This is a genomic window from Paenibacillus sediminis (assembly GCF_017873765.1).
Lineage (GTDB): Bacteria > Bacillota > Bacilli > Paenibacillales > Paenibacillaceae > Paenibacillus_AG > Paenibacillus_AG sediminis.
On sequence record NZ_JAGGKP010000005.1, the window covers coordinates 1 to 115,343 of the forward strand.

Consider the following 115,343-nt stretch of genomic DNA (forward strand, 5'->3'; position numbering starts at 1 on the left):
CAGTCTCCACCATTTATGCCGGTGTAGCTCAATTGGTAGAGCAACTGACTTGTAATCAGTAGGTTGGGGGTTCAAGTCCTCTCGCCGGCACCATCCATGCGGAACCGTGGTGTAGAGGCCTAACATGCCTGCCTGTCACGCAGGAGATCGCGGGTTCGAATCCCGTCGGTTCCGCCATTTACATTACATATGCTTCAGGTATAGAAAATCCGAAAGAAATCAATAATATGCCGGTGTAGCTCAATTGGTAGAGCAACTGACTTGTAATCAGTAGGTTGGGGGTTCAAGTCCTCTCGCCGGCACCACTATGGCGGTCGTGGCGAAGGGGTTAACGCACCGGATTGTGGCTCCGGCATTCGTGGGTTCAAGTCCCATCGATCGCCCCATAATATAAATCACGTTGGGGATTAGCCAAGCGGTAAGGCAACGGACTTTGACTCCGTCATCATAGGTTCGAATCCTGTATCCCCAGCCATTGTAAGAGCCATTAGCTCAGTTGGTAGAGCACCTGACTTTTAATCAGGGTGTCGAAGGTTCGAGTCCTTCATGGCTCACCATTTTCAAATTTAAATATCGTGCGCGTGTGGCGGAATTGGCAGACGCACTAGACTTAGGATCTAGCGTCTTTGACGTGGGGGTTCAAGTCCCTCCACGCGCACCATATTCGCGGACGTGGCTCAGCGGTAGAGCATCGCCTTGCCAAGGCGAGGGTCGCGGGTTCGATTCCCGTCGTCCGCTCCATTATTTTCTCGGGACGTAGCTCAGCTTGGTAGAGCACCTGGTTTGGGACCAGGGGGTCGCATGTTCAAATCGTGTCGTCCCGACCATTATATAATGCGGGTGTAGTTCAATGGTAGAACTCCAGCCTTCCAAGCTGGTAGCGTGGGTTCGATTCCCATCACCCGCTTAAATGTTAAGAGTTGCGAATTTCGCAGCTCTTTTGTTTTATAATCATTAGTGGATCACAAAGGAGCAAGGGCGTCAGCGACGACTTGTTCTTTTTGTTTTACAGCGCAACATTCTTAAAATCGTTTACGTATCTATTTATGCAGTTGTTCAGCTGAATACGCTTTATAGACGACATCAAGAGGAGACAGAAGAAAACAAATGAAGCGACTTTTTATGATTTTTATGCTTGTTATAGGGTTATCTACTAACCCTTTAACCAGTTTTGCGGAAGATTCAAGCAGCAGTTCGATATTTAGCGGTGCTATCATTTTATCGGTTGGCAGTCCTAATGCAATCTATGACAATACGGATCAGATCATTGACGAAGATAACTTTAATGTTGTGCCTTTTGTGAAAAACGGGCGTACTCTCGTGCCGCTTCGGTTCGTCAGCGAATCATTGGAGGCTAATGTCGTATGGAATGGGAAGACTTCAACTGCTACAATCACAAGTACAGGCAAAGTAATCAATATCACACCAGGACGCAGTGTACTTCTTATTAATAATAAAAATTATCCGCTGGATGCGGCTGCTGAGTATAAAGAAGGCCGAATTTTCGTACCGCTGCGCGCCATCAGTGAAGCGTTTGGCAAAGAAGTATTTTTTGATCGCGGCATCATCGTCATAAGTAATACTAGTTATGATCAGGATATCATCAATTATTTACGGTTCGTCTTAGCGCCTTTTAAGAAAGATCCTTATACGGGAAAGACGTTAAATACAGAACAGATTGCAAATTTGGAACAAAGCGTTGTTTTACTTGAGTCTTTTGATCGTGAAGGAAAATCTATTGGTTTTGGAACGGCATTTGCCGTTGGTTACGGTTTGTTTTTGACCAACTATCATGTGATATCGGAAGCGAGTCAATATTTAATTGAAACTGTGCAGGACCGATTTTATGATGTAGATGGTATTGTTGCCGTCAATAAGGCAGACGATCTGGCCTTAGTCAAAACAAAAATACGTACAAACATTCCGCCGCTTCGAATAGGCTCAACCTGGAATTTGGCGAAAGGCCAGTCCATTGTTACAATCGGCAATCCTGAAGGGTTTCAAAACACGATGTCAACAGGAATCATCAGTGGACTTAGAACGATTGATAATGAACGTTATATTCAAATTACTGCCCCAATTACGAATGGAAGCTCAGGCGGGCCATTGTTTAATATAAAAGGCGAAGTTATCGGAATTAACACGATGGGCGAAGATAAGGGCAACTTAAATTTTGCAGTGCCAATCGATTATGCTAGTGCATGGATTGCTAAATATAAGGCGATGAACTTCTCGAGTATTAAAGTGCTGAATCAAGATTTATTTAGAGAAAATAAAACAGTCGATGAAGCGCCGGCGACCCAAGACGGGACGACCGTACAATCGCCATCACAGTCAGAACAATCGCAGGCTCAATCACCAACACAGCTGTAATAATCTTGTATGTAGAGATCATAAATCAAAAACCCGTCAATTTAACGGATAGCGTTAATTGACGGGTTTTCATATTATTTCATCTTCAGTCGCATGATTTCATTACAGCAGTTTCTGAAGATCCACTTCAGGTACGAGTCCTTCTTTGGCTGCGCGGCTGAGCAGGGCAGTTACGGCCGCATAGCCGTCATCACCCAGATTGGCGGTGAACTCGTTCACGTACAGTTTGATGTGCGCCTCTGCGACTTGCGGATTCATCTCTTGTGCGTGCTGCATCACATAGTCACGTGATACTTCAGGGTGCGCCCATGCGTATTTAACAGAAGCACGTATCCATTTAGCGATCGCATCCAAATCCAGCGTTCGGCGGGCAATGATGGCCCCGAGCGGAATCGGAAGACCGGTGTCAGCTTCCCACCAGTTTCCTAAGTCAGTGAGCATCGTCAGTCCGTATGAAGGGAAAGTAAATCGTGCTTCGTGAATGACCAGCCCGGCATCGATTTCACCGTCGCGAACCGCTGGCATGATTTTATCAAAAGGCATGACTACAATTTCGCCTACGCCGCCCGGCACGTTCTGGGCTGCCCACAGCCGGAACAATAGGTAAGCCGTTGACCTTTCGCTTGGCACTGCGACTCGCCGTCCGGATAAAGATGCGGCATCAACAGCGTCGCTGGCCGTCAGTACCAGCGGTCCGCAGCCTCTTCCTAGCGCTCCTCCGCAAGGGATCAGTGCATAATCGGACAATACCCAAGGCAGCGCCGCGTATGAAATTTTGAGTACATCAGGACCTTTCCCGCTGGCCGCTAGATTGTTAGTAATATCTATATCCGCATAAGTAACGTCAAGCTCGGGTGCACCGGGAATTAGCCCGTGCGCCCAGGCGTGAAATACAAAAGTGTCATTTGGACAAGGAGAAAAAGCAATTTTCATTTGAATACCTCCGGTAATATTGAACTTGTTGCTTCTAGCGCTTGCAGCGCTTCTTGAATTCGCCAAGCGGATCGATCGCGAGGCCCTACAGCATTTGAAATAGATCGAATTTCGAGGACAGGAATTCCGTGTTCATTGGCCGCAAAAGCTACCCCGTACCCCTCCATAGCTTCAGCCGCAGCTCCTGGGACTCGTGCGGCGAGTTCAGCGGCAGTTGCAGCCGTGCCGGTCGTCGTTGATACAGTAAGCACCTTACCTGTATTTACTGGAAGCCCAGCTGAGCGAAGAGCCTGTGTTAATCTGGCTGCCAGGTTATCGTCGACCGAAATACGGGAAGAACCGAAACCAAGCTCGTCCACACTGATGAAGCCTTCAGCCGTCTCGGAACCAAGGTCAGCGGCGACAATTTCGCTGGATACCACGATCGAACCGACTTCAGCTTTGCCAGTAAAACCGCCGGCGATCCCCGCGCTTAGTACGATGTCATATTTGCCTGCGGCAAGTGCGGTCATTGTTCTGGCGGCAGCTGATGCGGGACCGACGCCTGCGAGCTGAACATCGAATCTGTCATTCCCGTTTAACCCGCGAATTACCGCATCCCTTTCGGCTGAAACGGCAGTCATGATAAGCACGCGTGAGCTGGATTCCTTCCTTCCTGCGTGTAAATCAACATTCATTCTATAATCAATCTCCTTCATTGTTCTTCGTAAAGATTCCTTATAGCATTTTCGTTTATAGATATGTAATTTGAAAGCGTAAGTAACATGAACTAACCCGTTCTATTATAGCACAGGTGAATATGACAGTGCTTTTTTCTTACTCCCCAAGGTATATTAAGAGCCCGTCCAATCATATGATATTGTACACTTTGCATACGATTATTAGGGGAAGTGTCCAAAGGAGGGGAGCCAAGGAATGAAGCAAAAGGAATGTATTGCGATGCTGCTAGCCGGAGGCGAGGGGAGACGGCTTGGCATGTTAACTCGCAAAATAGCCAAGCCTGCCGTATATTTCGGAGGCAAATACCGGATTATCGATTTTACCTTGAGCAACTGCACCAATTCAGGCATTGATACTGTCGGTGTGCTGACCCAGTACCATCCGCAAGTGTTGAATCGTTATATCGGAATCGGAAAGCCATGGGATTTGGACCGCAAGGAAGGCGGAATTTCGATTCTTCCTCCCTTTATTAAGCAAAGGGGCGGCGATTGGTACAGAGGGACGGCCGATGCAATCTATCAAAACATGGACTTTATTGAAGAATATAATCCGGAATACATTCTCGTCATATCCGGTGACCACATTTACAAAATGGATTATGAGCTTATGCTGCGTTTTCATAAGGACAAGAAAGCAGACGCGTCTATCGCCGTGATCGGTGTGAAATGGGAAGAAACAAGCCGCTTTGGTATTATGAGCGTCGATGAACATAACCGAATTACCGAGTTTGTTGAAAAGCCGAAGCGTGCCACGAGCAATTTAGCCTCGATGGGTGTGTATATCTATACATGGAAAACGCTCAAAAAATATTTGAACATGGATGCGGAAAATGTGAAATCAAGCCACGACTTTGGTAAAGATATCATTCCTGCTATGCTGGATGACGGAATTCGCCTTTATGCCTATCCATTCGAAGGATATTGGAAAGATGTAGGTACAATTGAAAGCCTGTGGGAAGCCAATATGGATTTGCTCGATGATGAAAATAAGCTCAAGCTGAGCGACCGAAAATGGCGCATCTATTCACTCAATTCAAATCAGCCTGCCCAGTATGTCGCTCCATCAGCGAACATTACCAATTCCATAGTGAATGAGGGGTGTATCGTCTTCGGAGATGTCGACCACTCGGTGTTGTTCTATGGGGTTCAGGTCGGAAGCGGCAGCGTCATTAAAGATTCGGTCATTATGCCGAATACGAAAATTGGGAACAATGTGACCATTTATAAGGCGATCGTTGGGGAAGGGTCTGTAATTGGCGACGGGAGTGTTGTCGGTTCATCAGAAAGCGGGGAGATTACACTCATTGGAAGCTATGAATCAATCACTTTCGGAATTCCTGCCAGATAAGGTCATTTAAGAGGAGAGAAAGCCGCTATGAAAAATGTGATGGGAATTATTAATACGGTGAACGAACCGGATCATTTGGAAGAACTGACGTACCATCGGTGCATTGCATCCGTTCCATTTGGAGGCAGATATCGGCTTATTGATTTTATATTGTCCAGCATGGTCAATTCGGGAATTACGAACGTGGCTGTATTTGCTCACACGAAATATCGTTCGTTGATGGACCATTTGGGTTCAGGGAAGGAATGGGACCTGGATCGCAAACGGTCAGGGTTGTTTATTTTGCCGCCGGTAAATGAAGGTCTGGAGCCAGTAAAGGGAGATTTACACGCATTATACGGACACCGAGACTATTTATATCGAAGCAGTGAGGAATTTGTTCTTCTAACCCGCAGCCATATGGTATGCAACATCGATTTTCGGGATTTGCGCAATTACCATGAGATGACCGGGGCCGATATTTCTGTGCTCTATAAAGAAACGGACGATCCGGACTCCATCTCAAGTCGAATTGTGACCAATACGAAAGGCAGAGTGACGTCAATTCGCGAACAAAGCGGGCTCTTGCAGGGGAATAAAGTATCGATGGAAATCTTCTTCATGAAAAAAAGTCTGCTGCTCGACTTGATCGAAACAGCGCTGGCTGAAGGTCATGATCATTTTGTGAGAGATGCGATATTAAAAAACATCGATCATTTAAATATACATGGATACCGTTATCAAGGCTACTTAGGCGTCGTTAATACGCTGCAAAGCTATTACAAGCATAGTATGAATTTGCTGAATCCAAACGTATGGAAAGAGCTGTTTTTCCAGCCCGGTCTCATTTACACCAAAATCAAAGATGAGCCGCCAACACGTTATAAATCCGAATCGAGAACGAGCAATTCCTTAGTCGCAAACGGCTGCATTATTGAAGGTACGGTGGAAAATTCAATTCTATTCAGAGGAGTTAGAGTACATCCAGGCGCAGTCGTCAAAAACAGCATCATTTTGCAAAATGGCATGATTCGAGAAAATGTGAACCTCGAGCATGCCATATTAGATAAAGATGTTGTCATTAACGCAGGTCGAACTCTGATGGGGCATGAGCTGGCGCCCTTTATCGCCGTGAAGAAGAAAGTAATATAGTGGAGGACGGCATCGATGTTTAGACCGTGGGCTTTATCAGGACCGAGTATTCAAGTTGATCCGTTGTTTTCTCATTATTTAAATCGCTCCGCAGTAAGCATTGCTGAAGAAATTGAAAGGGCTGGATACCGCACCGTGCACTATTTCGTCGTAAATGAAAGCAAGGTGAACGGTGAATTGGTGGAAGCTTTTCATAAACGGGGTATCGCGGTGTGGGCGCTCGTTATTGGCAACGGGACGTTCACTACTGCACATTTGCCTAAAGAATGGCCGCAGTGGCGTATGGGGCTCGTGCGAGAACTTCATGACGGCTTCGAGCGGCTTTCTCTCTTTTCACAGCCATATTTGAACTGGAAGAAGCGGGCAGTGGCCGAACTGGTCTCGAGTTACCCATTTGATGGTATCGAAATTGCCGAGCCGTATTTTCCAGAATGGGATGGGATAAGAAGAGGGGTATATGGGGATGTTGGGCTGCTGGCCCAGCAGGCGTTCCGGGAGCAGTATGGCTTAGAAATGCCCGATTTTGTGAATAAAAGTGCTGCTAATTACTACCTTAACAATCCGAAAGTTTATGAGAAATGGATTTCATTTCGTGTAGACGCTGTGAATAGATGTATTGACGAGATCATGAACGGAGTTGGTGGATGCCGGGAGGTTCGTCCTGACATTTATGTTGCGACTTGGTCTTTAGCGATTAATGGAGGACATGATGCCGAAGCGAAGCTGAGAGAGTGGCAAGGACTGGATGCGCCGGCGATGATCGCACGGGTAAGACCGAATATTCATTTTCTGCAAACGCACTGGCCTGATTGGATGCAGAAGAATCTATCGCCGGATTATATAAAAGGCTATGAAAGGTTCGCATCTCCTATTCGTAGGGCGTATCCTAAACTCCCGCTGGGGGTGCAAACAGATATCGGCTCACTGCCAAGCATGGTTAGAGATCGGCGCTGGCTGGATCAGTTTCAAATGAGTGCGTTTGAGCTAAACTATGATGCTTGGACGGCTTATGAGTATCATTTGGGTGGTAATTAAAGTAGACCATCCAGAACCATGATTATCAGAATTTGATATTCAAAAAATCCATGAGTCTCTGACAAGTATAAACATTACTGATCCTAAACTTAGAGCTGAACATATTGAAAAGGCCAAAAGATAACCAATTGATTAATGAAAAGGCACTCCTTATGGAGTGCCTTTTGTATAATTTCAGCTTAAATATTTTTCGCCAAAATTTCAATGATTTCATCTGGCGTCTGTGCATCCGTTAATTGCTGACGGAAATCTTCGTGTATCAGTTTGCGGGAGAGGGCCACCAATATTTGCAGATGCTCGTTGCCGACATTAGCTTCGGGAACGGCGATCATGAACGCCATCGTTGCCGGACTTCCGTCAAGTGAATCCCAATCAATGGACTTATTGAACCTAGCGAACGCAAGGGACGCTTTGCTTACACCAGCTGATTTACCGTGAGGAATAGCGACACCGAAGCCAATGCCTGTTGAGCTTTGCTGCTCACGTCTCAGCACGGCTTCTATATATGCGTCCAGATGAGTGATGGAACCGGATCGCTCCAAACTTGCTGCCATTTGGCGGATCGCATCTTCTCTTGTATCCACATCAAGCGGAAGCATAATTGTCCCATGATTCAGAAGCTCATGAATGTTCATTCGCAGTCATCTCCAATAGGTTAGGTAAGTACGAAATTATGATTGCTGTAAAAATGGATTACTTTGTTCGTTTGAGTAAATTCACAAGCAAGGCGGTAACTACAGTACCAATGACGATTGCCAGCATATACATCAAGACGTTGCTGACTGCATTTGGAATGAGCAGTACGAACAGTCCACCGTGCGGTGCGCGAAGCATAACATCAAACAGCATCGTGAGCCCGCCAGCTACAGCAGATCCGATCATGAAGGACGGGATCATGCGCAGCGGATCGGAAGCTCCAAATGGAATGGCGCCTTCGGTAATGAAGGAAAGACCGAGAATGGAAGCGACTTTACCCGCTTGACGCTCTTCGTCCGTAAATTTCTTCGGCGCGATCATTGTTGCCAGCCATACGCCAAGCGGAGGGGTCATTCCTGCGGCCATTACCGCTGCGATCGGGCCGTATACGCCGCTACCTAATAGACCGACGGCAAAGGTATAAGCTGTTTTGTTGAACGGTCCGCCCATATCGAGTGCCATCATCGCTCCGAGCACAGCACCGAGAACAATCTTGTTAGCGGAGCCCATCGACCCGAGCCAAGTCGTAAGTCCGTCCATCAGCGCTTTTATCGGTTCACCAATAACGTATATCATAAGCAGTCCAATGATTAATACAGAAAGAAGCGGAACAATTAATATCGGTTTTAATCCTTCAAAGTTTTTTGGCAGTTTAATATTTTGAATTAGCCATTTGGCTGCATAACCTGCGATAAATCCAGCTAATATACCACCGATAAAACCGGCACCCATTGAGGTAGATAACACGCCTCCGACTAAACCTGGCGCAAGGCCTGGTTTGCCCGCAATGGAGAAAGCGATGTACCCAGACAGAACTGTGACCATAAGACCCATCGCTGAGCCGCCGATTTTGCCGAGCTGTGCACCGAATGTTCCTTCTTCATGCGTAATGCCGAAGATGAAGGAAATGGCGATAATGAGACCGCCCGCCACAACGAGCGGTAACATATGAGATACGCCATTCATCAAATGTCTGTATACTACGTTCTGCTTTTTAGCACTGGATTGATTGGTTTCATTGGCTTGAACTTTCTGAGAAAATTCGGTTGAAGCTTCTTTCGCGAGCGCACGGTCGATGAGTTCGCTTGGAATTTTTATTCCTTGAGCAACGGGCACTTTAATGACAGGTTTTCCGGCAAATCGACCTTCGTCGACATCGGTATCTGCAGCGATAATAATAGCATGCGCTTCAGCAATTTCTTGCGGTGTAATCTCATTCTCAACGCCTACAGCGCCGCGTGTTTCGATTTTGATCGGTATGTTTTTATCTTTAGCTGCTTTCTGCAAAGACTCTGCTGCCATGTATGTATGAGCAATTCCTGTTGGACAAGCAGTTACGGCTAATAACTTTTTCATGGATTATTCCACCCTTAATTGTTATTTTTGCTCTACCGTTTCAATCTTTACGTTCTGAAGGTTTGCAATTACTTTTGGTAGCCGGCATACCTCAGTTCCTGGTTCAGCAGCTGTAAGCGTACCTGCAGCCGTTGCCCAGCGTGCGGTATCATGCAGTGAACGGCCGTGGACTAGGCAGGAGGCGATAGCCGCTACCATAGAATCGCCGGCACCGACTGTACTTTTTGGAACAATAGGGAACGGACGGGCTCTAATTATTTCTTTGTCGCTGATAAAAATGGATCCATCTCCGCCCATTGAGACGATGACCCATTTTACACCCTGATCTAGCAGCTTCTGAGCGGCGTGTATAATGTCCGTGTCTGTCTCCAATTTCATATTAAACAGCTGCTCCAGCTCATAAATGTTAGGCTTAATTGCAAATGGGACCGCTTTCAAGCCTGAGAGAAGAGCTTCGCCATCCGCATCGAGAATGGTTTTGACGTTTTTGGACTTTGCTTTGTGGATTAGATCGCGATAAATATCCGGAGAAGCGCCTAATGGAAGACTCCCCCCAACTACAAGCACTGAAGCTTCATCTAACAATGTGTCCATTTGATTAAGAAACTGGACCACATCATTATCGGCAATCTCAAAACCGCGTTCATTCACCTCGGTTGTCATTCGATTGTGATTATCGACGATTTTCAGATTTATTCGCGTTTCACCTTCAACTGGAATAAAGGAGTGATTGATCATGAGTTCATCTAAATGGTTTAAAAGTTGCTTGCCTTGGTATCCGCCATTAAAGCCGGTTGCTATTACATTTTCGCCGAATCTTCTCAGCACTTTAGCAACATTGATGCCTTTGCCTCCTGGATCGATGCGGATCTCTTGAACACGGTTTAAACCGCCGACTTGAAGTGTTTCCAAAGTTATCGTTTTATCGAGCGCTGGATTCAGCGTCACTGTGATGACTGATTCGTTCAAGTGATATACGCCTCCAAACTATGCAATGGTAACACTTACACCTTGCTTGCGAAGTTGATCAATGAAATGGTCATTAGCGCCTGCATCGATAATCAGATGATCGATTTCGGATAAATCGGCGACTTTGGCGTACCCCACTTTACCGATTTTGCTATGATCAGCGAGCAGGATTACTTCTTTGGCAATTTGAAACATTTTCCGCTTCGTTGCTGCTTCGATGATATTAGGTGTCGTAATTCCTTCTTCCAGATCCAAACCGTTGGTAGCTACAAAAGCCTTATCCACACGAACCATCTCAAGCGCTGTTTCTGCCATTGGTCCGACAAAAGCGAGCGTTTCATACCTTAGCAGTCCGCCAACCATCGATAGTTCTAAACCGCGGTAGTCTTTCAATTCGTTCAGTACGATCATCGAGTTCGTAATAACTCGCACGTTCGATAATGAGCGCATCTCTCTAGCTAAATGGAGGGTAGTTGTTCCGGCATCGAGCAGGACAGTATCTCCTTCGGAAATCATTTCACACGCTTTGCGAGCGATTTCCATTTTCTCCTCGCGAAATTGGTCTTCCTTTTCGATGACGGATGGTTCAAAGTTGACATTTTGGAGAGAAACGGCCCCGCCATGCGTTCGTTTAAGCAGGTTAGATTCCTCAAGTTCCTTCAAATCTCGGCGGACCGTAGATTCAGACACTTGAAACACTTCGCCGAGCTCTTGAACGGAGGCACGCTGATGCTCGTTGACGTACAACATTATTTGTCGTTTTCTTTCTTCCTCAAAGAGCAATGGTTACATTCACCACCTTGATTGAAAATGAGCAATGTAATGATCAAATAGAAGTATTTTATGAGCATTTATGAACGATTTTGCTTGTTTTTGATTATAACAGCGTTTACATTGTCTGTAAATGGGTGTTTTGTGAAGTTTTGTGCTTGTTATTAAATGGGAAAAGACTCCTAGAGATTTTTGTCTGATAGGAGTAGAATGAAGGGGATGGTTAAGCAAAAAGTGATCGGACTAAATAAAATTTAAAACTGAATAGTACCGTACCCGGTCAGTACGTACGTGAAAAGGTGTGATGTGAATGGACTTCCCGTGGAAAAGAAACTTGATCGTACTGTGGATAGGGGTGTTCTTTTGCAGTACGGCGTATTCTATCTCGATTCCATTTCTTCCGATTTTTCTGAACACGGAGCTCGGTGTTGAGAACAATTTGGAAGCTTGGTCGGGAATCGCTTTCGGAATTACGTTTTTGGCGAGTGCGTTAATTTCGCCGTTTTGGGGGTCGCTCGCGGATAAATATGGGCGTAAACCGATGCTTATCCGTTCAGGCTACAGCTTAGCAGCACTCTATTTAATAAACTATTTTGTTCATGATCCATACTTCTTTCTAGTGGTTCGTCTGTTCCAAGGTCTGCTTGCAGGTTTTGTACCTGCGTCAATCGCACTTGTGGGGACGAACACTCCTGAAGAGAAGACAGGTTATGCACTAGGAATTATGTCGACTGCTGGAGCTACAGGCGGCATTATCGGTCCGCTCATCGGCGGGGTCGTAAGTCACTATTATGGGAATCGATTCGCCTTTCTCTTTTCCTGCGGAGTCGTTCTTGTGGCGGCATTGATTGCTACTTTTTTCGTAAAAGAGAAAAATTTCAATCGTGCTGCCGTTCGTTCGCATGTCATTGATGATATTAAGCTTGCTTCTAAAAATAGAACATTCATGACGCTGCTCGGTTTGATGGGGATCACGACATTTTCCGTGATGATTATAGAACCTTTGCTCACGGTATATGTGATGGATATGGGCGTTTCTAAGCGCAGCGCGTCACTTAGCTCGGGCATAATTTTCTCTGCTGTCGGAATCGCGACTGTGCTTATGGCGCCGAGATGGGGAAAGATTGGCACAAAGAAAGGGTACCATAAAATGCTGTTCATCGGTCTGCTCGGGGGAGGGATCGGGAACATATTGCAATTTTTCGTACACAATTATATTGGTTTTGGGATATTACGCTTCGGATACGGACTGTTCTTCGCAGCTGTGTATCCGTCGATCAATGCGATGATTGTGAGAGTGACAGACGCAAGTTTCCGCGGACGCGCATTCAGTCTGAATCAGTCTTCTGCACAGCTTGCGACTATGGCAGGTCCGATCATTGGGGGAATTCTTGGGGGGATCATTCCAATCCGCTGGGTGTTCGTCATTAATGGACTTATGCTGGTGATATCGGCTCTGCTTGTGAAGACCAGCGGGCTGAGCTCCGTCAAGGTTAATCGTGAGGACAAGGCCGCTGTGCATAGTTAAGTTTGATGAAGCAAAAAAGGAGGCGCCCAATTTTATTTGGACGCCTCTCTCTATTTAAAGATTCTAACTACCAAAGCAGCAAGCCTGCCGCTAATGCAGCTCCTCCAATGACCATCCCAAATATCTCTGCGGTAGCAATCGACTTGCGCACAAGTTGTACCATACTGATGTTGAACAGACTGTGTACAGGAATGAACACGAGAACGAGCCAAGGATTTGATGCGATACAGAGGGTCGCACCAATATGAAAGGCACTTGCTGAGATACGTTCAATGATACCCCACATGGGGTTAGAGCTACCTGTTCCTTGAGCTTGCAAAATCGCTTTTGCCTGCTCTGCTTTCTCATCCCTACGATTCGCTAGAGATGCAATTGCGATCACTTGAGTGATGACATATACAACCTCAATAGCGGCCCAGCCTTGCCCCAGCGATAACGCTGAAGTTTCCGTTAATGTAATGAAAAATGTTAAAGCGAGCAGTCTCACGGTCTCCTCTAGTGGCCCAGACGCTGAAATCATGATGATTTTGCCAGCCTTAGGCCATTTCAAGGAAATAACAGACAGCGGACCTCTTAAGAACAGCGCAGCGACCCATCCAGCTGCACCGATCCCAAATGCTTTCCATTCGAGCGGATGGCCGCTAACGTGGAACAGAGCCCAAAATGCAATCACGACAAGGACATAGAGTGGTACAGCAAATAAAGATTTTTTGGCCAACCGCCGAAATTGGTCAGCATCGACATGGCGAGTTGGATTAGAATGCTCAAGATTCATCGGATTTTTCTCCTCCTATAATAGGTTCAGGAATGACAATGGTAGAAAATGTTCGCTTTCGCCGATTAGATGCTGGCCCATTAGCAGCTCTTTTCTGAAGAGCAGTTCTAATTTCTAGCAAAGTCTCCTTAAATTCTTCATCACTAAGATAGAGCTCGACTTGCCTGAAAGATACGCCATCCTTGAATAGATCAAACTGAGGCTGTTCAAGATAACGGGAATATTCTGCTGATAACAACGACAAAAATTGAAGGAACAGTCCCATATGTTCTTCGGAGCTCATTTGCCGGAGCTCTTCCTCGGAGATGCTAGCCCCAGATTGATCCATCGTGTAGACTTTCTCGGTTGCGCCTCTTTGTTTCACCGTATGATCTACAACGATAACCCCAGCTTTCTCCAAAATGTTCAAATGTCGATACATAGTAGCTTGCGGAATATCGGGGAGTAATTCACTTAGCTGCTGGCGGCTTAATTTACGTCCGGTGACGAGCGACTGGATTATTCGCATACGGATCGGATGGAGGATTAGATCAGCAGTTTTTGAATCGGACATCGATTTGTAACACCTCTTTGTTATCATTATCAATAATGATAATATTTCATTTTCCATGAAAAGTAAATAGTGTTTAGAAAAAAGTATCACTGTTTCGGGCGAAAAGTACATTAGCAATCTGAAGAGTTTACTTGAAACGGGTGTATGTTGGGTAAATAGAAAGCCGCCAAATAGGCGGCTTTTATTATCTGCATGTAGATTTCTTTACTCCACACCCGTCGCAATTGGATTATCCTTATAACTAATCCAGTCGCTCCAGCTTCCTGCATATAACTTGACTTTATCATAACCAGCTTCCTGTAGTGCGATCACATTAGGGCATGCTGTGACGCCTGATCCACAATAGACGATCACTTGTTGATCGGCAGGAATATCCTCAAACTGCTTTTTGATTAGTTCAGATGATTTCCAGTGAAGCTTGTCATCTAATAGATTTCTCCAAAATTTATTAACGGCCCCGGGAATATGTCCGGCTGCTTTATCCATTGTTTCTTCTATACCAGCAAAGCGTCTCGGATCTCTGGAATCTATGAGAAGTGCACTATTCTCTTTAATAGCTTTTCTAACATCGTCAACATGTGCCAGCATGTCTGGCTGCAAGTTTGGAACGAACGTCTTAGGAATGGTTATTGGCTGTTCCTGACTAACAGGATAGCGGCCATCCTTCCATGCCGTGAAGCCTTCATCCATCACGAATACGTTTGTATGACCCATGTAGCGCAGAAGCCACCATAGTCGTGAAGCCATCGCGCCTCCTTGATCATCGTAGGCAACAACACGGGTCGTGAGATCAATGCCCAATTGTCCTAGGCGCTTCGCGAGACGGGTTACGTCAGGCAAAGGGTGACGCCCTCCATGCTCGGTAACTGGATCAGAAAGGTCTTGCTCTAAATCTAAATAGACAGCTCCCGGAATATGCGCCTCCTCGAACGCGCTTCGCCCCGCACCCTTATGACCTAATTCAAAGCGGCAATCTACGATGACCTGATCCGGTTCGTACAACCGTGCTAACAGCCAATTTTTAGAGACGATATATTGCATTTCTGAACACCTCCTATCATGGATATGCGTAATCTGCCTAACTTAATCATTGTACATGCTATTTGAGTTCTTGAAAATAATACAGAACGAGCACGACACGTTTGGGAGGTTAAGAAATGACAGATTTAAAGGAGGTTTATTCGACATTATTTATCAAATTCGTTAAAACGCCATACTGCATTGAGTCTAATTTTGGTTGGAAAATATACTATTTTCACAATTAATTTATTATTTTTTACTAATTTTCTTGTTTTCAGAAAGGAAGATTAAGGAAATTGTCGAATCATAGTAGTACTAATTCTCATCAAAAATAGAGTGCACCTGGAGGGTTATATGGAATTTGTACCGAAATATACGGCATTGTTTTCGATTCTTTCTTTTCTTTTTTTTATGTTCAATCCTTCGGAAGCGCATGGCGAAACGAAAATCAATTCCGTTTCAATTACGCAATGGCAGATCAAATGGGAGGACAACAATGATAAAGTGCTTCCTTCCTCTGAACGATGGATCAATAGCAATATAGATTCATCTGCTCCTGAAAAGCCGAAGGATACTGAAAGCCTTTGGGTTAAGGTTGTATTACCGTCTATGCACTGGAATCGCACAGCTGTATATTTTGAGAAAGTATATGCCCAGCATCTTACGATTTATATGGGGAATAAAAAGCTGTACGATTCGGAGCGAGGATACGGCAATGACATTCACCGAGTGCTTATCCCCCTTGATTCAAGGGATACGCACAAGGAATTATATTTGAAAATTCAGACCACAAGTGATCGAATTGGCCTGCAAAGTGTCATAAGAATGGGAGATTACAATGAGCTGCTGCCGATGTTTGTTAGCCGAGATTTAGGTGACATTATATTAGGAAGCGGATTTCTATTTATCGCGTTAATTATGTTCGTATGTTCCATATTTTTAAAGAAAACACAAATGGCGGGATGGAATGCTTTAAATGTGATCATTTTATCACTGGGACTTATTATTATTACTTATTCACCTTTTGTCTCCACGTTCTATGGAGAATATGGGAACGTATTAATCAGTCTGTTTGACTTATCTTTATTTATATTGCTGCCAGCACTGACCATTTTTTTCGAAAAGATTTTCGGAGAAGGACCGTATTCTATCATTTCCAAGAGCCGTAAGTTATTAGTTGGGTTTTCGATTATGTGTACGTTATTTTTGATCGTAAATCATCTGACAGACCTTCAATATTCGAATGCTTATTATTTTGTGTCCGTTACTCTGCTTGGGATCGTCTTCATCCTTCAGTTATTTGTAATCGTTGGTTTATCTGTCATGTATGCTATCCAAGGGAATAAGGATGCACTTATTTTATCAATAGGATTTGCTGTGTTCGGGCTAATCGTCATTATCGAAATGATATGGTTCTATATTCGAGCAGGGCACTACGATTTTTTCTTATTTAAATGGGGGATCGTCTGCTTTATTGTTACTCCCATTATTATACTGGGCAGGAATTTTGCTAGAGATCATGATAGAGTCGTGAAATATACACGAGAGCTAGAGCTGTATAACAATGAGATACAACGTTCAGAGAAGATGGAGATGATCAGCGGGCTGGCTGCTTCAGTTGCGCATGAGGTTCGTAATCCGCTTCAAGTTACACGCGGCTTTCTGCAGCTACTGTCGAACAGGACGGATGATAAAGAGCGAGATTATTTGCTGCTTGCTGTAGCTGAATTAGACAGAGCCTCTCACATTATTACGGACTTTCTGACTTTCGCAAAACCGCAGCTTGAGGATATTAAAGTGCTTCACTTGTCCGAGGAAATTAAACATATTGTAGGTGTTCTGAAACCTCTTGCCAATTTGCAAGGGGGAGAGATTATCGTTGATATTCCGAACAATCTGTACATACTTGGTAATTCCTCGAAATTTAAACAAGCCCTTATTAATATGATCAAAAATAGCATCGAAGCTTTGGATGGTCCCGGTCAGGTTCATGTATGGGCTTATATGTCAGTTGACAGGGTGTTTATACATATTAAAGATAATGGGGAAGGAATGGAGCCTGAAGTGCTGTCACGATTGGGACAACCTTATTTTTCAAACAAAACGAAGGGCACGGGACTTGGACTCATGGTTACTTTTCGAATTATTGAGGTGATGGAAGGGAATATCAAGTTTAAGAGTAAGAAGGGAGAAGGAACAGAGGCGATCATTAGCTTTCCCTTAGTTTACGGAAATAAAAATTGATGTGGAAGGTGCGAAATCAGCACCTTCTCACCCCAATCCATTAAAGTTTACCAATAAGAAAGAAGGGTAACGTCAGATTTTTTGATGACTTCAGTAGGTGCCTGCGGGATGATGAGATACAATTGATTGTTTTTCTCTTCGACCGTTTTTATGTCTAATTGATCAGGCAGTGTAACGTTGAAAGCCTCTTGAATAGCTGCTTTCGGATTCGAGAGAAGCTCTTGTTTAAAAGATGGATCCTCCCATGCTTTTTCAATAATTTGCTTCCTAAGAATGGCTTCTGCTGACATTGAAATCACCCTTTCTTATATGGATAAAAATACCAAACAAATTGTAGCATGTATTTAATTTAAAATCTACTAAATTTTGTTGGATTTCGACAAATAATAGTGTAATCCACCTTCTAATAATTGAGTCCTCTCCTCATCAATACGCTCTGCCTCTTGTTGCAATTGCTGGCATAAAAGCTGATGAAAGGCCTCCAAATAAGGGATGTTTACTTGCATTTTCTCTATGTATTTATGGTTGCCTGCAGCCATTTCGGCATAAGGGTTCATTATTCCTTTGAGGTAAAGCGCTTGATTAACGACTTCCTCTGTAATCTGCCCGGGAGCGATCTGATAGGTTGAAGAGATTAACGAGATTAAGCAGTTATAGCTTCCTTGCAGTAAGTCCTCGGACCAATCGACGAAATCATCCATCATTTGTAACGTTAGCAGTACCCGGTCTACCATACTCGAGACAACGGATATGAGCTCAGCTTGTCCATTAAGCAATAATGCAGCTGTACTGGCTAATTTCAAGGGTCCTGCTTTCTTTGCGATCATAGCGGCATGATGATAGAAGTAGTCAGCGTCATTTTCGTGAACAACCGTCAAAGTCCATTCCGTTATATACGTTCTAAAATAAGACCATAACGGTGAATCCGAAGGGAAGTGCTCTCTATACATTTCGAGGAATTCCACATAAAATAAATTGGCTAATGCGAGCTGTTCTTTCCATTCTTCAGGAGCAGTATCCATCAGATCATCCTGTACGAAGAAATAGAGCATGACGAACACATTCGCTAAAGAGAGTTTACGGCACAACTCGGGGGAAGTATGAGTGAGATCTTTCACCCAGAAAGGCAGCAAGTAACAGATGTAATTCTTCGCACTATCTTTCCGAAAAGGATGAAACCCCTGTAAATATTGCAGACCGCGTTCATGAAGTGGAGCGGGAAATCGCGAGATGACTGCTTCACATTCTTCAAAAACAACGGACAGTTCGGATTCGAACTCTTTGAACCAATTCATACATTCACCTGCCTGTCGATTGATCTTTAACAAATTCCATCGCGAACATGGGGACTTCAAGTGTACTCTTCGGGTCGTGCAGCCATAATAACAATTCATTGTTAAGCTCTGGCAAAGCGGCTTTGTCCATGACAAGCTCTGATACTAAGGTCATGTAGTGAAACAGCATTTGTTTCACTTCAGGTTGATTTGCGCTTACACGATAACTTTTGGTATTAGTATGATGAAATCCGCAGTGAGTAAACTCCAGATGAAGTGCTTCCTTTATTGGCAACAGCCTATGCTGCTCTATGTTCTGCCGAGACTTGTTGTAAAGCGCAGTAAACAGAGGAAGGTTCTCTTCGTATTTCATAAGCTCATCGTCCACTTCAATGATAACGACTTGGGTCCCATCTTGGGTATGGTCGTAGAGCCACTTTATGAGATGAGATCGATCTGCAATATGCTCAATAACCAGCCGTGCAATAATGAAATCGTAACGCTCCTGATCTGGCAGCTGCTCGTAGCTGTATGGGTAGAGGGTCATACGTTCATTTTGCCTAATGACTGCTCTTTGAAATATTGGTTCATTGATTTCGATTCCTGTGAATTTATGAAATGGAAAGTGTTGCTGCAGTTTAGCTAAATAGGATGCATTCCCACAGCCAATATCAAGCACATTGCTGGCTTTGTCATGGAGTGAACTATAGAGCAGCTTTTTTTCGATTTCGAAAAAAAGTTCTGTTGTAACGATCAACATTTCATCAAAAACATCCGTTTTTGTTCTCATGACCGTCCCCTTTAATGGATTAATAGGAAATTATTGCACTTTATACTAGAAGTCTACAATATTCGCAGTAAAAATCAAGACAATATATGGCATCATGATGTTAGCCCGTACCTGTTTCTAATAATCCGCATAGTATGTGTATAGCTTTATAGGAAAGGAGGAACTAAGAATGGGTGGAGTTGTAGGCGGTGCTGGATACGGTCATCATGGATTTGGTGGATTAGGAACTTCAACTGGTACTATTTTAGTTCTCTTTATTCTTTTAGTCATTATTACCCGTACTTTCTTTGGCTTTGGAGGCTACGGAGCGGGAGTATATTAACTAGAAAATGAAGGAGCCAGGGAATTTCCCTGGCTTTCTTTATTTTTTATAATGCCGAATGACTTAGCTTAAATGCATGATTGTACAGATTCTCATAATACCCATGAAGGGATAATAACTGATGATGGGTACCTTGCTCGACAATTTGCCCATCCTTCATCACGATAATACGGTCTGCGTGCATAACGGTAGAGAGGCGGTGAGCAATGACGATTGTTGTTCGACCTGCAGCTACGGAATTGAGCGCATGCTGTACGAGCTGCTCAGTATGCGAATCGAGGTTCGCTGTAGCTTCATCAAGAATAAGTATTTTTGGCTGGAAAACAACAATTCTGGCAAAGGAGATAAGCTGACGCTCACCCGCAGATAAGCCGCTTCCACGCTCAGTCAGCAGTGTGTCGTATTGGTCCCTAAGCCGCATAATCATGGAATGAGCACCTACAAATTGGCATGCTTCTATAACTTGCTCACGGGTAATATCTTCGCGGAATAGCCGAACATTATCGATAATGGAACCCGAGAACATGTACGGATCTTGTTGAACGAGTCCGATAATTCGGTGAAGTGAATTTTGCGGTATATGCCGTATATCTACACCATCAATAAGAATGCGCCCGCTTCGCACATCGTAGAAACGATTCAGGAGCGATATCATTGTGCTTTTGCCTGCACCTGTCGTACCTACAACACCGACCATTTCCCCTGGCTCGATATGAAGATTAAGACGTGGAATAATGATTTCGTTGTCCTGGTACCCAAACGATACATCATAGAAATCGATCTGACCGCGCACCTGTTCTGTAGTTAACAGGATTGCTTGATCTGGAGCAGCGTCTGCTACATTTGATTTATTGCTCATAATTTTCCAGATGCGTTCCATGGATACAGTTGTCGATTGAAATGTATTCCACTGCATCGTAATTTGGTTGATTGGCTGGAAAAATTGACGGATATAACTAATGAATGCATACAAAACACCAACTTCGACTTGTCTGTTTAGGACGGCTAAGCCGCCAAGCCATACCATGAGAACGAGAGCTAAATTTCCAAGCACATCAAACGTTCGGTTAAAAAGAACATGTGCGCGAATCTCACGTTTGTTGGCTTGCCAGTAGCTTTCATTGTGCTCAGTAAACCGTCCGTATTGCTCCTTCTCCTGACGGAATGCTTGAATAAGCCCCATGCCGGATACATTCTCAGCAATAAATCCAATGAGCCGGGATAAACGGCTTCTAGCCAGCTGATAATTTCTTCGTAAATATTTGCGAAATATAGCGGCGATGAATATAATGATCGGAACTACGGACAGGGAGAACCAAGCAAGTGTAACATCCAGTTTGAACATGAAAAAAATAATGAGCAACAGAGTCATACCGTCACGAATAATGCTCATTAACACTTGAGTGAAAAATTGACTGATCGTCTCTGTGTCACTGGATACATTGGTGACGAGACTGCCGCTATGATGGCGGTCAAAGAACGGCATTGACATTCGTGTGATATGACTGAATAAGTCTTTGCGAATGCGTGCAATGATGTTCTGTCCGGCAAATTGAAGAAGATTGTTTTGTACATAAGTGAACAGAAAACTGACTAATGATAATAGCGTATAGATAACAGCAATGATGACCAGAAAGCGAATATCTGTGTTCTGTACGGCAAGATGATCGTCAATGGTGATCTTCACAAGATACGGCTGCAGCAAATCGGCAGAGATCGCCAGTATCGTACATAATGCAATAGCGGCAAACGTTTTGCGATGGGGTTTGGCATACTGCAAAGTCGCTTTGAATGCAGCGAATCGGTTAAGCTCCTGTTCTTCTTCCGGCTTCTTGGGACGAACGTCTGATGAAAGCTGACTAGACATGCTGTAACCCCTCCTCCTGAATCTGATGCAGAGATGCATAGATGCCGCCTGCTGCGAGCAGTTGTTCATGAGTTCCGCGCTGCACGATTTGTCCTTGATCGAGCACGATGATCTCATCTGCATGTCTGACTGCACTAATCCGATGAGAAATAATGATCGTCGTTTTACCTTTTCGTTCCTGACGTAAACGAGTGATGATATTCGTTTCAGTTACGGCATCAACTGCGCTCATACTGTCATCCAATATAAGCAGAGACGCCTTCTTCATAAGTCCGCGAGCCAAGCTGGTCCGTTGCCGTTGTCCTCCGGACAATGTAAGCCCACGTTCTCCTAATTTGGTCTCAAATTGATTCGGGAAAGACGCAATACTGTCGTAAATCATCGCTTGCCTTGCAGCGGCTTCGACTTCGCTCATCGGAGCTTCTCTGTTGCTGAACGCAATATTATCGCGAATCGTTGTGCTGAATAAGAACCCGCCCTGCGGGACGTAAGCGATGGATTGCCGCAGACTGTCTAATGAAATATTTAAAATATCTGTTCCGTTGATCCGAATTGAGCCAGAAGCTGGATTATATACACGCAGAAGAAGTTTAACCAATGTTGTTTTGCCGCTGCCTGTTTTACCGACAATGCCTATCGTTCTACCTGCCTGAATGTGCAAATGAATGTCACGAAGAACATTGTTGTCCGTATTTGGGTATGCAAAATTCAAATGTTCAATACGAATTTCCTTAATATGATTCAAAGGAAGCGCATCATCACTGTCTCCTACATCTGGAACTTCAGCAAGCAACCGGTTTACTCGTTCTAGGGAAGCTCGGGATCGCTGCATCATATTAATTACGTTACCGATCTGCTGAAGTGGTCCCATAATAATGCGTAAGTATAAAGTTAATGCGACGAAATTTCCTAAGGTAATCCGGTGAGTTAACGTCATATATCCTCCTACAAGCAAGGAGATAACCAAAGATATGGAGCCAAGGAACGGAAGAAGAGCTTGGAACAAACTCGACATGCGTACTAATTTTAATTGTGAGTCGCGAATGTCATCTACGGTCTGACCGAACCGAGTTTGTGCAATATTTTCCATGGCAAATGTCTTGGTTACTCGAATACCGCCAAGCTGTTCCTCTGCCGATTCTGTCATCGTGGCAAGCGCCTCTTGTACTTTCATCGAACGTTTCTTAATTTGAGGTCCGAAGTAGACAACAAGAAATGGAATAATGACAAGCGGACATACAGAGATGACCAGCAAAGAAATGGGGATACCGCTAATCAGCATCATGACGATACAGGATATTAGTAAAAATACGGCGTTCGTTGTCTGGTTTACACCATTTGATATGGATTCGCGAACCGATGTTACATCATTCATAACGTAGCTTAACAGCTTTCCAGTTCCTTGCTTGGAATAATAGCTCTCGCTCAGCGTTGTGAATTTGTAGAAAATTTGTTGCCTTGTTGTATATTCGAACTTCCTGCCGAGTCTCATTACGGTATATTGACCGATACCAAACAGGGCTGCATAGGAAATGGTAATGAATAATAGTAGCAGGCTGTAGTGTAAAATGGAGCTATGAGTAATGGTGCCTTGCTGGAGTTCATCCATAAACTGTCCGAGTACTCTTGGCAGTGCCGATTGGTCAACGTTAGAAGTGATGATGAGTGCAATGGCTAACACATAGTAAGGTATATGAGCTCTAACGTAATCTTTTAACAATTGATAATCATTCAAACTTTCATCTCCCTTGAATGTATACAAGCCTTCCATATTTTATTCATTTTATTATAGCCCACTTAATATGGTACATTATTAAAGGAATAAGCTCCATAGCTATTGTACGAACGGAGGAATCAAGAATGGAAGAAGATTATAAAGTTAAGCTGAAAGAGCAAAAAGTATTATTTAATCAGCTTGGTATTAAGCTGGATGCTTTGACGATTCATGAGAAGGATTTTTCCGTGAAAATGCGCGGCTACGATAAAGAAGAGGTCGATCGTTTTTTAGATGAAATTATTGAGGACTATGAGCATTTCTATACGGTTATAACCGATCTGCTCAATTCCTATAAAGATTTACAGCGTCGCAATTCATGGGCTGAGGAAAGAAATGCTAAGCTAGAGAGAGATGCAGCAATGATCGAGAAAGCCAAATTGAATGCTGATCAAATGGTTGATCGCAGAGTTGTTGAAGAAGCGGTGAAGCAAGTTGAACGAAGCCTGGATCAATTGAAAATACGTATTGCAGCAGGACCAGATTATTATTAATCAATCTTTTGGATAAAGGTGTGCCTTGTAAGCCAAATCTATGATTTGGAATGACAACGAGGTACACCTTTTTTGTATAGTATATGGATACGATGTAAATATTAATTTAGAGTTGTAATCAAAGTATACGTGTGTTATTATTAAATCAGGATTTAGAATAAGTCTAAATTTAAATATAAAAATGGAGGGATTTCAGATGAATCAAACATTAGAAAAAATGATGAACCAACATATAGCTAACTGGACAGTACTCGATATGAAGCTTCACAACTATCACTGGTTTGTAAAAGGAGCCGATTTCTTTACTTTGCACAGCAAGTTCGAAGAGTTGTATAGCGAAGCTTCTGAAATTATTGACGAAGTAGCTGAACGACTGCTTGCTATTGGCGGCAAACCGATCGCTACATTGAAAGAAGTCATGCAGTATACCACTTTGCAGGAAGCAGAGGGTCAAGCAACAGCCGAACAAATGGTTGGAGCGATTGTGAAAGACTTTGATCAATTGAAAGGCGAAATTAAAGAGGCAATTAAAGTGTCTGATGACGATAACGATGTGGTTACAAGTGATATGTTTACAGAAATTTTAGGTAAACTCGACAAACATACATGGATGCTAAATGCTCTGCTTGGTAAATGAGAGCAGAGGGAAGGGAACTCGCCCTCTAATTATAAAACAGCCAGTGCGTAAAATAGCACTTGGCTGTTTTATGGTTGTCATTTCCATTTGCGAATGATTCTAGAACTTACGATCATCTACACTGTTAAGCCAGTTTTCAATCACTTCAATAACGCTTGACACGCATCCGTCTTGGAACGGAGAGATTAGCCCTGCTTGTTCTACCAGTTCAGTAAACGACATGCTTCCGCCCAAACGGCACAGCTTGAGATAATCGCTCCATGCGTCTTCACGGTTTTCATTCATCCGTTTCCAGAACTGGAACGCACAAATTTGCGCTAATGTATAGTCGATATAATAGAAGGGCGAGTTGTAAATATGTCCTTGTTTCTGCCAAAATCCGCCGCGTTCCAGATAACTGTTACCGTCATGGTCTCTATGAGGCAAATATTTAAGCTCGAGATCACGCCAAGCTTGCTTACGCTCTGCAGGAGTCATCTCTGGGTTGGCATAAATGATATGTTGGAATTCGTCTACTGCAACCCCGTAAGGGAGGAAGAGTAAACTGGAGGACAGATGATCAAATTTATACTTGTCAGTATCTTCAAGGAAAAATTTATCCATCCAAGGCCAAGTGAAGAACTCCATGCTCATGGAATGAATTTCAGCGGCTTCGAAAGTAGGCCACCAGTATTCCGGAACTTCGAAGTGACGGCTTTCATACACTTGGAAGGCATGCCCTGCTTCATGGGTAAGTACATCGATATCACCTGACGTCCCGTTGAAATTGGAGAAAATAAACGGAGCCCGATAATCGCTGATGAAGGTACAGTACCCGCCGCTTTGTTTCCCTTTTTTGCTCACCAAATCCATGAGGCCATTGTCAATCATGAACCGGAAAAAAGCGCTCATCTCTGGAGAAAGCTCATCGTACATCTCAGTGCCCCTTTGGACGATCCAGTCGGGATCTCCTTTAGGTGTAGGGTTGCCTGATTGAAAGGTGAAGCTTTCATCATAAAAAGTCAGCCTGTCAACTCCGATGCGCTCACGTTGGCGCTCTTTCAGCTTCGAGGCGATCGGCACAATTTGTTCCAGCACTTGCTGGCGGAAGTTCGCAACCATTTCAGCGTTATAATCGGTACGGTTCATTCGGGCATAGCCAAGCTCAGTATAATCGGCATAGCCGAGCTTATGAGCTATTTGTGTACGAATTTTGACTAAATCGTCATAAATACGGTCGAGGGTTTCCTCGTTGTCAGCCATGAATTGATATTTCGCCTCGGCAGCACGCTTTCTCATTTCACGGTCAGTGGATTGTTCAAATGGGATAAGCTGGGCAAGTGTGCGCTCCTCGCCTTCGAACTGGATTTTTGCGGATGCGATGAGTGCAGCGTATTCGGTTCTAAGCTTGTTTTCTTTCTGCAAATCTTCGATAATTTCAGGGCTGAACGTTTTGAGGGAAAATTCTGCGAGCCGGAACAGCTGCCCCCCCCACTTTTGTTCTAATTCCGTACGGAATTTAGATTCGGTTAAGGCTCTATAGAAGTCAGTCACATATTCTTGAAGTACGGGTTCCAGTTCGTCGATGTAGTCTTGTTCTGCTTTGTAAAATTCGTCATTGGTGTCAATAGAATGGCGTATCGTCACAAGCTGAAACTGTGTGTCTATTTCGCTGCGCAGCCTGTTGATCGCGGCCATCGCCTCATTCTGATCTTCGAAGGTAGAAGCGGAGCGGAAAGACTCGATCAGCTCCTTGATTTTAGGAATAACGACTTCTTTCTCTGGCCTCTCGTAACGGAATTCACTGAATTTCATCGTGTTAACCACCTTTCAGTTCGCTTTAATAAAACAATTATCCGCTTATCATGCGCCGTTAGGCAATATAATCTTTTGCCCCGGATAAATTAAATTTGGATTTTTCAAGTGATTCAAGTCGCGAAGCATTTGCCACGTCGTTCCGTACTTTCTAGCAATAGACCATAGTGAATCGCCAGTTTTAACTACGTATACTTGTGCTTCTAAAGCGGGCTTAGCAGGTGTGGTACTATTCTTTGATGGTTCTGGTTTCGTTTGCGGTTGAGGTAGAGGAGTGGATTCAGGCAGATTATTTTGTACAGGAGCTACAGGAGCTTTACCTTCGCTAATGCGGCCTTCAGTGGCGATATTTACTTTTCCTAATTTCTTCATGTAAGCAATAACGGCTTCATCCATCGAACCGAATAGACCAGCTTGAGTATATTTCGTAAACATCGTATATTCATCACCGCCAGCAGCGATAAAATCATTGGTTGCAAGCAAATAGGTCGCTTTAACGTCGAGTACTTTACCGCCTACGAGTACGGAATGAACACGGCTGCCTTTTGGTTTGGATGCGTCAATCTTGTAGGTCATACCGGATACGTGTGCGAATCCGCCCTTTGGATTCGGATAATCAGAAGCCCCGTTCTCCAGGGCTGCCAATAAATCTGCACCGGATACTTTGAGCGTAACAATTTGATTGCCGAATGGAAGAACTGTAATGATGTCCCCTTTTGTGACTGTGCCTGTATCAATCGAAGCGCGGATTCCTCCGCCGTTCGTGAGGGCTACGTCTGCTCCCGATATGTCACGGAGTGCATCCGTAATCAGATTACCGAGATTCGTTTCACCAGCACGCACTAATTCACGCGTTCCTTCCAGCTTCACTGCGGTTTCACCTACGACTTCACTTAGAAGCGGCTCTTGACTCTTTGAGATCGAATCTACAAGCTCAGCAATCTTCGCATCTGGTTTTATATTCGCTGCTTCTTTCTCATCGATCAGCGTAGCTTCTTTCTTCGTCATCTTTGCTTTATCGACCCATAGATCAATGACTCCAATATATTTCGTGTATTCACCAGCGCTTGCAATAAGCGTTCCATGGTCTGCTGACAATCCGTTTTGTAGCACCGTATGACTGTGTCCATCGACGATGATATCGATACCAGGAACATCTTTGGCTAATTTAAGACTGGTATCTTTACTCGAAGCGTCCATTCCTAGATGAGCAAGAGCGATGACGACATCGACTTGACCGCGCAGCTTGCTAACAATCGCCTTCGCCTCTTCCGATGGATCTGTAAACGTTAGATCTTCCACATTTTTAGGATTGGTCTTATAAGTGGTTTCTGGTGTAGTCAAACCCAAAATCCCAAATTTCACACCGCCTACTTCCTTAATGATATATGGTTCAAAAAGCGTGTTGCCGTCTTTTGTTCTCACATTGGCGCTGATCATCGGGAAACTCAACATTTTTGACAGCTCAACAAGCCGCTTGTAACCATAATTAAACTCATGATTACCAGGAGCGATCGCATCGTAACCCATTTCGTTCATCACTTTCACGACGCTTTCACCTTCGACAAGGGTTGCAAAGGTAGTGCCGTGAACGGCGTCACCTGCGTCAAGCAGCAGCGTATTCGCATTTTTACCGCGATAATCTTGAATGATTCCAGCGAGCTTGGCAAAGCCCATTTCAGGTGAAGCTTCTTTGGATCTGGCATGCATATCATTGGTATGTAAAATCGTGATGTGTGTTCCAGTTGGGGGAACAGCCGAGCTTTTCACTTCATTTGAAGCTGGTACTTCTTCAGCGAGAGCTGTCCCTAGTGAGCTGAATGTAAGGAAAATTAACAGTAATACAAATAAAAACCGAATCCTTGCAAACATTAAAAAAATCATCCTCCCCCCAAAATACTGAATTACTTCCTAATATTAACAAATAATTGTGAATTTGAATATCATTTTACATATTCGCAGTGTTAACATGGTTCAAATAGTTAGGGCAGCTCGACAATATGTTATATAAAATTACAAACTAAGATATATATTAATGAATGATATAGATCTCTCATTAGAGGAGCCTTTATGTTTAACGTAAAAATGTGTATAATCACTCCAATTACCTTGTTTAGGAGATGTGAAGTATGAAAATGTCAGAACCCAGAGAACGCAGACAATATAATGAGAAGACGAGAGAACGTTCCCCTCGAACGGCATATGAACGTGACTACTCGAGACTGATACACTCTCCTACATTCCGCCGTCTGCAAGGGAAGTCTCAGGTGTTCGGCGCAGGTACAGGTGATTATTATCGCACCCGATTGACCCATTCGCTTGAAGTGGCACAAATTGCAAGGCAGGCTGCGAAGAGCTTGATGAACAAATATAAAGAAGTAAATTTGGAGTACGCAGACAATCCAGGACTTGTCATCGACAATGAAGTGGTAGAATGCGCAGCAATTGCACATGACTTTGGGCATCCGCCTTTTGGTCATAAAGGAGAAGAGGTGCTCGCGAGCATCCTCGACAATTTTATTAAGCAAAAGGTCCGGGATGAAATTCAGGGGAAAATAGTGACTGATGAACAAAAGCAGCAATTGTGGGCTGAGAAGCGCGCGCTTTACGAACATTTCGAAGGCAATGCGCACAATTTCCGATTGATTATGTTTCTAGAGAAAAGAGAAAAGTACGACGGCCTCAACCTTTCGAATGCGGTACTGCTCGGTATTAACAAATATCCCTACTCGGGTCTCGATAACAAAAAGGGGATGTACCGACATGAGTGGGACTATATTCGGGAAGTTAGATCTGAGTGGGGCATTCCATACGGCAAAATGACACTAGAGGCGCAGCTAATGGATTTGTGCGATGATATTGCCTACTCCGCGCATGATCTTGAAGATGGCATCAAAGCGGGAAAAATTCAAGTTCACGAGCATTTTTTCAATGACCCCTCCCTTAAAAAATTAATTATTGAGAAGATTACAACGCTTGAGGATGTATTCTGGAAAGATCAAAGCCTACAAGCCATTGAGAAAAAAGTAGACGATGTGTTGTCGTTCTATTTAGATGTATGGAGAGAAAAGCTGATCATATGCGAGCACGATTTATCAAGCACACGCCGCGAAGTGAAGGCATACTGGGTCAATCGCTTTGTAACGAGTCTTGGCGTCATTGAGGACGGAGCTTGGAAGAAGGTTACCTTTGTAAAAGAAGGACAAGAAGATCAAAATATGCTGCGCACGGTCAGTGTGCTGAAAAGTTTTGCATGGGTAACGATGATTAAAGATTTACGTGTACAGCGTCTGCAGAAGAGAAGCGAGTGGATTATTCGTAGATTGTGGGATGCATTTCTGGATCAAAGTACTTCGACGGCGATTATTCCGAGTGATTGGCTGAATCGATTTGAGAAGGAACAGGCAAAGCCGAATCCCGTTTGGACCTGGGAGCGGATGATTATAGATTATATCGCGGGGATGACGGATTTTTTTGCCGAGAAAATATATAATGAATTGTATGGGCTGAAGATGGGATCTATTTACGATTTGGATTAAACAGCACAGAAGAGACCGGTAAAGCAATGGCTTTATCGGTCTTTTTATTTTTTGCTCATCATGATAGTTAAGTGTATACGATTCGGTTTGGCTCATAGCTATAAAATAGGTGAACGACTTTGATGCAGGCAGGTTGCGGGAGAAAGGAGCGTTGCTTATGAAATGGGATAATCAAAAGAGCCCTTTGCGATTTCGTGAGGACGGAACATTTACGATCGTTCAATTTACAGATGTCCACTGGCAAAAAGGAGATGAGCTTGATCAAAAGTCATTACTGCTTATGAGGAATATCATGCATGCGGAGAAGCCTGATCTCATTGTTTATACGGGTGACACGATTTACAGCATGGGCTGCGATGATCCTATTGCCGCTTTAAGGCAGGCGGTCAGCATTTCAGAGGAGCTTGGGATACCATGGGCTGTCGTGTTCGGCAACCATGATGCAGAGGCAGGAGTGACACGTGAGGAGTTAATGGCCATTTGCACGGGAAGTAAATTCGGACTTTCAGAGCCTGGGCCAAAGACCATTTCCGGCATCGGTAATCATGTAATAACTGTGATTGGCAACAAGGACAATGCTCCGGCTGCGCGACTTTATTTCCTCGACTCCGGTGATTATGCGCCTGAGTCTATTGGAGGCTATGGATGGATACAGCCTGATCAGATCGCGTGGTTCCGCAACGAATCGATGAGCTTTTCTCATAATAACGGTCGCCTTGTACCAGCTCTCGCATTCTTTCATATCCCTCTACAAGAGTATAAACAGCTATGGGAACAGGGGAGTACTCGCGGAACTAAAGAGGAGGAAGTATGCTGTGCACAGATCAATTCCGGCATGTACGCTGCTATGCTTGAATGCAGGGATGTGATCGCCGTGTTCGCAGGACACGATCACCTGAATGATTACGGCGGGGACTGGAATGGAATTAAACTATATTACGGTCGCGCTACAGGATATAATACCTATGGATTTGAGCATCGCGGCGCAAGAATAATCCGAATGAGAGAATGCTCCGAGGATGTTGAAACATGGATTCGAATCGATACTGGTGAATGTATCTATTACCCTTGGCGTACGCCATCGTCATCTTGATTAATTATGTCACTATGTTATCTTAAATGATGAATCAATTTTTGAACAATAATGAGAAGGTGTAGAACTTTTGACAAATATAAAATTAAGCGTGCTCGATCTTGTTCCTGTGCTGGAAGATACAGATGATGTCGGAGCACTACATCAAGCGGTGTTGCTTGCGCAAAGCGCTGAGAAATGGGGTTATAGGAGGTACTGGACATCAGAGCATCACGATATGGAGGCACTCGCTTCAGCAACTCCAGAGGTATTGCTCGCGCACATTGGTGCTCGCACGAGCACGATTCATCTAGGTTCCGGGGCTGTGCTGCTTCCGCACTACAGCCCTCTAAAGGTAGCTGAAGCATTTCATTTATTAGCAGCGTTATATCCTGGACGAGTTGATTTAGGTATCGGACGAGCTCCAGGTGGATCTGCCCATGCCTCGATGGCGTTAAGTGGTAACTATTTAGAACATGTTCGCAATTTGCCGAAGTCGATTCAAGCTCTGCGTGATTTATTAACTGGGAAATATCGCTATGAGGATGTTCCTGTTCAAGCAAGGCCGATTCCGCCCGAAGCGCCGAGTCTCTGGCTCTTGGGAACAAACGTGAAGAGTGCTGGATATGCGGCTGAGTATGGTACTGGCTATGTATTTGGCAAATTTATGAGTGAGCATGATGGAAAGTCGGTCTTGGCAGCTTACCGTGAACAATTTCAGCCAAGCCAGCTAATGAGCGAGCCAAAAGCCATTGTCGCGATAAGTATCATCTGTGCGGAAACGACAGAAGAAGCTAACCGGATTGCGGGCGGTGAAAAGGCTGATATTATTGGTGATCCATCGCTGGTTCAATTGGAACTTGAAAAATTAAGTCAAACCTATGAAACGGACGAGTTCATCGTAATCAATTCCAAGGGGAGCTACAAGGAGAGACTGAAGTCATATCAATTAATTGCAGAGGTCATGTCACTTCAATAAAGGTTATCAATGACGTGTTATTTAATCGCAGTATGGGGGAGACAATGAAATATATTTATACGTATGCTTGTCCTGAGGAAGAATTGGAACTGTGCAGAATGAGCTTGGCGGTTTTATTTGGATCGATTACAGAAGATTTCTACATTGAAAGCGAGCGGTTCATTGATCCGAGTCACAGTCCATTTATCCGAAGCCGAATTCAAGTTACGCATGAGGCAAATAGTTTAGAAGAGTTGTGTAATCGTGTGAAGGACATCATCTTAACGGATCGTACTTTCAAAATTGTATTTATGAAGACTGACGATACTTACAGTTATACTGAGCGGCGTGCTGTTGAGCGAGAGATTGGTCAGCACATTACAGGGGAGGCGCAAATGAAGGGGCCGGATATTACTTTTGGTCTTCTTTACTTGGGCGACAGATGGGTACTTGGAGAATGTCAGATGAGTGAAGCTGTATGGCTGCACCATATGAATAAACCTCAAAACTATTCCACAGCGCTTAGTACCCGCGTCGCAAGAGCGGTTGTTAATGTTGCGGTTCCTGATTCAGAAGGCAAAAAAGTAATTGATCCGTGCTGCGGCATAGGGACGGTATTAGTTGAAGCTCTGTCGATGGGTATTGATATTGTGGGCTTCGATGTTAATCCCTTAGCTGTGAAAGGGGCACGAGTGAATCTAGCTCATTTCGGTTACCCGAATGTCGTTAAAATTGCTGATATGACAACTTTAGAAGGAAACTACGACGCGGCAATTGTGGACATGCCGTACAATGTATGCTCGGTCATTTCACCTGATGAGCAATTGCGTATGCTCCAAAGTGCACGCAAATTAACGAAGCGTCTAGTCTTAGTGACCGTTGAAGATATTGATGATGCAGTTATTGAAGCGGGATTTAATATTAAAGATCGTTGCAATGTCCGTAAAGGGAATTTTAAACGTCAAGTGCTGCTGTGCGAGTAGATTGGCAGCAGAGAGACTCCTAATCATTAATGTTTAGGAGTCTTTTTTTATATTTCATAAGTGTAGAGCGTTACATATTTCCCGTTAATTTGTAATTCATTATTATAATATGTAAAATAATGTTAATCAATTATTGCCGACTGGAGAGTGTGGGCCATGAGTAAAGAAACATCAATGCGTTTATTTGTAGCTGTACCTATTCCATCTGCGATTAAGGAGCAATTGCAATCTTGGTGTGATAGACATAAAGCGAACCTTCATTTTCGAAGATGGGTACATATAGATGATTATCATATTACACTGCAGTTTTTAGGTGCGACCCTTCCAGAGCAGATGGACAAGCTAATCTCCGTATTACGAGAGGCTGGCATGCATCAGACTAAATTTTCTCTCACTGTGCACGGATTAGGAACCTTCGGCTCTCGTGATGCGCCGCGAGTGCTATGGGCAGGTTTGCAAGGGGACTTGCAAGCGCTGAATCGTTTACAACAGGCGATCGTAACAGCGACTTCACAAGTGGGGTTCGTACCGGAAGACCGCCCTTACCGGCCGCATATTACGCTTGCCAGCAAATATGACGCGAGTGCAGAGCAGAAATTTAACGCGGAATTGGCTCCTGTAGACACGATAGAAGCGGCTTTTTCTGTCGATCGTTTTGTATTGTATCGCTCCCATTTGAACGCTCAGCCGATGTACGAAGAACTTGAATCTTTTCAGTTAACCTGAACCGGATCTGAAGTACTTACGCGGAGTCGGATTTCATATAGTTATTAATGAAATTTAAGCATATTAACCATATTAGGGGGTGTATTTATGAAAATTACTTATTACGGGCATTCCACGATTCTAGTGGAAGGAGGCAATAAACGAGTTATTATTGATCCTTTCCTATCGGGGAATCCTCATGCAGTCATTAAATCGGGTGATGTGAAAGTCGATGCAATATTGTTAACGCATGGTCACAACGATCATTTTGGGGACAGTATTGAGATCGCTCGGAATAACAATTGTCCGATTATTGCAATCGTGGAATTAGCGGATTATTGGGAAAGTAAAGGCGTTAAGACAATTGGTATGAATATTGGCGGCAAGTACAAACTGGAAGGGGTTACGGTAAAATTTACACTTGCCTTTCATTCTTCATCGGTTGAGACGGAAAATGGTCCTATTTATGCAGGTGAACCTGCAGGGATATTGCTGACTATGGAGGGGAAAACATTCTATCATGCTGGGGACACGGGGCTGTTTGGCGACATGAGGCTGATCGGCGAGCTGAACCAGATCGATGCGGCTGCACTGCCAATCGGTGACTTTTTCACCATGGGACCTGAAGACGCGTTAATCGCAGCAGAGTGGATTCGGGCGAAACGGGTCATTCCTATTCATTATAATACGTTTCCTATTATAGAGCAGAATGGAACAGCTTTTTGTAATGCGCTTCAGGAGAAGGGTATACAAGGTATTGCACTGCAAATTGGAGAAAGCATTGAAATTTAATGATTAAAAAAGGTTCACATTTTATAAGTCACAAGTTTCACCTATGGGCATAAGCTGAGTAAATAAGCCTGTAGGGGGATGATTTGTGTCATGTATAAGCCGCCAATGTACTCGCCAGTATTGATAAACCGAAATATAAACGATAACGTAAAGCGATTCGGTTATACGCAAGAGCCTATATCCATTCCTGAACTGCAGAATGTGATTCAAGCGAAATATGGAGCCATTCGTTTCTATGGAAGATTAGAGCAGCTTGCGCCGGCAGATCATAAAACGTATATCGAAAATATCCGTGTAGATGAGCAGAAGGAACACCTTCCTAATTTTACAAAATTGTATTATTATTTGACGGGTTGCTATCCTGTATTTAATAGCGTCGAGCTGCCGCAAAATTATGTATCCGGCTTAAAAGCAGCCATCCAGCTTGAGCTGACATATGTAAAAATTTATAACCGGATTCAGCGATCTACCTATGATCCCGAAGTTCGCCGTATATTCTATGATGCTACGGTTGATGAAATGGTTCATGCGAGCTGGCTTACATTTCTATATAGTAACGTGCTGCTTGAAAAGGGTGCTATTTAAACGATGAATAGTGAATGATAAATCGCGGAGAGCGATATCCCCAGAAGGGGATTTTTTTTTGAAAAAGAGTATGTTGAAGTTTGAAAATTTTCATGATAAAGTAGTCATTGACCAACTGACCGAATTTGAATTTTGGTCATTAGCGAGCTGGGTACATCATAGTTATAGAAGAGAGGGATCGGAATGCCTGAGATAGATCGTCGAAAACAAGTGCTTGAAGCAGCGGCTAAATCGTTTGCCCTCTTTGGATACAAAGCGACGACGATGGACCAGGTGGCGAAGATTGCGAACGTTGGCAAAGGAACCATCTATACATTTTTCACAAATAAGGAAGAGCTGTTTGATGAAATTTTACATGAAGCGATTCTAGAAATGAAGAAGATCGCAGATCGAGATATACGGCATGAACAGCCTTTCTTCACCAATCTCTATCAAGTACTCGATTCACTGCTTGAATTTCGTGAACAGCACGAACTGTTCGTCAAGTTGTCTCAGGAGGTTCGTGAAGTGGGTACTAGACAGGCTCAAGATGGTCTATGCAAAATAGAAAAAGCCATTTTGGGTTATGTTGAACGGGAAATTCAACATGCGATTGAGCAGAAGGAAATAAAGCCTTGTGATACGAAAGTTGTATCGTTTATGATGCTAAAAATGTATATCGCTTTAACATCAGACTGGAACAGACAACACGAACCGCTCAGTAAGGAGCAAATTAAGGAGTATGTGCTTTTATTACTGACAACGGGTTTGCTGCCCAAGCCTGAATAAGAATAAATACGTCGAAAGACGTTTTTTTCAAGTCTTGACTGACCGTTTGAGGATTTTAGTCATAAAGTTTCAAAGACGGATGTTTTATATTAAAAATCATAGAAAGAGGAGAGAGGCTTACATGAGACCTATATCGGTTTTTCTTAAAGACATAGCGGCAGCTCTGAAAAATCGAAAGTCGCTTGTACAAATGACAGGTGTCCTATTTATACCTGTCTTGTACGCGGGGATTCTATTGACAGCATTTTGGGATCCATATGGTAAATTAAACGAGTTGCCTGTCGCAGTAGTGAATTTAGACAAGGGGGCTATCTATGAAGGTAAGTCACTAAAGGTTGGTTCTGATTTAATCAATGAGCTGAAGAAGAGCGATGATTTCAATTGGAAGTTTGTGTCCCAGAAGGAAGCGGAGCAAGGAATCGATAGCAATCGCTACTATATGATCATTACCATTCCAGAAGATTTCTCACAAAAAGCGACAACGCTGATGAACGATCATCCTGAGAAGGCGACGATTATTTTTGAACCGAACGAGGGAAGTAACTTTGTAGCATCTCAAATCGGGAGGAATGCGGTCAAAGAAATTAAAGCAAAAGTTTCCGCCAAAGTGACTGAAGCTTATACGGAAACGATGCTGGACCAAGTGGACAAACTTTCAAATGGTTTAGCTGACGCTGGAGATGGTGCGACCAAAATTGATGATGGTGCTGTTCAAGTCGATAAAGGTGTAGCTAAGTTAAAAGAAAATTTAGCAAAGCTCACGAATGGGACTGTTGCGCTGAAAGAAGGAGTTACCACTCTTAATACAGGTACAGTCGATGTGCACAATGGTGCAGTGAAGCTCGATCAAGGCGCAGCAAGCTTGTCGAGCGGCCTGCAGCAGCTTGTTGCAGTGAGTCAGAAGCTAGAAGACGGGGCTGCACAAGCAGCACAAGGTTCTTCTGAACTTGAAACGGGATTGAAATCATCGGCTGCTGGAGCGGATCAACTGACCAGCGGGTTAAAATCAGCCGAGCAAGGAAGCAGGCAGCTTGAAGCAGGTCTTAAGCAATCTGAACAAGCTAGCGCAAACCTAGCTCAAGGTGCAAAAAGTGTAGCAGATGGGCTTGCAGCGCTGGTGCAATCAAATCCGGATCTTGCGAAGAATGAGAGCGTACAAAAGCTTCTCGCAGCAAGTAAATCTGTAGCTGACGGAAGTAGGCAGCTTCACGAAGGGGAGCAGCAGCTCTCACAAGGCAGTACACAACTTCATGCAGCCCATGAACAGCTCGTTCAAGGCAGCGAACAATTGTCTGAAGGACAACAGAAGCTCCTTGCAGGTGCCTCGCAGCTGAATACAGGGCAAACTCAGCTGTCACAGGGCTTGCAACAATTTACAGGCAAGCTGTCAGAAGCGGCAACTGGAAGTAAGCAGTTAGCTTCTGGAGCAAGTCAGCTAGATGCAGGTACTGAGAAACTGCATGCCGGTGTTACTAAGCTAGTTAATGGCGCATCCACGATTGCAGACGGTTCTAAGCAACTAGATAACGGTGCTGGTCAATTAAAAGATGGAACATCCAAATTGACAGGCGGTTCTCACGAACTCGCAACGAAATTGAACGATGCTGCCGCTAAAGCTTCTATTAAATCGAATGACTCCATGATCGATATGTACGCTGAGCCTGTCCAAATAAATGAGAAGAAACATAATGAAGTACCGAACTATGGTACTGGCGTTACACCGTATTTCTTATCTCTCGGTCTTTTTGTGGGCGCTCTACTCGTTACTATTGTTGTACCTATGCGTGAAACTACCGTTCAAGGTGCAACAGCTTTTGGTCGGTTTATAAGCCGTACGCTGACTTTTGCAGGGATGAGCATTGTTCAATCATTGCTGGCCTGCACCATTATATTGTATATCCTTGGACTTCATGTGCAGAGTGTACCGCTATTTTATCTATTTACCTTTATTACGAGCTTAACGTTTATGATGTTAATTCAGGCCATTGTGACGTGGTTAGATCAGCCTGGACGTTTTATCGTTATTTTGATTCTTATCTTTCAATTGTCGACGAGTGCAGGTACATTCCCGCTTGAACTTATTCCAGACTGGATGAAAGCATTCCATCCGTGGCTCCCAATGGCTTATTCAGTGGCAGGTTATAGAGCGGTCATCTCCAGTGGAGATTGGAGCCTAATGTGGAGTGATGTTGCTACGCTTGCGATCTATGGTGTCCTAGGTATCATCTTCACATTGTTGTTCTTTATCCAGGATTCCCGCAAAGCGAAAAGCAGTCAAGACCAAACCGCAGTTGCCTGAATCAATTTTCAAAATTCTCACAATCTCCTTTGAGCGATCAAAGGAGATTTTTTGTATAAATTATCATAAGTAAATAGATAAAATCGTTGTTTATTTGTATAATTATGCACAATTGTTATGTCCATAACGAACATTAATGCGTTAAAGCTTCAATGCAAAATATTACTTATCATAGTCATAAAAAGTTTAAATTGCCTTCATGTTAGGTCGGTGTTAAAATGATTTAAATTAATCAAATGCGAAAAGTTTTATTCATGCAAGAAAATGCATCAACATTAATCATTCTTATAATTATAAATTGTTTTCAAAAGTTCCTTCTAGACGCAGTCTTCGATATAAGACGGTCGATCGGAGCTTTTCTTTTAACCGCTTTTGCTTTACTCTCCTCATTCGTTAATCCTTATTCATATTTTTATAATAGAAAGGTTGCGGTTCCATGAGACATACTGGCTTACCTCCAAAACAGGGACTCTATGATCCACAATTTGAAAAAGACGCGTGCGGGATGGGATTCGTTGCACACATTAAGGGTAAACCTTCCCATGAAATAGTGAGTAACGCACTTACCATGCTGGCGAATATGGAGCATCGCGGCGGGCAAGGAAGCGAACCCAATTCAGGTGACGGCGCAGGAATTATGATTCAAATTCCGCACCGTTTTTTTGCAGCAGAAGCAAATAAATTAGGATTTAATCTTCCTGATCCAGGTGGATACGGTGTAGGAATGATATTCCTATCTCATGATGTCAACGTTCGCGAACGCCATGAGCAAATGCTCAAAGATATCATTGAGGAAGAAGGACAACAATTCCTAGGTTTCCGTACCGTACCAACGTATGATGAAATGCTTGGAAAATCGGCAAAGGCTGCAAAACCTTACGTGCGTCAAGTGTTTATTGGACGGAGTTCAGAGCTTGCGGATCAAGATGATCTAGCATTTGAGCGGAAGCTTTATGTCATTCGCCGCCGTGCGGAACTTGCGATTCGTTACAGCGGTATCGAACATGGGGATTCGTTCTATATTGCCAGTCTTTCTTGCCGCAAAGTGGTTTATAAGGGGATGCTTACCACTTCACAAGTTGGGCAATTTTACTTGGACTTGCAAGACGAAACGTTAGAATCGGCGATTGCTCTGCTGCACTCTCGTTTCAGTACGAATACGTTCCCAAGCTGGGAGCGGGCGCATCCGTATCGTTTTATGATTCACAATGGGGAAATTAATACGCTTCGCGGGAATGTGAACTGGATGCATGCGCGTCAAGCTTTGTTCGCGTCTGAAGTATTCGGTGATGATCTGGAGAAAATTAAACCAATCATTAATCCGGACGGTTCAGATACAGGGATGTTTGATAATACGTTTGAATTTCTATATTTAAGCGGGCGTTCATTGCCGCATGTTGCTATGATGATGGTTCCAGAGCCTTGGAGCAATCATGAGAGCATGGATGAGACGAAAAAAGCATTTTACGAATATCACAGTACATTGATGGAACCTTGGGATGGACCAGCGGCAATGGCATTTACCGATGGTGTTCAAATTGGTGCTATTCTAGACCGGAATGGACTTCGTCCATCACGTTATTATGTAACAAAGGATGATATGATTGTGCTGTCTTCCGAAGCGGGTGTTCTCGATATTGCTCCGGAAAACATACTGTATAAAGATCGCCTTCGTCCAGGCCGTATGCTTCTAGTAGATACCGCTGAAGGACGTATCATTTCGGACGAAGAAGTGAAATCAAAGATTGCTTCTGAGCATCCTTACCGGGAATGGCTTGATGAGCATCTCGTTAATTTGGAAGATCTGCCTGAATCCCCGGAACTTCCAGAGCCTAAGCATGATAATGTGCAGCAGCTTCAGCAAGCGTTCGGATACACATATGAAGAATTACGCAAAGTTATTGAACCGATGGCATCGACCGGTGCTGAAGCAGTGGCTTCGATGGGGTACGATGCTCCGCTTGCCATTCTATCGGATCGTCCGCAGCGGCTGTTCAACTATTTCAAGCAAATGTTTGCCCAAGTTACAAATCCGCCAATTGATGCGATTCGTGAGGAGATTGTAACTGCGACTGGAACGACGATAGGACCTGAGCGGAACCTGCTTCAGCCTGAGCCTGAAAGCTGTCGTCAAGTTCGTCTAGATACACCAATACTGTCGAACGAACAATTTGCCAAACTTCGTCATATTCGCCGTCCAGGCTTCAAATCGATGACGATACCGATTTTCTTCCCGGCAGCGGAAGGGGCAGAAGGTCTGCGGAAAGCACTCCAAACGCTTTGTGATGCAGCCGATCGTGTCATTGAGAAAGGACATAACATTATCATTCTATCCGATCGCGGAGTTGATCAAGAGAATGCGGCTATTCCGTCGCTTCTAGCTGTATCTTGTTTGCATCATCATTTAATTCGCCGCGGCACACGTACGAAGGTGAGCATTTTGCTTGAGTCGGGTGAACCTCGTGACGTGCATCATTTTGCGCTTCTGCTCGGTTACGGCGTAAGTGCGGTCAATCCGTACCTTGCGTTTGAAACGCTTGATGATATGATTCAGCAAGGTATGCTGCGCGGTATTTCACATGAGAAAGCTGTGAAAAACTTCATTAAAGCAGCGACAAAAGGCGTTGTTAAGATTTTGTCCAAAATGGGCATTTCAACGATTCAATCGTACCGCGGCGCCCAAATTTTCGAGGCAGTCGGCTTGAGGGAACAATTTGTGGATCAATACTTCACATGGACACCTTCAAGAATCGGCGGAATTGGACTTGAAGAGGTTGCAGTTGAAACTCTGGCCCATCACAATCGCGCATTTACAGATAAAGACGGAAATGATAAAGTGCTTGATTCTGGCGGTGAGTATCAATGGCGTGCAGATGGAGAAGAGCATCTGTTCAATCCGCAAACGATTCATTTTCTGCAGCAAGCAGTAAGAACGAATGACTATAAGCTGTATAAAAAATATGCCAAACTGGTCCAAGGTGAGAATGAGCAGCATCTAACGCTGCGATCACTTCTTAAGCTCAAACCAGTCGGCGATCCAATACCTCTTGAAGAAGTAGAGTCTGTTGAATCAATTATGAAACGGTTCAAAACAGGTGCGATGTCTTTCGGTTCCATCAGTAAAGAAGCCCATGAAAGTCTCGCTATTGCGATGAACCGAATTGGCGGTAAGAGTAATACAGGAGAAGGCGGCGAAGATCCAGCGCGATACATTCCTGATCCAAATGGCGATTCGCGCCGGAGTGCGATTAAGCAAGTTGCATCTGGACGCTTTGGTGTTACGTCAAATTACTTAGTAAATGCTGATGAAATTCAAATTAAGATGGCGCAAGGTGCTAAACCGGGTGAAGGCGGACAGCTTCCTGGCCGTAAAGTTTATCCTTGGGTTGCGGAAGTTCGGGGATCAACTCCAGGCGTAGGTCTTATCTCACCGCCTCCACATCACGACATCTATTCTATTGAAGATTTGGCAGAGCTGATCTACGATCTGAAAAATGCAAATCCAAGAGCGCGCATTAACGTAAAACTAGTTTCGGAAGTTGGTGTAGGCACGATCGCAGCCGGCGTTGCTAAAGGCCGTGCAGATGTTATCCTAATCAGTGGCTATGACGGAGGAACGGGTGCTTCACCGCAAGCATCCATAAGACATGCAGGAATGCCTTGGGAAATTGGTCTCGCTGAAACACACCAGACGCTCATGATTAACAACTTGCGCGACCGAGTCGTACTTGAGACGGACGGTAAAATGCTGAATGGACGCGATCTCGCTGTTGCTGCTTTGCTAGGTGCTGAAGAGTACGGCTTCTCGACAGCTCCGCTCGTAGCATTAGGATGCATTATGATGCGCGTCTGTCAGATGGATACATGCCCAGTTGGGGTTGCTACACAAAATCCAGCGCTCCGCAAAAACTTCACTGGTGACCCAGCGCACGTCGTCAACTTTATGAGATTTGTTGCGCAAGATTTGCGAGAAATTATGGCGGAACTTGGCTTCCGCAGCGTTCAAGAAATGATCGGACGGACGGATTGTCTAGATACCGTTAAAGCGGATGAACATTGGAAGAAAAGAGGTATTGATCTATCCGTGCTGCTTCACGTACCGGAAATGCCAGAGGGCAGCAGCCGCTACAATACACAGCAGCAAAATCACGGCCTGGAAGAGACACTTGATATGACGCAGCTCTTAGACATAGCTGCTCCTGCAATTGAGCGCGGTGAACCTGTGAAAGCTACATTGCCAATTTGTAACGTGAACCGTGCCACAGGTACGATTGTCGGTAGTGAAGTCACACGTAAATATGGTGCTGCAGGGCTTCCTGAAGATACGATTCAATTCACATTCGTTGGATCAGCAGGGCAAAGCTTAGGTGCATTCATACCTAAAGGGATGACTTTAATCGTCGAAGGCGACTCCAATGACTATGTTGGCAAAGGATTATCGGGCGGTAAAATTATCGTTAAACCTTCTCCAAAAGCGACTTTCGTCCCAGAGGAAAACATTATTATCGGCAATACTGCCTTCTACGGCGCGACGAGTGGCGAAGCTTATATCCGCGGTATTGCAGGTGAACGGTTCGCGGTTCGTAACTCCGGAGTGAACGTTGTTGTTGAGGGTGTAGGAGATCACGGATGTGAATATATGACAGGCGGACGGGTCGTTGTTCTTGGAGATACAGGGCGTAACTTCGCTGCAGGGATGTCCGGCGGCATCGCCTATGTCTATGATCCAAAAGGCACGTTTGTAACCCGTTGCAACTTGGAGATGGTACTTCTGGAACGTGTTGAAGAGGCAGATGAAGCGGCAGAACTTCGCGGTATGATCGAACGTCACGTTCTATATACAGACAGCAGTGTCGGACAAAATATCTTAGATCATTGGGATGAGTTATTAAACAACTTTGTCCGTATCATTCCTAAAGATTATAAACGAATGCTGGAGCAGATTGACAAAGCCCAAAATACGGGTCTATCCGGCGAAGCTGCATTACTTGCAGCGTTTGAAGCGAACATGCGAGAGCTGGCTCGTACAGGGAACTAATACGATTCTTTGAATTTATAGTGATCAATGAGGGACTCAAGAAAATGCCTTTCGAGGGATTTTCTTGAGTCCCTTTCTTTTCGACAAAAATAGAACCTCTCTCGTTTAGGAGCGGGGTCATAAGACGACAACCTTTGGAGTTTTATTCGCTTATAATAGGAGTTGTTTCCTAGACAGGACAAAACTATTTTTAGGTATAAAAGAAAAAAGAAATAAGTGAGGTTGTCTGAATGAATCTGGAGCACGACAGTGGGGAAAAACAGAGCGATGAAAGTAAAATCAGTCCGCTAAAAGTCGAAATCGACATCCTTCGGATTCTGCAGCAAAGCGGGATTGAGTATAATAACTGGGTACAATACATATCTTCACAAGAATTTTCTTCATAAATAGCCATAGAAAAGCCTCATTTACGAGAAAACTTTCATGAATCTCGTGAATGAGGCTTTTCGCATTAAGATTTCATGGATCTCTCCATACGCACAAAAGCAATAAATCTTTTGGCTTCTTCTTCGGTCAATGCTCGTCCGTCTACAGTTAATTGAAAACGTTCAAGAATATCATCATCTGATAACTCTAATTGGTCGACAAATTGTCTTACATCTTCATCGAGAACATTTTCCTGTTTTGCCGTTCTGCCAATCAAGTAGTCGATGGAAACTTTGAATAGATCGGCTAGCTTATTTAGCACTTCGAAATCAGGTTTACGGCGATTTTTCTCATAATGAGAAAGAGCTGCGCGTGTAATGCCAATTAGGCTGGCAACTTCTTCTTGTGTCCATCCCCGCTGTTCCCGCAGTTCCGCAATGCGATTTCCATACTTCATGTGTGATCCTCCTATGATTGCCGTGGAAAGTCATCCTATTTGCAAATATTTGCATTAATAATCAAGAGAATACATAATATTAACTTGACACAATACGAATTGTATCGTATCTTGAGGTTATTGTGATACAAATTGTATCATAAATTATTGTTGTCTGAAAGTCTTATTTATATACTTACAAATTTCAATGTTAAAGGAACGAAGCTATGAATCCATATATCCATGGTTGGACATCGATTCAGCTTAAAGCGCATTTAACGGTTCATAAAGTTCGAAGTGAATATGTTGTTAGTGGTCATCGTCCAGTTCTTCTGCTAGGACTAAGTCCATCGACACTTCAGTTTGTTAGTGACCTAAATCTGCCTGTTACACCCGATGTGCTGTACTGCTTTGAAATAGAAGATCACAGAAATACGATTTGCATCACCGCAAGTGTAGAGTCTAAAGTGAGTTACGACAATGCGGTTTATTACCGGGCGGATATACATTATAGCGATAATCAACGAATGAAAGTAACTAGCTTTTTAAACAGCATGATAGTTAGACCGGACAATACACTTAAACAACTTCGTTACGATTCAGAGTATTTTCACTGGGCCTTAGATCACAATCTAATATCAAAGCTGATCGATATTAAAATTTAGGCATTTACTTACATATTACTATATTTCCTGTATATACGCATTAGTTCTTTTACCTCAAAAAAATCGTAGCGTAAGATAGGGGAGATTAGCTGGATGATCGACATTCACTCTCACATATTACCGGGAATTGATGATGGCGCTAAATCGTTAGAGGAAGCGCTTGAGATGGCGAAAACTGCGGTATTGCAAGGGATTCATACGGTTATAGCTACCCCTCATCATCTTAATGGCCTCTATGAGACACCTGCCAAATTAATTAAGCCAATAATAGATTCATTAAACGATCAACTATATATCCATAACATTTCACTTCGCATTGTAGAAGGGCAAGAAATCAGAGTACATGCTGCACTTGTAAGTGAATTGTACCAAGGAAATTTATGTACACTCGCGGGAAGCCGTTACATGCTGCTTGAGTTACCGAGCAGACTTGTCCCCAGATACTTAGACGATGTGCTTCACGAGTTAAACGTATGTGGAATTACGCCAATCATCGCGCATCCTGAACGAAACTACGAAATATTGTACTCACCTTCCATTTTGAATCATTTAATTGACCAAGGCGCCCTTTGTCAAGTGACAGCACATTCCATCATCGGACATTTCGGCAAAAGAGTGCAAAAACTTTGCATTCAACTTTGTAAAAATAAAATGGTCCACTTCGTCGCATCCGATGCCCATCATCCATTTCGCAGAGCTTTCGCGCTCGTAGAGGCTTATCGAATTATCGGGAGGCTGCTGGGCGATGAACTTGTTCATATTTTCAAGCGGAATGCACAATGTGTACTGAATAATGAACTCATTGTTTATGAAGAGCAGGTTGCTAAGAAACGCAGATCGGTATTTTGGTAGTGATTTAAGTGCTTAGTAATAACAAAATAACGATCAATACTGGGGGTTTACAAGTGGAACTAAAGGAATTTATCCGCGTCATCCGAGAAAAGTTGTGGTTCATTATTGGGTTGATCATTGTCGTATCGGCTTCAGTGGGAATTCAAAGTTACTATTTTACACAGCCAATGTATCAAGCCAGTGCCAAGTTAATTGTCAACCAGTCGGTCCAATTGGGTGGAGTGAACGTACTTGACTTCAGTTCATTGCAGACAGATATTACGGTAATTAACTCTTATATAGAGATTATTGAATCATCAGCGATTATGGATAAAGTGGCGGCGCAGTATACAGAGCTTGGAGTTTCATCGAAACAACTATCTAATATGATTACCGTTAATTCAGCAAATCGTTCCCAAGTCATGGAATTGGTTATCTACGATACCTCCTATAAGAGAGCAGCAGAAATTGTAAATGCTGTGGCGCATGTATTTAAAAATGAAATTCCCAGCATTATGAAGGTAGACAATGTTTCGATCCTGAGTGAAGCTAAGCCTGACGAAAGAGCACTGCCAATCAATTTGAATCCGGTTATTAAGATCATTATTGCAGGTATCGTATCCGCTATGATGGCGGTTGGTTTAGTTTTTTTGATGGATTATTTGGATGACACGATGAAATCGGAAGTTGAAGTGGAAAGAGAGATCGGATTACCTACATTAACGGTCATAGCTAAGATTAAAAATCATGATGTCCGCACACCAAAAACATCCGCGTCAGCTTTACAACAAGTCGGGGAGGGTAAATATGCCACGATCAACCAATAAAAATAATTTAGTTACTGTCATTAATCCAAAATCCCCGATTGCTGAAGCTTACCGAACGCTGCGTACGAATATTCAGTTCTCGTCGGTTGATAAACCAATGCAGGTTATTATGGCTACTTCCGCTCAAATGTCTGAGGGCAAGACGACAACGATTAGCAATTTGGCAGTGGCTTATGCTCAAGAAGGTAAAAAAGTGCTTCTCATTGATGGTGACCTTCGTAAGCCTTCTTTGCATCAAGTATTTGTTCAATCAAATCATACCGGACTTACAAATGTTTTAACGAATCAGTACAGTTTTGAGGATGTTATTAGAGAAACGGATGTGGAAAATTTATATATATTAACATCTGGTCCGATTCCACCTAATCCAGCTGAGATGATAGGCTCTCAGAAAATGCAAGGATTGTTGAAAGAACTCAAAGAACTTTACGATGTGATCTTGTTTGATACACCGCCTGTTTTATCAGTAACTGACAGCCTCATCATTGGTTCAATGTGTGATGGAGTTATTCTGGTTATACTTGCAGGCAAAGTGAAGAAGAGTGCGGTATTGAAGGCTAAATCTAAATTAGAACATGTGAAGGCTCATCTATTGGGGACTGTACTCAATAACCTCAATCGTAAGGATAGTCAGGATCACTTTTATTATTATGGAGGCAATCTTTAGGATGGTAATAGGAAAATAATATTTTGCGGAGGTCATTACGAATGAGCTTATCTACGCAAAGAGAAGAGGGAGACATACTGTTAGAATCAAATCCTTACTATTCTAGGTTGATTTCAAGCACGCAGGTACGAACTGCTCGGTCCAAAAAAAACTATTTGATTCTGAAAAGAATTGTTGATTTCACAGGTGCTCTGTTGGGGTTAATCCTATTATTTCCGCTCTTTATTCTGGTTGCACTTCTCATAAAAGTTGAAGATTTTAATGGACCTATCATTTTTCATCAAATTCGCATTGGTAAAAATGGTACCCCATTTAAAATGTATAAATTTCGATCCATGGTACATAACGCTGAGGAATTGCTTGAACAACTGCTTGATCAAAATGAAATTAGCGGTGCCATGTTCAAAATGAAAGTGGATCCTCGTGTTACAAGGGTTGGCAGAATCATTCGTAAAACCAGCATTGATGAGTTGCCGCAGTTATGGAATGTCTTAAAAGGAGAAATGAGTATAGTGGGGCCTAGACCGCCGCTTCCTAGGGAAGTCGAGCAGTATAGTACGTATCACAAACTGCGGTTATCGGTCAAACCGGGATGTACGGGACTGTGGCAAGTTAGCGGACGAAATCAGCTTAGCTTTGAAGATATGGTTGAGCTCGATTTGAAATACATAGATGGTCGGAATATAAAAATAGATATTCAAATCATGATGAAAACAGTCTCGGTCATGCTGGGAGCCAAAGATGCATACTAGGGATGAATGAAGGGGGTTCTATGGATACAACGATTACGTTTATTTCAGAACTGTATCAAGGTCAACTATCACCATTAAGAGATCAGGTTGAGTATGAGCATATACTCGGTGATATCAAGTGTTTTGGTGCAGAAGCTCAAATATACCATATGCTGCGAGAACAGGAGCTGATGAATGCTGTTCCAGATTTCTTTACCAAGGAATTAAAGCGCCGTGTAGATCCTGTATTGTTTCAAAATTTATTTATTAAATCAGAGCAAAAGAAAATATTAACGGCCTTTGAACAGCAAGGCATTCCGGTTATTCAGCTTAAGGGTGTATGGTTCACTGAAAGGTATTTCAAACATATTTCTGCCAGGGCAACGAGTGATATTGACTTGCTTGTTCACCCTGAGGATGTGCAGAAGTCTGAAGACATACTGAGCGAATTAGGATTTCACTTTGAAGAAGGTGACCCGGCGCATTTTCATATCTTGCTAGCTAAATCATATGATAATCCACTATATTCTCGATTAGAGACTGAAATTCACTGGAATATATCTAGACAAAATAATTCAAATACGGAAATTGATTACTTCTGGTCCGAGTCTAGCCTAATTAGCAATTATACGTATGTAAGAGAGTTATCTCTGCAGCAGACGTTCTACCATATTTGTCTCCATGGTATTAGTCATCATATGAGTTCGTTGAAATATATTTTAGATATTTTGCAATTGATTCACTATTACGGCGATGATATGGATTACGAAAGGCTGCTTCATCAGGCTAGTTCTGATCACAATTACTCTAAAGTTGTACTCGCACTTTCTCTAGTGTACAAATTGTTTCCTTATCTTCAAGAAAGGAAGCCGCTGTCAGTACACAAAAAATATCCGCTTTGGAGCATGGATTTGGCAAGACGTGTGATGCAGGAACAGAAGGACATCCGTTATTTTTTCTTTCGTGTTAGCTCCGCATTTGCAACATACGACACTTGGAAACACAAGCTATCCAGTCTGAGGTATATCTTATTTCCTCCTCAAGTGTACTTTAAACATGAGATAGGCGAGGAAAAATCGGTTATTAAAAGTTACTTTAAGCTCTATCTATCGGTCGTTCGAACTTGGTTGAATGCCAAATCAAAGACCTTATAGGCGAGGAGAATGACCCGAATGAAATATTGGAAACGTATAACCATTTTAACGTTAAGTGTAGTTATTATCGGTATTTGGGGATATGGTTTCTATTTGTATCAGTCGGTCAAATCAACAGCTAATCATATCTACGAGGCTCGAAAGCCCACTGAGATCGTCGTGAGCATTCAAGAACAGAAAGGTACCAAACTGAACCAACAAGGGATAAAGCAAGAGACAAAGAGGATCGATTTGAAGAAACGTGATCCATTTACTGTGTTATTAATGGGGGTAGATGAGCGCCAGGGGGATCGTGGTCGTTCAGATACTCTAATTGTGCTGGCTGTTAATCCTGAAAAAGGGTCAATCCTTATGTTTAACATCCCTCGTGACACGCGAACAGAAATCACAGGCCATGGAACCATAGATAAAATCAATCATGCCTATGCATTTGGAGGCGTTGAAATGGCTCTGGATACCGTAGAGCATTTTTTGAATTACCCAATCAATTACTATATTAAAGTCAACATGGAAGGCTTCGCGAACATGATTGATTTAATTGGCGGTGTCCAGGTGGATAATGCTTATACGTTTAAGTATGAAGGATACATTTTCAATAAAGGTGAACTTAAGCTTCATGGAAATGAGGCGTTAGCATATTCTCGCATGCGTTACGATGATCCTAGAGGCGACATAGGCAGAAACAGCAGGCAGCGAGAGATAATAAAGCAATTGTTAAACAATGCTCTGCAAATGAACAATATGACTCAAGTAGATGCTCTACTAAAACAAATACGGGCTAGTGTAAAGACAAATATATCATTTGATGATATGAAGACGTTTCTTATGGATTATCGTTCGGATCTGAAAAAATTGGATACGGCCGAAATTCAAGGGAATGGACGAACTATAGATGGAATTTGGTATTACATCGTAAAAGATGAAGAACGTGAGCGTATTCATGAATTATTAAACAATCAGCTGTGAATAAAATGATACAAAAATCGCGTTGACAATGATACAAATTGTATCGTAATATAAACCTATACCAAGCAATGGAGGTGATACAAATGGCTGATAACGGAACTCCAGAAGTAGTTGATCAAGGAACAGTAGAGTCAGGAACATGGCACGGCAGCGGCAGAAAATAATCGCCGGCGATGTCGTAGTGAAAGATGACTGGTTAGGTTAATGAATTGTTCCAAAAAGTGCTTCATAATACTTAGATGAAGAAGAGGTCGAGAACCATGTTCAGTTTGCTAACTCAAGTCGGTAGACAACGAATTTATTTTCAGGTAGACAGTGAGCGTCTACGGGACTTCATTTATAGACGGTACCGCGTTTTGCGGGAAGGTGCTTTGGAGACGGTCGAAGCGGATTTGCAGGTTAAAGTTTATGACCTATACGGCAAGGCCTATAATGATGATCAGTCTGTAGTCATTCAGGAAACTGATGATTCGATTACGTTTACTAGACGAGACTATATGCTGACTGCGTCTCTCGATTACAGCCAAGCAACGATTCACACACATGATGATTTTTCCTTAAGGCACGCACTCCTCAATTTATTTAGCTCATGGTTAATTTATCATCGGAAGGGTTTGCTGGTTCATTCATCTTGTATTGTTGAGCATGGGAAAGCTTGGATGTTCTCAGGTCAATCAGGTGCTGGTAAGTCGACTGTTGCGCAGTTATCCCTTCCGCGTCCAATTCTCTCAGACGAGGCAACCTTTGTATACATAGAGGACGATGGTCAGGTGGTCATTTATGATTCACCATTCCGCAGTGAATGGGAGAAACCATGCGAGCTAGTGAGTAGTCCTCTTGCAGGGATACATTTTCTTATTCAGTCACCTGATGTGTACCGCGTCCCTCTTAGTAAGGGGGACGCCTTCATCCAGCTTCTCGATAAAGTTTTCTTTTGGAAACCGAACCATTTTGAAACCGCTAAAATGATTTCTATCTGCAAACAAGTTATGCAGGCAGTCCCTGCGTACCATTTATATTTTCAGAAAAATGATACTTTTTGGGAGAGAATTTCATGAGTGAGATGTTAACCGGAAGTTTAATCAGAAAAGAAAACGTAGAAGTGGCGCAATTTGATGGCGAGTGGATTTTGCTCGAATTAGACAAAAATACGTTCACCAAAGTAAATGAAGTTGGTGGATATGTATGGTCTATTATTCCAGATTGTCCAACTGCTGCGCATATAGTAGATCGGGTGCATGCTGAATATGGTGCGGATCGGGCAGTCGTAGAACGTAATGTTGCAACATTCATCAATAAATTGGTGGAAATTGGATTGATCTCTTTTGAATATAGTGGTTGAAATTGACGAAGCCTGTATACCTCTATTAAAGGACTGTGATCAACGGACATGAGTATATTTTCACCTTATTTTAAGCGAAGAAAAGATCAAGAGATATCATTTGTCACGATAGAACACAGTCATACGCCTTGGCTTCGTCTTAGAGCGGATGTAAATGCTCAACTTCAATTTCAAGATTATGAAGTTCTCCTATACGAAGATCGCTTAAAGGTTGTTGATTCTAAAGGAATTATATTACTTAATATTTTGAAAGAGTTCATTCAAGATGTAACGCTTCGTAGTAGCGTAGGAGGCGTCGCATTATACATAAGAACTGATGACCATGAGCAAGAAATTGCAAGGTGCACGATTCCGTATATCGATACTTATAGAGCCGCCATGTCCTCTATTGAACAGTGGCTGCAGCATCCAGCTGAGCGGGATAATGATGGCGAGGAGTTAAGAGCTGTCCATGGCGGGACGTGCTCAAAATGCGGCGCAACATTACGACCTGGGCAAAGCTCATGCCTTAAATGTAAAAGCAAAATGTTTCAGTTGACTCGCGTACTCCGCTATTGTCGTCCCTATCAGAACCAGATGCTGGTGATGCTTGGGATTCTTATCGTTTCCGTATTTGTGGACCTTGCTCCTCCATATATGACGAGTTTAATTATTGATGAAGTTTCTTCCTCACAAGGTAAAGCAGAAATTTTATTGTGGATGATTGTTACGCTTGCACTCATTCAAGTGGCGAGTACAGGAATGCAAATATTAAGAGGATTTCTTGGGATTCGAATAGGCAGTAAATTAATTGGAGATATCCGCAAAGATATGTTCCATTCGCTTATGGAACTATCGATGCGTTTTTTTGATAAAAGGCAAGTTTCCCAATTTATAGGTCGAATTAATCATGACACGAATGATCTTAGAGATTTTCTTTCAGAAGGTATGATTCAGTTCGTCACTCAATCGTTGACTGCTGTATTTATTCTTGCCATGCTGCTTCATTTGAACTGGCAGCTAACACTTATGATACTTCTTCCAACACCTCTGCTCATTATGGGTATGATGTGGTTCTGGCCTAAAGTAAGAACACTCTGGTATGCCCAGTGGCAATCTTCCATCAGCATTCAAAATCGAATTGGCGAAGCATTACAAGGTATTCGCGTGATTAAAGCATTTGCTCAAGAATGGAATGAGAAGCTTCATTTTGACAAAGCAAATGATCAACTGGTACAGCGTAATATTTCCATTCAAAATATGTGGCTGAGCATTACGCCATTATTTTCTTTATTTACTGCACTTTGCGGTGTTTTCATATGGTATGCAGGAGGCAGGTACGTTCTTTCCAATCAAATGACAATCGGGACGTTAAGTGCGTATATCGCTTATTTATCCATGTTCTTTGGACCGATGAAATGGTTTGTTCAATCGATGAGCTGGGTAAACCGTGCTTTAGGAGCATCGGAACGAATTATGGAAGTGATCGAAGCGCCTATAGATGTAGCTGATGGCCCTAACGCTGTTCATTTGCCCTCCATTAAGGGAGAAATTCGTTTTCAAAATGTGCACTACGGCTATGAGAAGGATCGTCAAGTACTGCATGATATCGATTTGACGATTCGTCCTGGAGAAATGATTGGGCTTGTGGGACATTCTGGAGCGGGTAAATCAACGATGGTGAATTTGATGCTGCGGTTTTATGACCCGGACTCAGGAAACATATTCATAGATGGACATCACTTGAAAGATATTAAGCAAGAGGATTTACGTAAACACATCGGTGTGGTTTTACAAGAGACCTTTCTATTTGATGGAACGATTGCTCAAAACATAGCGTTCGGTTGTCCAGACGCTGAGCCAGAGCAGATCATTCACGCAGCGAGGATAGCGAATGCACACGATTTCATATGCAGGCTGCCTGACGGGTATGACACCAAGGTGGGAGAAAGAGGACACCGGCTGTCAGGTGGAGAGAAGCAGAGAATAGCTATTGCTAGAGCTGTGCTGCTTAATCCGCCCATTCTTATTTTGGATGAAGCGACAGCATCTGTTGATACGGAGACAGAGCGGCAAATTCAAGAGGCGATTCAGCGGCTTATTCAAGGAAGGACCACAATTGCCATTGCTCATCGACTGTCTACACTGAAAAACGCCGATCGGATAGTCGTTATGGAAAAGGGACGTGTGGTTGAGATGGGAACACATCAGCAGCTTTATGAGAGACGAGACCACTACTACCGGCTAGTTGAATCCCAGAAGCAAAACAGAGATACAACGATGGAGGTCGGATAATCAATGAAGCATATTACATATATGAACCGGGTCAAACCATACTTGATCCGGTTTTTTCGCAGTAAGGATGGTACACTGCATGCAGAAGCTGACGGCAAGTGGTATGGTCCAGTGAAGTTAATACGTACATTTCCCTTTTCAATGCCGGAACAACATATTTCGGTTCGTTTAGAGAATGGGGATGAGCTCATGATGATTCCGCATCTTTCTCAATTAGATGAAGGAAGCCGCAGTGAAGCACTTGAGGAGTTAGCACGCTGTTACATGCTTCCTTCCATTACAAAAATCGTTTCAATAAGCAGAAAGGGATGGGATTGGTCTTGGGTAGTTCATACCAGCTATGGAATGAAGACATTTAAAATGGATAATTTGCACGATAATATGTACCAAGTTACAAGTATGAGTTGGGTAATCACAGATCAAGAAGGACGCCGTTATGAGCTGAGTGGAGTAGAGGATATGGATAAAGTAAGCCAAGCACAGTTCAAGAAGATTAAATGACATGATAACCACCAATCGATTATACAAAATGTATCGCTTGACATCGATTTATACGTGGTGTAAAGTGAAACCAAAATGATACATTTTGTATCATTCAGGTGATGTCTACTGAACCACTATCACCGTAGACACTCGGTCATGCTGTGGGTGCACAAGGATGAGGCCTTAGACGTTCATCGTCGATGGTGTGATGTGAGGCAGGGTTAAATGCCCTAATTTATAAATTTAATTGTTTTATAGCTATAGTTGTTCATAATCTGTCACTTTAGATACAGCGGTTTACATGAGGAGGACGCATAATGGCAAAAGTGAAAAAAGCCATCATTCCCGCAGCCGGGTTAGGTACCCGTTTCTTGCCTGCAACAAAGGCAATGCCTAAAGAAATGCTGCCAATCGTAAATAAACCAACGATTCAATATATTGTTGAGGAAGCTATTGAATCGGGTATTGAAGATATTATTATCGTTACTGGAAAAGGTAAAAGAGCGATTGAGGATCATTTCGATCACGCCTTTGAACTGGAACAAAAGCTTCTCGAAAAGCAAAAATTAGACCTGCTGCACGAAGTTCAGCGTCCTTCCAAAATGGCTGATATCCATTACATACGTCAAAAAGAACCGAAAGGGCTAGGGCATGCTGTATGGTGCGCGCGCAAGTTTATCGGCAATGAGCCGTTCGCTGTGCTGCTCGGGGATGATATTGTCAGTTCTAACATACCATGCATCCATCAGCTTATGCAGCAATATGAAACGACAGAAAGCTCTATTATTGGCGTGCAGCCTGTACCTATGGAAGAGGTAAGTCGCTATGGAATTATTGACTGGGTAGAACATTATTTAAGCTTGTATCGTGTCAATCATTTAGTCGAGAAGCCGCCTCAAGACAGTGCCCCTTCAAATCTAGCCATTATGGGCCGTTATATTCTAACCCCACGGATTTTTAACTTTTTAGAGCAAATGGAAGTGGGTATCGGCGGAGAAATTCAATTGACAGATGCCATTCAAAAGCTAGCTGAAGTCGAGGAGGTATATGCTTATCACTTTGACGGAATTCGTTACGATGTGGGCGAAAAACTTGGTTTTATATTAACATCGCTTCAATTTGCCCTAATGAAAGAAGATCTGCACAAGCCTCTTTTGGATGAACTTGAAAAAATCATTGCTAATTATAAAACATTAACGAGATAGCAAATAAAGCTCAGTTAGAAGGAGATTCTGTCTATGAATCAAGATTCCAAAATTTACGTTGCTGGGCACAGGGGGCTCGTTGGTTCAGCTATTGCAAGAAACTTAGAGAGAGCAGGGTACACTAATATCGTATTACGTACCAGCTCTGACTTAGATTTAAGAGATCGCAATAAAGTGTTCGCTTTATTCGGGCAAGAAAAGATAGACTACGTTTTTTTAGCAGCTGCTAAGGTTGGCGGTATTGCATCTAACAATGATTATCCCGCGGATTTTATTCGAGATAATCTGCTCATACAAACAAATGTCATTGATGCTTCATATCAAACTGGAGTTCAAAAGCTGCTGTTTTTAGGTTCGACTTGCATTTATCCGAAGTTGGCGCTGCAGCCTCTCAAAGAGGAGTACCTTTTAACAGGAGAGTTGGAACCAACCAATGAGCCCTATGCCATTGCGAAAATTGCGGGTATTAAAATGTGTCAATCTTACAATCGCCAGTATGGGACAAAATATATTTCCGTTATGCCGACAAATTTATACGGTCCTAATGATAATTTTGATCTGGAGACATCTCATGTACTTCCTGCTTTAATGAGAAAAATCCATGAGGCTAAAGAACGAGGCGAGCCGAATGTAGAAATATGGGGTTCTGGTCTTCCAAGACGAGAATTTCTGCATGTGGATGATCTTGCCGATGCTTGTCTATTTTTAATGAACCATTACGAAGAGAACGAGATTATAAATATTGGTGTTGGTGAGGATTTGACGATTCACGAGCTTGCCTATTTGCTTAAAGATGTAATTGGTTTTTCGGGAGAGTTCACATTTATTAGCTCAAGACCCGATGGCACACCTCGCAAGCTAGTTGATGTATCTAAAATAAACAGCCTTGGTTGGAAAGCACGAATTCCTCTGAAAGAGGGATTAAAATCTACGTATCAATGGTATATAGATCATCACAAAATATTAAGTCCTAAATGACGGAGGATAATATGAAAACGGCTTTGATAACGGGTGTTACAGGTCAAGATGGATCATATCTAGCAGAATTGTTATTAAGTAAAGGTTATAAAGTATACGGATTGCGCCGCAGAACAAGCACTCCTAATTATGAGAATGTCCGTCATATTCATGATCAGATTGAATGGATATCTGGGGATTTAACAGATCTCGCATCTCTTATTGAAGCAGTTCGTTCAGCGGAGCCTGATGAAGTTTATAACTTAGCAGCGCAATCCTATGTGGCCGCCTCTTGGCCGCAGCCGCTAGCGACAGGGCATATGACCGCGCTAAGTGTAACTAATATGCTTGAGGCAGTACGTATCGTGAAGCCTAATACAAGGTTCTATCAAGCTTCAAGTAGTGAAATGTTCGGTAAGGTAGTAGAGACGCCGCAAAAGGAAACAACTCCTTTTTATCCGAGAAGCCCGTATGGAGTAGCGAAAGTTTATGGACACTGGATCACAGTCAACTACCGTGAAAGCTTCAATTTATATGCTTGCTCGGGGATTTTATTCAATCATGAGTCACCGCGAAGAGGGCTTGAGTTTGTTACTCGTAAAGTGACGGATGCAGTCGCCAGAATTAAATTAGGTCTACAGCATGAGCTTCGCATGGGGAATCTCGAGGCTCTTAGAGATTGGGGGTTTGCAGGGGACTACGTGAAAGCGATGTGGTTAATGCTGCAGCAAAATGAACCGGACGATTATGTTATTTCTACAGGCGAGACACACTCCGTTCGAGAACTGCTAGAGGTTGCATTCTCATACGTAGATCTGAACTACGAAGATTATGTCGTTATTGATCCGAAGTTCGTTCGTCCTGCAGAGGTTGATTTGCTTCTAGGTGATTGCGCCAAGGCGAAGCAGAACCTTGGTTGGGAGCCAGAAATTAGCTTTGAGAAGCTCATTCATATGATGATTGATGAAGACTTAAAGCGAGTTCGAGCCGAAATGAAATATAACGATGCGCTATCTAAAGCTTTGATCTAAGCGCGAATGGGCGGGTCATTAGAGTATGGAATTGAAAATCAAAATACCTACCACCACCTCTTCAGAAAGTAAAATGATAAGCGGCGGTATATGGACCTTTTGTGGCAGAGTTGTTTTCGCCTTTTCGGTTCTTGTTATTAATGTACTGCTCTCGAGAATGCTCAGTTCCACTGATTACGGAACTTACTTGCTTGCTTTTAACATTGCATTTTTCGGCAGTATCGTTGGCGTTCTAGGTTTAAATCAAGCCATTATTAAGTTCACAACAGAGAATTTACAATTGAAGCAATATTCGAGTGTGAAGCAAGCCATCAAGCTGTCAATTCGAATAGCATTAATGGGTTCAATCAGCGCGATGGTTCTATATCTTATTTTGCAACAATCTGTACTGAAATACTTTTTTAATTCCCCTCAGCTATCGCATGTCTCAATACTTACCGGAGCATGGATTGTGATGAACATTTTTCAGCAATTTCTCGGGGAGACGTTTCGCGGTTTGCATGGCATGAAGGCAGCCGTCATATTTGGCGGTGTGTTTAGTAATTTGCTCTTCATTATTAGTGTTGCTATTTATACGTTAGTTAGCAGCCAGACCATTAGTTTGTTTGCCTTTATGCTGATGATTAATCTCACAATTTTAATTAATTGCCTCTTAGCGTGCTGGTTTCTCCACCTTAAGTTAAAGCAGTTCCCACTAACTGAATTCATGCCTAAATACAAAGAAATTCGACTAAGATCGATTCTTAATGTCTCAATACCCATTATGCTGTCCAACGTAGCCTTATTTTTTTTAACTTCCTCTGATTTATGGATGCTTGGTATTGCGCACAACGAGGAACAGGTTGCCATATACGGCTCGGCTGTTCGCTTGATTGCGACGATTAACTTTTTTGGTATTATTCTCAATTCGATGATGTCTACAGTTATTTCTGACAAGAATGCCGCTGGAAAGCTGAAGGAGCTTGAGAAGACAGGGAGGGTTATAACAACGATTTTAACGATACCGGCGATATTTTTAGTGTTTATCTTTGCATTGTTTGGAAGACAGATTCTCGGTATCGTATTTGGTTCTTTTTATAGCCAAGGCGGTCTTATCCTGTTCATTCTTAGCATCGGACAGGTCATCAATTTACTAGTCGGTCCGTCGGGCTTAATTCTAACGCTGACAGGAAATGAAAAAGTGATGCTACGAATTACAGTAATAAGCAGTCTACTCACGATGTCATGCGGAGCAATCACAGCTATTAATGGAGGGCCGACTTCTTTAGCGCTTGTAATGGTTGGAGGATTGGCTTTTCAAAACTTACTGATGTGGATTGCTACTAAGCGGAGGCTAGGTATATCCACTCATTTCAGCTTCTTATTAATTGTGAAATGGGTTAAAGCGATTGTTAAGTATATCCATTTGCGTCTAGGCAAGAAGACTAAATCTAAAAAATCAAGAGAGACTGTATTAAATGAATAGAACAATATCGGTTAAAAACGAAAGCAGTGAGCCTGATCAGGGACTATATGATGCTATGAATAAAGGGATTGAGATGAGTTCAGGGCAGTATCTCATTTTCATGAATTCTGGGGATCTATTTGCAAACGATAAAGTGGCTGAAATGATAGAAGCTATTGCAATACAAAATAATAGACCGGATTTGATATATGGTGATTCGATTGAAGAGACAGCGGAATGCAGACGACTCTATAAAAAATCGATGTCTCACAACAAAGTATGGTATGGCATGTTCACACATCATCAAGCAATGATTTTCATGAGCAGCAAGGCTTAAAGGATCAATTGCTTATACGCAAACATGTTTTCGGCTTGTCATGGCTTAAAAGATATTCGATTCAGGCAATCCAGATTTCAGTTAGATTGCTTAAGAGAAAATTTCCTCATTTTTATAAGAAGGTGCGATTCTCATATGGACAATAAAATTCCGGTTACCGTAATTATCATGACAAAAAATGAAGAGAAAAATATTAGCAAATGTTTAAAGTCCGTCTCTGCATTTGATGAAATTTTCGTCGTTGATTCAGGCAGTACGGATCAAACCATTCAAATTGCAGAAGAGCTTGGAGCGAAAGTGATTCATTTCAACTGGAATGGCCAGTATCCAAAGAAAAAGCAGTGGTGCTTGGATAACTTACCTTTTAAACATACATACGTGCTCTATGTTGATGCAGACGAAGAAGTATCGTCAAATTTAGTCAAGGAAATTCGGGACCTGTTCGGCAAGGGGAATTTGAGTGACGGATATTTCGTTGGATTCGATTATGTATTTATGAATAAGGTGCTTAAATATGGACATCGCATGTATAAATTGGTGCTGTTCAATCGGCATAAAGGAAAATTTCTTGACTATGATGACCTAAGTGCATCGAATATGTGGGAGGTTGAAGGGCATTACCAGCCGCAAATTGATGGACACACTGGTGTATTAACGAATTCCATGATTCACTTCGATCATGATAGTTTGTTCGATTACTTCGCTAAGCACAATCGTTACTCTGATTGGGAGGCGGTTGTTCGTTCTAACGGAGCGATAAGCAATTTAAATGAGTCACAGATCTATATTCGAACACTTCAGAAAAAACTGTTTAATCGGCTTCCTATGAAGTGGGCAGTTGCGTTCCTGCATTGCTATGTACTTAAACTGGGCTTTCTTGATGGAGCAGCAGGTTTTCATTACGCGTTCGCTAGGTCTGTATACTACTGGCAGATCGGGATTAAGATTAGTGAATTAAGAAAGGTACGCGAAGGTACATGAGTCAAAAGGCAGGGTTAGGTGTGGCTCCATCATATTTTAATGTACTGACAACAAACAGGTCTGAAGGTCAGATATGGAGCGGCATGGCATTTGTCTCTGCTCTTCTTTTATACGCAACGCTAAGCGGGCCATTTCCTTCAGCTCCAGGAGTTGTAGAAGTTATTATCGCTTGTCTGCTTGCACTATTCGTTACTTTGCCCACAGGGATTGTAGTGATGAGTGGAGGATTTACGATTTACCAGAAGTATGAAATCGTACCGATGTGGCTTCATTTGGGCTTCTTTTTGTCGCTATGGTGGGGATTGTTTAACGGAGGTATCGTTCATGCCTGGCACGTTACCGATATTGTACGTGATCTTATACCCTGTGTGTATATGTTTGTTCCATTGCTTCTTCTGCCGGCAATGCAGCGTTCCAGATGGAACTGGGCACAGCTCTTTCCATGGCTGCTGTCCATTGTTGGTGTTATTTTATCGATCCGCTTTTTTTATGTGGTACAAATCTCTCCTTTAGACATCGGAAAAATGTCCTATTTTGATAATTTTTTATACCTGGCCTATGATCCAAGCGTTACGTTTGCAGCCATATTTCTACCGATTATGGCCATTCACACATGGAAGAGCAGTAGTCTGATGCATTGGATTAGCAGTCTTATGATGCTTGCTGGCGGATTTATGGCCTTAGCTTCGTTAATGGCAATTGCGCAGAGGGCACCCGTTGGTTTGTCAGTTCTCAGTTTCTTCGTTTATTTCCTTCTTATTTCCTGGAAATCGGTGAAGAAGATCCTTCTATTTCTGATCATAATGGCATGTATTAGTTACTTAGCCCAAGACTTAATTACATCTTCGTATCAATTACTAATGAACAAGCAGGAAACGTACGGAATGAATGGTAAAGCAGATGAGTTCATCGCAGTATTACAGGATACTTCACGTTCCGTTCACGCATTGCTATTTGGTATAGGATGGGGAGGTCTTTTTTATGATCCAACCTATGGCGAAGAGGTTTCTTTTACACATTCCGCCGTTACCTTCTTTCTACTCAAAGGCGGAGTATTGGGATTAACCATTTTTTTGCTCTATTTAATTTGGATATTTAGTAAATTATTTCGCAGTTTGTCGATGGAAAGGCTCCCCTATATATTAGCTGCGACTGTGCCGGTAATGATTGGTCTATTATTTCAACCCAGCTTTAAGACATTAACCTATGGTATGATTATTGCTTTTTTATGTTTAATGGATCAGAAGTCTCTAACAAGGAGTTCAAAAGCATGAATCAGAAGGCAACAATGAACGTGATCGTACCGCAGATATATATGAAGTCGATCGGTATCAATACCCTGAGCAGTCTTGCCTTTATTTTTGCCATGTTGATATATGCCGGCTTTAGTGCGCCATTTCCAGCTAATCCTGGTGTTGCTGAAGTTTTAATTGCATTTCTGCTCGTCATATTTGTTACGATTCCGACAAGTGTCATTGTAATTGGCGGCGGATTCACCCTGTATAAACAATACTTCGCTATGCCGGTGTGGCTACATTTGAGCTTTTTTCTATTGCTGTGGTGGGGTGTTTTTAACGGCGGGGTTGTCTATGCTTGGGGGCTCAACGATGTCGTTCGTGATGTAATTCCGTGTATATACCTGTTTGTTCCTCTGCTCCTGCTTCCAACCATAAATCGTTCCAAAATGAATTGGCTGTATATTTTACCATGGCTTCTGTCTTTGATGGGTGTCATTATGGCTGTACGATTTTACTACGTTGTTCAAATTTCTCCATTTGAGATTGGAAAAATGTATTATTTTGATAATTTTCTTTATCTCTCTTATGATCCTAGCGTTTCTTTTGCAAGCGTGTTTTTGCCGATTATGGCGGTTCACACTTGGCGAAGCAAGAGCCTTATTCGGTGGATCTGCAGCCTACTTATGCTAATGGGAGGTGTGCTTGCATTAGGATCATTAATGGCTGTTGCGCAGCGTGCACCGCTCGGACTTGCTGCGTTCAGTTATTTCGTATACTTCTTAATGATTTCACGAAAATCGATAAAAAAAATTATGTTGCTCCTTGCGCTTGCCATAGTCATTGGTGCAGCGGCGCAGCATCAGATCCAAAGCTCATATGATTTGTTGATGGCGAAGCAAGAGAATTTCGGGTTGAATGGGAAGACAGATGAGATGATGACTGTCATAAAAGAAACGTCTGGCTCAGTCTACTCCTTGCTTTTTGGTATGGGATGGGGAGGATTGTTCCACGATCCAGCTGTTAATAACATTAAAGTTTCGTACACACACTCCGCGGTCACTTTTTTCCTTCTTAAAGGAGGAATATTCGGTTTAACTATTTTTGTCTCTTATTTGTTCTGGCTTTTGCGCAATCTCTTAAAATCGATGAACATTCAAAATTTGCCTTATATACTCAGTTGTTTAGTGCCGTTAATGATTGGTTTGCTGTTTCAGGTCAGCTATAAAACACTATCGTACGGTATCATTTTGACGCTTCTCTGTTTATTGTATCAGCAGAGAACTAGTAACTAATCTCAAAGAGAAACAGAGCTATAAATATTGGGAGATGTCATATGAAGAGGAAAATTGTATTTGTTATTAATTATTTTTATCCGGATTATGCATCGACAGGTCAATTATTAACGGAACTATGCTTGGAGCTTCAACATGAATTTGATATTACAGTCATTGCTGTTCAGCCTGAAGGAACGAATAAGACGAAGCGAAAGAAGCTGTTTGAGAGAGACCAGCTTGAAGAAATTAAAATCATTAGATTGCGTGCACCAGCGGTAGACAAAACGAGTAAAGGGAGTCGTATTAAATTTATGCTTGCCTATTTTGTTCTTGCAGTAGTTGCGCTGTTTAAAATGCAAAAGGTGGATCTCATTTATACAATCTCTTCACCGCCAATTCTTGGAGGGTTGATTGGTGCTATTGGTAAATGGATGAAGCGTACGAAATTTATATACAATATACAAGATTTTAATCCTGAACAGGCCGAGGCTATTAGTTATTCAAATAAAAAATGGGTTTTTAATTTGGCAAGAAAAGTAGATAACATAAGCTGCCGCGCCTCAAATCATATTATTACTGTCGGTAAAGATATGCAGGAGACGCTCATTCGCAGATTGCAAGATAACAAGGTTCCAAACAACAGTGTTATTAACAATTGGACCGACGAGAGTGAAATTATCCCTCTAAACCACAATCACCCTCGAGTAGCACAATTTATGAAAGAGCATCGTCTTGAACAGAAATTTATCGTTATGTATTCTGGGAATCTTGGACTTTATTATGATCTCGAAAACATCATTAAAGTAACGAGTGAATTTAATAATGATCCTCGGATCGTTTTTGTGTTTATTGGAGAAGGTGCCGTGAAAAGAAAGATGGAGCAATATGTTAAAGAGCAGAACATTTCAAACGTACATTTTCTCCCGTTCCAGCCGAAAGACGAAATTAAATATTCCCTCAATGCGGCGCACGTTCATCTAGTTGTCAATCAAAAAGGAATTAAGGGCGTATCCGTCCCAAGTAAAATTTACGGAGTTATGGCAGCTGGCAAACCAATTATTGGGGTGCTGGAGGAGGGAAGTGAGGCAGCTAATCTGATTTACGGCAGTAAATGCGGTGCAGTTGTTGAACCTCATCATTATGAACAATTGATTAGGCAAATATATGAGATGTCCCGAATGGATGAGGGAGCACTGTCTCATATGGGCTTAAATGGTCGAATTTATTTAGAGCAGAATCTAACGAAGCAAACCTCGATCGATAAATATAGAGCGATCCTTCAATCTATATAATAGGGAGGAAGAAAACGATTGAAAATCATACTTTTGTCTGGTGGGTCAGGTAAGAGGTTGTGGCCGTTATCAAATGATCTTCGTTCCAAACAGTTCTTGAAGGTATTGAGGAATGACTGCGGCGAGATGGAGTCCATGGTTCAAAGGGTATGGAGACAACTTGAAAACGTGGGGCTTGCACAGTCGGCTTATGTAGCGACAGGAAAAACGCAAGTAGAAATGATCCACAGTCAGCTGTCAGACCAAGTGCCTATTATTATTGAACCAGAGCGAAGAGACACGTTTCCTGCCATCGCCCTTGCCGCTAGTTATCTATACTCTATGGCCGATATTGATTTAGATCAGACGATTGCTGTTCTGCCAGTTGATTCATATGTAGAAGATGAATTCTTTATCAAAATAAGAGAACTGGAAACGATTCTGAATCAGTCCGGTGCTGATTTAGCACTGGTTGGTGTTAAACCGACGTATCCATCGGAAAAATATGGTTATATCATTCCCTATATGAATGATGAGCTAGAGACAAATCTCAATTACAGTAAGGTGAAGACATTCAAAGAAAAACCCAGCGAAGATGAGGCGCAGCAGTATATCGAGCAACATGCGCTTTGGAATTGCGGGGTTTTTGCTTTTAAATTAGGCTATTTGATAGAGCTATTGATCGATCGCAAACTTCCGTTACAGTATGAGGAAATGACCAAACAGTATGGGAAACTTGAGAAAATAAGCTTCGATTATGAAGTGATCGAGAAAACAGATCGAGTTGTTGCTTTACCTTATGAAGGTCACTGGAAGGACTTAGGAACATGGAATACGTTAACAGAGGAGATTGCATCAAATGTAATTGGAAAAGGGATGATCAGTGAAGATTCAAAGGATACTCACTTAATTAATGAGCTTGATATTCCTGTTGCCATTCTCGGTTTACCCCATGTTGTAGTGGCATCAAGTCCAGATGGAATTCTGGTTGTTGATAAATCTTCGAGCCCTAAGCTGAAAGATTTCATTAAAGATATGGAGCAAAGGCCAATGTATGAGGAAAGAAGGTGGGGGTACTACCGTGTTCTGGATTATCAAAAATTTGATGATGGACATGAGGTGCTAACGAAACGAATTTGTATCCGTGCAGGTAAAAACTCCAGCTATCAATATCATCTTCATCGAGATGAATTTTGGACGATTACAGCAGGTTTAGGTGAAATGATTATGGATGATCGCCTTCTATCAGTGAAAGCAGGAGATGTTATTAAAATACCTGCAGGAACGCTTCACAGTATTCGAGCAATGAATGATATGGAATTAATTGAAGTACAGACCGGATCTGAAATCGTTGAAGAGGATGTCGTCATATTGACCGTAGATTGGACACAAATTATTCATTCTGTGTCATAACTTGCGTAATCTTAATTACGTTTATGGAAGGAAGTTATAAGATTGGGAGAGATCAGTGCAGTTTATTGCTTATGCTGCGAGCAGCTTGTTTCTGTTCGTGAAGCCAAATATATATTTAGGACAGGGTTTTACCGTCAGACGATTCCACTTGCGTGCTGCGATAACTGTAAGCACAATAAGGATATATTTATCAACTGTTCCTATTTTTTGGAGCACGATGAATTGAAATATGTTACACTATGATGGTATATGACAAGGGTGGCATATTTTGCCCAAGATGAAGGAGGAATGACGATGCAGCAAGAACCTGTCGTCCGGATCGAGGGCGTTAGCAAGAAGATCTCATCAAAAACGTTAATACATAATTTGACGCTGCACATCCCTGCAGGACAGGTATTTGGCTTTTTGGGACCGAATGGTGCGGGGAAAACGACGACAATACGTATGATGGTTGGACTTATGTCCATTACGGAGGGGGATATCTTCGTAGGAGGACATAGTGTTAAAAATGAATTTGAACAAGCGATTGCTCAAGTCGGCGCTATCGTCGAAAATCCAGAAATGTACAAATTTATGTCAGGGTATCAAAATTTGCTTCATTATGCGCGCATGATGCCGAATATTTCGAAGGAACGCATTCATGAAGTTGTGGAGCTTGTAGGGCTGCAGAAACGAATTCATGATAAAGTACGAACTTATTCACTAGGGATGCGCCAACGGCTGGGAGTAGCTCAAGCCTTACTTCATAGACCGAAGTTGCTCGTGCTCGATGAACCGACGAACGGCTTAGATCCGCAAGGCATACGCGAGCTGCGAGACTATTTAAGACATCTTTCGAGGATCGAAGGAATTACCGTATTTGTATCCAGTCATTTATTATCTGAAATGGAGCTTATGTGTGATACGGTTGCGGTCATCCAGAATGGCAAACTTGTCGATGTAAGGCAGTTAAAGGGACAAGGGGAAGAATCTTTAGCAGTGCCGATTGCATTTGACGTCGATGATTTGGCGCAGGCGGCTAGAATTGTACCTGGCGGAAAAGTCGAGGACAATGTGTTCATTGTTCAGACCGTACGCGAGGAGATAGCAGAAATTAATGCTAGACTTGTACAAGCGGGCGTCAAAGTATTCGGAATTAACAAAGTGACTAGATCGCTTGAGGATCAATTCTTAGAGATGACGGGAAGTGAATCCATTGAATAATTTTATTCGACTTATACAAAATGAGAATATGAAAATATATGTTAGGGTAAGAACATGGATTATGCTGAGCATCTTGGCGTTGCTCTCGATAGGGGTACCTATTTTATTGTCCTTAGAAAATAATGCAACAAAGCAAAGTGTCTGGGACAGCTTTATGATGTCAACGTCATTTGTTTTCTTCTTAAATACAATTTTTGCTGTTGTCATAGCTGCTGAGTCGGTTGCAGGTGAATTTTCTTGGGGTACGATTAAGCTGCTCCTTATCCGCCCTTGGAGTCGCAGCAAAATATTAGCCTCTAAGTACATCGCAACCTTATTATTTAGTATCTTAAGTACTGTTCTGCTTGCAGCGCTTAGTTTTTTTACGTCTCTGCTTATATATTCAACAGATACAATTCCTTCTATGGTGCCTCCAGGCATCGGAGCTGGCAAGTATGTATTCCTGTCACTCGTTTGCAGTTATGTTGATTTATTTATAACTGTAGCTATCGCTTTTATGCTGTCTACGGTATTCCGTTCAGGTGGCCTATCGATTGGATTATCTTTGTTTATTATGTTCACGAAGGGAATCTTCACAATGATCTTTAATCCGGAAAAATATACTTGGGCGAATTATTTGCTCTTCAACCATATGGATTTAAGTCGTTACCTCGTAACTAATCAAGGTCCAGGCGGAGCTACGATAGGTTTCTCGATTTCTATATTAGCTGTTTATTATTTGATATTAATGGCCGTTACTTGGGTTGTATTCAAAAAGCGTGATGTCGCTGCTTAAATGAATACTAAGAAAAACTGCCGCTGACGAATGCAGCGGCAGTTTTTCTTTTTTAACCAGCTTCAGAATGGGACACACTTTTTACAGGTTCAGAGATGATATATGAGGACTCTTTTTCCATTTTGCTTGCTCCATTTAATAATCCGCCTTCAGCGATGACGAGGGAGGATGCAATGACATTTCCGTATACTTGACCGGTCGATGTAATGGTTAATCGGCCTTGTGTCCGTATATCTCCATATACTTTCCCCGCGACGATGACTCCGTTTGCGATAATATTAGAACGCGCTACACCATCCTCCCCAATGACGATATCTCCGGTGCATTCAATTTCTCCTTGAAAAGTTCCTTCAATACGTAAATTTGCCTCACACATGAGAATGCCCTGAATTTCACTGCCTTGGCCGATTAATGTATGAGTAGCGTTTGTTGTTGATTTTTTGAATTCCTTAAACATGTTTATCCTCCCATTAATGTTGTGATTGATCGTCACTTGATATAGTCAAGCGGGTCAACGGTTTGATTGTTTTTAACAACTTGGAAGTGAAGATGCGCACCTGTACTTCTGCCCGTATCCCCGAGACGTCCAATTTTCTCTCCTTTTAATACATTTTCACCAACATTTACATTCATACCGTCTAAATGCATATACCACGTTTCGAGTCCACCAGGATGGAGAATGATGATGTAATTCCCGCGGGAACTACTTTTCTCAGCGGCAATTACTTTTCCCGCTCCAGCTGCATAGACGGGATCTCCAGTATCACCGGCAATGTCAACACCTGCGTGAAAAGCTGCTCTGCCAGTGAAGGGATCGGTTCTGTATCCGAAGCTTGATGTAATCCGTTTAGATATAGTAGGCCATTTATTAGGTGTACCTTGTAGCGTGTATTGTGTTTGACGAGCTTTTTCTATGGTTGAGGGTACTTGGTTTACCATATTTTCGAGCAACATGTTCATTTCTTGAAAGTCATCTTTCGTCTCCTGGGCGAGGTTTAATATTTCATTCTCGTGTACAGCGATGAATTCACCGCCGACATGCTCTGAATCATCCCAGGACAGGGAAGACACTTTTCCTTCTGAAGTAGCTTGATCAGAGGCTGTTTGATCAAATGTGACAATGCCATATTTTTTAATAAATTGCTGTAATTGCTGTTCGAGTTCCGTGACTTGCTCCATGCGGGACTTCATACTAGAGGCTTCATTAGAAAGAGAGATCACTTCTTTTTGCAATCTATCAATCGCTTCATCTTTATCCGTTACAGTCACTTCCATTTGAACGCTTTGTGCCGATAATTGATGCTCTAAATCTGCAATAACCTGGTTGTAATGAATGCCCAGGCTGACAATGAGACTCGAGATTGAAAGGACAGCAGCGACGGGTACCGCGATAACTAAAGGCTTAGATACGCTAAATTGCTTGACGGGTTGCTGCGCTTCCCTTACAACAAGCACTGTCATTTTCTGATGCAGACTTGCATGTTTCATGGCATCTCCTTTCCTTACCCTGTATTAGTAGTTCATATGTTATCTATTCTTTTGTTCGTGAAATTATGCTAGTTAAGCATCATTTGAGCAGCTTGTATGTGAAGTTCTACTTAATATATGTGCAGTTGGAGAGCCCTGAAACGGAGGGATTAGCGTCATTTTCCTTGCAAATGTTTAATGATGATATCTAGTGATTGCGGTGGAATCGACCTAAGGAGATCTCCTTTCTCTGTAAGACGTTGTTCGAAATTCAGCAAATGAAACTGTGAAGGTTTTACATCGCTGTGTACTTCTTCCCATGTTAGCGGTGTGGATACAGTGGCTCCTTTACGACCACGTGGAGTATAAGGGGCGGCGAGCGTCTTCCCTCCATAGTGCTGTAAGTAGTCAAAATAGATTTTGTCGCCGCGATGTTTCTTAAGCCGCTCTAGTGTAAATAACCGCGGGGACTTCTCTGTAACATATCGGCCTACAAAATGGCCAATGAGCCGCAGTTCATCAAAGGTTACACCATATTGGATGGGAACGATGATCTGCATTCCAGTGGCACCGGATGTTTTGGGAATAGACTGAATTCCTAAAGAACGGAGCACATCACCGACGAGGAGAGCGGCTTCCATAATGCGAGGTTCCTCTTCAAGAGACGGGTCAAGGTCGATCATCCATTCACAAGGAAGCCCTTCGCCGACATAGTGGAGGGAAGGATGGAATTCCAGTGATGCGAGGTTTCCAAGCCACAGCAGCGTAGGCAAAGAGTCCATAACGACATAGGTAATGCCCTCGTGAACCGCTGTCTTTACGAAAGAGGGCAGCGGTTCAGGGGCATTCTTCTGATAGAAATGCTCACCGTGAATACCGTCTGGATACCGAATCGTTGTGAGCAATCGATTCCGGCAGTAAGGGAGCAGGTAAGTGGATAACGCCGCAAGCTTCTGTAAATAGATTGCTTTCGTAATTCCTACTTCTGGCCAGAGCAGTTTATCTGGATTCGTAACAGGAACCGTCTCGCCGTCAACGGTAATAGAACCTTTGATAGAACGCGGCATCTTTTTTCCTCCTGAAACAGCAATTTTACGATTGATCAAAAATACAATCCTTAGGGTTCGCGTCGACAAATGATTGAATGCTCGGATGTCTTAATGTCCCCGCCTCAGTCCATTCCAAATATTGTACTTTAACGGTCAGAGCAGGTCTGAGCCACATCGTTCCCTTGCTTCTCTGCGGGATGTTAGCAAAGGGGCTGTGGCTTATTTCCAGAGTGTTTGTAATAGAAGTGATCTGTCTCCAGTCCTGCTGTGAAAGCTTTCCTGTACCGGCATGACCAATGTAGAGGAGCCTCTGCTGGTCATCATATAAACCGAGAAGGAGGGCATTTACCGTTCCGTCTCGAAACGTAACCCCTCCAACTGTGGCGATCAAATCTTTGAAAAGCTTTCTTTTCTGCCATCGTTTATCTTTACCGCCAATGGCGTAAGTGCTGCTCAAATCTTTAATGACGATGCCTTCTAATTGGAACTGCTCAGCGACCTTGAATAACTCCTCAGCGCTGGGATAGTTCGGTACGATTTGGACAAGCTCGCTCGGTTTGATGACACTCTGCAATAATTGTTGCCTTTGTTCTAAAGGCTTAGATGTTACCCATTCCCCATCCGCAAACAGCACATCAAAAATCATGTAATTCACTTTAACTTGACGCTGGACCAAAGACATATTTCTTGTGTTTCTAACACCGTCACGCCTCATAATTTCGTAAAAGGAAGGCTTTCCGTTCTTTAATGCAATCATCTCGCCGTCTAAAATAACCGAATTTAGATCGCAATAATCCTGTGTCTGATGCAGTTCTGGATATTGTAATGTTCGGTTATTCAAACGCCGATTAATCAGCCTCGTATTCGCACCGTCATAATAAGTGAGTATTCTTACACCGTCCCATTTGATTTGGGCGATCCAGTTGCTCCCCTTAGGAAAAGTTGTCGTACTGATCGGCTCGAAGGGACGAATCGGTTTTAGTTCCATTAAGAGACCGTTTCCTTTGCTTTGGTCCGTCGTTTCGGTTTAGGAGCCTCAGCAGCAGGATCTTCTGGGGCGGCGGCAGTCTTTTTCCGCGATTTAGGTGTTTTCTTTACTGGACCTGGATCGGTCGGAATCGAAGGTGCAACAGCTTCAATACTAGCCTGCAAGGCAGCCATGAGATCGATAACATTCGTTTCTTGCTTGGCTGGGGCAATCTTTACTTCTTCTCCGGCGATCTTTTGCGAAATTAATTTCAGGAGAGCTTCGCGGTAGTCGTCGGTATATTTTTCAGGATCGAATGGAGTGGATAACTGCTCAATGAGCATCTTGGCCATTGTCAGCTCCTTCTCGTTCACGTTGACGTTCTCTGGCAAGTTCGGCACTTGAGATATCGGACGGATTTCATCCGGATAAAAAATCGTCTCCACAGCTAAACAGTTGTCCATAACACGAATGGCCGCAAGGCTGCTTTTAGAACGGATTGATATTTTGGCGATGCCGATTTTCCCGGTTTGCCGCATTGCTTCAAGAAGCAGATGGTAAGCATTAGTGCCTGCTTGGTCTGGAGAGAGGTAGTATGTTTTTTGAAAGTAAATGGGATCAATGTCTGTTAAATCAACAAAGTCTAAGATCGTAATACTTTTGTTTACTTGCTCGGCGAGCTGCTCTAACTCGTCTTTCTCAAACAATACAAATTTGCCTTTCTCATATTCGTAGCCTTTTGAAATTTCCTCCCACTTAACCTCCCGCTCACAAACAGGGCATGTTCTGACATAAGAGAGGGGACTGCCGCATTCTTCATGAATGTAGCGTAAAGCAATGTCTTTATCCTCTGTAGCCGAGAACATTTTCACGGGCACATGAACGAGGCCAAAGCTTATAGCACCTTTCCAGACGGTATGCATACATGTGATCTCCTTTTCGAATGTGATTTTCTTCGTATTAGTATAGGTAAAAAACAATCATTCTATGAGCGGGCAGGCTCGTTTTTTTTCAATTTAATAGAGTTTAGACGATTCCGTGATTTCATTTGCATGATTACGCATGAATGGAGCGGGTTACGGGCATATTGTTCATTGAGAAGACAGCAGCTGCTAGGAGGGATATTGCGTTGGTTAATCCAAGAGAGCAGTTTGATGAATTGGAATTAGACAGTACAGGTGAGGAGACGAACCTTATTTCTGAATCACGTGTTAACTGGGATGCTGTAACCTCAAATATCGATCATTCCGCTAGAGAATCATCGATGCTCGATATAGATCGAATGGTAGAAAGTGCAGCTGAGATTGACGAATAACAATATTTCTGAAGGTGAGGATTTATCATTATGGAACTAAAGCGTGCAAAAGAAATTTTTGAATCCAAAGATACGTACCCGGTTCAATTAGATGGACAGCCTGTATGGATTGAAGATATTGATGAGACGAACAAGATGGCTAAAGTACAAATCGGTAATAGACCAACGAATACGGTCACGGTAAATGTAGAGCAGCTCAAAGAACCTGGCAAGTAAAGGCGACAATTAGACCCGTAATCGCAAATGATTCAAGCAGCGATACGGGTCTTTTTAAATTCGATTCATGAATCGCTTCTTGCGGGTCAGACGACTGACCGATATAATAAGGTCAAGTTGTGACAGGTATGCATATAAAAGGTGGTATTCAATTTGCATTCAAAAGAAAGCAGCGTACAATATAAGTTTATTGCGCGTAGTAGGCAGGATACAGCTCGACTGGCAGCGGCTTTAGCAGAGGTAGTAACACCAGGGACTGTCATCGCGTTAGATGGTGATTTAGGCGCTGGCAAGACGACATTTTCCAAAGCTTTTGCGAAACATTTAGGTGTTCATGGTGTTGTGAACAGTCCAACTTTTACATTGATTAAGGAATACGAAGGCAGAATGCCTTTCTATCATATGGACGTGTACCGCATTTCATTGGAAGAAGCCGAAGAGCTCGGATTAGACGAATACTTCTACGGAGAAGGGGTAAGTCTCGTCGAGTGGGCGAGCATCATTCCAGAGCTGCTCCCTGAGGCGCATTTGCAGCTCTTTATTGAGGTTACTGGTCCAGAAGAGCGGCAAATTCGGATCATAGGGTATGGTGAACCATACGAAACTTGGTGCCGTAACTTGAAAGAGAATGGAGTCTTATCAAATGAATAATGTTGACATAGAGCCGCATCAGCGGTTTTTGGCGTTGGATACATCAACAGCTTCCTTTGCAGCAGCGGTTATGGAAGGGAATGGGCTTCTGAAGGAAATGAATATCGTAGCAGAACGGAATCATTCTGTTCATGTTATTCCTGTTGTACAACGTTTGTTACAAGAAACGGGTACGACAAGAGATGGACTTGGAGGTATTGCCGTGGGCGTTGGCCCTGGATCATATACAGGTATTCGCATCGCGGTATCCGCAGCGAAGACACTGGCTTGGACATGGAATATTCCGCTCGTCTCAGTTTCCAGTCTCCATGCATTAGCATGGGGAGGACTCCATCAAGGATTGCAGCAGCATAGTGAGCTGTCTGCACATACCCACTGGATTGTTCCACTGATGGATGCTCGGCGGGGTCAAGTATATACTGCATTGTTTTCAGCAGAGGGAAGTCATATGCCTAAGCGACTTGCCGAAGATGGGATAAGATTGATGGTGAACTGGGTCGAACAGCTTTCTGACCGCCTTAAGTCTATGCCTGAAGACAATTGGCCTGCGGCTGTATGGGTAGTTGGTGATATTAAGCTGCACACTGATGCGGCTGAACAACTTCGTTCACTTCTGGGTAATCGGCTATATATTTTACCTTATGAGATGGAAGGCCGCTTTGTTGGACAGATCGGTGCACAGAAGCTGCTGAGCGGAGAACGGGAAGATGTTCACACGATTGAGCCGAACTACACTCAGCTTACGGAAGCGGAGGCAAATCTGCTTAAAAAGAAAAGCTGAATAGGGAGGGGAACACGGATATGGAGCAGCATACGAATGGGCTGGCGGAGAAAGTTACTTTTCGCAAAATGACGATGGAAGACATCCCCCACGTGATGGTCATCGAGCATGAATCGTTTTCACTCCCTTGGACAGAAGATGCCTTTCGCAATGAGATGACGATCAATCATTTTGCAAGATATATCATTATGGAGCTGGATGGTAAGCCGATTGGATACGCAGGGATGTGGACGATCGTAGACGAAGCGCATGTGACGAATATTGCGGTTCTCAAAGCTTATCGTGGATACAAATTAGGGGAACTATTATTAAATGAATTAATGAAGACGGCGTCTTCTATTGGTATGAGTAAAATGACTCTTGAAGTGCGCGTCTCCAATCAAATAGCACGAAATTTATACGAGAAAATGGGATTTAAGCCGGCAGGTGTACGCAAAGGATATTATTCGGATAATCATGAAGATGCAATTATAATGTGGGCGGACTTAGAGCGTACTCATCCGGTATCTATGGAAGAAAGAGTTGAAGATGAATGAGCGGTATCGATACAGACAAACAGCCTAGTTACATCTTAGCACTGGAAACAAGTTGTGACGAAACTTCTGCAGCCGTTATAAAAAATGGGCGTGAGGTGTTGTCGAGCGTCATTTCCAGTCAAATTGAGACGCATAAAGCCTTTGGCGGTGTTGTCCCTGAGGTAGCATCTCGCAAGCATGTTGAGAAAATTACATTAATATTGGAGCAGGCTATTCAGGAAGCGGGAATTTCGCTGAACGATTTATCAGCGATCGCTGTTACGGAAGGACCGGGGCTTGTCGGCGCTCTGCTCGTTGGCGTTGTGGCGGCGAAGACACTGGCAATGGCGCTAGACAAGCCGTTAATCGGAACACATCATATTGCGGGTCACATTTATGCCAATAGACTTGTCCAAGAAATTGAATATCCAGCTATGGCTCTTGTGGTATCCGGCGGTCATACGGAGCTTGTATATATGAAGGCCGAGGGACAGTTTCAAGTGATTGGAAGAACTCGTGATGATGCCGTGGGTGAAGCCTATGACAAAGTGGCTCGTGCTATTGGCTTCCCATACCCAGGCGGACCTCACGTAGACCGTTTGGCAATCGAAGCTGATGAAGTCGTAGAATTGCCCAGATCTTGGCTTGAGCCGGATTCCTACGATTTTAGCTTCAGCGGGTTGAAATCGGCTGTACTTAATGTAGTGAATCAGAGCAAGATGCGCGGCGAGACGGTAAATGCGGCAGCCATTGCGCGTGGCTTTCAGGAATCAGTCGTCGAAGTATTGGTGGAGAAAGCGATCAGAGCAATGAAAGAGTACGGCGCTCGTCAGCTTCTTCTTTGCGGCGGTGTAGCTGCCAATAAGGGACTGCGTACGGCGCTGACAGCTCGCTGTGAGCAAGAAAATGTATCGCTGCTTATTCCGCCGTTAACATATTGTACAGATAATGCCGCGATGATCGGTGCCGCTGCCTATTTGAAGTGGGAGCGGGGACAGTTTACTCCGCTGGATATGAAGGCTGAGCCTTCCATGTCCTTAGAAGAGTGGTCAGTTCGAGAGTAAAATAAAATGTGCTATGAGAAGCCTGTTGTCCTTTAAAGAGACGACAGGCTTCTTTAATAAAATGAGTAATGTCATGCTGTGGACAAGGTTGTCCACATATCCCACAAATTTTGTTAATAAGGTAGATGAAAGCTTGGGGCTCAGTGTCTCATGTTTTTATGAAAACGGGGATATATTTTTCAAGATAAATCTGTGGATATTGTGGATAATGTGAATAATTCAGTGGATAATGTTGGATGGAAATTTGAAAACGTGAAAGATTCAATAAAAAAATGGCCCCGAGGGCCATTGATAAGGTGAAGTTACTCACTATTTTTGTGGATAAATTTGTGAATATTTAGAAAGTAGAGGAGACCTTATTCTGCCGCCAGAGCTTCCCAAGCTTCATAGGCTGCTGCCAGCTCCGCTTTTTTCTGATCGATCGAGGTTTGACGCTCTTGAACGGCGACATAATCTTGGTACACTTCTGGCAGCGTAAGCTCTTCTTCCAAAGCGCTTATTTCACTTTCCAATTTTGCAATTTGTTCCTCTAGCTGCTCAACCTTCCGCAGACGATTGCGTTCTTCACGCTTCGCTTGTTTTTCTGCTTCAAATGATGATGCGCCTGACTTGTCAGTGGAATTGTCTAGTTCGGTCTTTTTCTTAGCAGCAGTATTAGCAGCTTCCTCGGCGAGTTCTGCCAGTTCTTCTTTCTTGGCAACAAAATCATCATAATTGCCGAGGAACAGATTCGCACCTTCTGGATGAAGTTCTACAATACGTTCCGCCATCTTATTCAGGAAGTAACGGTCATGTGAAATAAAGAGCAGTGTGCCCTCAAAATCCAGTAAAGCTGATTCAAGCACTTCTCTGCTGAATAAATCCAAATGGTTCGTAGGTTCGTCCAAGATGAGGAAGTTTGCTTCCTTCAGCATGAGCTTAGCGAGGGAGACTCTTGCCTTCTCACCGCCGCTAAGGGCGGAAATCTTCTTCTGCACGTCTTCACCGCTGAACAGAAAGTTCCCAAGAACAGTACGGATTCGGACTTCCTCCATATGCGGATAGGTACTCCATACTTCCTCCAGCACTGTGTTTTGAGGGTTCAAATGGGTATGTTCTTGATCATAGTAACCCACTTTTACTTTCGTTCCCCACCAAATTTCTCCTTCTGCCGGTTTTAGTTCGCCGATAATCGTTTTTAATAGGGTAGATTTGCCGATTCCGTTCGGACCGATTAATGCGACGGTCTCTCCGCGTCTTAAATCAAATGAGACACCGCGAAACAAAGGGGGCGAGCCATCAAACGAAACGGCTAAGTTACTCACTTGCAGTACTTCTTTGCCGGACATATATTCGACTTCAAACGAGAAGTGGGCTTTCTTAAGATCTCCTTGCGGCCGATCCATGCGATCCATCTTTTCTAGTGCTTTTCGTCTGCTCTGAGCTCGTTTGGTCGTTGATGCACGCACTAAGTTGCGCTGAATAAACGTTTCCATACGTGCGATCTCATCCTGCTGTTTCTCGTACTGCTTGAGCTGGATTTCGTATTCTTTCGCTTTTAATTCCATATAGCGACTGTAATTTCCAGTGTAGCGATACGAGCGATGTCGTTCGATTTCAACAATCGTGGTTACAAGTCTGTCCAGAAAATAGCGGTCATGGGATACTACTAACAGAGCTCCCGGATAACTTCGCAAATAATCTTCAAGCCATGTTAATGTTTGAATATCTAAATAGTTCGTCGGTTCGTCGAGCATGAGCAGATCTGGAGCTTGCAGTAATATTCGAGCCAGGGCAAGACGTGTCTTCTGTCCTCCGCTAAGCGTTGATATGAGCGTATCAGGGGCAAAATCGCCAAAGCCCATACCATGAAGCACACTTCGGATGCGGTTGTTCATTTCGTAACCGCCGTGGTCCTTAAACCAATCTTGCCGTACGGAGTACCGGTTTAGCAGCTCACTATATTTTTTCTCGTCTTGCATATTTGAAGGGTCGGCAATTTGCTCTTCCAAACTGCGTAATTCTTTTTCCGCTTCAATAAGAGGAGTGAATACATGAAGCATCTCCTCCCAAATCGTACGGTCCGATTGCAGTCCGCTGTTTTGAGCAAGGTAGCCGATCGTCGTTTCTTTTGCTTTATAAATTTGTCCGCTGTCATAGGAAAGCTCGCCTGCTAAAATTTTTAAGAACGTAGATTTACCCGCCCCGTTGAGGCCGACGAGACCAATTCTTTCACGCTCTAAAATTTGCAGATTTATTCCTTCCAATACGGGAGTTGTGCCATATAATTTGGTAATGCCAGTTGCTTGAAGCAGCATACTCTAATACATCCTCCATATCTCATGAAACATCTGCCCTGTAAAGGGCGTCTATATATAAGTGTACATGAATTATCCTATAAATGCACAGACATTCGAAGAGATGGCACCCGGTGGTCTTTTGTACGGAACAATGATAAACTAAAAGAAAATTTACAGTTGAAATGAATGGGTTACATATATGGATATCTTGGTGATAAAACAGCAGTTAAGAGAAGCGATGAGAACGCTCCGCGGGAATATACCTGAAGAAGATCGATTGCAACAATCCATTGCTGCTTGTCAGCTTGCAACTTATGAATGTATTGAACCGCTGCGCCGTAAATCAGGTCGTAAACAGCTTACCATTTGCAGTTATTTACCGTTTCGTGATGAACCGGACACTCTTCCGCTGATCCGACATTGCTGGGCCCAAGGGGATACCGTGCTTGCACCAAGAGTAGATCCTTTGAGCAGAAATTTCGAGCTTCACGAGATTTCAAGGGAATCTGATATTGAGCAAGGAACTTGGGGGATTCCCGAACCGAAAGAGGATGCCCCAATGTGGGAGCCGGGTCGCGGAAGCATTGATTTCGTGCTGGTTCCTGGGCTTGCCTTCGATCGGCATGGAGGCAGAATCGGATATGGGGGCGGTTATTACGACCGATTTTTGCAAAAAATAAATAACTTCACTTATCAAAATTCACCTGAACTTGCAAAGCCTCTGCTTGGGGCTATAGTATTGACAGGACAGTTGATTGACCATATACCTATGGAAGAACATGATTATTACATGGATATGTTATTTACATCAACCCATGTGATCTATACGGATAAAGGTTGTGAATGTAATGGAACCGTATAATCGTCAGAATGAATTCACTCATTTTAATGAACAAGGCAGAGCTAGAATGGTCGATATTTCTGGAAAAGCGTCTACGGTTAGAACTGCCGTTGCTCAGACAACAGTGAAGATGCATCCAAGTACGCTTGCTGCAATTAAGCAGGGTGTCATCGGTAAAGGGAATGTGCTTGCCGTAGCGCAGGTAGCAGGCATCCAAGCTGCGAAGAAGACATCAGATTGGATTCCGATGTGTCATCCGCTGCCTTTAACTGGCATTGATATTAAGTATGATGATAATGATGTAGACGAGCTGTATATTGAAGTGACAGTGAAGACAGAAGGAAAGACGGGCGTCGAGATGGAGGCGCTCACTGCAGCGTCCGCGGCTGCTCTAACTGTGTATGATATGTGCAAAGCTCTTCAAAAAGACATGATCATTGGACCGACGATGTTACAGTCGAAGACAGGCGGGAAGAGCGGTGATTATTATAGAGAATAGTTAAATAGTAAAATAAATCGGTAGAAGTTGTCTTTAATAAAGGAGGGTGACTTCATGTTATGGAGAACAGCGATTTTGACGGCAAGCGATAAAGGTGCTAGAGGTGAACGTGAAGACACGAGTGCTCAAGTCATCAGAGAATTGGTAGAGGAAGAGCTTGGCGGTGAAATCGTCGAATATCGTATCGTTCCTGACGAACCGGATGAAATTATTGCGGCATTAATTGAGATGACAGATTATTTTCAAGCGGACTTAGTGCTTACAACAGGCGGCACAGAGCTAGCAATTCGTGACGTTACACCTGAAGCAACGAGACGCGTTATCGAACGTGAGGTTCCTGGCATGGCTGAGGCGATGCGATTTACCGTGATGCAAAAAAATCGGGCAGCAATGCTGTTTCGAGGAGTATGCGGTATACGGGGGCGTTCGCTAATCGTAAATCTGCCTGGCACACCAAAAGGAGTCCATGAGAATTTAGCAGCCATTATGGATCAATTGCCAGATGCTTTGCTGATGGTTAAGGGACAATTCCGAGATTCATAGTTACGAAGATTGTCATAGAACTGTACTATTTGTGTCCATTATATTATGGTATGATGTTGTTGATTATAAGATGAAGGAGACAGAATGTATGAGTTCAATTGGCGTACCGGGTATTATACTGCTAGTAATCTTGGCACTTCTTCTGTTCGGACCGAATAAGCTTCCGGAGCTAGGCCGTGCTGTTGGACGGACTTTCCGTGAATTCAAAGATGGTGCGCGTGAAATTATTTCGGATGATGATAAAACTCAAAGCAAGACTGAAGCTCCTAAGGTAACCGCATCTACAGCGAAAGAGGAAGACAGACGTCTTCCAGAATGACATCATCAAATAGTCTACTAGAAGTCCCTTCCTTTGGGAGGGGCTTTGTTTTTGGCTTATATTTTTGATTGAATCGGCTTATATGAGATATAGGATGGTGGAACAATGGCTGAAGAGCTGGATGAAATGACCGTCATTGAACATATTAAGGAACTTCGAAAACGAATTATATATATACTGATCGTATTTGTGGCATGCCTCATCGTGGGGTTGTTTTTCGCTAATCCGATCTATAAATATTTAATACATGCAGAACCTGCTCAAGGATTTGTACTTCATGCATTCTCTTTCTGGGACGGGATCGGCATGTATATGAAAATTTCGATGATATTCTCGCTAGTGGTCACGCTCCCGTTTACGATCTTTCAATTATGGTTATTTGTAAGCCCAGGGCTTAGACCTGTCGAACGAAGGGCGGCTCTGCGGTTTGTACCTTATGTGTTCCTATTATTCTTGCTGGGCGTAGCTTTCTCGTACTATATCGTATTTCCGATGGCGCTGTCGTTTACGACATCGATTACCAAGAGTATGGGACTGGAAGAAACGTACGGAATGGCCCAATATTTTAATTTCATGTTTAACATCGTATTACCTTTGGCACTGCTTTTTGAATTGCCGTTAATCGTTATGTTTTTAACAAAAATACGGATCCTTAATCCAATTAGACTTCGTAAAATGCGGAGATTTGCTTATTTCGTCCTTGTATTTGTTGCGGTAGTCATTACTCCGCCAGATTTTATATCTGATTTTCTAGTGAGTATTCCACTGCTTTTGTTGTTTGAATTCAGTATATTTCTATCGTCAGTTGTGTACCGCAAACAGCTTGCCGCTGATTCGGAATTTGAAGCTAGTTACACTCAAGCAGCAGAAGAATAAATTGTTAAGGCGTTCCTGTTCATCATTGTGAAAGGGACGTTTTTTTTTTGGCGTTTGTGACACAAAATATTTAGGCATATTTTCAAAACCAATTGGCTAAAATGTATAGGGCATGTCCTTACAGAATGTCCGAGAGGCAAAAAGTCATAAAAATTGGTGAGAAATGATCAAAAGGGACTTGAAATCTACGCTTAAGTTGAGTATTATAAAAATGGTTATTAGCACTAGACGTTGACGAGTGCTAATACATAAACAAACTTTATTGATGTCAGCTTTATAATCAAAATGACATCACAACATATTTTAAAGGAGGCTATTTTTCATGATCAAACCTTTAGGTGAACGCGTATTGGTAGAGGCAATTGCACAAGAAGAAACAACAGCATCTGGTATTGTCCTGCCAGAATCCGCAAAAGAAAAACCGCAAGAAGGTAAAGTGATTGCAGTTGGCAGCGGAGTTTTGAAAGACGGGGTGCGAGTTCCTCTTGAAGTGAAAGTAGGAGACCGCGTTATTTTCTCCAAATACGCTGGAACAGAAATCAAATTTGAAGGTAAAGAATATTTGATTATGAAAGAAAGCGACATCCACGCGATCGTAGGTTAATGATAGGTTAATGAACGTACCTGAACATAAGAAGTAAAACAATTCAAATTTACAATTCATAGGGAGGTTATTTTACAATGGCTAAAGACATTAAATTTGGTGAAGAAGCTCGCCGTTCCATGCTTCGTGGTGTGGACGCTTTGGCAAACGCAGTAAAAGTAACCCTTGGACCAAAGGGACGCAACGTAGTGCTTGAGAAGAAATTCGGCAGCCCGCTCATTACAAATGACGGTGTAACGATTGCGAAAGAAATTGAGCTTGAAGATCCGTTTGAAAATATGGGTGCTCAACTTGTAAAAGAAGTAGCAACCAAAACAAACGACGTTGCTGGTGACGGTACTACAACAGCTACAGTATTAGCACAAGCGATGATTCGTGAAGGTCTTAAAAACGTAACTGCAGGTGCTAACCCAATGGTTGTCCGTAAAGGGATCGACAAAGCGGTTAAAGCAGCTGTTGAGGAATTGAAAAAAATCGCTAAACCAATCGAAGGCAAACAATCTATCGCTCAAGTTGCGGCAATTTCCGCTGCTGACGAAGAAGTTGGCGAATTGATCGCTGAAGCTATGGAGAAAGTGGGCAACGATGGTGTTATTACGGTTGAAGAATCCCGCGGATTCCTAACTGAACTTGAAGTGGTTGAAGGTATGCAATTCGACCGCGGATACGTTTCTCCATACATGATTACTGATACAGACAAAATGGAAGCTGTACTCGAAAATCCGTATATCTTGATTACAGACAAGAAAATTACGAATACACAAGAAATCCTTCCATTGCTCGAGAAAATTGTTCAACAAGGCAAACCGCTTGTTGTTATCGCTGAAGACATCGAAGGCGAAGCTCAAGCAATGCTTATCGTGAACAAACTTCGCGGTACATTCAACGCTGTTGCTGTTAAAGCTCCTGGCTTTGGTGACCGTCGTAAAGCAATGCTTCAAGATATCGCTGCCCTCACTGGAGGTCAAGTGATTACTGAAGAGCTTGGACTTGAACTGAAATCAACAACGATCGATCAATTGGGTACAGCTCGTCAAGTGCGCGTAACGAAAGAAAACACAGTGATCGTTGATGGCGGCGGTAACAAAGCTGACATCGAAGCTCGCGTGAACCAAATCCGTGCTCAACTCGAAGAAACAACTTCCGAGTTCGATAAAGAAAAACTTCAAGAACGTCTGGCTAAACTAGCTGGCGGTGTAGCTGTTATTAAAGTAGGTGCGGCTACGGAAACAGAACTTAAAGAACGCAAACTTCGTATCGAAGACGCTTTGAACGCAACTCGCGCAGCTGTTGAAGAAGGTATCGTATCCGGTGGTGGTACAGCCCTCGTGAACGTATACTCTGCAGTAGCTAGCGTAAATGCTACTGGCGACGAAAAAACAGGCGTGAACATCGTTCTCCGTGCTTTGGAAGAACCGGTTCGTACCATTGCAGCGAATGCTGGTAAAGAAGGATCTGTCATTGTAGAACGTCTGAAAAATGAAAAAATCGGCATTGGCTACAACGCTGCTACAGATGAATGGGTGAACATGTTCGAAGCAGGTATCGTTGACCCTGCGAAAGTAACTCGTTCTGCTCTTCAAAACGCAGCTTCCGTTGCTGCTATGTTCTTGACTACTGAGTCTGTCATCGCAGACAAACCTGAACCAGAAAAAGCAGCTGCTCCAGACATGGGCGGAATGGGCGGAATGATGTAATATAGGCTGTAAAGCCCATTTAAAGCATTACAATAAAGAGGCCTCTCATAAGTTCAGTGAACTTGTGAGAGGCCTCTTTGCCATTGTAGACGGTTAATAATGCCCGTGTGGATGATAGTAGTGGTGATGATGATGGTAGTAATGAATGTGATAATGGGGCACGAAGTAAGGGTGATAGTGAGGATATGGATGATATCCATGCGGATAGCCAGGATAATGCCCAGAAGGATATCCATGACCGTAACCATATGGTGCAGGATCTTGGGTTGGGGTAGTTTGTTGTTGAATCATTGAATTTCTCCTTTCGTATTAAACATAATTCATATTATGCCTAAGTCACGATAAGGGCACTTATCCCGTACATATTGGGCTCTTTTACATTGTTTTGTTTCCATAAAACAGAAAGATAATATTCAGCTTGTCATGCTAGTCTGCATAATGTGACCAAGTCCCTCATAGACATGTATCAAGTTTGAAGAAAACAATGTGCAGAGGGGATGATCTCATGCGTCGGATCACATGGATACTTGCCATGTTGATATGCGTAACCGTTATTCTAGCAGGATGCGGGACAAAAGATGCTGCCGGCGTCGTCAAAGATTTGGACGAAGTTGTAGGCAAGCTTGAAAGTTACCAAGGCTCCGGAACGATGACGCTTCACACTGGAGAAACACCGCAGCAGTACAAAGTTGAGGTGTGGTATCAATCTCCGTCTTATTACCGTATTTCGCTGACGAATGCTCAGAAGGATGTGCAGCAAATCGTTCTTCGCAATGATGATGGCGTATTTGTACTTACACCAAGCCTCAATAAGAGCTTCCGTTTCCAAAGTGATTGGCCGGAAAACCAAGGACAGGTGTACCTTTACCAGACTTTAGTAAACAGCATTTTAAGCGATCAATCACGGCAATTTACATCCGATAAAGACAGTTATGTCTTTGAAGTTGCGGCCAACTATAATACGCATGCGCTTGTTCGTCAGAAGATTTGGCTAAATAAAGAAAACTATGCTCCTAAGCAAGTTCAAGTTTCTGATTCGGAAGCAAATGTCGTTGTCGAGGTGAAATTTGATCAATTTCAATTTGGTAAGAAATTCGATAAAGACTCTTTTGACATGGAACGTAATATGGCTGTAGTTACACCTGATGCATTAGGTTCGATGCTTCAAGTCGATGAGAACGGCAACCCGATAGACACGGATAAAGACAAATCGGCAGCAACGGCTGAAGGCAGTAAACAGGTGAAACTCGGATCATTCGGTGTCATTCAGCCGACTTATGTTCCTGATGGCGTCAAATTCAAAGACATGAGCGAGATGGGAAAAGAAGACGATTATGCAGTGTTGCTGCGTTACGATGGAACGTACCAATATACGCTTCTCGAAGCGCGCCCTAAAGATCGTGCAGCTTCTTTAGCGAAATCAACGGTCGTAGACCTCGGTTTTACAGTAGGGTTATTATCCGGTGAAGAGCAGCAGACGCTAACGTGGATGGTCGATGGAATGGAGTATCGGATTACTAGCGCTGATCTTCCAGTATCGGAAATGATTAATATTGCTGCTTCACTGCAGGATCAATCGGGTAAATAACAAACAATAGGCGATGTTCGAAATTGTTAGAGATTTTCTCTGCAAGGACGATTCTTCGCCTTTTTTACTTTCTATAAGGCGAACTTACAAAAAAAGGTTGCTGGGTACGAATTGACAGCAGAGTTCTCTAACATTAACATTAATTTATTACGCAACAATGATATTAGGCCAAGTTAGAGAAGGTGACTGAATTGCAAGTGAACTATCGAGCTACACGGGCGGAAATTAATTTGGACGCACTTTCTGCCAATTATGCTGCATTTAGAAAAGTGCTTCCCCCTGAAATGAAGCTGCTCGCGTGTGTGAAAGCAAATGCATATGGACACGGAGCTGTACAAGTTGCAAAGGAAATGGAACGTTTAGGAGCAGACTATCTTAGTGTTGCTTTTTTAGATGAAGCGCTGGAACTACGCCATGCAGGCGTTAAATTACCTATTCTCATTTTAGGGTATACGCCGCCGGAGGGAATCCAAACAGCATGGGAGCATGATGTAACGGTCACGCTCTTCAGCGAGGAAGTTCTAGAGGCGATCAGAAATATAGATACAGGTGACTCGAAGCGTAAACTTAAAGTTCATATTAAAATTGATACGGGGATGGGACGTCTCGGATTATTACCGGATCAAGATGTTGTATCTTTTGTACAGAAAGTTAATAGACTGTCACATGTTGACGTTGAAGGCCTATTTACTCATTTTGCAAGAGCGGATGAAGAAGATAAAACCTATACACTGGAACAATATCGTCGTTTCAAAAGTGTTGCCACAGCACTTCAGGACAATGATATACAGATACCGATTTTACATACGGGCAACAGTGCAACCGCTATTGATATGCCAGAGCTATCGTGGAATATGGTGCGTATTGGCGTTAGTATGTATGGATTGTATCCATCTGCTGAAGTGAATCGCGCATCGATAACGCTAACTCCGGTTATGTCTCTGAAGACACAGGTCGCATTTGTTAAGCAACTTCCCCCAAATTGGGGTATCAGCTATGGCAGCAGATACGTAACAGACCAAGAGGAATGGATTGCAACCCTTCCAATTGGCTATGCGGATGGCTACTCACGTATGCTGACTGGAAAAGCACAAGTATTAATTCGCGGTCGCCGCGTTCCGATTGTCGGAACGATTTGTATGGACCAGTGTATGGTGTCATTGCAATCTTTCGGAGAAGAAGCGAAAGATATTAAAACTGGCGAAGAGGTTGTACTCATCGGACAGCAGTCTGGCGAAATCATTTCGGCAGATGAAGTTGCTGACCAGCTTGGTACGATCAACTATGAAGTTGTCTGCATGATCGCACATCGTGTACCCAGACTCTACATTCGTAGCGGAAGAGTTGAAACTGTTGTAAATCCATTGCTGCCTTAACCTGAGGAAGCAGTGCCCGTATTGTCTTTAGGAATTATGCTCTGAATGCAGCATAGATGATATACATGGGGCATATATATTCCTTTGTATAAAATTCCTAAAATCATGTTATACTGGTAGACAGGGAATACAGGCCGACAAGGTTTTGTGGGGGTGTAAGATAAGGTGGCTAATATGCAGAGCACTAAAAGAATTATGATCAGCTTACCGGATCATCTTTTGCAAGAAGTGGATGGAATCGTTGCGCTGGAAAATTCCAATCGCAGTGAACTTATCAGACAGGCCATGAAACTGTATTTACTCGAACGTAAAAAACGTTACATTCGTGAATCGATGCAGAGCGGCTATATGGAAATGGCCAAAATTAACTTAACCATGGCTTCTGAGGCATTTCACGCGGAGGAAGATGCAGACCACACTCTTGGCCGTTTAGTTAGCGGGGTGTAAACATTGATCGTAAAGCGCGGCGATGTTTTTTTTGCGGACCTTTCTCCTGTTGTGGGTTCAGAACAAGGCGGTGTTAGACCGGTGCTCATCATTCAGAATGATATTGGAAATCGGTTTAGCCCGACTGTTATCGTGGCGGCTATTACCGCTCAGATTCAGAAAGCAAAACTGCCGACGCATGTAGAAATTGATGCTGCAACTCATGGTTTTGACCGTGATTCCGTTATTTTACTGGAACAAATTCGGACCATTGACAAGCAGAGGCTGACGGATAAAATTACTCACCTTGACGATGAAACGATGAAGAAGGTCGATGATTCCCTACTGATCAGTCTAGGTTTAATTGATTTTTAAATGAATGTTTATAAACATGAATAGTTTCTTGTTAAAAGGCGCACCTGGAATGTAATCATTCCGGTGCGCCTTTTAATTAAGATAAGAAAGGGATTTCAGTCTGTACGCAAGGCATCGATAGGTTTTAATTTGGCAGCTTTATTGGCAGGAACGATCCCGAAGATAACTCCGATAGCAAGCGAGAAACAAAACGCTAATAATACGATATTCCATGAAGTGGACACGGAAAGGGAGGTGAACTTTCCAACTAACTTACTTGCTCCAAAACCTATACCAACCCCTATCAGTCCCCCTAAAGCTCCTAATGTAACGGACTCGATCAAGAACTGGGTAAGAATATCTCTTCTCTTTGCGCCGATGGCCTTACGGATACCGATTTCCCGAGTTCGTTCATTAACGGAGACAAGCATGATATTCATAATGCCAATACCGCCTACGAATAGGGATATTCCAGCAATGCCTCCGAGAGCTATGGATAATGTGTTTGAGATCGAGCTTGCCGTATCAAGCATATCTTGCTGGTTAAACACAGTATAGGCATCTTCGCTGCCGAATTTGTTAAGAAGCTTAGCTTTTATTAAATTCATGGCTGAGTCCATAGTATCCGTTGATTGAGCTTGAATATAGATGGATCTGACGCCTTTACTTTTGAGTAGCCGTTCAGCTGTTGAGATCGGAATTAATATTTTATCATCATTGGAGCTTTGCAGGCTTGAGCCTTTTGAAGCTAAGAGACCAACAATGGTAAATCGCTGTCCGTTGAGCAGAACACTCTGGCCGACGGGGTTACTCGTACCGAATAAATCTTGAGCTGTACCTGTTCCGATAAGTGCGATCCTCTGTCTGTATTCAATGTCTATGGGTAAAATAAATCTACCTGCTTGAACATGGTAATCCCGTACAGTTTCATATTCTGGAGTAATCCCTTCCGTCTGAACAGTTACATTGTCCGTGCCGTTTTTGGCGGTCACTTGCCCTGAAATGACGGGGGATACTTCTTTAACGCCGGGGACAGCAGCATAAGTCAGCGATTCTTCATAGCTTAGTGAAGTGGCTACACCTCTGCCTGAAATATTGACTGTAAGCAGGTTAGTCCCCAGTCCTTGCATCTGAGTGGTTATATTTGAGGCTGCACCTTGACCTACGGAGACTAGCGCGATGACGGCCGCAACTCCGATAATAATGCCGAGCATCGTAAGAAACGATCTTAATTTATTGCTCATAATACTTTTTACAGCCATTTTCAAACTTTGGGTTATATTCATACACGGGCACCTCCATCTATGGCAATGACACCGTCTTGAATATGAATAATGCGATCAGCTTGGCTGGCGACAGTTAAATCGTGTGTGATCAGTATAATCGTATGACCTTGTTCATTCAGTTCACGAATAAGCTGGATAATTTCTTTGCCTGTATTTGTATCCAGTGCGCCAGTAGGTTCATCGGCCAGCAGAATTGACGGCTTGCCGGCAATTGCTCTTGCAATGGCGACCCGCTGCTGTTGACCTCCTGATAATTCTGATGGCCGGTGTAATTTACGGCTTGATAACCCGACTCTCTCCAATGATTGCTCGGCGAGCATTCTTCTTTCTTTGTGGGGCAGCCCTCTATAGATGAGCGGAAGTTCAACATTTTCAAGTGCGGTTAGTTTGGATAATAGATTAAACTGTTGAAATATAAATCCGAGTTTCTCGTTGCGAATGGCTGATAAGCGGTTATCTGACAGTTCCCGCACCTCTTGTCCATCAAGGCGATAGCTGCCCTCATTAGGCACGTCAAGACAGCCAATCATGTTCATTAATGTTGATTTTCCTGAACCTGAAGGACCGATAATTGCGACAAATTCGCCGTGATGAATATGGAGAGATACATCCTTCAGCACTCTAAGTTCTTCATCACCCATTTTGTACCAATGACTTAAGCCGCTGATCTGAATAAGAGGCTGTGGAGAGCTCATCGTGAACCACCTCCGCCGCCGCTGCCGCCAGATACAGATCTTCTTGACTCACCCATGTCGCCAAACCCGCCCATACCGCCAAAGCCACCTATACCGCCAAAGCCGCCGCGCAGTTGCGCCGAGTTGTTTGAATTGCTGACTACTGTTGGAATAATAACCTGTTCACCTTCCGTAAGCCCGCTGACGATTTCGATGTAGTTCTCGTTATTTACACCGACTTCAACGGTTTTCATTTGACGGTTGGCACCGCCAGTAAAGGTTTCAGACCCCGATCGGCGTGTACTGGCTGCACCTGCAGAACTGCTGTTTTGAGCTCCTGATCTCCATGATCTTGATTGCGTTCTAGTTTCATTTGTCGGTGTATTGGTTTGTGAACCGGGAGTACTGCTATTTGATTCGGAAGAACTAGCCGGAACAAAGACTACATGTCTGTTGCCGATTTTCTGAACAGCCTCAATCGGTACCATGAGAATATCTTTTTTCTCTTGGATGGTAATAACGGCTTGTCCGGACATACCTGCTTTTATACCGGCAGTATCTTTGATATTGAGCGTGACATCAAATACAGAAACTCCGTTCGAAGCAGTGCCTTCTTTACCGATTTTCGTCACTTCGCCTGCTATCGTTTGGTCTGGAAGCGCATCGAATTGCAGTTCAGCTTGCATGCCTTGTTTTATTTTATCGATATCGAGTTCATCAACTTGAATGGTCATCGTTAACTGTGAATAATCAACGATTTCACCTATTTCTGAGTTTTCATTGACCTGATCTCCCGCATTTACACTAAGGGAAGTGATTTCCCCAGCGATAGGAGCTGTAACTGGATCGGGCGGATTCTCGCTTTCTTTTAAAGATTTAATTTTGTCATTTGCCAGCTCAATATCAATTAACATTTTGTCAATTTGCTTTTGCAAATCACCTGTATCTTCGCCTGCTGCGGTTTTCTCTTTAAATTGTTGTTGGGTTGAAATGAGATCAATTTGTTGTTTCTGTAAATTCAGCTCTTCTTGTTTAATTTCATCACCTTTATCTTCACCCTCGTAAGTGAATAGGACTTGTCCTTTTTTGACAGTGTCTCCTTCTTTAACAAGAACTTTTGCGATTTTACCGGCTGCGCTTGGCTTTAACGTCTGACGTACCGATGCGACAGCAGATCCTGAGCCGGATACAGTCACTTTAATACTCCCTTTTTGTACGGTGGCCGTATTGACCGACACCGCTGATCTCTGATTGCCTTTGCCCGCAAAAATGAAATATAGGGCGACTGCTACAGCGATTAAGGCGACTGTGATGATGAGCATTAACCACTTCTTTTTCATTGTTTCCCTCCAAAAAAATATTGTTAAAAGTGAAGTTATTCTAGCATTCAAATATGAACGGAAAATGAACAGGCGGCTCTTCGTCTGGCTTACAGGTGGAAATCTAACTGAAAGTTTGTGATAATAGGTAAAGCCCGAGTTTTATGAAGAAAGAGGGATAATCATTGTCAGAGCAAGAAACAGTTTTAGAAATGAATGAAGAACGAATGAAAGCAGAAGAGCAGGAGCGAATTATTAAACAAACCGCTAAGGAGTTAGAGATTTCCTTAAAGCAAATTCGCACAACAGTAACGCTCCTTGATGAAGGCAACACCATTCCGTTTATTGCACGGTACAGGAAGGAAATGACAGGGGAGCTTGATGAGAATCAGCTTCGTGCGATTGAAGAGCGTGTATCCTATTTACGTAACTTAGAAGAGCGTAAACGGGAAGTCATCCGCATTATAGAAGAACAAGGAAAATTAACTGAAGAGCTTAAATCATCCATTGTAAATGCAGTTAAATTGCAAGAAGTAGAGGATTTATATCGTCCATATCGTCAGAAACGCAAGACACGTGCCAGCGTTGCTAAAGAGAAAGGTCTTGAACCGTTAGCGAATTGGATCTGGGAGCAGCCTAAGCAAGGAGATCTAAACTCAGAAGCAGCGAAATTCATTGATGCAGAGAAAGGTGTAGAAACCGCTGAGGATGCCATTCAAGGCGCAATGGATATATTAGCAGAGCAAATTGCTGATGATGCGAACATTCGTGCTTGGGTGCGCCGATATACTTTCGATCACGGTATGATTCGTTCAGAAGCGAAGGATGCTGAACAGGAATCGGTATATGAGATGTACTACAACTATAGCGAGCTTGCTAAAAAAATGCCACCGCACCGTATTTTGGCAATCAATCGCGGTGAACGCGAAAATGTGCTGAAAGTTACGTTAGAAGCGGCGCCAGAATTCGTATATCGCTATATTGCAGGTCAAGTGATCAAGGGGCAATCCAGTGTAGAATCGGTAATAACTGCAGTGATCGAGGATGCCTATAAGCGTCTGATTGCTCCTTCAATTGAACGTGAGGTACGCGCAGAGCTGACGGAAAAGGCTGAAAAACATGCGATTTCCATTTTTGCAGCGAACTTGCGTAATTTGCTGCTTCAACCTCCAGTGAAGGGCAAATGTGTGATGGGGGTTGACCCTGCCTATCGAACGGGCTGTAAGATTGCAGTCGTTGATGAGACAGGCAAACTGCTTGAAGTCGCGGTAACGTATCCGACGCCGCCGAACAATAAGAAGGCTGAGGCCAGCGCGATTATTAATGGACTCATTGACAAATATGGCGTTGAACTGATTGTTATCGGTAACGGTACAGCCTCTCGTGAGACAGAACAGTTCATTGCTGAACTGATTGCGGAGCGCAAAGGGGACGAACTCGCATATATTATCGTCAGCGAAGCGGGAGCCAGTGTCTATTCAGCTTCCAAACTGGCTCAGGAGGAATTTCCTGATCTCGATGTAGCGGAACGAAGTGCTGCTTCTATCGCACGCCGTCTGCAAGACCCGCTTGCTGAGCTTGTCAAAATTGATCCAAAAGCCATAGGCGTAGGTCAATACCAGCATGACGTCTCGCAGAAACATCTGGAAGAGAGTCTAAAAGCTGTCGTAGAGTCTGCCGTTAACCATGTTGGTGTTGACGTAAATACGGCTTCTTCTTCACTCCTGTCCTATGTATCAGGTATTAATGCAACGATTGCTAAAAATATTGTGAAATTCCGTGAAGAGAACGGCAAATTTACTAATCGCAAACAGCTTCAGAAGGTTCCGCGTCTAGGTGCGAAAACGTTCGAGCAGTGCGTAGGTTTCTTGCGAATTACAGATGGAGACAATCCGCTCGACAGCACGCCGATTCACCCTGAGTCTTACGATGTAGTGGATCGCTTGTTCACGGAGCTTAAGCTTTCGCTTGATCAGCTGAATACGAAAGAAGCAGCTGCCGCTCTAGAGAAGCTTTCACCAGAACAAATGGCCGAGAAGCTTGATGTAGGCGTGCCTACGCTGCGCGATATTGTTGAAAGCTTACAGCGACCTGGCAGAGACCCGCGTGAAGAGTTGCCGCTTCCAATTTTCCGGACAGATGTGCTGAAAATTGAAGATCTCGTGCCTGGTATGCAGCTTCAAGGAACGGTGCGCAACGTGATTGATTTTGGGGCATTTGTTGATATCGGCATTAAAAGTGATGGATTAGTACACATTTCTGAGCTTAGCGATAACTACGTGAAGCATCCGATGGATGTCGTATCTGTTGGAGATACCGTAACGGTATGGGTACTGAACGTTGATGTGAAAAAAGGCCGCGTAGGTCTGACGATGAAGAAGCCAGCTAACTTGGCATAAGCCTGAATCAGATGTAACCAAAAAATCTCGGGTAAATCACATTCTGTGATAGCCCGAGATTTTTTAGTTGTCATTTATTGATTTTGCTTCCTTCTGGCGCTCACGGAAACGGCGTACCTTCTTTAAATTGCCGCACAATTTATGATCAGAGAACCTTTTTTGACCAGTTGCGGGTATCGTCGTAGTACACCCAAAGGCAATCGGGGTCCTCGCATATTTTAATTCTTGTGAGTTAATGTTAAATTATGGATGTAATATTCGAATATTATTTTAGTGGTTACATATTCTAAGGGTTTGATTGGAGGTAACGGCATGGGTAAATTGGAATTGCTGCTTCGAAAATGGGATCAATGCTACGATCAGGAAGATTGGTATCCCCCGCTAGCCGACGCGATTAAAGGGATTACTAAAGAACAGGCACAGTGGCGTCCACAGGGAGAAGCGTCCAACACCATTTGGGAGACGGTAAATCATTTGCTTTATTACAAGGAGCGATTTTTAAAGAGATTAAAGAATGAGGAGCAGGAAGAACATTTAGGGAATGACGATACTTTTGCTGCAGCATCGAACGGAATGGGCTGGCAAGAGGCAGGAGCACGCTTGAAAGCGGTGCATATGGAGATTCGTGAACTGCTTGCAGGTCTAAACGATGATGATGTAGATCGGCCGCTCCCTAATGTCACCATTGCGGAGCAAGCTGCTAGTCTGATTGCTCATGATGCGTATCATACAGGCCAAATTATACTCATACGCAAGCTGCAAGGATCATGGCCAGCTCGTCGCAGTTATGAGTAACCCATAAACCCTAAGCAAATAAAATAAGCATGAAACAAGCCGGTCCTCGTGACCGGCTTTACATTAGTTCACTTCATTTATTTGACTTCGGTATGACGACCAGGTTGATTATGATAGTAAAACCAGCATTCATTAAGTAATCGGATTTGATATCTGTCTTTCTTATGAAATGCACGCATCAATTGATTACAGAGCCACTGCGGCAAGGGGCATCTCCTCCTCAAGCAAACCCATCTGTAAGGTTAGCATATGGGGAAATGCCCCAATTGGTGCAGGTCCGGTTAAGCTAATTCTTCATCATACCATTGTTCTAATTGTGCTTGGAGCGCTCGAATTTCAGTTAATAATGAAATTAGTGGATAATGGCTCTCGTGGATCGACGCGAAAGCGCGTTCAAGTTCATTAATATATTCCAAACCACTGATGATTGCATAATCTTCCTGTAGTAATTCTAACTGATCACATTCTGCAATCGCTTTTGGCAGCCTGGGAACTTGCTTCGCAGTCAGCTTGCTAATTTCTTTGTTCAGCCGTAAATGAAGTGCACTCAGTTGATATGCGTGATCCGCAGGCATTTCTACAAATTGCAAATCGTGACCATCCTGTAAAATGACATAACGAATTGTCGTCATCTGCCCTAGCCAATCTCCCTCCATACATTTCTACTTGACAGTGTAGCGTAAGAAGAAGTTAAAATTCAAGTAATCATTGGAAAAGTCAAGCTGGAGAGAACAAAGGGAGAAGCATGATGACAAATGAAGAACTGCAAGCCTGGGTCGAAAATATTTCCTTAAAGAGTTTTGGTTTGCCGTTTCGACACAAGGCCAAATTCAATGCGCGTCTACGAACAACGGGTGGCCGTTACTTCATGAAAACGCACAATATAGAAATTAACCCCCACCAACTTAATGCATATGGTGAGGCTGAAGTCGAGAAAATTATTAAGCATGAGCTTTGCCACTATCACTTGCATTTAGCCAAAAAGGGATATCAGCACCGTGATCCAGACTTCAAGGCGCTTCTTAAACAAGTTGGAGGCAGCCGTTACTGCAAGTCACTGCCTGATCAGGGCAAGAAAAGGGTCTTGCCGTACCGATACAAACTGGTTTGTCAAACTTGCAAAACGGTATATATGCGCAAAAGAAAAGTGGATCCGCGCCGCTATCGCTGCGGCAAATGCAGGGGAGAGCTTAAGTTAACGACGGTATAGTTGGTGCTGACTTTGGGTTGACTTTAAGGACAAATCGTGATAAATTATTAACTGTTCACACTTAATGTTCCCTGATAGCTCAGTTGGTAGAGCACTCGACTGTTAATCGAGTTGTCACAGGTTCGAGTCCTGTTCGGGGAGCCATTTTCTTGGAGAGATACCCAAGTGGCTATAAGGGGACCCTCTGCTAAGGGGTTAGACTGCGTAAGTGGTGCGAGGGTTCGAATCCCTCTCTCTCCGCCATACATAATATGATAAAAGAAGCCTTACAGGCTTCTTTTTTGTTGTTTGATTGCCAGACAATGATTGGTTGAAAATACCACATCAAAGTAACCGAAAAATATTAAAAAAGTGCTTGTCAGCTTGTTTGTTTTTTGCTATACTCATTCTTGTCGTCCGCAAGGAGACATAATAATATGGCCCGTTGGTCAAGGGGTTAAGACACCTCCCTTTCACGGAGGTAACAGGGGTTCGAATCCCCTACGGGTCATTATTTGCTTCATTGTCAAAATGGCATGCATCTTTGGAATTCATCAAGAGCCATTAGCTCAGTTGGTAGAGCACCTGACTTTTAATCAGGGTGTCGAAGGTTCGAGTCCTTCATGGCTCACCATTTTAGATGAGGCACCTGAAACTTAATATGTGCGGTCGTGGTGGAATGGCAGACACGCTATCTTGAGGGGGTAGTGGGCGTACGCCCGTGGAGGTTCGAGTCCTCTCGACCGCATACAGATGAAAATGTTAACCTTGAATGAATGGAATTCAAGGTTTTTTTATTTTCTAAGAACCTAAAATATTGTTAATCCAAAGCTGATGAATACTTAGGATAATGTCTTCTAATGCAGTCGGGGCAGATATCGTGGGTAAATTCTACATGGGTGTGTTTCTCGATATAACTTTCTACGGAGTTCCATTCATCTTGTTCATCACGAATTCGTTTGCAAACAGCACATATGGGCAGCAGTCCTCGCAGGGTTCGGATTTGAGACGCCGCATCCATCAGTTCCTGTTCGAGTAATTTCGTTTTTGTAATATTGAAATACGAAACCGTAATTCCTTTAACCTGCCCATTTTCAGCTTGCTTTAGCGGTGAAGCTTCGATCAGAAACCATGTCTGTTCTGCACCCATTGGGAGGCTAATTTCCACCGAGAAATATGAAATGTTTTTATTTAAAACAGCATCAAAGCCGTTCAAAACTTCTATTGTTTCCGTATCGTTGCCTCGTACAGAACACTTATAGTATTCGAAAAAATTGGTGCCAACCCAATTGTAGCTTGAAGGCACTCCCCACTGAATGGTCAATGATACCCATGCTCGGTTGAAGGAATGAATAAATCCTTTCGGATCGATGACAATAATTCCTTGTCTCAGAGAATGGATGACTTCATCACACAAAAACAAGTTAGATTCAGGCAAAATACAGTCGCTCCTCGCGTCGATATAATGAATTGGAAGTGACTTACTTATACTTTGAATAAAGCGGTATGCTATAATTTGAGTTGACTGCTTTAACAAAATAATGTTGACATAATTAAAAATATTATATACGTAACGACGTCATTTTACAAGCTAAATAATACGAACATACGTCATATATTACTACAAATGTTGGAAGGCGGTCGACAGAATGCAATCGATCTATGAACGTATCGAATTATTAATCGAAGCAAGGAACATGACCAAGAAAGCTTTCTGTGAACAGCTTGGAATTAGTACTGGCAACTTAGGGGATTGGAAAAGAGGCAAATCAACTCCGAGCACGAACAAACTTGTTGAAATCGCATCATTCTTTAATGTTAGCTTGGACTGGCTTATTATCGGTCGCGACCCCAAAGCAGAAATCATAAACGATATGAAGGAACGATATTGTCCGGATGCAATGAAGCAACTGAATATCCAAAATGATGATCTGTCTGAACAGGAAATACAATTCATTCGTGAATATATTGAATTTGTAAAATATAGAAAACGAAAAGGCAAGCTAAAGGAAGACGACCTTAATTAGACAAAACTGAGCGCTCCCGCTGTGTGTCCTTACATATTAGGAGGCGCTCCTTTACCATATATTTCATCTTTACTTTTGTGAACAGCAAATGTATAATAGGGAATGTTCTCTGAATTACTTAATGAGCGGTCGTGGTGGAATGGCAGACACGCTATCTTGAGGGGGTAGTGGGCGTACGCCCGTGGAGGTTCGAGTCCTCTCGACCGCATTGAAATGATGCAAAAAATCCTTGCCGGTGGGCAAGGATTTTTTTGTGTTTTTCAGACGATTACCAGACAAACAAACCTACCACCATTGCCGTTAGGAAGGAAACTAAAATCCCCGAAACTAACAGCCTCCACGTATTTTTGGCGATAAAATCTGATTTTTCTTCATTAAATAATGCCTTTACGCTCCCTAAAATAATTCCAACCGTTGAAAAATTACAGAAGGAAACGAGAAAGGTAGAAATTACGGCTTCTGTATGTCTGTTCAGTGTATGCAGAATGGGATGCAGATGTCCCATCGCCACAAATTCATTGGTAGCTAATTTTTCCCCCATGAACTGAGCTGTTGTAAAGATTTGAGACGGGGTGACACCCATAAGAAAAGTGAACGGAGAGAAAACAACAGCTAAAATATTTTCAAATGAAGCATTTTTATAAATTAGCCCTAAAATGCTGTTGATACAGTCAATTAGAGCAATGTAACCGAGAAGAGCTGCAGCAATAATAAGAGCGAGCTTCCCGCCAGTTAACATACTCCCTGTTATAAAATCAAAGAAATTTTTCTTCTCTGCTTTCGTTGGTCTATATACAATATCTTCCTCTTTAGTTACTTTATAAGGATTCAGCAGCGAAGTAATAATTAGTGCCCCAACCGCATTTAATGGTATAGCGATCAAGACATAAGTCGGGTTAATGAGCTGCATGTAAGCACCCAGAACACTGACGCTAATACAGGACATGCCGAGCATACAAGCGGTTAGCAGCCGCTTATCGTTCATTCTGCTGAGCTGATCCCGCGTTATAGCAAGCACCTCATTATTTCCTAGAAACATAACTTGAGTGGCGAAGAAACTTTCAAACCGAGGTGTTCTTGTTACTTTGGACAAAACCCATCCGATGCTGTTGATCAGAGCTGGAAGAATACCGAAATAGGTGAGAATATCAAAAAAGGCAACAATAAATATAATCGGCATCAAAACGGTGATAAAGAACGACCCTGTCCCGTCTTTGCCAACAAGATCCGCAAAAACAAACTGAATCCCAGACATCGAACAATGTATAAGCCATAAGAAAAATTTCGATATGACTTGAATGATTTGTCCGCCAATCGCTGTAGACAGCATAAACCACGTAATCAATATTTGAATGGCAAACATCACTCCAACTGCCCTAAGATCTACTTTTCTTCGATCGATCGAACAAAAATACGCTATTGCCAATACAACGACAATTCCAATCAAATTAATAATTAGAAACATGGTTGACGCCCCTTTTTTAGTCAATAAGCTTATTTTTCTCCTATTTAGAAGAAGCTTATTCCGACTAACGACTCTAAAAGGAGCTTATATGTAAAAAATCCTTGCTTCATAGCAAGGATTTACTTCGTTATAACAATGCTTTAATTTTGTTCTCGAATTTAGCTGGTTCCGTGTTCGGAGCAAAACGGTCAACGACTTTTCCATTTCGGTCCACAAGAAATTTAGTGAAATTCCACTTGATCGATTTTGAGCCTAGAATGCCAGGCGCTTCTTCTGATAAATATTTGAAGAGAGGGTGAGCGTTGCTGCCTTTTACATCAATTTTCTCGAACATTGGGAAGGATACTCCGTAGTTTAATTCACAAAATTCAGCGATTTCTTCGTTGCTTCCAGGCTCTTGTTCGTTAAACTGATTGCTCGGGAAACCTAATATTTCAAGGCCCTGATCATGATATTTATTATATAATTCCTGCAAACCTTTATACTGCGGTGTAAATCCGCATTTGCTCGCCGTGTTCACAATGAGAAGCACTTTGCCTTTGTATTCCGAAAGATCTTTTTCCTCATGACGAATTGTTGTTACTTTATAATCGTAAATGCTCATATGCCGAACTTCCCTCCCTTAAATAAATTTTATACAATTTAATTTTACAAAATAAAAATCAAATGTCAAATGTAAACAACTTTATACTTGAGGCCTGTAACAATAATTGCAACTTTTCCGATGCTTATCCGTTATTACTCATAAAATAAAATTACGGAAGGGGATTGCTTACGCGTTGAAGTATTCAATCCGAATATTTTAGAAGGCAAGAAACGCGGTCAGCTAGGTTCTGTGCTTGATATTCTCTTTGGCGGTTAATCGAGCAAATGCGACAAGAAATATCTAAATTTTGAGATGAGTTGACATCATGCTGAAAATTCATTAATATGTCTAAGTACTTAAGGTGCGTTGAAATTTATGATAATGGGTGATGCATATGTCCTACAGACCGAATATAACGAACTTGAAACTGGCCAGCAGTAATGAAAAAGACGGATTATATGAGTTTATTATTACGATGGCTGACGGAACGGAGTGTCGCTCAGTTTTTCACCGTCATCCTAAATGGAAAATGACAGCTATTAGCCGTTTGCTGAATATACCTTGTCCTGTATGCCGCAAAGATTTTATTTGCAAATGTATGGAGAAATATGTTGGTGACTTGGAACAGCAAATTGAAGATCATAAGTGGATCGAGAAAGCGATTGCGCAGTAATTATTTAACAAGATAGATCGGAACATGAAAACGCGGAAGATAAATCTTCCGCGTTTTTTGCTACAGCATTGGGGGCGATCGGCAGTGATAACGAATCAACTGAAAGCAGATAAGCAATCATCAGATTATTATTCTATTGTGCTCATTGATGGTGTATGTCATTTATGTCAGTGGATAACCCGGTTTATCATTTTGCGGGATCCTAGACATAAGTTTCGCTTTGCGTCGATTCAGTCGGAGTTTGGGCAGCGGCTGCTTGACGAGAAAGGTTATTCCGCGGACCCGCTAGCATCGTTCATACTGATAGAAAATGGAACGATCTATACGCATTCCACAGGCGCTCTTCGAATTGCTAGATCATTGTCGTTCCCTTGGCCGCTAGCTTGTGTATTCATTATTGTGCCTCGATTTATTCGCGATAGAGTATACCGTTACATTGCTCGGAATCGCTACCGCTGGTTCGGGAAAGATGAACAGTGTTTAGTACCGACCCCCGACATGAAAGATCGTTTTCTGTCACAATAAAATGTCCGCCGTTATTTGTTCGATTAGCGAGGTGCGTGAAAGCCAGCCGACAAAGCTTCTTTTTCGGAGCAAAACCATACTTCCGGTTTCGTGTTATCATACGAGGGAGAGCTGGGGGTATGATAAATTTTGTCCCCTTTTGCATTGATATTGCCTTTAATTTTGCATCCATTGGAAGGCTTGACCGGAGTGGTGTGTGCTCCTTTATTGTCTCCCCCAGTCGTTTGCGAGGATATCATATTGTGAATTGTAGACCTCTTAGTCCTCATAACCTCGGGATGGAATCCGTTATCCTGCGCATAGTTTTCAATCTGCCATATTCCGATCCGCTTTTTCTGACTTTCCTTTTGAATCGCTTCAAAGCGGTCTACATATCGAACGTTTGGCGGATAAATGTAGGCTACGCGCGCGAGACCTTTTTCAAGCAGTGATTCTTGCAGCATTTTCCCATCAACATATACATAAGCGAGCAGTCTGGAATATTTATCATGGTTCGGTCCAATATCAAATTCCAGTTCGAGGGTGTTCGCGCCTTCAACCATTTTTTTCGTAAAAGACTTAGCTTCTTGCCCGAAGGGCTGTTCGCCAAGCTTGGGGTGGGATGTCTCTGGTGTATCAATCAGCAGAAACCGCACGGTTCGGGGCTTCCCATTGTAAATGACACTGATCGTATCGCCGTCAATGGCGTGATCTAGTTTGACAGGAACTCTTTTAATATGAAGGTCTTCTTTCGCAGAGGTACTGCAGCCAGTAACCAGGAAAATGGTTAGAAAAAATACGCTGAGAAGTCGAATGAATTTCATGTTGTCACACTCCGAATTAGATGTAAATGATGCTATATTATAGCATGAATAGCGAATGTATGTTTGGCAATGTTAAATTGAATAGTGTCATATATTATTCTGTAAAATATTTGTTGATAACCAAATATGGTTTATGTTATTCTAGCTGTAAAAATATTGTAGCTAACGGAAGCACCGTTCAATATACTGCGATCAGCGCAGTTTTTGACGGTGCTTTTTTTTGTTGTCTGATCGAGGAAGGAGATATGACGGATGGTTCCCATTAAAGTGGTGTTGGCTGTACAAGATGATCAGTACATCGAGCCGTTTCTGCATTACGTTCACAGCAGTGAGTACAGCGATCGTCTAAGGATAAGCGCTTTTTCTCATATAGATTCTTTTATCGAATGTATATCAGGAACCGACAAACCTGATTTCATTGTTGCCGAATCTCATTTTGTAGAACAGATGGAGAACGAAGGATCGTCTCTTCCATATGTGATGTTAAGTGAAAGCGACAAAGGAACGACTCAGGGAAAAGAGTTGAACAAATATCAACCTCTAAATCTTCTTCTGGATGCAGTAATCGAAGCTTATAAGGGGCAGTCATCGATTGTAAGGGCAAGCAATGAACGAAAAGCGGCTATAATAGCTGTTTATTCTGCAATAGGCGGAAGCGGCAAGACAACGGTCGCTCTTAACATGGCGAAGCAACTTGGATTTCAAGGGTTGAATGTTTTTTATTTGAATTTAGAAACGGTGAACAGTGCTGCCCTATATTCTCTTGAGAGCGAAGGTTCTCGCACTGGAAAAGGTTTATCCAGACTACTGTATGATCTTACAGCGGCGGAAGAAGGGCAGGATTGCTCGGCACTTTCTGTACAGCCTTATGTTGTAACTCAAGAGGCGTTGAGAAGTGATATCTTTGAACCACTTGGCAATCTGAAAGAGCTGCTGCAGATGAATAAGGAAGATACCGTTCAATTGCTTAATCTAATCGCGACTAATGGTTCTTATGATGTCGTTATTGTGGATGTGGATTCATTGCCTCATGAGAGAGTTGACGCAGTGTTAGAGCATTGTGATGATCTCATATGGCTGTTGCTTGATGATTTCATAAGCATGTTCAAGTCTAGTAAGTGGCTCGATTATTTGGCACGAGTGGATGGACAGGCATATGCAAGATTGTTTCACAAGACGAGATTTATTGTGAATCGCTATGTTGGGAATTTGGCTAATCAGCCTCCGCATGCAGACATGATTGTAAGTGGAGTTCTTCCTTATATTCCATCTTGGAAGCAAGTAAGTCAGGGGGAGTTGGTTATTAGTTCACCAATCTTTCAGCGTGAAATATTAAAGCTCTGTCACAGCATCATCGGAGAGCGGGCTGGAGTTTTGGCAGGAGGTCATGCCCCTTGATTAATGAGGAGCTGTTCAGAGAACTGCGCAGTGAAATTCGTGCTGGCCTTGACGTAAGGTCGTCTATAGGTGACGAAGAGCTAATCCTTTTCATTGAACAGCGGGTGTTCGGCAACCGTAAGTTGCAAGAGTTAACGGCACATGAGAAACGGACATTGATTCGCAGAGTGTTCAACTCGTTTCGTGGGCTTGATGTGCTGCAGCCGCTAGTTGATGATCGAACCATTACTGAAATTATGATTAACAGTCACGACGAAATCTTTATAGAACAACGAGGAGAAGTTCGCAAATTGCCTGTTCAATTTGAATCCAGAGAAAAGTTGGAGGATATTATTCAGACGATAGTGGCTGGGGTAAATCGAATTGTAAATGAATCGTCTCCCATCGTCGATGCGAGGCTAAAGGACGGTTCGCGTGTCAATATCGTACTGCCGCCGATTGCGCTCAAAGGACCTACGATGACAATTCGTAAATTTCCCGAAAATCCGCTTAGCATGGACGATTTAGTAGAGCTTGGGGCGCTCAGCGATGAGGTGGCTGTCTTTTTGCAGAGACTTGTTCGCAGTAAGTACAACATCTTCATTAGCGGCGGAACGGGGTCAGGGAAGACGACTTTTCTAAATGCATTATCGCAATACATCCCTGCTGACGAAAGAGTCATTACGATTGAAGATTCTGCTGAACTGCAAATCGTAACCGTGCCTAATTTAGTATCTTTGGAGACACGCAACGCCAATACAGAAGGGCGGGGGGGCGTACCCATTCGCGATTTAATTCGTTCTTCCTTGCGGATGAGACCTAATCGAATTGTTGTAGGAGAGGTGCGTGGAAGTGAGGCACTGGATATGTTACAAGCGATGAATACTGGGCATGATGGAAGCTTATCGACTGGGCATAGCAACAGTGTTAAGGATATGGTCAGCCGGCTTGAGACGATGGTGTTAAGTGGAGCCGAACTTCCCATTCAAGTTATCAGGCAGCAAATTAGCTCGGCAATTGATATATTTGTTCACTTATCTAGGCTTCGGGATCGATCGCGCCGAGTTGTGGAAATTTCTGAAGTCATCGAAATGAAGGAAGGAGAAGTTGTACTGAATCCGCTGTACCATTTTCAAGAGGAAGGAGAACGGGACGGACACATTATTGGTAAGCTCGTGTCTACCGGAAATCATCTTCATCATACAGATAAGCTGAGAATGGCAGGGATTTTGTAAGGAGGTAAGGTGATCATGACACTTCAAGATTATACGGTGTATAAGCTTTCAATTCGAGAAAGAACGCTTTGTATCGTCATTGGATCTGCAATCTTTTTTGCTGTAGGATACTTGTTCTATCATCAATGGCTTATTGCTATGATGTTATCTTTCGCTGGGATGCTGGTACCCCGATTTTGGAACAAACATATGCTTAAGCAGCGGAGATCTGCGATGAGTTTACATTTTAAGCAGGCGCTTTATTCACTCTCATCATCTCTTGCAGCAGGGCGATCGGTGGAGAATAGTTTCCGTGAAGCTGCACAGGATTTGAAGATGTTAATTCCGGATTCGGATAATGATCTGATAACGGAGCTACACATAATTTGTACAAAAATGGAGTATGGTCAGCCCATCGAAGAAGCTCTGCAAGATTTCAGCCGCCGGGCAGCGATTGAGGATATAACGAATTTTGCAGATGTATTCACTGCCTGTAAGCGAACAGGGGGAGATTTGGTTGAAGTAGTCCGCCGCACATCGACGATCATCGGAGAGAAACTCGATATTCAGCAGGAGTTATCAGTCATGATGGCCCAAAAACGATTTGAGTCGAAAGCGCTGCTTGCTGCACCTTTCTTATTCCTTATCTTCATGAATTTGACCGCTGCAGATTATATGAAACCCATGTACAGCGGTATTGGTATGGTTGTGTCAACTGTAGGCTTGTTGATGCTAGGAGTTTGCTTCTGGCTCATCAATAAAATCATGAATGTGAAAATATAAAGGGGGCTAACTATGACCTGGGCATTGGTGCTGGTTCTGCTAGTGGGCGGTTGGGTGGTGCTGAATCAGCTTTGCGGGCGAAAATACAACCAGTTTAGATCAATTACTATGGCAGGATTAAAGCTTCAGCAAATATCAGCTCCTTCACTTTTTTTGCTGGACAAGCTGCGCGTATACAACCGTTTACCAGTGCTGTTTTTTAAAATTCAGCGCTCTATTCAAAAGAACTACGGCGTGCAGCACAGAAGTGCGGAAATGACGATCCTTTTCATGGCAGAAATTTTATCGTACAGTTGGTTGCTTGTGACATTGGGCTGCCTTCTCTCTCTCCTGATGAATGGAGAAATAACGGGCTTTGGAATTGGGGTTCTATTAGCTGTGCTTGTTCCGTTCTCCATGATTCAAGATTTGCAGAAGAAGGTTCAGCTGCGTGATCAGGAGATTTTGCTAGAGCTGCCGGAACTGTTAAATAAAATTATTTTGCTTGTTGGGGCTGGTGAAACGGTACAGCAAGCCATCACGCACTGCGCGCGCCAAAAGCAATCCGAAGATAATCATCCATTGTACCGAGAAATATTGAAAATGATTCATGAATGGGAGAGTGGTTATTCGTTTCAACAGTCTTTTGATGCGCTAAGCAAACGATGCGGTATTCAGGAAGTGTCTATATTTACTACGACGGTGCTGCTAAATTACCGAAGAGGCGGCAATGACTTTGTACTGGCACTTCGTGATTTATCCCGTGTGTTATGGGAGAGAAGAAAGGCCATTAGTCGCACGAGAGGAGAGCAAGCTTCGTCAAAATTAGTTTTCCCCATGGTACTTATTTTTTTAGTTGTTCTTTTGTTAGTTGGATCACCTGCTTTTATGATGATGAAAATATAGGAGGGTTATCAATGGTAATGAATATTAATAAGGGTATGAAGCGTTTTTGGAATGAGGAAGACGGAATAGGAACATTAGAGATGATTCTTATTATTGCTGTTATCGTAGCCATTGCTATTTTGTTTAAAAATGAAATTATTGCGATTGTTCGTAAGCTACTTGATAACACAAAAGAAAAAACGAATGATTTTATGAATTAGTGAGCTATGAAAAAGCGCAGCATACTTGATAGTGAGGGAAGTTTCTCCTTAGAGGCTTCCCTTGTCTTTCCGATTGTATTGTTAGTAACGTTTACGTTGTTGTTCTTCTGCGTGTATATGTATCAAAATGCGATATTAGTCCAAGTAGCTTCATCTGCTGCGGAACGTGCGGCGTATAGCTGGGATAACAGTCATAAAGATGCACGTAATGGCTCCTTTGCGAAGGGGGAGTATGATTCTCTCTACTGGCGATTAAGTGACGATCAGATGCTGGGAGCACTCTTTGGTTTCGCTGGAGTTTCATCTAGACAATCTCTTGCATTGCCTGCAGCAGCTTCGCAGAGCGGGGCCTTATCCGTTCAGAAAATAGCGAAAGCGGCATCAGGCATTCCATCTGGAATGAGCGGAGAGATGAGCTATGATCATCAACTGATGCTTCGAAAAGTGAATGTTCATCTTGAACAATTTGTAGATTTACCCGGGATAACGCAGGTAATAGGCGGGAATATGAACAGTGAAGTGAGTTCGGTTGTGACTGAGCCCGTTGAATTTATAAGAACCGTAGAGTTAGTGCGTTATTACGGGGCTAAATTTAAAGGGCAAGGAGGACCTGCCATGAATCAAATAGATGCGGCTGCGGTCATCCGCAAACAGGCAAAAAGCAATTAACAAATCTGCTGTAAAGGGGGAGTGACAAATGTTCAAAAGATGGCGCTCTGAACAAGGGTCGGTATCCATCTTCTTAATGATGATTCTAGCCGTTGTTATTGCTTTCGTTGCTGTATTTATTGATTATGCAAGAATCACCGCCTTTCAAGTTCAAAGTGAAAGATTGTCTCATTCGAGCGTTCGTTCCGTCATGTCGTCTTACGATCCCGCTTTACAGAAGAAATATGGGTTGTTTGCTTTTGGCAGCACCGATCAGAATCAATTGTTAGCTAAAATACTTGATGACAATGTCAATCTAGCAGATAGAAGCGATAGTTTGTCAATTGTTAATGTGTCACTTGACACTTCAACTATCAATCTTGAGCGTCAATTGGGCAATTACGACGTTTTTAATCAACAAATCCGAGAAGAAATGAAATATAAAGCTCCGATTGATTTTACTTTGGAATTAGTACAGAAGTTCAAGCCTATATCACAGGAAATGAAGGAAGCTTCCAATACGGTCGAAGTTCTGAAAAAATTACAAAAGCTATACGATGAGCGTGAAGAGCTCATTGACCAAATGATAGCGGATCAAAGAGAATCAGCCAAAAGTGCAGAACCATTACCTCTTCTTGTGATGGATCCCAAAGGGGAGTCCATTGGAGACGAATCGATAGGAAGTATCAGCTCCGCATCTGATATAGCGGCTCAACATGAAGATTACATTTCAAAAGTAGAGGCCGATCGTGATCGGGACTCGGAAGACCAAATGTATTCAAGTGAGATTTCGGATTATATATTTGGATCTGCCAGACTCATAAATAGGCTGCAAAGGGCAAGTGAAGATACAGCAAATCGTCATGAGCGTCTATTGAACGAAGCGAAGGAACTGATGGATCGAGTTAAGAAACTGAATGAAGAGATGAAGACAATTATTGCAGACGCGGAGAAGCGAGAGGCGACTCAGGGATATGATGCCGTATCTAAGGCAGATGTTCCAGGAAGCAGCTTATCTCCTGATTCTATTGGAAGAGCAAATGATATGATAAAAATCCGTCAAATGAGCGAAAAGCTGATCATATCCGATACACTCCTTACCCAATTAGAAGAGGGTGTAAGTATTCAATCGCAAAATTATACTTCTGTTAACAAGGGAATGATGAGTGTGATCTCCGAGAGCCGTTCCATGTCTTCGATATCAGCGAGTGCGGGTTCTTTAAAAACATCGATCGTAGACACAAGAAAGGATCTTGATCAATATTTACAACAGTATGCTGTATCAGGACCAGAAAACGTGTTAGACCGTACGGAAAAGTCATTAGCAGCATATAGAGCGTCAGATACAGAACGTAAATCCATCGAAAAAACGGTCAAACAGAAACTAAAAAACGTAACAAATATCATTTCACAGCTAAACAAACTTCAAGAAAAGGCTTCGGCGCAGTGGGAAGAGTACACAACATTAAAACAGTACGATGATGAAATCGTTCATTTTAATAAAAGTACGAATACAGAGAGCTCAGGAACTGGTGTCACAGAAGATCCATATGAAGCTGGTGATGAGGCGATGAAAAGTATGGATGGACTGTTCGGCAACATGTCATCACTTTTAACGGGCCTAGGGGATGAGCTTTTTCAAAATGAGTATGCAACGAAGTATTTCTCCCATTTCGATTTTAACAGCTTGCTAAGTACTAATGCATCGGCAGCGAGCATGAAGCTTTCAGAGCAAGTTGTTGACCAGCTTGGTGTTCAAAATCAAGAGCTTGAATATATACTTTATGGTTTTCATAACCCAGTTGGCAATATTATTGCCGCCTATACAGAAGTGTTCAGTACCCGGCTCGCGATTCATACTGTTGAAGGTTTAGTTATGAATCTTAACAAAGGGAATCCGTTATTAATTTTAGCTTCGGCACTGTTATATGCAGTTGAAAAAGCAACTGAAGATATGATCACATTAACCAAAAATGGATCTGTTCAGTTTTCCAAATATATTCCGTTTGAAGTTGATTATAAAGATCATCTCAGATTCTATTTGCTCATTCACAGTAACAACGAATATAAAATGTCACGCATGCTAGCTTTAATTCGGTTTAATACAGGTATTAATCCTGCGGAAAGAGGAACCTATGCTTCCAGTGAAATTCGAACATCGATCAAACTATGGTTTTTGCCAGGGATATTTAAAACGTTTAGCAGTATAGGAGCTTTGCCAGGGGAAGTAAAAGGTAACCGTTATTATTCAACCAAACAAGTATATTTTTCCTATTAAGAGGCTGTCTATGAATAAACGATTATTTCGTCTAGGAAGGCTTAAATCCCATCATGAGGATGGTAATCAGTGTACGCAAGCAGAAGGACAACTTCATAACTCGGAGCGAGGAAGCATGGTGCTTGAAGCGTCGCTTGTACTGCCTATATTTCTATTTTTCATTGTCTTTTTAGTATATATCGTTCAGACGACGCTCGTTTCAACTGCACTGAATACGACTGTATCAGACACGACAAAGGAGATCTCATCACATATGTATATGGTTGCGATTGCTGCAGAAGCCGTTCCTGGTTCGCCATCGTCAGCACCTTTTCTCAATATGAATTTCCCTCAATTGTCTGTTCAGGAGTGGGTAGCTGATTATAGCAGCTTTCTTCCCGAGCCGATTAAAGGGTGGGCTGAAGAAGCTGTTTCCAAAGGTTCTGAGCCGCTCGAACGACTTAAAAATCAAATGTCTGAAGCGGTTTTGGACCCAATTGTAAAACCTATTATGAAGCCGTTTGTTCAAGACAGCATTTTGGACTATGAACGAATTCACGTCTCGAAAGTCATTGTTCCTAACTTTGGTGAACAGAAGAATCCGTATTTCGGTATTCAAGCAAGCTATGAGCTGCCTTTTCGGATTCCTTTTCTTAATAAGAAAATCGTTCTGCAGTCTAAAGCTGTGGAGCGGGTTTGGGTTGGAGACACGGGTGAATTCGCCGTGAACGAGAAAGACAATGGCGAAGATGATCATGGGCGGGTTCAAATTATAGCCAAACCGGAGCCGGCTTATATTGGCCATAATGCAACGATAAAAGTGAAAGTTCAGCCGGGCACCACAGCTGCATTATCTATTTTTTATAAGAGCGGGCAAAGTATTGCCAAGCATTTAGGCAGTCAGCAGGCCGATGAAAATGGTTATATCGAATGGACATGGAGAGTTGGTTCAAATACTACCCCTGGCAGCTGGAAGTTTGTTGTGGAGACAGAGGATGGACAGCATGCCGAAGTCATGTTTGAGGCTCGGAAGAAAAACGGTGAGTAGGAGAGGATGAACGATATGGAATTTGCTTTTTGGGGCTGTTTTATCTTTATTGCAGCGGCATTTATAACTGATATGAAATCTATGAAAATACCAAATGTTATTTCAATGAGTGCTGTTGTTAGCGGACTGTTGTTTGGGTGGATTAACGGAGGATGGGAAGGAGTACTGGTTAGTATAAAAGGTATGGGAGCGGGTTTTGGAATTTTGCTCATGTTATACTTCGTCCGGGCTGTTGGAGCAGGTGATGTTAAGATATTTGCTGGAATTGGAGCATGGACCGGAACGACATTTACGATGCATTCTTTTATGTACTCTATATTATTTGCTGGTCTAATCGGTCTAGTCATCATGCTCTGGCGTCGCGAAGCAGTTATTCGCCTTCGTCTTTTAGCCAGGCGTGTAATTAGTGTAATCATGTTCCGAAATTTTAGTCCGATCACATCTGGACAAAGTGAGCATTTACAATTTCCGTTTATGGTGGCAGTTCTTCCTGGAGTAATTGCAGCCTATTTGTATGTTTAATCTTATTTTTATTTCAGTGTGCAGGGGAGAGGTAAAGGATGGTTAGCTTTCATACGGATTTTATCCAAAATGGCGGAACCTATATGGTATTGCAGCATCCAGAGGGGATTCATACGAAGGAACTAAGTCAGGTGCAATGCGGAATGATTGCTTCTACAAAAATTCCTCATTTGCTGCACCTTAATATTAAGGAGCTCGATTTTAAAGTTACTTTTCAATATGATATTACTGCTAAAAGAATGCTCTCACACTGTCTAAAGAGCGAGAAAATGAATATGACGGAATTTTACACCTTGCTGCTTCAACTTGTAAGTGCACTAGAGGATAGTAAATTATACATGCTCGATCATCATAATTATATTTTGCATGAAGATTATATGTTTATTGATGGTTCCCTACAATTAGGAACACTTTACTTAACTTATGTACCATTACAGAAGCCTATGTCTAATGAAATACAGGAAAGTCTAAATCGGCTTATCTCATTATTTATGACATCGGTATCTCATCTCGAAGGAAACGGACTGCAGCAAATCGTGCAGTTTTGTCGAAATGATTTTTTTACGATTCAAGGCTTAAAGAGTCTGTTGATCCAATTGTTAGCTGGAAATGATAACGAAGAAGCGGCGACTCCCAAATTTAAGATTGAGCTGCAAATGCAGGAAGAAGTTGCAGAAGAGCGTTCCGTAGTACGTTCCATAGATCGTTCTATAAATCGTCCCCTAGATCGTCATGCAGATCATTCAGTTGATCGGTCCATGCCTCATCCTTTTTTCTCGATATCCACAGCGGCATCTTCTGCGAAAATCGAATCAAATGCTGAGCATTCAGAAGCGGAGGAAGATAACCCAAAATCATCTTCGTCTATGAAAACATACGTTACGTTAGGTTGCGTAGTTGGGTCAGTGTTACCTTGGCGGCTAGTATACCTAGAAGCACCCAGTACGGGGACGATGTTTATGTGCGCAGCGATAACAGTCCTATTAGGAATAACGGCAGTTCTGTATTGGATAGGTAAGCTGTCCTTCTTAAGAAATTTTGGAGGTCAGTCAATAAAACAGGTGCCCGTATTTGAATCGATCGATCTAGGTTCTGCTATGTCTTCATCAAAAGGAAAATCTCGATTTGCCGTAGAGAAATTGACTGGATTTATAGATTCGAAACGTAAATCGAATACGAATAAGGAACTGTGGTGCCTGAATGCATCTGAAGCTAAGGAAGAAATTCGTACTGATGACTACAACCTTGCTGAACACTCAATACAAAAGCTGCAAAAGCCGCAAACAAAGCAAAAGCAACAAATACATACTGATGTGGAAGCCATTCGTGAATTCAAAGACCGAAAGAATACGGAAGATTATTATGCTGAACTAAGCTCACGTACAGAAATGCTCTCTTCACCGCGAGGACAAGCGACAGTTATGCTTAAACCAAATTCCAGTAAGGGATCTGCTAGACAGACAACAGCACTATTTCTAGAACGATTAGCGCAAGGTATGAACGAACTTGAGCGAATTGAGCTTCATCATGCGAGCTTTATCATAGGACGTTCATCAGATGTGGCTCAATATGTAGATGAGACAGTGGGCACATCACGAGCTCATGTAGAGCTCATGATTGTTCAAGATGGGTGCCGTATTAAAGACCTGGGCTCTAAGAATGGCACCGTGCTTAGGGGCGAACCGATGGTTCCATACAAAGATTATCCGTTACAGGAAGGTGACACGTTCAACATAGCAGGCACAAGTTATAAGTTATGTTCAGATTGATGATTTGAACAATTCATTTTAGCTTGCCTTCATTTTTTAAATGAGACAGTGCTTCTTCCAGCGTTGGATAGAGGAACTTGAATCCATGCTCCAGGGCAACACGCGGTACAACTCTTTGACCTTCTAGTAAAATGGTCGACATTTCACCGAATAGAATTTTGAACATGAACGAAGGGATAGGGAACCAGTGTGGCCGGCGGTATACTTGGCCAACGATTTTACCAAATTGATCATTCGTTACAGGATGAGGACTGCTGGCGTTCACAGGTCCTGATATATCCTCATTCTTCAAGCAGAAATCGATGAGGCGAACAATATCTTGAATATGAATCCACGACGTCCACTGTTTTCCGCTACCTATTCTTCCACCGACTCCAAGTAGATAGGGTAGCTTCATTAGAGGAAATGCACCACCTTCATTACCTAGGACAAGGCTCACACGAAGCCGGATGACTCTCGTATCTTTAATTCGCTTAGTCTCATCTTCCAATGCTTTGGCTACTTCAGCGGGAAAATTCATGATATGTTCGGATGAAGTCTCGTCAAAAGTCTCAGTCCATGATGTACCGTAGATCGACATCGCGGATGCTTGCACTACGACTTTAGGTTTGTGCTTAAGAGATTGTACGAGCTTAGCGACAGCGCTGACTGTTTGCAGACGCGACTGCATAATCCGTTCTTTTGCTTTTGCTGACCATCTCTGGTTAATGGTCTCTCCGGCCAGATTTACGATCGCCTCGACTCCTTCGAAAGCGTGAGGATCTTTCTCTGCTCGCTGCCAAGTTACGTATGTAATTCCATCGATATTACTATTATGCTTGGTAACTTTTCGAGTAATAACCATTAATTCATGCCCTTCTTTAAGCCAATACTCGACTAGAGCTTTACCCACAAAGCCGGTTCCCCCGCAAATCGCAATTCGCATATACAGATGTTCCTTTCTTATTTGATATTCATTAAAATAGCCCTCCTGCGGACATTTATAAATGCTTCTACAGGAGGGCTTCTTGGTACTGCCAATTATTTATTCAGTAAATGTTGATAAGGCGAATAATCAATTTGATTCTCTTTCAGAAATTTGACGAGAAACTTGTTGTCTCGCTTAGGCGTTGCTACAATATAGCCTTTGATGCAGTGATCGCGAGTCACTTCTGGCGCGCCGCTTTCAATCGCTATTTTTCCGATTTCCGCTGCGATGGAATGTTTAGCGATATCTCGAAACGGCCCTGGTACAGGCTGAACCAATTGGTCGAGGAACGCTTTCGATTCCTCTGTCCACAGCTTCCGACTTTTCTCTACCCAATAATTTTGCCAATCGAGCTTTGATTTACCGTCTGCCTTAGGCAATACTTTTAGAAATTTACGAAACATGAAGTATCCGCCGATGCACATGCTTCCAAGCAGAACAAATGTCCAGAAGGCAATTGTATTCATAAACCAGTGATTTGGTGTTATTGAGAGGAAACCATGTCCAAAATAATGGTTCATATTCTCACCTCAGTAATATGATGACTTTTTTTCTAATTATGAATTATAACGCATTTCTTTATTTATTTCGATAATCAAGTTAAAATAAGGAATAAATTCACATGATAGGGGATAGTTTATGTTGAAAATTGGTTCCCATGTATCGTTTTCGGACAAGGGTCTATTAAATGCTGCGAATGAAGCTGCTTCTTACGGCTCCAGTTCGTTTATGATATATACTGGCGCACCTCAGAATACGCGTCGTAAACCGATGGAGTCCATGTACCTTGAAGAAGGTAAGAAAGTGATGCAGGAAAACGGCGTTAGTGAAATTGTCGTGCATGCACCTTATATTATCAACTTAGGTTCGTATAAATCGAACACATATGAACTTGCGGTTAATTTCTTGCAAGAGGAAATTCGCCGTACACAAGCTATTGGTGTCAAAAATATCGTACTGCATCCAGGTGCATATACAGATAAAGATGCCGAATATGGAATAAAGCGTATCGCTGAGGGTCTTAATGAAGTGCTCGGAGGTACAGAAGATACGGACGTGAACATCGCACTCGAGACGATGGCAGGCAAAGGCACGGAGGTTGGCCGCTCATTCGAAGAAATTGCCGAGATTATCGACAAAGTGCAGTACAATGAACGATTGACGGTATGTATAGATACCTGTCACATTCACGACGCAGGGTATGACATTGTAAACGATCTGGATGGTGTTCTAGAAGAGTTCGATCGTATTGTTGGGTTAAACCGAATTGCCGTTGTCCATATCAATGACAGCAAAAATCCAACCGGCGCTCGTAAAGACCGTCATGCAACAACAGGCTCCGGATGGCTTGGATTTGAAACCATTAACAACGTGGTCCATCATGATGGACTTAAAGGACGTCCGTTCATTCTAGAAACGCCTTGGATCGGGAAAGATGCAAAGACGCAGCGTCCAATGTACGAAGCTGAAATTGCGATGCTGCGCGGAAGTGTGAAAGAACGTTTCGGTGATGAATTTTTGAACGACGTCGATATGCTGCATTCATTCTTTAAAAAGCAAGATATCGATCCTCGGGCTTTCGTACTGGGCACGTGGGATGTGCTGAAAAATGACGCGAAAGCGAAAAAAGCAGATCCGCGTGAACCAATGGAACGTCTATATGATCTAGTTGTTGAAGCAAGACTGTTCCCAGAATTGACTGAGGAACAAATTAACCACCGACTAACTGCCTGGTTTGCAGGCAAGGAATGGCTGCTTACTGTTTAATTATGGAGAGGAAGAATTATAAAATGGAGGCACACATCAAAGCGAATCAACACGCTGCAAAGGATGGTCAGCACAATCGTGCGCGCATGCTTATTTCTTGTCCGGATGGACCGGGGATTGTCGCTGCGGTATCACGGTTTCTGCACGAACATGGCGCAAATATCGTACAGTCCGATCAGTATACAATGAATCCAGAGGGCGGCATGTTCTTCATGCGCATTGAATTTGATCTTCCGGAGCTCGATGCGAATTTACGTCAGCTGCAAGTTGACTTTGCTCAGGTTGCCGCAAACTTTAACATGGAGTGGAAGATTACAACGGTAAGCCGTAAGAAGAAGCTGGCGATCTTCGTGTCGAAGGAAGATCACTGTTTGGTAGAGCTCCTATGGCAATGGCAAGCAGGCGATCTCGACGCTGAAATTGCGATGGTCGTCAGCAACCATAACGATATGCGCGAATACGTTGAATCGTTCGGCATACCATATCATCATTTTCCAGTTACAGCGGATACGAAGAAAGAAGCTGAGCAGCGGCAACTGGAAATTGTCGGCGACGATATTGATGTCATCATTCTCGCTCGTTATATGCAGATCATCTCACCGACATTTATCGAGCATTACCGCAATCGTATTATTAATATTCACCATTCATTCTTGCCAGCGTTTGTTGGAGGCAAGCCGTACCAACAAGCTTATGAACGCGGGGTGAAAATTATTGGAGCAACCGCTCACTATGTGACTGAAGAGCTCGACGGCGGTCCTATTATTGAGCAGGACGTTCAGCGCGTAAGCCACCGCGATGATGTGACTGAGCTGAAGCGAATTGGACGCACCATTGAGAGAGTTGTTCTAGCAAGAGCCGTAAAATGGCATATTGAAGACCGAATTCTTGTTCATCAAAATAAAACAGTTGTATTTAACTAGTCTTGAGTCTCTAATAAGCATGAAAGTTCCATCCATAAGGTTGGAACTTTTCTTATTGGAACTAATTTCTACTTCAATTCGTTTATTACTTTAAAGTGAACATTCTCGAATGTTGAATGGGAAAGGGGTGTGATTAGCGGCATCGCTCAGTTTTATGGCTGTCGTCGTTATTGCAACCCTCCAGTGTACAGCATCGTCTTCTTATATGGTGTTCGACAAAACCATCACTTGACTGAGCAAAATTCATTCTCATGGACCGGCTCCATACTCGGTGTAGATCCGATTGCAGCACTTCTAAAATTCGTCCGCTGAAAAAGCACAGTATAATAGTATAGGATTGAAAAGCTTAGGATAAAACATAAGAAAAAGGCTAGCCTGAAAAAAACAATCAGCTAGCTTTTTTTGTATGGATAAGTAAGTAAAGGTGGTATAGGACAAAATGAATTTATGATGAAAATTTTGAAATGAAAAGGTTTACTTTTAATATCGTTATGGAAAAGGTGCTCACCAAGTGATACAATACAATAAGTCAAAATGACATTTACGCCATTTTAGAGCACTTCGAACTATATACAAACTAGGAGGATTAAGCCATGACTGAAAAAAATCATGCAATTGACAATTTGTCAATTACAACGATCCGTACGCTTGCGATCGATGCAATTGAGAAAGCAAACTCAGGACATCCTGGTATGCCAATGGGTGCCGCACCTATGGGTTACCAATTGTTCGCTAAAACAATGACACACAATCCGGATAACCCAACATGGATTAACCGTGACCGTTTCGTACTGTCTGCTGG

General features: G+C 42.8%; 115 protein-coding genes, 16 tRNA genes and 1 pseudogene (1 of these 132 running past the window's edge). 96 read left to right on the forward strand and 36 right to left on the reverse strand.

Translation table 11 applies throughout. The features are described 5' to 3' along the window. Window positions 1-17 precede the first annotated feature (17 nt). From J2Z20_RS10920 to J2Z20_RS10970, 11 genes are all read left to right on the forward strand, one after another. Window positions 18-93, forward strand: a tRNA-Thr gene (locus tag J2Z20_RS10920). Between the two features lie 7 nt (window positions 94-100). Then, window positions 101-177: transfer RNA gene (locus J2Z20_RS10925), tRNA-Asp, on the forward strand. Between the two features lie 52 nt (window positions 178-229). Further along, window positions 230-305: transfer RNA gene (locus J2Z20_RS10930), tRNA-Thr, on the forward strand. 5 nt (window positions 306-310) lie between these two features. Beyond that, window positions 311-386 (forward strand) — tRNA-His (locus J2Z20_RS10935). A gap of 15 nt (window positions 387-401) precedes the next feature. Beyond that, window positions 402-475, forward strand: a tRNA-Gln gene (locus J2Z20_RS10940). A 6-nt stretch (window positions 476-481) separates the two neighbouring features. Beyond that, window positions 482-557: transfer RNA gene (locus J2Z20_RS10945), tRNA-Lys, on the forward strand. 20 nt (window positions 558-577) lie between these two features. Then, window positions 578-661 (forward strand) — tRNA-Leu (locus J2Z20_RS10950). A 5-nt stretch (window positions 662-666) separates the two neighbouring features. Further along, a tRNA-Gly gene (locus tag J2Z20_RS10955) sits at window positions 667-741 on the forward strand. A gap of 9 nt (window positions 742-750) precedes the next feature. Then, a tRNA-Pro gene (locus J2Z20_RS10960) sits at window positions 751-827 on the forward strand. Between the two features lie 9 nt (window positions 828-836). Continuing rightward, window positions 837-907 (forward strand) — tRNA-Gly (locus J2Z20_RS10965). 200 nt (window positions 908-1,107) lie between these two features. Beyond that, on the forward strand, window positions 1,108-2,373 hold the full coding sequence (locus tag J2Z20_RS10970) for a stalk domain-containing protein (RefSeq protein WP_209849565.1): 1,266 nt from the start codon (window positions 1,108-1,110) through the stop codon (window positions 2,371-2,373). 102 nt (window positions 2,374-2,475) lie between these two features. Here the strand turns inward: J2Z20_RS10970 and J2Z20_RS10975 are convergent, their stop codons facing one another. Both J2Z20_RS10975 and J2Z20_RS10980 read right to left on the reverse strand, forming a co-directional pair. After that, window positions 2,476-3,306 carry a 1,4-dihydroxy-6-naphtoate synthase gene (locus J2Z20_RS10975; RefSeq protein ID WP_209849568.1) on the reverse strand — a complete coding sequence of 277 codons (831 nt, stop codon included), beginning with the start codon at window positions 3,304-3,306 and terminating at the stop codon, window positions 2,476-2,478. Beyond that, entirely contained in the window at window positions 3,303-3,983 is a 681-nt protein-coding gene (locus J2Z20_RS10980) for a futalosine hydrolase (protein ID WP_209849571.1), read from the reverse strand. Before J2Z20_RS10980 ends, J2Z20_RS10975 begins: the two co-directional genes overlap by 4 nt. A gap of 238 nt (window positions 3,984-4,221) precedes the next feature. On the opposite strand from J2Z20_RS10980, the gene J2Z20_RS10985 reads away from it, so the two are divergent. The 3 genes from J2Z20_RS10985 to J2Z20_RS10995 are packed head-to-tail and all read left to right on the forward strand — an operon-like array spanning window position 4,222 to window position 7,539. Further along, a complete protein-coding gene (locus J2Z20_RS10985; RefSeq protein WP_209849574.1) occupies window positions 4,222-5,373 on the forward strand; it encodes a glucose-1-phosphate adenylyltransferase in 1,152 nt (383 codons plus the stop codon). A 27-nt stretch (window positions 5,374-5,400) separates the two neighbouring features. Continuing rightward, a complete protein-coding gene (gene glgD, locus J2Z20_RS10990) occupies window positions 5,401-6,504 on the forward strand; it encodes a glucose-1-phosphate adenylyltransferase subunit GlgD (RefSeq protein WP_209849575.1) in 1,104 nt (367 codons plus the stop codon). A 15-nt stretch (window positions 6,505-6,519) separates the two neighbouring features. Continuing rightward, window positions 6,520-7,539: an N-acyl-D-glucosamine 2-epimerase gene (locus J2Z20_RS10995; RefSeq protein ID WP_209849578.1), complete on the forward strand. Its 1,020-nt coding sequence runs from the start codon at window positions 6,520-6,522 to the stop codon at window positions 7,537-7,539. A 179-nt stretch (window positions 7,540-7,718) separates the two neighbouring features. Here J2Z20_RS10995 and J2Z20_RS11000 read toward each other — a convergent pair whose 3' ends face one another. The 4 genes from J2Z20_RS11000 to J2Z20_RS11015 are packed head-to-tail and all read right to left on the reverse strand — an operon-like array spanning window position 7,719 to window position 11,343. After that, on the reverse strand, window positions 7,719-8,174 hold the full coding sequence (locus J2Z20_RS11000) for a PTS sugar transporter subunit IIA (RefSeq protein ID WP_209849580.1): 456 nt from the start codon (window positions 8,172-8,174) through the stop codon (window positions 7,719-7,721). A 58-nt stretch (window positions 8,175-8,232) separates the two neighbouring features. Continuing rightward, a complete protein-coding gene (locus tag J2Z20_RS11005; protein ID WP_209849583.1) occupies window positions 8,233-9,591 on the reverse strand; it encodes a PTS fructose transporter subunit IIC in 1,359 nt (452 codons plus the stop codon). 21 nt (window positions 9,592-9,612) lie between these two features. After that, on the reverse strand, window positions 9,613-10,560 hold the full coding sequence (gene pfkB, locus J2Z20_RS11010) for a 1-phosphofructokinase (RefSeq protein ID WP_209849585.1): 948 nt from the start codon (window positions 10,558-10,560) through the stop codon (window positions 9,613-9,615). 18 nt (window positions 10,561-10,578) lie between these two features. Next, window positions 10,579-11,343: a DeoR/GlpR family DNA-binding transcription regulator gene (locus tag J2Z20_RS11015; protein WP_209849588.1), complete on the reverse strand. Its 765-nt coding sequence runs from the start codon at window positions 11,341-11,343 to the stop codon at window positions 10,579-10,581. A 298-nt stretch (window positions 11,344-11,641) separates the two neighbouring features. Here J2Z20_RS11015 and J2Z20_RS11020 point away from each other — a divergent pair, with 298 nt between their 5' ends. Continuing rightward, on the forward strand, window positions 11,642-12,859 hold the full coding sequence (locus tag J2Z20_RS11020) for an MFS transporter (RefSeq protein WP_209849591.1): 1,218 nt from the start codon (window positions 11,642-11,644) through the stop codon (window positions 12,857-12,859). A 67-nt stretch (window positions 12,860-12,926) separates the two neighbouring features. Here the strand turns inward: J2Z20_RS11020 and J2Z20_RS11025 are convergent, their stop codons facing one another. The 3 genes from J2Z20_RS11025 to J2Z20_RS11035 form a co-directional block, all read right to left on the reverse strand. Beyond that, window positions 12,927-13,634: a YhfC family glutamic-type intramembrane protease gene (locus J2Z20_RS11025; protein WP_209849594.1), complete on the reverse strand. Its 708-nt coding sequence runs from the start codon at window positions 13,632-13,634 to the stop codon at window positions 12,927-12,929. Beyond that, window positions 13,624-14,187, reverse strand: coding sequence for a helix-turn-helix domain-containing protein (locus J2Z20_RS11030; RefSeq protein WP_209849596.1), 564 nt, complete (start codon window positions 14,185-14,187; stop codon window positions 13,624-13,626). The genes J2Z20_RS11025 and J2Z20_RS11030 overlap by 11 nt, the downstream gene beginning before the upstream one ends. 204 nt (window positions 14,188-14,391) lie before the next feature. Then, complete coding sequence (locus tag J2Z20_RS11035; protein ID WP_209849599.1) at window positions 14,392-15,228, reverse strand: sulfurtransferase; 837 nt, start codon at window positions 15,226-15,228, stop codon at window positions 14,392-14,394. A gap of 333 nt (window positions 15,229-15,561) precedes the next feature. On the opposite strand from J2Z20_RS11035, the gene J2Z20_RS11040 reads away from it, so the two are divergent. Then, a complete protein-coding gene (locus tag J2Z20_RS11040; protein ID WP_209849602.1) occupies window positions 15,562-17,451 on the forward strand; it encodes a sensor histidine kinase in 1,890 nt (629 codons plus the stop codon). A gap of 47 nt (window positions 17,452-17,498) precedes the next feature. On the opposite strand, the gene J2Z20_RS11045 is transcribed toward J2Z20_RS11040, so the two are convergent. From J2Z20_RS11045 to J2Z20_RS11055, 3 genes are all read right to left on the reverse strand, one after another. Further along, on the reverse strand, window positions 17,499-17,741 hold the full coding sequence (locus tag J2Z20_RS11045; protein ID WP_209849604.1) for an NHLP leader peptide family RiPP precursor: 243 nt from the start codon (window positions 17,739-17,741) through the stop codon (window positions 17,499-17,501). A 69-nt stretch (window positions 17,742-17,810) separates the two neighbouring features. Beyond that, complete coding sequence (locus tag J2Z20_RS11050) at window positions 17,811-18,746, reverse strand: hypothetical protein (protein WP_209849606.1); 936 nt, start codon at window positions 18,744-18,746, stop codon at window positions 17,811-17,813. 4 nt (window positions 18,747-18,750) lie between these two features. Next, entirely contained in the window at window positions 18,751-19,515 is a 765-nt protein-coding gene (locus tag J2Z20_RS11055; RefSeq protein ID WP_209849608.1) for a class I SAM-dependent methyltransferase, read from the reverse strand. Between the two features lie 169 nt (window positions 19,516-19,684). On the opposite strand from J2Z20_RS11055, the gene J2Z20_RS11060 reads away from it, so the two are divergent. Further along, window positions 19,685-19,837, forward strand: coding sequence for a hypothetical protein (locus J2Z20_RS11060; protein WP_209849610.1), 153 nt, complete (start codon window positions 19,685-19,687; stop codon window positions 19,835-19,837). A 46-nt stretch (window positions 19,838-19,883) separates the two neighbouring features. Here J2Z20_RS11060 and J2Z20_RS11065 read toward each other — a convergent pair whose 3' ends face one another. Beyond that, on the reverse strand, window positions 19,884-21,704 hold the full coding sequence (locus J2Z20_RS11065; RefSeq protein WP_209849634.1) for an ABC transporter ATP-binding protein: 1,821 nt from the start codon (window positions 21,702-21,704) through the stop codon (window positions 19,884-19,886). Continuing rightward, a complete protein-coding gene (locus J2Z20_RS11070) occupies window positions 21,697-23,439 on the reverse strand; it encodes an ABC transporter ATP-binding protein (RefSeq protein WP_209849637.1) in 1,743 nt (580 codons plus the stop codon). Before J2Z20_RS11070 ends, J2Z20_RS11065 begins: the two co-directional genes overlap by 8 nt. A gap of 125 nt (window positions 23,440-23,564) precedes the next feature. On the opposite strand from J2Z20_RS11070, the gene J2Z20_RS11075 reads away from it, so the two are divergent. Both J2Z20_RS11075 and J2Z20_RS11080 read left to right on the forward strand, forming a co-directional pair. Then, on the forward strand, window positions 23,565-23,972 hold the full coding sequence (locus J2Z20_RS11075) for a DivIVA domain-containing protein (protein WP_209849640.1): 408 nt from the start codon (window positions 23,565-23,567) through the stop codon (window positions 23,970-23,972). A gap of 196 nt (window positions 23,973-24,168) precedes the next feature. Next, window positions 24,169-24,609, forward strand: coding sequence for a Dps family protein (locus J2Z20_RS11080; protein WP_209849642.1), 441 nt, complete (start codon window positions 24,169-24,171; stop codon window positions 24,607-24,609). A gap of 99 nt (window positions 24,610-24,708) precedes the next feature. On the opposite strand, the gene J2Z20_RS11085 is transcribed toward J2Z20_RS11080, so the two are convergent. Next, window positions 24,709-26,403 (reverse strand): M3 family oligoendopeptidase, encoded by a 1,695-nt coding sequence (locus J2Z20_RS11085; RefSeq protein WP_209849645.1) that lies wholly within the window; start codon window positions 26,401-26,403, stop codon window positions 24,709-24,711. Window positions 26,404-26,451: 48 nt separating this feature from the next. Further along, window positions 26,452-28,275, reverse strand: coding sequence for a 5'-nucleotidase C-terminal domain-containing protein (locus J2Z20_RS11090; protein WP_209849647.1), 1,824 nt, complete (start codon window positions 28,273-28,275; stop codon window positions 26,452-26,454). Window positions 28,276-28,532: 257 nt separating this feature from the next. Here J2Z20_RS11090 and J2Z20_RS11095 point away from each other — a divergent pair, with 257 nt between their 5' ends. The 11 genes from J2Z20_RS11095 (at window position 28,533) to J2Z20_RS11145 (ending at window position 43,528) form a co-directional block, all read left to right on the forward strand. Then, window positions 28,533-29,942 (forward strand): deoxyguanosinetriphosphate triphosphohydrolase family protein, encoded by a 1,410-nt coding sequence (locus J2Z20_RS11095; RefSeq protein WP_209849650.1) that lies wholly within the window; start codon window positions 28,533-28,535, stop codon window positions 29,940-29,942. 157 nt (window positions 29,943-30,099) lie between these two features. After that, window positions 30,100-31,035 (forward strand): metallophosphoesterase family protein, encoded by a 936-nt coding sequence (locus tag J2Z20_RS11100; RefSeq protein WP_209849653.1) that lies wholly within the window; start codon window positions 30,100-30,102, stop codon window positions 31,033-31,035. Window positions 31,036-31,105: 70 nt separating this feature from the next. Next, window positions 31,106-31,993 (forward strand): MsnO8 family LLM class oxidoreductase, encoded by an 888-nt coding sequence (locus J2Z20_RS11105; RefSeq protein WP_209849656.1) that lies wholly within the window; start codon window positions 31,106-31,108, stop codon window positions 31,991-31,993. Window positions 31,994-32,037: 44 nt separating this feature from the next. Further along, window positions 32,038-32,955 carry a TRM11 family SAM-dependent methyltransferase gene (locus J2Z20_RS11110; RefSeq protein ID WP_209849659.1) on the forward strand — a complete coding sequence of 306 codons (918 nt, stop codon included), beginning with the start codon at window positions 32,038-32,040 and terminating at the stop codon, window positions 32,953-32,955. Between the two features lie 156 nt (window positions 32,956-33,111). After that, complete coding sequence (gene thpR / locus J2Z20_RS11115; RefSeq protein WP_209849662.1) at window positions 33,112-33,681, forward strand: RNA 2',3'-cyclic phosphodiesterase; 570 nt, start codon at window positions 33,112-33,114, stop codon at window positions 33,679-33,681. 87 nt (window positions 33,682-33,768) lie between these two features. Further along, window positions 33,769-34,452 (forward strand): metal-dependent hydrolase, encoded by a 684-nt coding sequence (locus tag J2Z20_RS11120; RefSeq protein WP_209849673.1) that lies wholly within the window; start codon window positions 33,769-33,771, stop codon window positions 34,450-34,452. A 90-nt stretch (window positions 34,453-34,542) separates the two neighbouring features. After that, the gene (locus J2Z20_RS11125; protein ID WP_209849675.1) at window positions 34,543-35,037 is read left to right on the forward strand and encodes a ferritin-like domain-containing protein; all 495 of its coding nucleotides are present in this window, start codon (window positions 34,543-34,545) and stop codon (window positions 35,035-35,037) included. Between the two features lie 183 nt (window positions 35,038-35,220). Then, window positions 35,221-35,805 (forward strand): TetR/AcrR family transcriptional regulator, encoded by a 585-nt coding sequence (locus tag J2Z20_RS11130; protein WP_209849678.1) that lies wholly within the window; start codon window positions 35,221-35,223, stop codon window positions 35,803-35,805. 121 nt (window positions 35,806-35,926) lie between these two features. Continuing rightward, the gene (locus J2Z20_RS11135) at window positions 35,927-38,104 is read left to right on the forward strand and encodes a YhgE/Pip domain-containing protein (RefSeq protein ID WP_209849681.1); all 2,178 of its coding nucleotides are present in this window, start codon (window positions 35,927-35,929) and stop codon (window positions 38,102-38,104) included. A 436-nt stretch (window positions 38,105-38,540) separates the two neighbouring features. Beyond that, window positions 38,541-43,142: a glutamate synthase large subunit gene (gene gltB / locus J2Z20_RS11140; RefSeq protein WP_209849684.1), complete on the forward strand. Its 4,602-nt coding sequence runs from the start codon at window positions 38,541-38,543 to the stop codon at window positions 43,140-43,142. A gap of 230 nt (window positions 43,143-43,372) precedes the next feature. After that, window positions 43,373-43,528 (forward strand): hypothetical protein, encoded by a 156-nt coding sequence (locus J2Z20_RS11145; RefSeq protein WP_209849687.1) that lies wholly within the window; start codon window positions 43,373-43,375, stop codon window positions 43,526-43,528. A 65-nt stretch (window positions 43,529-43,593) separates the two neighbouring features. On the opposite strand, the gene J2Z20_RS11150 is transcribed toward J2Z20_RS11145, so the two are convergent. Then, window positions 43,594-43,965, reverse strand: a complete 372-nt coding sequence (locus J2Z20_RS11150) for a helix-turn-helix domain-containing protein (protein ID WP_209849690.1) — start codon at window positions 43,963-43,965, stop codon at window positions 43,594-43,596. 206 nt (window positions 43,966-44,171) lie between these two features. Here J2Z20_RS11150 and J2Z20_RS11155 point away from each other — a divergent pair, with 206 nt between their 5' ends. The 23 genes from J2Z20_RS11155 to J2Z20_RS11265 all read left to right on the forward strand — a co-directional run bounded on the left by J2Z20_RS11155 (window position 44,172) and on the right by J2Z20_RS11265 (window position 67,013). Then, the gene (locus J2Z20_RS11155) at window positions 44,172-44,609 is read left to right on the forward strand and encodes a hypothetical protein (RefSeq protein WP_209849693.1); all 438 of its coding nucleotides are present in this window, start codon (window positions 44,172-44,174) and stop codon (window positions 44,607-44,609) included. Between the two features lie 93 nt (window positions 44,610-44,702). Further along, a complete protein-coding gene (locus J2Z20_RS11160) occupies window positions 44,703-45,461 on the forward strand; it encodes a tyrosine-protein phosphatase (RefSeq protein ID WP_209849696.1) in 759 nt (252 codons plus the stop codon). A 53-nt stretch (window positions 45,462-45,514) separates the two neighbouring features. Then, window positions 45,515-46,267, forward strand: a complete 753-nt coding sequence (locus tag J2Z20_RS11165; protein ID WP_209849699.1) for a YveK family protein — start codon at window positions 45,515-45,517, stop codon at window positions 46,265-46,267. After that, on the forward strand, window positions 46,248-46,934 hold the full coding sequence (locus J2Z20_RS11170) for a CpsD/CapB family tyrosine-protein kinase (RefSeq protein WP_209849701.1): 687 nt from the start codon (window positions 46,248-46,250) through the stop codon (window positions 46,932-46,934). Before J2Z20_RS11165 ends, J2Z20_RS11170 begins: the two co-directional genes overlap by 20 nt. A gap of 41 nt (window positions 46,935-46,975) precedes the next feature. Beyond that, the gene (locus tag J2Z20_RS11175) at window positions 46,976-47,686 is read left to right on the forward strand and encodes a sugar transferase (RefSeq protein ID WP_209849704.1); all 711 of its coding nucleotides are present in this window, start codon (window positions 46,976-46,978) and stop codon (window positions 47,684-47,686) included. Window positions 47,687-47,706: 20 nt separating this feature from the next. Next, the gene (locus tag J2Z20_RS11180) at window positions 47,707-48,819 is read left to right on the forward strand and encodes a nucleotidyltransferase domain-containing protein (RefSeq protein WP_209849707.1); all 1,113 of its coding nucleotides are present in this window, start codon (window positions 47,707-47,709) and stop codon (window positions 48,817-48,819) included. An 18-nt stretch (window positions 48,820-48,837) separates the two neighbouring features. After that, entirely contained in the window at window positions 48,838-49,785 is a 948-nt protein-coding gene (locus tag J2Z20_RS11185; RefSeq protein WP_209849709.1) for an LCP family glycopolymer transferase, read from the forward strand. Window positions 49,786-50,045: 260 nt separating this feature from the next. After that, entirely contained in the window at window positions 50,046-50,843 is a 798-nt protein-coding gene (locus tag J2Z20_RS11190) for a hypothetical protein (RefSeq protein ID WP_209849712.1), read from the forward strand. Continuing rightward, complete coding sequence (locus J2Z20_RS11195) at window positions 50,840-51,127, forward strand: PqqD family protein (RefSeq protein WP_209849715.1); 288 nt, start codon at window positions 50,840-50,842, stop codon at window positions 51,125-51,127. The genes J2Z20_RS11190 and J2Z20_RS11195 overlap by 4 nt, the downstream gene beginning before the upstream one ends. Window positions 51,128-51,175: 48 nt before the next feature. After that, complete coding sequence (locus J2Z20_RS11200; protein ID WP_209849717.1) at window positions 51,176-53,401, forward strand: ABC transporter ATP-binding protein; 2,226 nt, start codon at window positions 51,176-51,178, stop codon at window positions 53,399-53,401. 3 nt (window positions 53,402-53,404) lie between these two features. After that, entirely contained in the window at window positions 53,405-53,902 is a 498-nt protein-coding gene (locus J2Z20_RS11205) for a DUF1854 domain-containing protein (RefSeq protein WP_209849720.1), read from the forward strand. Window positions 53,903-54,201: 299 nt separating this feature from the next. Beyond that, on the forward strand, window positions 54,202-55,089 hold the full coding sequence (galU, locus tag J2Z20_RS11210) for a UTP--glucose-1-phosphate uridylyltransferase GalU (protein ID WP_209849723.1): 888 nt from the start codon (window positions 54,202-54,204) through the stop codon (window positions 55,087-55,089). Between the two features lie 33 nt (window positions 55,090-55,122). Further along, the gene (gene fcl / locus J2Z20_RS11215) at window positions 55,123-56,067 is read left to right on the forward strand and encodes a GDP-L-fucose synthase (RefSeq protein WP_209849726.1); all 945 of its coding nucleotides are present in this window, start codon (window positions 55,123-55,125) and stop codon (window positions 56,065-56,067) included. Between the two features lie 11 nt (window positions 56,068-56,078). Next, complete coding sequence (gene gmd / locus J2Z20_RS11220) at window positions 56,079-57,077, forward strand: GDP-mannose 4,6-dehydratase (RefSeq protein ID WP_209849729.1); 999 nt, start codon at window positions 56,079-56,081, stop codon at window positions 57,075-57,077. A 25-nt stretch (window positions 57,078-57,102) separates the two neighbouring features. Continuing rightward, the gene (locus J2Z20_RS11225) at window positions 57,103-58,542 is read left to right on the forward strand and encodes an oligosaccharide flippase family protein (protein ID WP_209849755.1); all 1,440 of its coding nucleotides are present in this window, start codon (window positions 57,103-57,105) and stop codon (window positions 58,540-58,542) included. Beyond that, window positions 58,535-58,858 carry a glycosyltransferase gene (locus J2Z20_RS11230; RefSeq protein ID WP_209849758.1) on the forward strand — a complete coding sequence of 108 codons (324 nt, stop codon included), beginning with the start codon at window positions 58,535-58,537 and terminating at the stop codon, window positions 58,856-58,858. Before J2Z20_RS11225 ends, J2Z20_RS11230 begins: the two co-directional genes overlap by 8 nt. Window positions 58,859-58,993: 135 nt before the next feature. Further along, window positions 58,994-59,839, forward strand: a complete 846-nt coding sequence (locus J2Z20_RS11235; protein ID WP_209849761.1) for a glycosyltransferase family 2 protein — start codon at window positions 58,994-58,996, stop codon at window positions 59,837-59,839. Between the two features lie 20 nt (window positions 59,840-59,859). Beyond that, complete coding sequence (locus J2Z20_RS11240; RefSeq protein ID WP_342454300.1) at window positions 59,860-61,113, forward strand: hypothetical protein; 1,254 nt, start codon at window positions 59,860-59,862, stop codon at window positions 61,111-61,113. Beyond that, window positions 61,110-62,369 (forward strand): hypothetical protein, encoded by a 1,260-nt coding sequence (locus J2Z20_RS11245; protein ID WP_245252266.1) that lies wholly within the window; start codon window positions 61,110-61,112, stop codon window positions 62,367-62,369. The genes J2Z20_RS11240 and J2Z20_RS11245 overlap by 4 nt, the downstream gene beginning before the upstream one ends. A gap of 41 nt (window positions 62,370-62,410) precedes the next feature. Beyond that, window positions 62,411-63,643 (forward strand): glycosyltransferase family 4 protein, encoded by a 1,233-nt coding sequence (locus tag J2Z20_RS11250; protein ID WP_209849763.1) that lies wholly within the window; start codon window positions 62,411-62,413, stop codon window positions 63,641-63,643. A gap of 18 nt (window positions 63,644-63,661) precedes the next feature. Beyond that, on the forward strand, window positions 63,662-65,035 hold the full coding sequence (locus tag J2Z20_RS11255) for a sugar phosphate nucleotidyltransferase (protein WP_209849777.1): 1,374 nt from the start codon (window positions 63,662-63,664) through the stop codon (window positions 65,033-65,035). A gap of 294 nt (window positions 65,036-65,329) precedes the next feature. After that, a complete protein-coding gene (locus J2Z20_RS11260) occupies window positions 65,330-66,238 on the forward strand; it encodes an ABC transporter ATP-binding protein (protein ID WP_209849780.1) in 909 nt (302 codons plus the stop codon). Continuing rightward, window positions 66,231-67,013 carry an ABC transporter permease gene (locus J2Z20_RS11265; RefSeq protein ID WP_209849783.1) on the forward strand — a complete coding sequence of 261 codons (783 nt, stop codon included), beginning with the start codon at window positions 66,231-66,233 and terminating at the stop codon, window positions 67,011-67,013. The genes J2Z20_RS11260 and J2Z20_RS11265 overlap by 8 nt, the downstream gene beginning before the upstream one ends. A 52-nt stretch (window positions 67,014-67,065) precedes the next feature. Here J2Z20_RS11265 and J2Z20_RS11270 read toward each other — a convergent pair whose 3' ends face one another. The 5 genes from J2Z20_RS11270 to ku form a co-directional block, all read right to left on the reverse strand. Beyond that, on the reverse strand, window positions 67,066-67,470 hold the full coding sequence (locus J2Z20_RS11270) for a bactofilin family protein (protein ID WP_209849787.1): 405 nt from the start codon (window positions 67,468-67,470) through the stop codon (window positions 67,066-67,068). A gap of 32 nt (window positions 67,471-67,502) precedes the next feature. After that, on the reverse strand, window positions 67,503-68,501 hold the full coding sequence (locus J2Z20_RS11275; RefSeq protein WP_209849789.1) for a M23 family metallopeptidase: 999 nt from the start codon (window positions 68,499-68,501) through the stop codon (window positions 67,503-67,505). Window positions 68,502-68,656: 155 nt separating this feature from the next. Next, the gene (gene ligD, locus J2Z20_RS11280) at window positions 68,657-69,547 is read right to left on the reverse strand and encodes a non-homologous end-joining DNA ligase (protein ID WP_209849791.1); all 891 of its coding nucleotides are present in this window, start codon (window positions 69,545-69,547) and stop codon (window positions 68,657-68,659) included. Between the two features lie 25 nt (window positions 69,548-69,572). After that, on the reverse strand, window positions 69,573-70,517 hold the full coding sequence (locus tag J2Z20_RS11285) for an ATP-dependent DNA ligase (RefSeq protein ID WP_209849793.1): 945 nt from the start codon (window positions 70,515-70,517) through the stop codon (window positions 69,573-69,575). Continuing rightward, the gene (gene ku / locus J2Z20_RS11290; RefSeq protein ID WP_209849804.1) at window positions 70,517-71,419 is read right to left on the reverse strand and encodes a non-homologous end joining protein Ku; all 903 of its coding nucleotides are present in this window, start codon (window positions 71,417-71,419) and stop codon (window positions 70,517-70,519) included. Before ku ends, J2Z20_RS11285 begins: the two co-directional genes overlap by 1 nt. 206 nt (window positions 71,420-71,625) lie before the next feature. On the opposite strand from ku, the gene J2Z20_RS11295 reads away from it, so the two are divergent. The 6 genes from J2Z20_RS11295 to tsaD all read left to right on the forward strand — a co-directional run bounded on the left by J2Z20_RS11295 (window position 71,626) and on the right by tsaD (window position 75,038). Then, window positions 71,626-71,811 (forward strand): hypothetical protein, encoded by a 186-nt coding sequence (locus J2Z20_RS11295; protein WP_209849806.1) that lies wholly within the window; start codon window positions 71,626-71,628, stop codon window positions 71,809-71,811. A 30-nt stretch (window positions 71,812-71,841) separates the two neighbouring features. Next, window positions 71,842-72,027, forward strand: a complete 186-nt coding sequence (locus tag J2Z20_RS11300) for an H-type small acid-soluble spore protein (protein WP_209849808.1) — start codon at window positions 71,842-71,844, stop codon at window positions 72,025-72,027. A 153-nt stretch (window positions 72,028-72,180) separates the two neighbouring features. After that, the gene (gene tsaE, locus J2Z20_RS11305) at window positions 72,181-72,678 is read left to right on the forward strand and encodes a tRNA (adenosine(37)-N6)-threonylcarbamoyltransferase complex ATPase subunit type 1 TsaE (RefSeq protein WP_280921759.1); all 498 of its coding nucleotides are present in this window, start codon (window positions 72,181-72,183) and stop codon (window positions 72,676-72,678) included. After that, window positions 72,671-73,459 (forward strand): tRNA (adenosine(37)-N6)-threonylcarbamoyltransferase complex dimerization subunit type 1 TsaB, encoded by a 789-nt coding sequence (tsaB, locus tag J2Z20_RS11310; protein ID WP_209849810.1) that lies wholly within the window; start codon window positions 72,671-72,673, stop codon window positions 73,457-73,459. The genes tsaE and tsaB overlap by 8 nt, the downstream gene beginning before the upstream one ends. Before the next feature lie 20 nt (window positions 73,460-73,479). After that, window positions 73,480-73,995, forward strand: coding sequence for a ribosomal protein S18-alanine N-acetyltransferase (gene rimI, locus J2Z20_RS11315; protein WP_245252268.1), 516 nt, complete (start codon window positions 73,480-73,482; stop codon window positions 73,993-73,995). Beyond that, window positions 73,992-75,038 carry a tRNA (adenosine(37)-N6)-threonylcarbamoyltransferase complex transferase subunit TsaD gene (gene tsaD / locus J2Z20_RS11320; protein ID WP_209849812.1) on the forward strand — a complete coding sequence of 349 codons (1,047 nt, stop codon included), beginning with the start codon at window positions 73,992-73,994 and terminating at the stop codon, window positions 75,036-75,038. Before rimI ends, tsaD begins: the two co-directional genes overlap by 4 nt. 356 nt (window positions 75,039-75,394) lie before the next feature. On the opposite strand, the gene J2Z20_RS11325 is transcribed toward tsaD, so the two are convergent. Next, complete coding sequence (locus J2Z20_RS11325) at window positions 75,395-77,335, reverse strand: ABC-F family ATP-binding cassette domain-containing protein (RefSeq protein ID WP_209849814.1); 1,941 nt, start codon at window positions 77,333-77,335, stop codon at window positions 75,395-75,397. A 181-nt stretch (window positions 77,336-77,516) separates the two neighbouring features. Between J2Z20_RS11325 and J2Z20_RS11330 the strand changes: the two genes are divergently transcribed. From J2Z20_RS11330 to groL, 7 genes are all read left to right on the forward strand, one after another. After that, the gene (locus J2Z20_RS11330) at window positions 77,517-78,179 is read left to right on the forward strand and encodes a 5-formyltetrahydrofolate cyclo-ligase (RefSeq protein WP_209849816.1); all 663 of its coding nucleotides are present in this window, start codon (window positions 77,517-77,519) and stop codon (window positions 78,177-78,179) included. After that, on the forward strand, window positions 78,166-78,657 hold the full coding sequence (gene moaC / locus J2Z20_RS11335) for a cyclic pyranopterin monophosphate synthase MoaC (RefSeq protein WP_209849818.1): 492 nt from the start codon (window positions 78,166-78,168) through the stop codon (window positions 78,655-78,657). The genes J2Z20_RS11330 and moaC overlap by 14 nt, the downstream gene beginning before the upstream one ends. Window positions 78,658-78,711: 54 nt before the next feature. Beyond that, window positions 78,712-79,200: a MogA/MoaB family molybdenum cofactor biosynthesis protein gene (locus J2Z20_RS11340; RefSeq protein ID WP_209849822.1), complete on the forward strand. Its 489-nt coding sequence runs from the start codon at window positions 78,712-78,714 to the stop codon at window positions 79,198-79,200. 88 nt (window positions 79,201-79,288) lie between these two features. Then, window positions 79,289-79,519: a twin-arginine translocase TatA/TatE family subunit gene (locus J2Z20_RS11345; RefSeq protein ID WP_209849824.1), complete on the forward strand. Its 231-nt coding sequence runs from the start codon at window positions 79,289-79,291 to the stop codon at window positions 79,517-79,519. Between the two features lie 105 nt (window positions 79,520-79,624). Further along, window positions 79,625-80,395: a twin-arginine translocase subunit TatC gene (tatC, locus tag J2Z20_RS11350; protein WP_209849827.1), complete on the forward strand. Its 771-nt coding sequence runs from the start codon at window positions 79,625-79,627 to the stop codon at window positions 80,393-80,395. Between the two features lie 322 nt (window positions 80,396-80,717). Next, on the forward strand, window positions 80,718-80,999 hold the full coding sequence (gene groES / locus J2Z20_RS11355) for a co-chaperone GroES (protein WP_209849830.1): 282 nt from the start codon (window positions 80,718-80,720) through the stop codon (window positions 80,997-80,999). Between the two features lie 77 nt (window positions 81,000-81,076). Beyond that, window positions 81,077-82,696, forward strand: a complete 1,620-nt coding sequence (groL, locus tag J2Z20_RS11360; protein ID WP_209849842.1) for a chaperonin GroEL — start codon at window positions 81,077-81,079, stop codon at window positions 82,694-82,696. A gap of 93 nt (window positions 82,697-82,789) precedes the next feature. On the opposite strand, the gene J2Z20_RS11365 is transcribed toward groL, so the two are convergent. After that, window positions 82,790-82,987 carry a hypothetical protein gene (locus J2Z20_RS11365; RefSeq protein ID WP_209849845.1) on the reverse strand — a complete coding sequence of 66 codons (198 nt, stop codon included), beginning with the start codon at window positions 82,985-82,987 and terminating at the stop codon, window positions 82,790-82,792. Between the two features lie 214 nt (window positions 82,988-83,201). Between J2Z20_RS11365 and J2Z20_RS11370 the strand changes: the two genes are divergently transcribed. The 4 genes from J2Z20_RS11370 (at window position 83,202) to J2Z20_RS11385 (ending at window position 86,461) form a co-directional block, all read left to right on the forward strand. Beyond that, complete coding sequence (locus tag J2Z20_RS11370) at window positions 83,202-84,284, forward strand: outer membrane lipoprotein-sorting protein (RefSeq protein ID WP_209849848.1); 1,083 nt, start codon at window positions 83,202-83,204, stop codon at window positions 84,282-84,284. A 191-nt stretch (window positions 84,285-84,475) separates the two neighbouring features. Next, window positions 84,476-85,660, forward strand: a complete 1,185-nt coding sequence (gene alr / locus J2Z20_RS11375) for an alanine racemase (protein ID WP_209849852.1) — start codon at window positions 84,476-84,478, stop codon at window positions 85,658-85,660. A 165-nt stretch (window positions 85,661-85,825) separates the two neighbouring features. Beyond that, complete coding sequence (locus tag J2Z20_RS11380) at window positions 85,826-86,107, forward strand: CopG family ribbon-helix-helix protein (protein WP_342454301.1); 282 nt, start codon at window positions 85,826-85,828, stop codon at window positions 86,105-86,107. 3 nt (window positions 86,108-86,110) lie between these two features. Then, complete coding sequence (locus J2Z20_RS11385) at window positions 86,111-86,461, forward strand: type II toxin-antitoxin system PemK/MazF family toxin (protein ID WP_209849872.1); 351 nt, start codon at window positions 86,111-86,113, stop codon at window positions 86,459-86,461. A 95-nt stretch (window positions 86,462-86,556) separates the two neighbouring features. Here J2Z20_RS11385 and J2Z20_RS11390 read toward each other — a convergent pair whose 3' ends face one another. The 3 genes from J2Z20_RS11390 to J2Z20_RS11400 are packed head-to-tail and all read right to left on the reverse strand — an operon-like array spanning window position 86,557 to window position 89,740. Beyond that, complete coding sequence (locus J2Z20_RS11390; RefSeq protein ID WP_209849875.1) at window positions 86,557-87,726, reverse strand: ABC transporter permease; 1,170 nt, start codon at window positions 87,724-87,726, stop codon at window positions 86,557-86,559. Then, complete coding sequence (locus tag J2Z20_RS11395) at window positions 87,723-88,421, reverse strand: ABC transporter ATP-binding protein (RefSeq protein WP_209849878.1); 699 nt, start codon at window positions 88,419-88,421, stop codon at window positions 87,723-87,725. Before J2Z20_RS11395 ends, J2Z20_RS11390 begins: the two co-directional genes overlap by 4 nt. After that, window positions 88,418-89,740: an efflux RND transporter periplasmic adaptor subunit gene (locus J2Z20_RS11400; RefSeq protein WP_209849881.1), complete on the reverse strand. Its 1,323-nt coding sequence runs from the start codon at window positions 89,738-89,740 to the stop codon at window positions 88,418-88,420. The genes J2Z20_RS11395 and J2Z20_RS11400 overlap by 4 nt, the downstream gene beginning before the upstream one ends. 164 nt (window positions 89,741-89,904) lie before the next feature. On the opposite strand from J2Z20_RS11400, the gene J2Z20_RS11405 reads away from it, so the two are divergent. Beyond that, window positions 89,905-92,118 (forward strand): Tex family protein, encoded by a 2,214-nt coding sequence (locus J2Z20_RS11405; protein ID WP_415640017.1) that lies wholly within the window; start codon window positions 89,905-89,907, stop codon window positions 92,116-92,118. A 63-nt stretch (window positions 92,119-92,181) separates the two neighbouring features. Here J2Z20_RS11405 and J2Z20_RS11410 read toward each other — a convergent pair. Beyond that, window positions 92,182-92,347: pseudogene (locus J2Z20_RS11410) on the reverse strand (CGNR zinc finger domain-containing protein); the annotation flags it as partial. An 83-nt stretch (window positions 92,348-92,430) separates the two neighbouring features. On the opposite strand from J2Z20_RS11410, the gene J2Z20_RS11415 reads away from it, so the two are divergent. Then, entirely contained in the window at window positions 92,431-92,913 is a 483-nt protein-coding gene (locus J2Z20_RS11415; protein WP_209849884.1) for a DinB family protein, read from the forward strand. Between the two features lie 77 nt (window positions 92,914-92,990). Here the strand turns inward: J2Z20_RS11415 and cmpA are convergent, their stop codons facing one another. Further along, the gene (cmpA, locus tag J2Z20_RS11420) at window positions 92,991-93,119 is read right to left on the reverse strand and encodes a cortex morphogenetic protein CmpA (RefSeq protein WP_209849887.1); all 129 of its coding nucleotides are present in this window, start codon (window positions 93,117-93,119) and stop codon (window positions 92,991-92,993) included. 75 nt (window positions 93,120-93,194) lie between these two features. Further along, the gene (locus J2Z20_RS11425) at window positions 93,195-93,545 is read right to left on the reverse strand and encodes a hydrolase/acyltransferase (protein WP_209849890.1); all 351 of its coding nucleotides are present in this window, start codon (window positions 93,543-93,545) and stop codon (window positions 93,195-93,197) included. Window positions 93,546-93,661: 116 nt separating this feature from the next. Between J2Z20_RS11425 and J2Z20_RS11430 the strand changes: the two genes are divergently transcribed. The 6 genes from J2Z20_RS11430 (at window position 93,662) to J2Z20_RS11455 (ending at window position 94,850) form a co-directional block, all read left to right on the forward strand. Then, window positions 93,662-94,123: a SprT family protein gene (locus J2Z20_RS11430; protein WP_209849893.1), complete on the forward strand. Its 462-nt coding sequence runs from the start codon at window positions 93,662-93,664 to the stop codon at window positions 94,121-94,123. 68 nt (window positions 94,124-94,191) lie between these two features. Continuing rightward, a tRNA-Asn gene (locus tag J2Z20_RS11435) sits at window positions 94,192-94,267 on the forward strand. Between the two features lie 7 nt (window positions 94,268-94,274). Beyond that, window positions 94,275-94,366: transfer RNA gene (locus J2Z20_RS11440), tRNA-Ser, on the forward strand. Between the two features lie 175 nt (window positions 94,367-94,541). Then, window positions 94,542-94,613 (forward strand) — tRNA-Glu (locus J2Z20_RS11445). Window positions 94,614-94,660: 47 nt separating this feature from the next. Beyond that, window positions 94,661-94,736: transfer RNA gene (locus tag J2Z20_RS11450), tRNA-Lys, on the forward strand. Window positions 94,737-94,767: 31 nt separating this feature from the next. Continuing rightward, window positions 94,768-94,850, forward strand: a tRNA-Leu gene (locus J2Z20_RS11455). Window positions 94,851-94,922: 72 nt separating this feature from the next. Here J2Z20_RS11455 and J2Z20_RS11460 read toward each other — a convergent pair. Continuing rightward, entirely contained in the window at window positions 94,923-95,540 is a 618-nt protein-coding gene (locus J2Z20_RS11460; protein ID WP_209849896.1) for a nitrogen regulation protein NR(II), read from the reverse strand. A 211-nt stretch (window positions 95,541-95,751) separates the two neighbouring features. Between J2Z20_RS11460 and J2Z20_RS11465 the strand changes: the two genes are divergently transcribed. Together J2Z20_RS11465 and J2Z20_RS11470 are read left to right on the forward strand one after the other, a co-directional pair. Beyond that, window positions 95,752-96,129 carry a helix-turn-helix domain-containing protein gene (locus J2Z20_RS11465; protein ID WP_209849898.1) on the forward strand — a complete coding sequence of 126 codons (378 nt, stop codon included), beginning with the start codon at window positions 95,752-95,754 and terminating at the stop codon, window positions 96,127-96,129. Window positions 96,130-96,254: 125 nt separating this feature from the next. After that, window positions 96,255-96,337 (forward strand) — tRNA-Leu (locus J2Z20_RS11470). 60 nt (window positions 96,338-96,397) lie between these two features. On the opposite strand, the gene J2Z20_RS11475 is transcribed toward J2Z20_RS11470, so the two are convergent. Together J2Z20_RS11475 and J2Z20_RS11480 are read right to left on the reverse strand one after the other, a co-directional pair. Then, a complete protein-coding gene (locus J2Z20_RS11475; RefSeq protein ID WP_209850327.1) occupies window positions 96,398-97,594 on the reverse strand; it encodes a NupC/NupG family nucleoside CNT transporter in 1,197 nt (398 codons plus the stop codon). Window positions 97,595-97,721: 127 nt separating this feature from the next. After that, a complete protein-coding gene (locus J2Z20_RS11480; RefSeq protein WP_209849901.1) occupies window positions 97,722-98,198 on the reverse strand; it encodes a glutathione peroxidase in 477 nt (158 codons plus the stop codon). Between the two features lie 376 nt (window positions 98,199-98,574). On the opposite strand from J2Z20_RS11480, the gene J2Z20_RS11485 reads away from it, so the two are divergent. Continuing rightward, window positions 98,575-98,853, forward strand: coding sequence for a hypothetical protein (locus J2Z20_RS11485; protein WP_209849917.1), 279 nt, complete (start codon window positions 98,575-98,577; stop codon window positions 98,851-98,853). An 84-nt stretch (window positions 98,854-98,937) separates the two neighbouring features. Beyond that, the gene (locus J2Z20_RS11490; RefSeq protein WP_342454302.1) at window positions 98,938-99,378 is read left to right on the forward strand and encodes a thiol-disulfide oxidoreductase DCC family protein; all 441 of its coding nucleotides are present in this window, start codon (window positions 98,938-98,940) and stop codon (window positions 99,376-99,378) included. 23 nt (window positions 99,379-99,401) lie between these two features. Here J2Z20_RS11490 and J2Z20_RS11495 read toward each other — a convergent pair whose 3' ends face one another. Then, complete coding sequence (locus J2Z20_RS11495) at window positions 99,402-100,181, reverse strand: thermonuclease family protein (protein WP_209849925.1); 780 nt, start codon at window positions 100,179-100,181, stop codon at window positions 99,402-99,404. Window positions 100,182-100,433: 252 nt separating this feature from the next. Between J2Z20_RS11495 and J2Z20_RS11500 the strand changes: the two genes are divergently transcribed. The 10 genes from J2Z20_RS11500 to J2Z20_RS11545 are packed head-to-tail and all read left to right on the forward strand — an operon-like array spanning window position 100,434 to window position 110,884. After that, complete coding sequence (locus J2Z20_RS11500; protein ID WP_209849928.1) at window positions 100,434-101,579, forward strand: AAA family ATPase; 1,146 nt, start codon at window positions 100,434-100,436, stop codon at window positions 101,577-101,579. Then, window positions 101,579-102,793 carry a TadA family conjugal transfer-associated ATPase gene (locus J2Z20_RS11505; protein WP_209850330.1) on the forward strand — a complete coding sequence of 405 codons (1,215 nt, stop codon included), beginning with the start codon at window positions 101,579-101,581 and terminating at the stop codon, window positions 102,791-102,793. Before J2Z20_RS11500 ends, J2Z20_RS11505 begins: the two co-directional genes overlap by 1 nt. Window positions 102,794-102,808: 15 nt before the next feature. Further along, window positions 102,809-103,555, forward strand: coding sequence for a type II secretion system F family protein (locus tag J2Z20_RS11510; RefSeq protein WP_209849931.1), 747 nt, complete (start codon window positions 102,809-102,811; stop codon window positions 103,553-103,555). Window positions 103,556-103,567: 12 nt separating this feature from the next. Further along, window positions 103,568-104,440 (forward strand): type II secretion system F family protein, encoded by an 873-nt coding sequence (locus J2Z20_RS11515; protein ID WP_209849934.1) that lies wholly within the window; start codon window positions 103,568-103,570, stop codon window positions 104,438-104,440. Between the two features lie 11 nt (window positions 104,441-104,451). Next, on the forward strand, window positions 104,452-104,640 hold the full coding sequence (locus J2Z20_RS11520; protein WP_209849937.1) for a Flp1 family type IVb pilin: 189 nt from the start codon (window positions 104,452-104,454) through the stop codon (window positions 104,638-104,640). Between the two features lie 6 nt (window positions 104,641-104,646). Next, complete coding sequence (locus tag J2Z20_RS11525) at window positions 104,647-105,309, forward strand: TadE family protein (protein WP_209849940.1); 663 nt, start codon at window positions 104,647-104,649, stop codon at window positions 105,307-105,309. Between the two features lie 28 nt (window positions 105,310-105,337). Beyond that, window positions 105,338-107,566, forward strand: a complete 2,229-nt coding sequence (locus J2Z20_RS11530) for a TadE/TadG family type IV pilus assembly protein (protein ID WP_209849942.1) — start codon at window positions 105,338-105,340, stop codon at window positions 107,564-107,566. Window positions 107,567-107,576: 10 nt separating this feature from the next. After that, window positions 107,577-108,593, forward strand: coding sequence for a TadE/TadG family type IV pilus assembly protein (locus tag J2Z20_RS11535; protein WP_245252273.1), 1,017 nt, complete (start codon window positions 107,577-107,579; stop codon window positions 108,591-108,593). Window positions 108,594-108,608: 15 nt separating this feature from the next. After that, a complete protein-coding gene (locus J2Z20_RS11540; protein WP_209849944.1) occupies window positions 108,609-109,115 on the forward strand; it encodes an A24 family peptidase in 507 nt (168 codons plus the stop codon). Window positions 109,116-109,153: 38 nt separating this feature from the next. Further along, a complete protein-coding gene (locus J2Z20_RS11545; RefSeq protein WP_209849946.1) occupies window positions 109,154-110,884 on the forward strand; it encodes a DUF6382 domain-containing protein in 1,731 nt (576 codons plus the stop codon). 13 nt (window positions 110,885-110,897) lie between these two features. Here J2Z20_RS11545 and J2Z20_RS11550 read toward each other — a convergent pair whose 3' ends face one another. Next, a complete protein-coding gene (locus tag J2Z20_RS11550) occupies window positions 110,898-111,809 on the reverse strand; it encodes a TIGR01777 family oxidoreductase (RefSeq protein WP_209849948.1) in 912 nt (303 codons plus the stop codon). Window positions 111,810-111,904: 95 nt separating this feature from the next. Further along, window positions 111,905-112,372 (reverse strand): DUF2621 domain-containing protein, encoded by a 468-nt coding sequence (locus J2Z20_RS11555; RefSeq protein ID WP_209849950.1) that lies wholly within the window; start codon window positions 112,370-112,372, stop codon window positions 111,905-111,907. A gap of 118 nt (window positions 112,373-112,490) precedes the next feature. Between J2Z20_RS11555 and J2Z20_RS11560 the strand changes: the two genes are divergently transcribed. The 4 genes from J2Z20_RS11560 to tkt form a co-directional block, all read left to right on the forward strand. Then, window positions 112,491-113,618 (forward strand): deoxyribonuclease IV, encoded by a 1,128-nt coding sequence (locus tag J2Z20_RS11560; RefSeq protein ID WP_209849953.1) that lies wholly within the window; start codon window positions 112,491-112,493, stop codon window positions 113,616-113,618. 23 nt (window positions 113,619-113,641) lie between these two features. After that, on the forward strand, window positions 113,642-114,541 hold the full coding sequence (purU, locus tag J2Z20_RS11565) for a formyltetrahydrofolate deformylase (protein ID WP_209849956.1): 900 nt from the start codon (window positions 113,642-113,644) through the stop codon (window positions 114,539-114,541). A gap of 129 nt (window positions 114,542-114,670) precedes the next feature. Beyond that, window positions 114,671-114,853, forward strand: coding sequence for a hypothetical protein (locus J2Z20_RS11570; protein WP_209849958.1), 183 nt, complete (start codon window positions 114,671-114,673; stop codon window positions 114,851-114,853). A 281-nt stretch (window positions 114,854-115,134) separates the two neighbouring features. After that, window positions 115,135-115,343, forward strand: the start of a protein-coding gene (gene tkt, locus J2Z20_RS11575; protein ID WP_209849960.1) for a transketolase. The gene runs 1,810 nt beyond the window's last position; the window shows 209 of its 2,019 coding nt (coding positions 1-209); the start codon lies at window positions 115,135-115,137; the stop codon falls past the right edge of the window.

Bases quoted from the DNA above. Each gene is read 5' to 3' on its own strand.
- J2Z20_RS10970 (WP_209849565.1), top strand. From the start codon at position 1,108: ATGAAGCGACTTTTTATGATTTTTATGCTTGTTATAGGGTTATCTACT.
- J2Z20_RS10975 (WP_209849568.1), bottom strand. From the start codon at position 3,306: ATGAAAATTGCTTTTTCTCCTTGTCCAAATGACACTTTTGTATTTCAC.
- J2Z20_RS10980 (WP_209849571.1), bottom strand. From the start codon at position 3,983: ATGAATGTTGATTTACACGCAGGAAGGAAGGAATCCAGCTCACGCGTG.
- J2Z20_RS10985 (WP_209849574.1), top strand. From the start codon at position 4,222: ATGAAGCAAAAGGAATGTATTGCGATGCTGCTAGCCGGAGGCGAGGGG.
- glgD (WP_209849575.1), top strand. From the start codon at position 5,401: ATGAAAAATGTGATGGGAATTATTAATACGGTGAACGAACCGGATCAT.
- J2Z20_RS10995 (WP_209849578.1), top strand. From the start codon at position 6,520: ATGTTTAGACCGTGGGCTTTATCAGGACCGAGTATTCAAGTTGATCCG.
- J2Z20_RS11000 (WP_209849580.1), bottom strand. From the start codon at position 8,174: ATGAACATTCATGAGCTTCTGAATCATGGGACAATTATGCTTCCGCTT.
- J2Z20_RS11005 (WP_209849583.1), bottom strand. From the start codon at position 9,591: ATGAAAAAGTTATTAGCCGTAACTGCTTGTCCAACAGGAATTGCTCAT.
- J2Z20_RS11020 (WP_209849591.1), top strand. From the start codon at position 11,642: ATGGACTTCCCGTGGAAAAGAAACTTGATCGTACTGTGGATAGGGGTG.
- J2Z20_RS11025 (WP_209849594.1), bottom strand. From the start codon at position 13,634: ATGAATCTTGAGCATTCTAATCCAACTCGCCATGTCGATGCTGACCAA.
- J2Z20_RS11030 (WP_209849596.1), bottom strand. From the start codon at position 14,187: ATGTCCGATTCAAAAACTGCTGATCTAATCCTCCATCCGATCCGTATG.
- J2Z20_RS11035 (WP_209849599.1), bottom strand. From the start codon at position 15,228: ATGCAATATATCGTCTCTAAAAATTGGCTGTTAGCACGGTTGTACGAA.
- J2Z20_RS11040 (WP_209849602.1), top strand. From the start codon at position 15,562: ATGGAATTTGTACCGAAATATACGGCATTGTTTTCGATTCTTTCTTTT.
- J2Z20_RS11045 (WP_209849604.1), bottom strand. From the start codon at position 17,741: ATGTCAGCAGAAGCCATTCTTAGGAAGCAAATTATTGAAAAAGCATGG.
- J2Z20_RS11050 (WP_209849606.1), bottom strand. From the start codon at position 18,746: ATGAATTGGTTCAAAGAGTTCGAATCCGAACTGTCCGTTGTTTTTGAA.
- J2Z20_RS11055 (WP_209849608.1), bottom strand. From the start codon at position 19,515: ATGAGAACAAAAACGGATGTTTTTGATGAAATGTTGATCGTTACAACA.
- J2Z20_RS11060 (WP_209849610.1), top strand. From the start codon at position 19,685: ATGGGTGGAGTTGTAGGCGGTGCTGGATACGGTCATCATGGATTTGGT.
- J2Z20_RS11065 (WP_209849634.1), bottom strand. From the start codon at position 21,704: ATGTCTAGTCAGCTTTCATCAGACGTTCGTCCCAAGAAGCCGGAAGAA.
- J2Z20_RS11075 (WP_209849640.1), top strand. From the start codon at position 23,565: ATGGAAGAAGATTATAAAGTTAAGCTGAAAGAGCAAAAAGTATTATTT.
- J2Z20_RS11080 (WP_209849642.1), top strand. From the start codon at position 24,169: ATGAATCAAACATTAGAAAAAATGATGAACCAACATATAGCTAACTGG.
- J2Z20_RS11085 (WP_209849645.1), bottom strand. From the start codon at position 26,403: ATGAAATTCAGTGAATTCCGTTACGAGAGGCCAGAGAAAGAAGTCGTT.
- J2Z20_RS11090 (WP_209849647.1), bottom strand. From the start codon at position 28,275: ATGTTTGCAAGGATTCGGTTTTTATTTGTATTACTGTTAATTTTCCTT.
- J2Z20_RS11095 (WP_209849650.1), top strand. From the start codon at position 28,533: ATGAAAATGTCAGAACCCAGAGAACGCAGACAATATAATGAGAAGACG.
- J2Z20_RS11100 (WP_209849653.1), top strand. From the start codon at position 30,100: ATGAAATGGGATAATCAAAAGAGCCCTTTGCGATTTCGTGAGGACGGA.
- J2Z20_RS11110 (WP_209849659.1), top strand. From the start codon at position 32,038: ATGAAATATATTTATACGTATGCTTGTCCTGAGGAAGAATTGGAACTG.
- thpR (WP_209849662.1), top strand. From the start codon at position 33,112: ATGAGTAAAGAAACATCAATGCGTTTATTTGTAGCTGTACCTATTCCA.
- J2Z20_RS11120 (WP_209849673.1), top strand. From the start codon at position 33,769: ATGAAAATTACTTATTACGGGCATTCCACGATTCTAGTGGAAGGAGGC.
- J2Z20_RS11125 (WP_209849675.1), top strand. From the start codon at position 34,543: ATGTATAAGCCGCCAATGTACTCGCCAGTATTGATAAACCGAAATATA.
- J2Z20_RS11130 (WP_209849678.1), top strand. From the start codon at position 35,221: ATGCCTGAGATAGATCGTCGAAAACAAGTGCTTGAAGCAGCGGCTAAA.
- J2Z20_RS11135 (WP_209849681.1), top strand. From the start codon at position 35,927: ATGAGACCTATATCGGTTTTTCTTAAAGACATAGCGGCAGCTCTGAAA.
- gltB (WP_209849684.1), top strand. From the start codon at position 38,541: ATGAGACATACTGGCTTACCTCCAAAACAGGGACTCTATGATCCACAA.
- J2Z20_RS11145 (WP_209849687.1), top strand. From the start codon at position 43,373: ATGAATCTGGAGCACGACAGTGGGGAAAAACAGAGCGATGAAAGTAAA.
- J2Z20_RS11150 (WP_209849690.1), bottom strand. From the start codon at position 43,965: ATGAAGTATGGAAATCGCATTGCGGAACTGCGGGAACAGCGGGGATGG.
- J2Z20_RS11155 (WP_209849693.1), top strand. From the start codon at position 44,172: ATGAATCCATATATCCATGGTTGGACATCGATTCAGCTTAAAGCGCAT.
- J2Z20_RS11160 (WP_209849696.1), top strand. From the start codon at position 44,703: ATGATCGACATTCACTCTCACATATTACCGGGAATTGATGATGGCGCT.
- J2Z20_RS11170 (WP_209849701.1), top strand. From the start codon at position 46,248: ATGCCACGATCAACCAATAAAAATAATTTAGTTACTGTCATTAATCCA.
- J2Z20_RS11175 (WP_209849704.1), top strand. From the start codon at position 46,976: ATGAGCTTATCTACGCAAAGAGAAGAGGGAGACATACTGTTAGAATCA.
- J2Z20_RS11180 (WP_209849707.1), top strand. From the start codon at position 47,707: ATGGATACAACGATTACGTTTATTTCAGAACTGTATCAAGGTCAACTA.
- J2Z20_RS11185 (WP_209849709.1), top strand. From the start codon at position 48,838: ATGAAATATTGGAAACGTATAACCATTTTAACGTTAAGTGTAGTTATT.
- J2Z20_RS11190 (WP_209849712.1), top strand. From the start codon at position 50,046: ATGTTCAGTTTGCTAACTCAAGTCGGTAGACAACGAATTTATTTTCAG.
- J2Z20_RS11195 (WP_209849715.1), top strand. From the start codon at position 50,840: ATGAGTGAGATGTTAACCGGAAGTTTAATCAGAAAAGAAAACGTAGAA.
- J2Z20_RS11200 (WP_209849717.1), top strand. From the start codon at position 51,176: ATGAGTATATTTTCACCTTATTTTAAGCGAAGAAAAGATCAAGAGATA.
- J2Z20_RS11205 (WP_209849720.1), top strand. From the start codon at position 53,405: ATGAAGCATATTACATATATGAACCGGGTCAAACCATACTTGATCCGG.
- galU (WP_209849723.1), top strand. From the start codon at position 54,202: ATGGCAAAAGTGAAAAAAGCCATCATTCCCGCAGCCGGGTTAGGTACC.
- fcl (WP_209849726.1), top strand. From the start codon at position 55,123: ATGAATCAAGATTCCAAAATTTACGTTGCTGGGCACAGGGGGCTCGTT.
- gmd (WP_209849729.1), top strand. From the start codon at position 56,079: ATGAAAACGGCTTTGATAACGGGTGTTACAGGTCAAGATGGATCATAT.
- J2Z20_RS11225 (WP_209849755.1), top strand. From the start codon at position 57,103: ATGGAATTGAAAATCAAAATACCTACCACCACCTCTTCAGAAAGTAAA.
- J2Z20_RS11230 (WP_209849758.1), top strand. From the start codon at position 58,535: ATGAATAGAACAATATCGGTTAAAAACGAAAGCAGTGAGCCTGATCAG.
- J2Z20_RS11235 (WP_209849761.1), top strand. From the start codon at position 58,994: ATGGACAATAAAATTCCGGTTACCGTAATTATCATGACAAAAAATGAA.
- J2Z20_RS11245 (WP_245252266.1), top strand. From the start codon at position 61,110: ATGAATCAGAAGGCAACAATGAACGTGATCGTACCGCAGATATATATG.
- J2Z20_RS11250 (WP_209849763.1), top strand. From the start codon at position 62,411: ATGAAGAGGAAAATTGTATTTGTTATTAATTATTTTTATCCGGATTAT.
- J2Z20_RS11260 (WP_209849780.1), top strand. From the start codon at position 65,330: ATGCAGCAAGAACCTGTCGTCCGGATCGAGGGCGTTAGCAAGAAGATC.
- J2Z20_RS11270 (WP_209849787.1), bottom strand. From the start codon at position 67,470: ATGTTTAAGGAATTCAAAAAATCAACAACAAACGCTACTCATACATTA.
- J2Z20_RS11275 (WP_209849789.1), bottom strand. From the start codon at position 68,501: ATGAAACATGCAAGTCTGCATCAGAAAATGACAGTGCTTGTTGTAAGG.
- ligD (WP_209849791.1), bottom strand. From the start codon at position 69,547: ATGCCGCGTTCTATCAAAGGTTCTATTACCGTTGACGGCGAGACGGTT.
- J2Z20_RS11285 (WP_209849793.1), bottom strand. From the start codon at position 70,517: ATGGAACTAAAACCGATTCGTCCCTTCGAGCCGATCAGTACGACAACT.
- ku (WP_209849804.1), bottom strand. From the start codon at position 71,419: ATGCATACCGTCTGGAAAGGTGCTATAAGCTTTGGCCTCGTTCATGTG.
- J2Z20_RS11300 (WP_209849808.1), top strand. From the start codon at position 71,842: ATGGAACTAAAGCGTGCAAAAGAAATTTTTGAATCCAAAGATACGTAC.
- tsaB (WP_209849810.1), top strand. From the start codon at position 72,671: ATGAATAATGTTGACATAGAGCCGCATCAGCGGTTTTTGGCGTTGGAT.
- rimI (WP_245252268.1), top strand. From the start codon at position 73,480: ATGGAGCAGCATACGAATGGGCTGGCGGAGAAAGTTACTTTTCGCAAA.
- tsaD (WP_209849812.1), top strand. From the start codon at position 73,992: ATGAGCGGTATCGATACAGACAAACAGCCTAGTTACATCTTAGCACTG.
- J2Z20_RS11325 (WP_209849814.1), bottom strand. From the start codon at position 77,335: ATGCTGCTTCAAGCAACTGGCATTACCAAATTATATGGCACAACTCCC.
- J2Z20_RS11330 (WP_209849816.1), top strand. From the start codon at position 77,517: ATGGATATCTTGGTGATAAAACAGCAGTTAAGAGAAGCGATGAGAACG.
- moaC (WP_209849818.1), top strand. From the start codon at position 78,166: ATGGAACCGTATAATCGTCAGAATGAATTCACTCATTTTAATGAACAA.
- J2Z20_RS11340 (WP_209849822.1), top strand. From the start codon at position 78,712: ATGTTATGGAGAACAGCGATTTTGACGGCAAGCGATAAAGGTGCTAGA.
- J2Z20_RS11345 (WP_209849824.1), top strand. From the start codon at position 79,289: ATGAGTTCAATTGGCGTACCGGGTATTATACTGCTAGTAATCTTGGCA.
- tatC (WP_209849827.1), top strand. From the start codon at position 79,625: ATGGCTGAAGAGCTGGATGAAATGACCGTCATTGAACATATTAAGGAA.
- groES (WP_209849830.1), top strand. From the start codon at position 80,718: ATGATCAAACCTTTAGGTGAACGCGTATTGGTAGAGGCAATTGCACAA.
- groL (WP_209849842.1), top strand. From the start codon at position 81,077: ATGGCTAAAGACATTAAATTTGGTGAAGAAGCTCGCCGTTCCATGCTT.
- J2Z20_RS11365 (WP_209849845.1), bottom strand. From the start codon at position 82,987: ATGATTCAACAACAAACTACCCCAACCCAAGATCCTGCACCATATGGT.
- J2Z20_RS11370 (WP_209849848.1), top strand. From the start codon at position 83,202: ATGCGTCGGATCACATGGATACTTGCCATGTTGATATGCGTAACCGTT.
- J2Z20_RS11390 (WP_209849875.1), bottom strand. From the start codon at position 87,726: ATGAATATAACCCAAAGTTTGAAAATGGCTGTAAAAAGTATTATGAGC.
- J2Z20_RS11395 (WP_209849878.1), bottom strand. From the start codon at position 88,421: ATGAGCTCTCCACAGCCTCTTATTCAGATCAGCGGCTTAAGTCATTGG.
- J2Z20_RS11400 (WP_209849881.1), bottom strand. From the start codon at position 89,740: ATGAAAAAGAAGTGGTTAATGCTCATCATCACAGTCGCCTTAATCGCT.
- J2Z20_RS11415 (WP_209849884.1), top strand. From the start codon at position 92,431: ATGGGTAAATTGGAATTGCTGCTTCGAAAATGGGATCAATGCTACGAT.
- J2Z20_RS11425 (WP_209849890.1), bottom strand. From the start codon at position 93,545: ATGACGACAATTCGTTATGTCATTTTACAGGATGGTCACGATTTGCAA.
- J2Z20_RS11430 (WP_209849893.1), top strand. From the start codon at position 93,662: ATGACAAATGAAGAACTGCAAGCCTGGGTCGAAAATATTTCCTTAAAG.
- J2Z20_RS11465 (WP_209849898.1), top strand. From the start codon at position 95,752: ATGCAATCGATCTATGAACGTATCGAATTATTAATCGAAGCAAGGAAC.
- J2Z20_RS11475 (WP_209850327.1), bottom strand. From the start codon at position 97,594: ATGTTTCTAATTATTAATTTGATTGGAATTGTCGTTGTATTGGCAATA.
- J2Z20_RS11480 (WP_209849901.1), bottom strand. From the start codon at position 98,198: ATGAGCATTTACGATTATAAAGTAACAACAATTCGTCATGAGGAAAAA.
- J2Z20_RS11485 (WP_209849917.1), top strand. From the start codon at position 98,575: ATGTCCTACAGACCGAATATAACGAACTTGAAACTGGCCAGCAGTAAT.
- J2Z20_RS11495 (WP_209849925.1), bottom strand. From the start codon at position 100,181: ATGAAATTCATTCGACTTCTCAGCGTATTTTTTCTAACCATTTTCCTG.
- J2Z20_RS11500 (WP_209849928.1), top strand. From the start codon at position 100,434: ATGGTTCCCATTAAAGTGGTGTTGGCTGTACAAGATGATCAGTACATC.
- J2Z20_RS11510 (WP_209849931.1), top strand. From the start codon at position 102,809: ATGACACTTCAAGATTATACGGTGTATAAGCTTTCAATTCGAGAAAGA.
- J2Z20_RS11515 (WP_209849934.1), top strand. From the start codon at position 103,568: ATGACCTGGGCATTGGTGCTGGTTCTGCTAGTGGGCGGTTGGGTGGTG.
- J2Z20_RS11520 (WP_209849937.1), top strand. From the start codon at position 104,452: ATGGTAATGAATATTAATAAGGGTATGAAGCGTTTTTGGAATGAGGAA.
- J2Z20_RS11525 (WP_209849940.1), top strand. From the start codon at position 104,647: ATGAAAAAGCGCAGCATACTTGATAGTGAGGGAAGTTTCTCCTTAGAG.
- J2Z20_RS11530 (WP_209849942.1), top strand. From the start codon at position 105,338: ATGTTCAAAAGATGGCGCTCTGAACAAGGGTCGGTATCCATCTTCTTA.
- J2Z20_RS11535 (WP_245252273.1), top strand. From the start codon at position 107,577: ATGAATAAACGATTATTTCGTCTAGGAAGGCTTAAATCCCATCATGAG.
- J2Z20_RS11540 (WP_209849944.1), top strand. From the start codon at position 108,609: ATGGAATTTGCTTTTTGGGGCTGTTTTATCTTTATTGCAGCGGCATTT.
- J2Z20_RS11545 (WP_209849946.1), top strand. From the start codon at position 109,154: ATGGTTAGCTTTCATACGGATTTTATCCAAAATGGCGGAACCTATATG.
- J2Z20_RS11550 (WP_209849948.1), bottom strand. From the start codon at position 111,809: ATGCGAATTGCGATTTGCGGGGGAACCGGCTTTGTGGGTAAAGCTCTA.
- J2Z20_RS11555 (WP_209849950.1), bottom strand. From the start codon at position 112,372: ATGAACCATTATTTTGGACATGGTTTCCTCTCAATAACACCAAATCAC.
- J2Z20_RS11560 (WP_209849953.1), top strand. From the start codon at position 112,491: ATGTTGAAAATTGGTTCCCATGTATCGTTTTCGGACAAGGGTCTATTA.
- purU (WP_209849956.1), top strand. From the start codon at position 113,642: ATGGAGGCACACATCAAAGCGAATCAACACGCTGCAAAGGATGGTCAG.